The sequence below is a fragment of the Dialister succinatiphilus genome, from assembly GCF_928721695.1.
GTDB lineage: Bacteria > Bacillota > Negativicutes > Veillonellales > Dialisteraceae > Dialister > Dialister succinatiphilus.
In genome coordinates, this window is sequence record NZ_OV788641.1 from 599,949 (window position 1) to 715,291 (window position 115,343).

92 protein-coding genes, 1 tRNA gene, 1 pseudogene and 1 riboswitch (2 of these 95 cut by a window edge) are annotated in these 115,343 nt (G+C 52.7%); of the genes and pseudogenes, 23 read left to right on the forward strand and 71 right to left on the reverse strand.

Annotated elements, in window-relative coordinates; translation table 11 throughout:
* Nucleotides 1-695, forward strand: the end of a protein-coding gene (nrdD, locus tag NW747_RS02660) for an anaerobic ribonucleoside-triphosphate reductase (protein ID WP_273188271.1). 1,516 nt of this gene lie to the left of the window's left edge; the window shows 695 of its 2,211 coding nt (coding positions 1,517-2,211); its start codon lies beyond the left edge, outside the window; its stop codon occupies nucleotides 693-695.
* Nucleotides 696-1,329: 634 nt separating this feature from the next.
* Nucleotides 1,330-1,884: an anaerobic ribonucleoside-triphosphate reductase activating protein gene (nrdG, locus tag NW747_RS02665; protein WP_008859691.1), complete on the forward strand. Its 555-nt coding sequence runs from the start codon at nucleotides 1,330-1,332 to the stop codon at nucleotides 1,882-1,884.
* A gap of 610 nt (nucleotides 1,885-2,494) precedes the next feature.
* Here the strand turns inward: nrdG and NW747_RS02670 are convergent.
* The 19 genes from NW747_RS02670 to NW747_RS02760 form a co-directional block, all read right to left on the reverse strand.
* Nucleotides 2,495-2,797, reverse strand: a complete 303-nt coding sequence (locus NW747_RS02670) for a hypothetical protein (RefSeq protein WP_273187902.1) — start codon at nucleotides 2,795-2,797, stop codon at nucleotides 2,495-2,497.
* Between the two features lie 219 nt (nucleotides 2,798-3,016).
* Complete coding sequence (locus tag NW747_RS02675) at nucleotides 3,017-6,376, reverse strand: EAL domain-containing protein (RefSeq protein WP_273187903.1); 3,360 nt, start codon at nucleotides 6,374-6,376, stop codon at nucleotides 3,017-3,019.
* 1,712 nt (nucleotides 6,377-8,088) lie between these two features.
* Nucleotides 8,089-9,852, reverse strand: a complete 1,764-nt coding sequence (locus tag NW747_RS02680; RefSeq protein WP_273187904.1) for a carbon starvation CstA family protein — start codon at nucleotides 9,850-9,852, stop codon at nucleotides 8,089-8,091.
* Nucleotides 9,853-9,944: 92 nt separating this feature from the next.
* Nucleotides 9,945-10,532: a DUF8052 family protein gene (locus NW747_RS02685; protein WP_273187905.1), complete on the reverse strand. Its 588-nt coding sequence runs from the start codon at nucleotides 10,530-10,532 to the stop codon at nucleotides 9,945-9,947.
* A 668-nt stretch (nucleotides 10,533-11,200) separates the two neighbouring features.
* A complete protein-coding gene (trxA, locus tag NW747_RS02690; RefSeq protein WP_008859687.1) occupies nucleotides 11,201-11,524 on the reverse strand; it encodes a thioredoxin in 324 nt (107 codons plus the stop codon).
* 1,066 nt (nucleotides 11,525-12,590) lie between these two features.
* Nucleotides 12,591-13,127, reverse strand: a complete 537-nt coding sequence (locus NW747_RS02695) for a nitroreductase family protein (RefSeq protein WP_008859686.1) — start codon at nucleotides 13,125-13,127, stop codon at nucleotides 12,591-12,593.
* Nucleotides 13,128-13,898: 771 nt separating this feature from the next.
* Nucleotides 13,899-14,588 carry a hypothetical protein gene (locus NW747_RS02700; protein WP_273187906.1) on the reverse strand — a complete coding sequence of 230 codons (690 nt, stop codon included), beginning with the start codon at nucleotides 14,586-14,588 and terminating at the stop codon, nucleotides 13,899-13,901.
* A gap of 130 nt (nucleotides 14,589-14,718) precedes the next feature.
* On the reverse strand, nucleotides 14,719-15,138 hold the full coding sequence (locus NW747_RS02705) for a F0F1 ATP synthase subunit epsilon (RefSeq protein WP_273187907.1): 420 nt from the start codon (nucleotides 15,136-15,138) through the stop codon (nucleotides 14,719-14,721).
* A gap of 3 nt (nucleotides 15,139-15,141) precedes the next feature.
* Nucleotides 15,142-16,575: a F0F1 ATP synthase subunit beta gene (gene atpD / locus NW747_RS02710; protein WP_008859681.1), complete on the reverse strand. Its 1,434-nt coding sequence runs from the start codon at nucleotides 16,573-16,575 to the stop codon at nucleotides 15,142-15,144.
* Between the two features lie 30 nt (nucleotides 16,576-16,605).
* Nucleotides 16,606-17,484 (reverse strand): ATP synthase F1 subunit gamma, encoded by an 879-nt coding sequence (gene atpG / locus NW747_RS02715; RefSeq protein WP_273097048.1) that lies wholly within the window; start codon nucleotides 17,482-17,484, stop codon nucleotides 16,606-16,608.
* 5 nt (nucleotides 17,485-17,489) lie between these two features.
* Nucleotides 17,490-19,031 carry a F0F1 ATP synthase subunit alpha gene (atpA, locus tag NW747_RS02720; protein ID WP_273187908.1) on the reverse strand — a complete coding sequence of 514 codons (1,542 nt, stop codon included), beginning with the start codon at nucleotides 19,029-19,031 and terminating at the stop codon, nucleotides 17,490-17,492.
* A 19-nt stretch (nucleotides 19,032-19,050) separates the two neighbouring features.
* Nucleotides 19,051-19,590 (reverse strand): F0F1 ATP synthase subunit delta, encoded by a 540-nt coding sequence (locus tag NW747_RS02725; RefSeq protein WP_008859678.1) that lies wholly within the window; start codon nucleotides 19,588-19,590, stop codon nucleotides 19,051-19,053.
* A gap of 2 nt (nucleotides 19,591-19,592) precedes the next feature.
* Nucleotides 19,593-20,087 (reverse strand): F0F1 ATP synthase subunit B, encoded by a 495-nt coding sequence (gene atpF, locus NW747_RS02730; RefSeq protein WP_273187909.1) that lies wholly within the window; start codon nucleotides 20,085-20,087, stop codon nucleotides 19,593-19,595.
* Between the two features lie 33 nt (nucleotides 20,088-20,120).
* A complete protein-coding gene (atpE, locus tag NW747_RS02735; protein WP_008859676.1) occupies nucleotides 20,121-20,372 on the reverse strand; it encodes a F0F1 ATP synthase subunit C in 252 nt (83 codons plus the stop codon).
* A gap of 127 nt (nucleotides 20,373-20,499) precedes the next feature.
* A complete protein-coding gene (gene atpB, locus NW747_RS02740; protein ID WP_008859675.1) occupies nucleotides 20,500-21,162 on the reverse strand; it encodes a F0F1 ATP synthase subunit A in 663 nt (220 codons plus the stop codon).
* A 43-nt stretch (nucleotides 21,163-21,205) separates the two neighbouring features.
* A complete protein-coding gene (locus tag NW747_RS02745; RefSeq protein WP_273187910.1) occupies nucleotides 21,206-21,586 on the reverse strand; it encodes a hypothetical protein in 381 nt (126 codons plus the stop codon).
* 1 nt (nucleotide 21,587) lies between these two features.
* Nucleotides 21,588-21,818, reverse strand: a complete 231-nt coding sequence (locus NW747_RS02750; protein WP_273097055.1) for an AtpZ/AtpI family protein — start codon at nucleotides 21,816-21,818, stop codon at nucleotides 21,588-21,590.
* A 101-nt stretch (nucleotides 21,819-21,919) separates the two neighbouring features.
* The gene (wecB, locus tag NW747_RS02755) at nucleotides 21,920-23,062 is read right to left on the reverse strand and encodes a non-hydrolyzing UDP-N-acetylglucosamine 2-epimerase (RefSeq protein WP_273187911.1); all 1,143 of its coding nucleotides are present in this window, start codon (nucleotides 23,060-23,062) and stop codon (nucleotides 21,920-21,922) included.
* A gap of 66 nt (nucleotides 23,063-23,128) precedes the next feature.
* Entirely contained in the window at nucleotides 23,129-24,190 is a 1,062-nt protein-coding gene (locus NW747_RS02760) for a glycosyltransferase family 4 protein (RefSeq protein WP_273187912.1), read from the reverse strand.
* A 960-nt stretch (nucleotides 24,191-25,150) separates the two neighbouring features.
* On the opposite strand from NW747_RS02760, the gene NW747_RS02765 reads away from it, so the two are divergent.
* On the forward strand, nucleotides 25,151-25,876 hold the full coding sequence (locus NW747_RS02765) for a gamma-glutamyl-gamma-aminobutyrate hydrolase family protein (RefSeq protein ID WP_273187913.1): 726 nt from the start codon (nucleotides 25,151-25,153) through the stop codon (nucleotides 25,874-25,876).
* Nucleotides 25,877-26,007: 131 nt separating this feature from the next.
* Here NW747_RS02765 and NW747_RS02770 read toward each other — a convergent pair whose 3' ends face one another.
* From NW747_RS02770 to NW747_RS02815, 10 genes are all read right to left on the reverse strand, one after another.
* The gene (locus NW747_RS02770) at nucleotides 26,008-26,478 is read right to left on the reverse strand and encodes a MarR family winged helix-turn-helix transcriptional regulator (protein ID WP_273187914.1); all 471 of its coding nucleotides are present in this window, start codon (nucleotides 26,476-26,478) and stop codon (nucleotides 26,008-26,010) included.
* Between the two features lie 174 nt (nucleotides 26,479-26,652).
* Nucleotides 26,653-27,099 carry a hypothetical protein gene (locus tag NW747_RS02775; RefSeq protein WP_273187915.1) on the reverse strand — a complete coding sequence of 149 codons (447 nt, stop codon included), beginning with the start codon at nucleotides 27,097-27,099 and terminating at the stop codon, nucleotides 26,653-26,655.
* Between the two features lie 194 nt (nucleotides 27,100-27,293).
* Entirely contained in the window at nucleotides 27,294-27,785 is a 492-nt protein-coding gene (locus NW747_RS02780) for a GNAT family N-acetyltransferase (RefSeq protein ID WP_273187916.1), read from the reverse strand.
* Between the two features lie 68 nt (nucleotides 27,786-27,853).
* Nucleotides 27,854-29,302 (reverse strand): serine hydrolase, encoded by a 1,449-nt coding sequence (locus NW747_RS02785; protein WP_273187917.1) that lies wholly within the window; start codon nucleotides 29,300-29,302, stop codon nucleotides 27,854-27,856.
* Nucleotides 29,303-29,682: 380 nt separating this feature from the next.
* On the reverse strand, nucleotides 29,683-31,077 hold the full coding sequence (gene ltrA / locus NW747_RS02790) for a group II intron reverse transcriptase/maturase (protein ID WP_273187918.1): 1,395 nt from the start codon (nucleotides 31,075-31,077) through the stop codon (nucleotides 29,683-29,685).
* Nucleotides 31,078-31,678: 601 nt separating this feature from the next.
* Nucleotides 31,679-32,497 carry an ATP-binding cassette domain-containing protein gene (locus NW747_RS02795; RefSeq protein ID WP_273187919.1) on the reverse strand — a complete coding sequence of 273 codons (819 nt, stop codon included), beginning with the start codon at nucleotides 32,495-32,497 and terminating at the stop codon, nucleotides 31,679-31,681.
* 1 nt (nucleotide 32,498) lies between these two features.
* Nucleotides 32,499-33,476, reverse strand: coding sequence for an ABC transporter ATP-binding protein (locus NW747_RS02800; protein ID WP_273187920.1), 978 nt, complete (start codon nucleotides 33,474-33,476; stop codon nucleotides 32,499-32,501).
* Nucleotides 33,477-33,500: 24 nt separating this feature from the next.
* A complete protein-coding gene (locus NW747_RS02805; protein WP_273096919.1) occupies nucleotides 33,501-34,388 on the reverse strand; it encodes an ABC transporter permease in 888 nt (295 codons plus the stop codon).
* Nucleotides 34,381-35,406, reverse strand: coding sequence for an ABC transporter permease (locus NW747_RS02810; protein ID WP_273187921.1), 1,026 nt, complete (start codon nucleotides 35,404-35,406; stop codon nucleotides 34,381-34,383). The genes NW747_RS02805 and NW747_RS02810 overlap by 8 nt, the downstream gene beginning before the upstream one ends.
* A gap of 207 nt (nucleotides 35,407-35,613) precedes the next feature.
* On the reverse strand, nucleotides 35,614-37,200 hold the full coding sequence (locus NW747_RS02815; RefSeq protein WP_273187922.1) for an ABC transporter substrate-binding protein: 1,587 nt from the start codon (nucleotides 37,198-37,200) through the stop codon (nucleotides 35,614-35,616).
* Nucleotides 37,201-37,459: 259 nt separating this feature from the next.
* On the opposite strand from NW747_RS02815, the gene NW747_RS02820 reads away from it, so the two are divergent.
* Entirely contained in the window at nucleotides 37,460-38,092 is a 633-nt protein-coding gene (locus NW747_RS02820; RefSeq protein ID WP_273187923.1) for a flavodoxin family protein, read from the forward strand.
* 460 nt (nucleotides 38,093-38,552) lie between these two features.
* Here NW747_RS02820 and NW747_RS02825 read toward each other — a convergent pair whose 3' ends face one another.
* Complete coding sequence (locus tag NW747_RS02825; protein ID WP_273187924.1) at nucleotides 38,553-40,460, reverse strand: TonB-dependent receptor plug domain-containing protein; 1,908 nt, start codon at nucleotides 40,458-40,460, stop codon at nucleotides 38,553-38,555.
* A gap of 727 nt (nucleotides 40,461-41,187) precedes the next feature.
* Between NW747_RS02825 and NW747_RS02830 the strand changes: the two genes are divergently transcribed.
* Together NW747_RS02830 and NW747_RS02835 are read left to right on the forward strand one after the other, a co-directional pair.
* A complete protein-coding gene (locus tag NW747_RS02830; RefSeq protein WP_273187925.1) occupies nucleotides 41,188-42,174 on the forward strand; it encodes an ABC transporter substrate-binding protein in 987 nt (328 codons plus the stop codon).
* A 642-nt stretch (nucleotides 42,175-42,816) separates the two neighbouring features.
* Nucleotides 42,817-44,109, forward strand: a complete 1,293-nt coding sequence (locus NW747_RS02835; RefSeq protein WP_273186860.1) for an IS110 family RNA-guided transposase — start codon at nucleotides 42,817-42,819, stop codon at nucleotides 44,107-44,109.
* Between the two features lie 435 nt (nucleotides 44,110-44,544).
* On the opposite strand, the gene NW747_RS02840 is transcribed toward NW747_RS02835, so the two are convergent.
* The 3 genes from NW747_RS02840 to NW747_RS02850 form a co-directional block, all read right to left on the reverse strand.
* Nucleotides 44,545-44,925: a hypothetical protein gene (locus NW747_RS02840; RefSeq protein ID WP_273187926.1), complete on the reverse strand. Its 381-nt coding sequence runs from the start codon at nucleotides 44,923-44,925 to the stop codon at nucleotides 44,545-44,547.
* A 146-nt stretch (nucleotides 44,926-45,071) separates the two neighbouring features.
* The gene (locus NW747_RS02845; protein ID WP_273187927.1) at nucleotides 45,072-46,100 is read right to left on the reverse strand and encodes a YitT family protein; all 1,029 of its coding nucleotides are present in this window, start codon (nucleotides 46,098-46,100) and stop codon (nucleotides 45,072-45,074) included.
* Between the two features lie 357 nt (nucleotides 46,101-46,457).
* Entirely contained in the window at nucleotides 46,458-47,705 is a 1,248-nt protein-coding gene (locus NW747_RS02850) for an IS256 family transposase (protein WP_273186602.1), read from the reverse strand.
* Between the two features lie 755 nt (nucleotides 47,706-48,460).
* Between NW747_RS02850 and NW747_RS02855 the strand changes: the two genes are divergently transcribed.
* Nucleotides 48,461-49,789: an MATE family efflux transporter gene (locus NW747_RS02855; protein WP_273187928.1), complete on the forward strand. Its 1,329-nt coding sequence runs from the start codon at nucleotides 48,461-48,463 to the stop codon at nucleotides 49,787-49,789.
* 66 nt (nucleotides 49,790-49,855) lie between these two features.
* On the opposite strand, the gene NW747_RS02860 is transcribed toward NW747_RS02855, so the two are convergent.
* From NW747_RS02860 to NW747_RS02900, 9 genes are all read right to left on the reverse strand, one after another.
* Nucleotides 49,856-50,650 (reverse strand): substrate-binding periplasmic protein, encoded by a 795-nt coding sequence (locus tag NW747_RS02860; protein WP_273187929.1) that lies wholly within the window; start codon nucleotides 50,648-50,650, stop codon nucleotides 49,856-49,858.
* A 273-nt stretch (nucleotides 50,651-50,923) separates the two neighbouring features.
* Nucleotides 50,924-52,144, reverse strand: a complete 1,221-nt coding sequence (locus tag NW747_RS02865; protein WP_273187930.1) for an S-layer homology domain-containing protein — start codon at nucleotides 52,142-52,144, stop codon at nucleotides 50,924-50,926.
* A gap of 92 nt (nucleotides 52,145-52,236) precedes the next feature.
* Nucleotides 52,237-53,049 (reverse strand): ABC transporter ATP-binding protein, encoded by an 813-nt coding sequence (locus tag NW747_RS02870; RefSeq protein WP_273187931.1) that lies wholly within the window; start codon nucleotides 53,047-53,049, stop codon nucleotides 52,237-52,239.
* Entirely contained in the window at nucleotides 53,046-53,831 is a 786-nt protein-coding gene (locus NW747_RS02875) for an ABC transporter ATP-binding protein (RefSeq protein WP_273187932.1), read from the reverse strand. Before NW747_RS02875 ends, NW747_RS02870 begins: the two co-directional genes overlap by 4 nt.
* 249 nt (nucleotides 53,832-54,080) lie before the next feature.
* Nucleotides 54,081-55,658, reverse strand: coding sequence for an ABC transporter substrate-binding protein (locus tag NW747_RS02880; RefSeq protein WP_273097179.1), 1,578 nt, complete (start codon nucleotides 55,656-55,658; stop codon nucleotides 54,081-54,083).
* A 104-nt stretch (nucleotides 55,659-55,762) separates the two neighbouring features.
* On the reverse strand, nucleotides 55,763-56,590 hold the full coding sequence (gene nikC / locus NW747_RS02885) for a nickel transporter permease (RefSeq protein ID WP_273097178.1): 828 nt from the start codon (nucleotides 56,588-56,590) through the stop codon (nucleotides 55,763-55,765).
* Nucleotide 56,591: 1 nt separating this feature from the next.
* Nucleotides 56,592-57,500, reverse strand: a complete 909-nt coding sequence (nikB, locus tag NW747_RS02890) for a nickel ABC transporter permease (RefSeq protein ID WP_419095312.1) — start codon at nucleotides 57,498-57,500, stop codon at nucleotides 56,592-56,594.
* Between the two features lie 1,719 nt (nucleotides 57,501-59,219).
* Entirely contained in the window at nucleotides 59,220-60,932 is a 1,713-nt protein-coding gene (locus NW747_RS02895; RefSeq protein ID WP_273187933.1) for an ABC transporter ATP-binding protein/permease, read from the reverse strand.
* Nucleotides 60,933-61,390: 458 nt separating this feature from the next.
* On the reverse strand, nucleotides 61,391-61,816 hold the full coding sequence (locus NW747_RS02900) for an Hsp20/alpha crystallin family protein (protein ID WP_273187934.1): 426 nt from the start codon (nucleotides 61,814-61,816) through the stop codon (nucleotides 61,391-61,393).
* 380 nt (nucleotides 61,817-62,196) lie between these two features.
* On the opposite strand from NW747_RS02900, the gene NW747_RS02905 reads away from it, so the two are divergent.
* The 3 genes from NW747_RS02905 to NW747_RS02915 are packed head-to-tail and all read left to right on the forward strand — an operon-like array spanning nucleotide 62,197 to nucleotide 64,545.
* Nucleotides 62,197-62,865 carry a metal ABC transporter ATP-binding protein gene (locus NW747_RS02905; RefSeq protein ID WP_273187935.1) on the forward strand — a complete coding sequence of 223 codons (669 nt, stop codon included), beginning with the start codon at nucleotides 62,197-62,199 and terminating at the stop codon, nucleotides 62,863-62,865.
* Nucleotides 62,852-63,646, forward strand: a complete 795-nt coding sequence (locus NW747_RS02910) for a metal ABC transporter permease (protein WP_273187936.1) — start codon at nucleotides 62,852-62,854, stop codon at nucleotides 63,644-63,646. Before NW747_RS02905 ends, NW747_RS02910 begins: the two co-directional genes overlap by 14 nt.
* A complete protein-coding gene (locus tag NW747_RS02915) occupies nucleotides 63,643-64,545 on the forward strand; it encodes a metal ABC transporter solute-binding protein, Zn/Mn family (protein ID WP_273187937.1) in 903 nt (300 codons plus the stop codon). The genes NW747_RS02910 and NW747_RS02915 overlap by 4 nt, the downstream gene beginning before the upstream one ends.
* Nucleotides 64,546-65,498: 953 nt before the next feature.
* Here NW747_RS02915 and NW747_RS02920 read toward each other — a convergent pair.
* Together NW747_RS02920 and NW747_RS02925 are read right to left on the reverse strand one after the other, a co-directional pair.
* Nucleotides 65,499-66,857, reverse strand: coding sequence for a hypothetical protein (locus NW747_RS02920; protein WP_273187938.1), 1,359 nt, complete (start codon nucleotides 66,855-66,857; stop codon nucleotides 65,499-65,501).
* Between the two features lie 558 nt (nucleotides 66,858-67,415).
* Entirely contained in the window at nucleotides 67,416-67,835 is a 420-nt protein-coding gene (locus tag NW747_RS02925; protein WP_273187939.1) for a hypothetical protein, read from the reverse strand.
* Nucleotides 67,836-68,169: 334 nt separating this feature from the next.
* Here NW747_RS02925 and NW747_RS02930 point away from each other — a divergent pair, with 334 nt between their 5' ends.
* The 3 genes from NW747_RS02930 (at nucleotide 68,170) to NW747_RS02940 (ending at nucleotide 71,406) form a co-directional block, all read left to right on the forward strand.
* Nucleotides 68,170-69,174 carry an alpha/beta hydrolase gene (locus NW747_RS02930; RefSeq protein ID WP_273187940.1) on the forward strand — a complete coding sequence of 335 codons (1,005 nt, stop codon included), beginning with the start codon at nucleotides 68,170-68,172 and terminating at the stop codon, nucleotides 69,172-69,174.
* Between the two features lie 710 nt (nucleotides 69,175-69,884).
* Nucleotides 69,885-70,301, forward strand: a complete 417-nt coding sequence (locus NW747_RS02935) for a MarR family winged helix-turn-helix transcriptional regulator (protein WP_273187941.1) — start codon at nucleotides 69,885-69,887, stop codon at nucleotides 70,299-70,301.
* A 19-nt stretch (nucleotides 70,302-70,320) separates the two neighbouring features.
* Entirely contained in the window at nucleotides 70,321-71,406 is a 1,086-nt protein-coding gene (locus tag NW747_RS02940; protein ID WP_273187942.1) for a lactate oxidase, read from the forward strand.
* Between the two features lie 775 nt (nucleotides 71,407-72,181).
* On the opposite strand, the gene NW747_RS02945 is transcribed toward NW747_RS02940, so the two are convergent.
* The 4 genes from NW747_RS02945 to crcB all read right to left on the reverse strand — a co-directional run bounded on the left by NW747_RS02945 (nucleotide 72,182) and on the right by crcB (nucleotide 75,576).
* A complete protein-coding gene (locus tag NW747_RS02945) occupies nucleotides 72,182-73,369 on the reverse strand; it encodes an MFS transporter (RefSeq protein WP_419095311.1) in 1,188 nt (395 codons plus the stop codon).
* Nucleotides 73,370-73,629: 260 nt separating this feature from the next.
* Nucleotides 73,630-74,325, reverse strand: a complete 696-nt coding sequence (locus NW747_RS02950; protein WP_273187943.1) for an alpha/beta hydrolase — start codon at nucleotides 74,323-74,325, stop codon at nucleotides 73,630-73,632.
* A gap of 2 nt (nucleotides 74,326-74,327) precedes the next feature.
* Nucleotides 74,328-75,125: an enoyl-CoA hydratase/isomerase family protein gene (locus tag NW747_RS02955; protein ID WP_273187944.1), complete on the reverse strand. Its 798-nt coding sequence runs from the start codon at nucleotides 75,123-75,125 to the stop codon at nucleotides 74,328-74,330.
* 64 nt (nucleotides 75,126-75,189) lie between these two features.
* Entirely contained in the window at nucleotides 75,190-75,576 is a 387-nt protein-coding gene (gene crcB / locus NW747_RS02960; protein WP_273187945.1) for a fluoride efflux transporter CrcB, read from the reverse strand.
* Nucleotides 75,577-75,634: 58 nt separating this feature from the next.
* Nucleotides 75,635-75,704: riboswitch (Fluoride riboswitch) on the reverse strand.
* Between the two features lie 34 nt (nucleotides 75,705-75,738).
* Here crcB and NW747_RS02965 point away from each other — a divergent pair.
* Nucleotides 75,739-76,029: pseudogene (locus tag NW747_RS02965) on the forward strand (transposase); the annotation flags it as partial.
* Between the two features lie 170 nt (nucleotides 76,030-76,199).
* On the opposite strand, the gene NW747_RS02970 reads toward NW747_RS02965, so the two are convergent.
* From NW747_RS02970 to gltB, 5 genes are all read right to left on the reverse strand, one after another.
* Nucleotides 76,200-76,877 (reverse strand): DsbA family protein, encoded by a 678-nt coding sequence (locus tag NW747_RS02970; RefSeq protein WP_273187946.1) that lies wholly within the window; start codon nucleotides 76,875-76,877, stop codon nucleotides 76,200-76,202.
* A 32-nt stretch (nucleotides 76,878-76,909) separates the two neighbouring features.
* Nucleotides 76,910-77,788: a radical SAM protein gene (locus tag NW747_RS02975; protein WP_273187947.1), complete on the reverse strand. Its 879-nt coding sequence runs from the start codon at nucleotides 77,786-77,788 to the stop codon at nucleotides 76,910-76,912.
* Between the two features lie 101 nt (nucleotides 77,789-77,889).
* Complete coding sequence (locus NW747_RS02980) at nucleotides 77,890-78,204, reverse strand: ArsR/SmtB family transcription factor (RefSeq protein ID WP_273187948.1); 315 nt, start codon at nucleotides 78,202-78,204, stop codon at nucleotides 77,890-77,892.
* Between the two features lie 425 nt (nucleotides 78,205-78,629).
* Nucleotides 78,630-79,193 carry a helix-turn-helix domain-containing protein gene (locus tag NW747_RS02985; RefSeq protein WP_273187949.1) on the reverse strand — a complete coding sequence of 188 codons (564 nt, stop codon included), beginning with the start codon at nucleotides 79,191-79,193 and terminating at the stop codon, nucleotides 78,630-78,632.
* A 947-nt stretch (nucleotides 79,194-80,140) separates the two neighbouring features.
* Nucleotides 80,141-84,682, reverse strand: coding sequence for a glutamate synthase large subunit (gltB, locus tag NW747_RS02990; RefSeq protein ID WP_273187950.1), 4,542 nt, complete (start codon nucleotides 84,680-84,682; stop codon nucleotides 80,141-80,143).
* Between the two features lie 1,630 nt (nucleotides 84,683-86,312).
* Between gltB and ispE the strand changes: the two genes are divergently transcribed.
* Nucleotides 86,313-87,179: a 4-(cytidine 5'-diphospho)-2-C-methyl-D-erythritol kinase gene (gene ispE / locus NW747_RS02995; protein ID WP_273187951.1), complete on the forward strand. Its 867-nt coding sequence runs from the start codon at nucleotides 86,313-86,315 to the stop codon at nucleotides 87,177-87,179.
* Nucleotides 87,180-87,593: 414 nt separating this feature from the next.
* Here ispE and NW747_RS03000 read toward each other — a convergent pair whose 3' ends face one another.
* Together NW747_RS03000 and NW747_RS03005 are read right to left on the reverse strand one after the other, a co-directional pair.
* Nucleotides 87,594-87,818, reverse strand: a complete 225-nt coding sequence (locus tag NW747_RS03000; RefSeq protein ID WP_273187952.1) for a DUF1659 domain-containing protein — start codon at nucleotides 87,816-87,818, stop codon at nucleotides 87,594-87,596.
* Between the two features lie 31 nt (nucleotides 87,819-87,849).
* A complete protein-coding gene (locus tag NW747_RS03005; RefSeq protein ID WP_008859626.1) occupies nucleotides 87,850-88,056 on the reverse strand; it encodes a DUF2922 domain-containing protein in 207 nt (68 codons plus the stop codon).
* A 363-nt stretch (nucleotides 88,057-88,419) separates the two neighbouring features.
* Between NW747_RS03005 and NW747_RS03010 the strand changes: the two genes are divergently transcribed.
* The 3 genes from NW747_RS03010 to arsB all read left to right on the forward strand — a co-directional run bounded on the left by NW747_RS03010 (nucleotide 88,420) and on the right by arsB (nucleotide 90,910).
* Entirely contained in the window at nucleotides 88,420-89,301 is an 882-nt protein-coding gene (locus NW747_RS03010) for a DMT family transporter (RefSeq protein ID WP_273187953.1), read from the forward strand.
* Between the two features lie 264 nt (nucleotides 89,302-89,565).
* Entirely contained in the window at nucleotides 89,566-89,868 is a 303-nt protein-coding gene (locus tag NW747_RS03015; protein WP_273187954.1) for an ArsR/SmtB family transcription factor, read from the forward strand.
* A complete protein-coding gene (gene arsB, locus NW747_RS03020; protein WP_273187955.1) occupies nucleotides 89,855-90,910 on the forward strand; it encodes an ACR3 family arsenite efflux transporter in 1,056 nt (351 codons plus the stop codon). Before NW747_RS03015 ends, arsB begins: the two co-directional genes overlap by 14 nt.
* 245 nt (nucleotides 90,911-91,155) lie before the next feature.
* Here the strand turns inward: arsB and NW747_RS03025 are convergent.
* From NW747_RS03025 to NW747_RS03070, 10 genes are all read right to left on the reverse strand, one after another.
* Nucleotides 91,156-91,232, reverse strand: a tRNA-Arg gene (locus NW747_RS03025).
* Nucleotides 91,233-91,368: 136 nt separating this feature from the next.
* Nucleotides 91,369-92,529, reverse strand: coding sequence for a hypothetical protein (locus NW747_RS03030; protein ID WP_273187956.1), 1,161 nt, complete (start codon nucleotides 92,527-92,529; stop codon nucleotides 91,369-91,371).
* A gap of 619 nt (nucleotides 92,530-93,148) precedes the next feature.
* Nucleotides 93,149-93,637, reverse strand: a complete 489-nt coding sequence (locus NW747_RS03035) for a hypothetical protein (protein WP_273187957.1) — start codon at nucleotides 93,635-93,637, stop codon at nucleotides 93,149-93,151.
* A 327-nt stretch (nucleotides 93,638-93,964) separates the two neighbouring features.
* The gene (gene deoC, locus NW747_RS03040) at nucleotides 93,965-94,615 is read right to left on the reverse strand and encodes a deoxyribose-phosphate aldolase (protein ID WP_273187958.1); all 651 of its coding nucleotides are present in this window, start codon (nucleotides 94,613-94,615) and stop codon (nucleotides 93,965-93,967) included.
* A gap of 78 nt (nucleotides 94,616-94,693) precedes the next feature.
* Nucleotides 94,694-96,346, reverse strand: a complete 1,653-nt coding sequence (locus tag NW747_RS03045) for an ABC transporter permease (protein WP_273187959.1) — start codon at nucleotides 96,344-96,346, stop codon at nucleotides 94,694-94,696.
* Nucleotides 96,343-97,449: an ABC transporter ATP-binding protein gene (locus NW747_RS03050; RefSeq protein ID WP_273187960.1), complete on the reverse strand. Its 1,107-nt coding sequence runs from the start codon at nucleotides 97,447-97,449 to the stop codon at nucleotides 96,343-96,345. Before NW747_RS03050 ends, NW747_RS03045 begins: the two co-directional genes overlap by 4 nt.
* Before the next feature lie 70 nt (nucleotides 97,450-97,519).
* Nucleotides 97,520-98,575 carry an extracellular solute-binding protein gene (locus tag NW747_RS03055; RefSeq protein WP_273187961.1) on the reverse strand — a complete coding sequence of 352 codons (1,056 nt, stop codon included), beginning with the start codon at nucleotides 98,573-98,575 and terminating at the stop codon, nucleotides 97,520-97,522.
* Nucleotides 98,576-98,867: 292 nt separating this feature from the next.
* Nucleotides 98,868-99,662 (reverse strand): ABC transporter permease, encoded by a 795-nt coding sequence (locus NW747_RS03060; protein WP_273096678.1) that lies wholly within the window; start codon nucleotides 99,660-99,662, stop codon nucleotides 98,868-98,870.
* Nucleotides 99,655-100,443 (reverse strand): ABC transporter ATP-binding protein, encoded by a 789-nt coding sequence (locus tag NW747_RS03065; protein ID WP_008859614.1) that lies wholly within the window; start codon nucleotides 100,441-100,443, stop codon nucleotides 99,655-99,657. The genes NW747_RS03060 and NW747_RS03065 overlap by 8 nt, the downstream gene beginning before the upstream one ends.
* Nucleotides 100,444-101,075: 632 nt before the next feature.
* Nucleotides 101,076-102,119 (reverse strand): ABC transporter substrate-binding protein, encoded by a 1,044-nt coding sequence (locus NW747_RS03070; protein ID WP_008859613.1) that lies wholly within the window; start codon nucleotides 102,117-102,119, stop codon nucleotides 101,076-101,078.
* Between the two features lie 670 nt (nucleotides 102,120-102,789).
* Between NW747_RS03070 and NW747_RS03075 the strand changes: the two genes are divergently transcribed.
* Nucleotides 102,790-103,971 (forward strand): iron-containing alcohol dehydrogenase, encoded by a 1,182-nt coding sequence (locus NW747_RS03075; protein ID WP_273187962.1) that lies wholly within the window; start codon nucleotides 102,790-102,792, stop codon nucleotides 103,969-103,971.
* A gap of 656 nt (nucleotides 103,972-104,627) precedes the next feature.
* Here the strand turns inward: NW747_RS03075 and NW747_RS03080 are convergent.
* Both NW747_RS03080 and NW747_RS03085 read right to left on the reverse strand, forming a co-directional pair.
* Nucleotides 104,628-105,242, reverse strand: a complete 615-nt coding sequence (locus NW747_RS03080) for a Maf family protein (RefSeq protein ID WP_273187963.1) — start codon at nucleotides 105,240-105,242, stop codon at nucleotides 104,628-104,630.
* Nucleotides 105,243-105,300: 58 nt separating this feature from the next.
* Nucleotides 105,301-106,740: a class I adenylate-forming enzyme family protein gene (locus NW747_RS03085; protein ID WP_273187964.1), complete on the reverse strand. Its 1,440-nt coding sequence runs from the start codon at nucleotides 106,738-106,740 to the stop codon at nucleotides 105,301-105,303.
* A 722-nt stretch (nucleotides 106,741-107,462) separates the two neighbouring features.
* Here NW747_RS03085 and NW747_RS03090 point away from each other — a divergent pair.
* Together NW747_RS03090 and aroD are read left to right on the forward strand one after the other, a co-directional pair.
* Entirely contained in the window at nucleotides 107,463-108,575 is a 1,113-nt protein-coding gene (locus NW747_RS03090) for a M24 family metallopeptidase (RefSeq protein WP_273187965.1), read from the forward strand.
* A 12-nt stretch (nucleotides 108,576-108,587) separates the two neighbouring features.
* A complete protein-coding gene (aroD, locus tag NW747_RS03095; protein ID WP_273187966.1) occupies nucleotides 108,588-109,346 on the forward strand; it encodes a type I 3-dehydroquinate dehydratase in 759 nt (252 codons plus the stop codon).
* 739 nt (nucleotides 109,347-110,085) lie between these two features.
* Here the strand turns inward: aroD and NW747_RS03100 are convergent.
* Entirely contained in the window at nucleotides 110,086-110,730 is a 645-nt protein-coding gene (locus NW747_RS03100) for a DivIVA domain-containing protein (RefSeq protein WP_273187967.1), read from the reverse strand.
* Nucleotides 110,731-110,890: 160 nt separating this feature from the next.
* Nucleotides 110,891-111,787 carry an isocitrate lyase/PEP mutase family protein gene (locus NW747_RS03105; RefSeq protein WP_273187968.1) on the reverse strand — a complete coding sequence of 299 codons (897 nt, stop codon included), beginning with the start codon at nucleotides 111,785-111,787 and terminating at the stop codon, nucleotides 110,891-110,893.
* An 827-nt stretch (nucleotides 111,788-112,614) separates the two neighbouring features.
* On the opposite strand from NW747_RS03105, the gene NW747_RS03110 reads away from it, so the two are divergent.
* The gene (locus NW747_RS03110; protein WP_273187969.1) at nucleotides 112,615-113,133 is read left to right on the forward strand and encodes a hypothetical protein; all 519 of its coding nucleotides are present in this window, start codon (nucleotides 112,615-112,617) and stop codon (nucleotides 113,131-113,133) included.
* Nucleotides 113,134-113,139: 6 nt separating this feature from the next.
* The gene (locus tag NW747_RS03115) at nucleotides 113,140-113,631 is read left to right on the forward strand and encodes an RpnC/YadD family protein (protein WP_273187970.1); all 492 of its coding nucleotides are present in this window, start codon (nucleotides 113,140-113,142) and stop codon (nucleotides 113,629-113,631) included.
* Nucleotides 113,632-113,874: 243 nt separating this feature from the next.
* Here NW747_RS03115 and NW747_RS03120 read toward each other — a convergent pair whose 3' ends face one another.
* On the reverse strand, nucleotides 113,875-114,630 hold the full coding sequence (locus NW747_RS03120; protein ID WP_273185728.1) for an ATP-binding protein: 756 nt from the start codon (nucleotides 114,628-114,630) through the stop codon (nucleotides 113,875-113,877).
* A protein-coding gene (istA, locus tag NW747_RS03125; RefSeq protein ID WP_273185725.1) for an IS21 family transposase crosses the window boundary here: on the reverse strand, nucleotides 114,627-115,343 show its end. The gene runs 861 nt beyond the window's last position; the window shows 717 of its 1,578 coding nt (coding positions 862-1,578); the start codon falls outside the window, past its right edge; its stop codon occupies nucleotides 114,627-114,629. The genes NW747_RS03120 and istA overlap by 4 nt, the downstream gene beginning before the upstream one ends.

The following is a 115,343-nucleotide window of genomic DNA, read 5'->3' on the forward strand; positions in this document are numbered from 1 at the left end:
TCGACAAGCTCCTCTTCAACAACTACAGCACCATTTCCCTGGGCTATGCAGGCCTCTATGAAATGTGCGTCCGCATGCTGGGCGTTTCCCACACCACCGAAGAGGGCCGGAAATTTGCCATGGCTGTCATGCAGAAGCTGAATGATAAGTGTGCCGAATGGAGAAAAGCGGAAAATATTTCCTACTCCGTCTACGGCACCCCCATGGAATCCACGACCTACAAATTTGCTAAATGCCTGCAGAAACGGTTCGGCATTATCCCCGGCGTCACCGACAAGAACTACATTACCAACAGCTACCACGTCCATGTGGCAGAAAAGATTGACGCTTTCCACAAGCTGAAATTTGAATCGGACTTCCAGAAACTCTCCCCCGGCGGCGCCATTTCCTACATCGAAGTGCCGAACATGCAGACCAATATCCCCGCTGTCCTCACGGTGATGAAGTACATTTATGAAAACATCATGTACGCTGAACTGAACACCAAGAGCGACTACTGCATGGTCTGCGGCTACGACGGAGAAATCAAAATCGTGGAAGATGAAAACGGTAAGCTGGTATGGGAATGCCCCAACTGCGGCAACCGGGACCAGCACAAGATGAGCGTAGCCCGGAGAACCTGCGGCTACATCGGCACCCAGTTCTGGAACCAGGGCCGTACCCAGGAAATCAAGGATCGCGTGCTGCATCTCTGATAAGAGGGTCCGCTTTGCGGCCCCAAGGTTCAACCCTCACGCCTTCGGCGTGAGGGTTGACGGGGCTTTGGCCCCGAGGGTTCTTAAGGTTCTGAAGTTTGACACAGCCTGCGGCTGTGAGGGTTGTGGTATCGCTCCTTCGGAGCGATGAGTTTTGTAATTCTGCTTCGCAGAATGGAAAGCCTTCACAACCGGGCTCCGCCCGTTGGAAACACACCCCTTTGGGTACTAGGGAAGCACTGATTAATTCATAGAGTTTTCTTTTATAAGAATTTTTATGCACTGTTTCGTCATGGGCTTCCTTAAATAGCTCGCTATTCGCGTCAGCCCATTCCTCGCATTGCATAAAAATTCAAGAATAAAAGCAAACAATGATTTAATCAGCGCTTCCCTAACGCCCCCTTCTCCTAAAGGAGGAACTTTACCCGCCGATTAGCTGCGGTATATAAAAATAGCGGCAAAGCCGCCACCTTAACCCTCAGCGCCGCAGGCGCTGTCAAACCTGCGACCCCTCCGACCCTATGGGCCGGTCAATCTTAAGAACCTTCAGCCCCCCAAAGGGCACTGAACCCGGCGGCGCTCGGCGCCGCCTTTTTCACATGATATATTGATATATTATACAAGGAGTCCATCCATGAAATACGCCAATTTTAAAGAATACGATATTGCCAACGGTCCGGGCATCCGGTTTTCCCTCTTTGTGTCCGGCTGCACCCATCACTGCAAAGGCTGTTTCAACCCGGAAACCTGGGACTTCAACTATGGCAAGCCCTTCACGAAGGATGTGGAAGACTATATCCTGAAAGAATTGGGCCATGAATTCTATGAAGGCCTCACCCTCTTAGGCGGTGAGCCCATGGAACCGGTGAACCAGAAGGGCCTCCTCCCCCTGGTGAAACGGTTCAAGGAACTCTATCCCCACAAGACCATCTGGTGCTTCACCGGCTACCTCTTCGATAAAGACCTTCTGGGCCATTTCGCCAAAGTCATGCCGGAAACCATGGAACTGTTAAAGCGCATCGACGTCCTGGTGGACGGGGAATTCATGCTGGACAAAAAAGACGTGACCCTCCTCTTCAAAGGCTCCTCCAACCAGCGGACCATTGACGTACAGAAGAGCCTCACCACCGGCAAAATCGTCTCCTGGGATCCCGGAGACACCAGCATGTCCCCCAATTCCAAAATCTAAGGTCCCTTCGCGGCTCGGGCAGAATCTTCTGCCCGCCGGAAGCGAGCCGGTTCATAGGATAAAGAGGCTTTGAAGAAAGGTAAAGTATTTCTTCAAAGCCTCTTTTTTATGACTCTCATATAATGATATACTGCCGGTCCCCTCGAAATGACGGCAGGTGACCCGCCTCATTGGTGGAAGGAGATTTCTCCACTCTGTGGAGACTCTGCATAGAGTCTCCAAGTCAGCCGAAGTTGGCCTCTAGCCTGCACAATAAGAGGCTTTCCTATTGGCGGCTGACCGGCTACGGTCGAAATGACAAGAGGGGGGCAAGGCGGCGTTTCGGCCATTTGAAGCGTAGGATGTCTCCACTCCGCTCCCACCATCGAAATGACGATAGGGGCGTCCGCCGCCACCGTCATCTCGAGCGGAGGAACGTGCCGGTATGGGGGGTAGATGGAAACCACTTCGATGATGCTCTGAGCCGAGAGATCTCCCTCCTCATTGGTGGATGGAGATTTCCCCCCTTTCCTCGAGATGACGCAGGGGCTTGGCAGATGACCATCAGAAAAAAGTCATTGAAAAAAGGGTTGTGAAGAGAGGTAAATCATTTCTTCACAGCCCCTTTTTCTTATGCTTCATTGCCGGATAACCGGCGGAGCAGGAGTGTCTTCATTTCATCCACATCCTCCGTTTCCGTGCAGTCCACCTGGGCGGTGCGGAGGAAAAGGGTGCAGGGCCAGCCGTCCACACTGTGGATGGCCTGGAGTTTACCGGACAGGGCGCCCAGTTCTTTTTCTATCATTCCCTCTTCTTCCCTGTTTTGGAGGATAATGAAACGGTTGACTCCCATGCGGCCTATGACGGCCCTGGTGCCGAAGCAGTTCCGGATTTCTTCGGCAATCCGGCGGACCAGTTTCTTTCGGCCGTCCATGCCGTAGGATTTCCCGAAATCATGGGCGTCCTGCTGAGTTATCTGCCTGCATCGGCCGGGCAGACAAAAGGCAGGCTCCTCTTCATTTGACCTGCCTCTCCCTTCTGACAGCTGAGCGAGACGGAAGGGGGTCTCAGAAGAGCCCTGTTCAATGATCAATGGCGGTCGTTCCCTGCTCTGCGAATGCCACATAAAAAACGTCCCCGAAGGGACGCTTTTTTATTTTTTATAGTAGGCGGTTCTGCGGATAAGGAGGGAGCGGATATCGTCCAGGTTCTTGACTTCCCTTCCCCGGACCAGGGCCCAGCCCAGGAAGAGGGTGCAGGGGTAGCCGCCGGCGGAGTGGATATGGCCCAGGTCTTCCGCCAGTTTATCCAGTTTTTTCTTCAATGCCCTTTCTTCTTCTCCGTTCCGGAAGATGAGGAAGCTGTCTATCCCCTCTCTGCCGATGACGGAGGTGGAGGCGAAGGTATTCCTGATGGCATCTCCCACAGCCTGTATCAGCAGCCGCCTGCCGGTTTTCCCGTATTCTCTGCCAAAGGATTCGATGCCCGGGATTTTAAGGAGGATGGCTTCATAGTCAGCACCGCTGGTATGGAATGCATCGTCATAGTGCTGGGCGGAAATCATAATGCCCCGGTAGCTCAAAAAGCCCGATTCTTCATCCATATAGAAGCGGCGGACGTTCTGTCCTTTTTCCTGTTCTTCGTCCCCAAGGTCTATGAACCAGCCCAGAAGGCCGATGATTTCATTTCCCTGGTACACCGGTACTTTGGTGGCGGAAATGGCACGGACACGGCCGCGGGCAATGCACTGGCCTCTCACCTTTTCGGAAATCACGCCGCGATGAAGGACTTTTTCTTCTTCTTCCCTGTAGGAGCTGTCTCCCAGGTGCCATCCCATATCTTCATCCGTTTTTCCCAGAATGGCCGTTTCATCGGAAAAGCCGTAATACCGAAGGAAGGCGTCGCTGGCACCGAGGAATCTCCGATTCCGGTCCTTCCAGAAAAATTTGAATTCCGACTTTTTCTGAAGGGCATGGACGAAGTTCCACTCCTTTTCCTCCTTCGTTTCTTTATCCCGCACCCCCGGCAGGGTAGCTGCATAGAGGCGGAGGAACGCTGCTCTTTCCTTTGGCGCCAGCGGTGTAAGGGCCGTTTCTTTCGCCCCCAGGAGGATATGATTCTCTGCCGCCTGCCCCATGACCATGGCAATCACTTCTTTCCAGCGATACTGGCCACGGCTGTCTTTGATGCGGAAATGGGCAGACGACAGGCGATGGATGGAATCGGCCGCCACTTTCTGGATATTTTCCGGCTGGATAAACTGCATGAACTGCTTCCTGTCATCAGGATGCACATAGCTTTCCGACAACTGGATCCACTGGGCCCCGGGGAGGACAGAGCCCGGCTTCATGCCGGGGATGGTGGAAAGGATGACATCCACCGTATTCTTGTCGCCCTGGTAATAATAGAGGGCATCGAAAATGCGCATCATATTCCTGTACAGGGTATCCAAGGTCTTTATGGGACCGTTCTCATTCTTCACGGACATATTGATCACCGACACGGTACCTCCAGAGAGCGTATCGCTGCCTGCCAGTGTATGAATGGAATTCTTCAGCATGAAGCCGTTCCGCATGGCCACCACCGACTGTTCCTGGCCGCTCTCCCGGCTTCCATCAATGAGGGCCTGCATCCATGGATACACGGGATTGCTGTGGAGCACTTCGTTTCCTTCAAAGTAAATATTGCCGCCCCCATATACCGCATCACCCACCTGCTTCAGTGCATCATTTTTCAAAAGAAGCACGAACCGGTCCTTCCGATTGAGGAAGAGTCCCACCGGCTTGTCAGTGAGCACATTCACCAGACCAATGCGGTCCATGACCACCTTTTCCAGCGGTCCTTCTGCTGCATAGCTGCCTTCGCCCAGCTTCTCCTCAAACTCCTCAATGCTCATGGGTTTCCCGTAGAAATAGCCCTGAATGTCCTCGCAGCCCGACTCCCTCAGGAAATCTACCTGCTCCTTCGTTTCCGCCCCTTCTGCCAGGGTATGGATGGACAGATTCTTTGCCATAAGGATAATGGACCGAATGATTTTGCGGCTTTCTTCGTTGAAATTCCGAAGGAAAGCCATGTCGATTTTTAATAAGTCAAAAGGAAATTCCTTGAGCACATTGAGAGTAGAGTAGCCGCTGCCGAAGTCATCCAGCCAGAGCTGGTAGCCAGCCTTCTTAAAGCGGAAAAGTTCATTCTTCAAGACGCCGGTATCCCGGGTCAGCGCAGATTCCGTCACTTCAATATGGAAAAACTGGCGGGGCACCTGGTACCGGTATATGATTTCTTCCATGAAGTCAAAGGGCTTCATGGTATCAAAATCCACCCGGGACAGGTTCACCGATACAGGAATGATAGGATATCCCGCTTTCTTCAGACGATGGTAAATCCGGGCGGTGGATTCAATGACATAGCGATCCAGCAGGTGGATAAGCTTCATCTTCTCCAGCACCGGAATGAAGTTGCCGGGAAAAATCATGCCCTTTTCCGGATCCTCCCACCGGGCCAGGGCTTCCACACTGCAGACCTTTCCCGTCAGGGCTCTGGTAATGGGCTGGTAGTACACATGGATATGGCCCTTTTCCATGGCATTTTCAAAATTCCGAAGCACAAAGGCCGTATTCACCATATCCCGGCCCATAGATGAATTGTACACTGCCCAGCTCCGGTTCCCATCTTCCCGGATAGAGTCCGCCGCCATTTTGGCCATATCGAAAATATCCCGGCACTTCAGGGTTTTCAGAGACTCCGGCGGCTCATGGTCCTCATCAAAAAGGACAACCCCCGCCTTGCAGCGGATGACCCTGTCATGAATGAGGTCATTGATTTCTGCCACCACCCGGTCCATCCGCGCTGAAATGCCGCTGCGAGATGCCATCACCAGAAAATTATCAGCCCCCACATGGGTTGCCGGCGCATCGGGGAAACAGCTTCGAATCACCTGTCCCATCTGATAAAGGAGGGTATCCCCCGCTTCCAAACCATAGCTGCTGTTAAAAGAAGAAAAATGGACCAGGTTGATAAACACCGGTACCCGCTGTCCCAGAGTACCCTCCGCTTTCTCCTGTTCAAGAAAGGCCTTCACATTCCGGTAAAAAGCATGGGGTCCCAGAAGGCCGGTAGCTCCATCAGTCTCCAATGCGTCATGGCGCACGGTGCTCTTCACCAGGCCCACCACCCACAGAGGCCCCCGCTTCTCGTCCACAGAAGGGCCGAAAATGCCTTCAATCCGAATGAAATGACCGGTCCTGGTCCTGCTGGAAAATCCCCAGAAACTGTAATCTGCCTTTTGTTCACGGCTTTCATACAAATCGGCCACCGAACGGAATTCCTCTGCGGCCACGAGATTCCGGAAATATCCATGGGTAAAGTCCATGAACTGCTGCTCTGAGGTGCATTCAAAAATGCGAAGGACTTCTGGATTCACCGCCAGAATCCTTTCCTCCGAATCCCGGGAAACGAGACAGACCCCTCCCGGAAAATCATCCAGATATTTCAGTACACCCTCATTCCTGTCCATAAGCTCACTTTCCTGCCCTTCTACGGAAAAGACATAGAGACCTGATACTCCATGAAAGAGCCAGCGCTTCCCATTTGCTTCTCATTTTTTATGCAGGTCTTTTTAATAGTCTTTGCAACTTCTTTCCTCTATTGTACTCCATTTTTCACCTGAATTAAAGAATATATTCTATAGAAGCTGCTTTTGGACACACCTTCGGTGTGAGGGTTGACGGGGCTTCGCCCCGAGGGTTGTGGCCGCCTGTCGGCGGCGGGTTGTGGAAAAGGGTTGTGGAAAAAGGTTCTTAGGATTGACCGGCCCTATGGGCCGGAGGGTTCGTAAGTTTGACGGCCCTTCGGGCCGAGGGTTGTGGTATCGCCCGCAGGGCGATGAATATGAAGTCAGCGTTACGGGATTTACTTTCAGTGCCATATGGCATGATACGCATTCTGGTAATTAGCCGCTACGCGGCTCCCCCTTATCCGGCTGCGCCGGACTTTCCCCCATCCGGGGACAGAATAAATCGCTCTATGCTTTCTTGTAGAGACATGGCCCCATGGCTAAGCATCCATAGTCCCACCACGAAGTGGTGGCAAGGTGGTGGCGCGAGCCAACAAAGGGGGAAAACGCCGAAATGGTAACTGAAGTATATGACTCGCTGTTTTTCCTCTCCATACTTCTCGTTTCCCCTTGAGGGGAACGCCTCGAAGAGGCAAAGGGTGTAACAAGGCAGAGCACCGATAGGATACTCCCTCGCGGTCCTGACCGCCAATCGGCGGACCCCTGAGCGAAGCGATGCACAGCGAACACATTTTGTACTAGCGAACTGGATTTGTAAGGGAGCATCAGCGACCTGAAAATCCAGTGAGTCAGTGACAGCAGTGGTTGAAGGAGCAGAGCGACGCGCAAAATGTAGTGAGTCGTTTCCCCTTTAGGGGGATAAGACATAGAATAAGAATATCATAATCATTCTTACCACCGTCCACCCCTTCGCCACTTCGTGGCCCTCTTCCCCTAAAGGGGACGCAAGAGGCGTTACGGGATTGGCTGTCTGTGTCATATGTGACACAATATCCAGTGCCACCTATTTCTCGTTTCCCCTTGAGGGGAAGTCCCGCGAAGCGGGAAAGGGTGTACGGGGCAGAGCACCGTAGGATACTCCATCGCGGTCCTGACCGCCAATCGGCGGCCCCCTGAGCGAAGCGATGCAATCTTTCTACACAACCCCTGGCACCGAGGGCCAGAGGCCCGATGGATGCTATAGGCCCCTCTGCGCCGCAGGCGCAGGCCCCTACGGGAATACTGGAAAGCACCACCCTTTGAACCCTCAAGCCCCAAAGGGGCTTGTCCATAATAGCGGTTGTATGGTTTTCCTGCCGCCGCAGGCGGCATATATAATGGCGCCGAAGGCGTCGTACCTCGCCAGCGCAGCGATACTATATAACTCCCGAGGGCGAGAGCCCTCAACCCGTCTGTAAGGCGAAGCCGATCACAGGCAGAACCCTGGCAGCCCAGGGCCAAAAGGCCCGGCGGCTGGCTCAACCCTCACGCCCGTAAGGGCGTGTCAACCTTCGGGAATACTGGAAAGCACCGCCCAGGTCCCGAATCCCCATTCCCGAGTCCCCAGTCCCGAGTCCCCATTTTCCATACCGATCCATCAAAACGGTTATGCCCTTTCATCCTTCACGTAAAAAAGCAGCGGACTTCCAAGTCCGCTGCTTTGATTTCTACCATTAATCTTCCATTTCATCCAGTCCGGCAGACAGTTCTGCTGTTTTTTCCAGTTTCGCCTGTTTCCGCTGATGGATAATGGTGCGATAGCCTTCCACGGCCAGTTCCAGAGCCAGGCCGATGAGAAGGATGCCAATGCCGGCCTGGGCGTAGGGGCCCCAGTCGGTGGTGCCGTTCATAATCATGATAATCTGGTTTCTTACGATGATGACCAGGGAGCTTAAGGTGACGATCATCATGAAGGTCATGGGGATGAGGAACATTTTGTTATTCTTTCCTGCATTGCCAAGCCAGGTGGCTACCGCCAGAAGGCCGATGCCGGCCAGAAGCTGGTTGGCTGCCCCGAAGAGGCCCCAGATTTTCATGAAGCCGCCCATGCCCAGGAGCACGCCCAGGATGACGGTGAGGATGGTGGCAAAGTAAGGATTCACCATGAGTTTCTTGAAGCTGCCGTCAATGTCTTTCGGAGTCTGCCCCGGTTCCAGCCAGAATTCCTGGAACATGAAGCGGGCCAGACGGGTGGCGGTATCCAGGGAAGTGAGGCAGAAGGCTGAATAGGTGAGCACCAGCAGGGTGTACATGCTTCTTTCCATGGATTCCAGCCCCGGAATGGCGCCAATCATGGCTGCAATGCCGCCGGCAAAAATATCGGTAGCCCCTTTCACATGGCCTGTTTCTCTGGCGTAGGCAATGGCGCAGAGGGTGATAATGGCCAGTACGCATTCCAGCAGCATGCCGCCATAGGCAATGGGTTTGGCATCAGATTCTTTATCCAGCTGCTTGGAGGTGGTGCCGGAGGAAACGAGGGAATGGAAACCGGAAATAGCGCCGCAGGCTACGGTGGTGAAAAGGATGGGGAACAGGTACTGGGTACCGTTTCCATTGTCTACAGAAAATCCGGTGTAAGCCGGGAAGAGGTCCGGATTAATATCCGGGTGAGCTCCTACAATCCCTACAATGGCCACGATGAGCATGGCGTAGAGCAGGAAGGAGGAGAGGTAGTCCCGGGGCTGCAGGAGAATCCATACGGGAGTGACGGAAGCGATGGTAATATAAAGCCCAATGAGCCACATCCAGGTATGGGTGGAAAAATAGAAGGGATGGAAATTCATGCCGATGGCCATGCAGAGGACAATGGCACCTACGCCAAGGATGGTGGAAGCCACCATGCCGGTGTGGCGGCGGTACACGGCAAAGCCAAATACAATGGCTACAGCAATAAAGAGCAGGGATACCATGGCCACGGACGCCTGGGTGGCACTCTTTGCTTCATTCACCACGCCGTTTTCATAGACAGCGCCGAAGGTGGAAGCCACGATGGCTGCAAAGGCCGCCACCACCAGGATCAGAGTCAGATAAGAGAAAATAATGAAAAGCTGCTTGGCCCTTTTGGACATATTGGCGGAAATGATTTCGCCAATGGACTGGCCGTTGTGCCGGACCGAGGCAAAGAGGGCGCCGAAGTCATGGACGCCGCCGAAGAAAATGCCGCCCACCAGTACCCACAGGGTCACCGGCAGCCAGCCGAACATGGCTGCCCCAATGGGACCTGTAATAGGACCTGCGCCGGCAATGGAGGAGAAATGGTGCCCCATGAGCACCGGCGCCTTGGCAGGCACATAGTCCACACCATCTTCCATGGTATGAGCAGGGGTGGGAATATCGCCCTTCCCTACGCCCCACTGCTTCACCAGCCATCGGCCGTAGAAAATATAACCGCATAAAAGAATAACAAGACAAACTGCCAGTAATACAAGGGTATTCATAAAGGAGCCCCCTTTCCCTGGGGTTGACGAACCGGCGCTGGAAACCGCAGAATGTCACAGTTTCCCCATGTCATGGATACACCGGTAAATGATCAGGCATCTTTTCTCATAAACGGATAATCAGCAAATACTTTTCGAAGTCCTTTTTCCATGCACCTTCCAGCCCGGTTGAAATAGAACCGGCCTCTACCAAGCTCCAATGCGCCTGCATGGTATTCCATCCATCCATGGAAGGAGAATCGGAAGGATTTGTAATGATGGCACTTCATCAGCGCCTTCGCCGCCTCCTCATCCATGGAATCACAGATAAATACAGGGGAAATATAGGTATACATGTGGCCCGGCCCGATGTGAGCCATATCCATGCCCGCCTCATAGGCAAAATGGGCCAGCTCCCTGAACACCGTCAGGGTGAGACGGGGCACCTGGAAGAGGAACACAAACTCCTCCTGGGCCGTGGACCAGAGCTTCGCTGAATGGAAGAGGAAATATTTCTCCCCCGCTTCATAATACTCACATACCGCCGAAAGCTCCGCCTGTCCTGAGAAGAAAGGCTTTTGTATGTGGACTGCCTCCTGCAGTCCCCGGGCTTCTTCCTCCCGTCCTCCATCAAAGCGGGTAATGGTGTAATACCGCCGGTATCCGGCGAGCAGCCTTTCCACCGCTTCTTCTCTTCCCATGAGCCCCTCCTTTCATAACAAAATATCATCTGAGCTGAACATAATTAGATGGTGTTTGTTTAAATATACTATTCTTCATCCTTTTTGACCAATAAAAGAAACTTATAACTACTGCAAAGAAAAATGATGTGCATTTGTGGTGGTGCGGGAAAAATTTACGCTGAAAGAGAGATACTTTTGTGCTTCGACGAAGGTTTCCTATGGGAGTGATGCACACCGGCTTCCCTTACCGACAGGAAACTTTACTCCAGAACGTTTTGACTCTGGTTCATTATCATTTAGTACTTTGCGAAGGCAACAAAAAAAGCCTGTCGGCGGGGAAACCGACAGGTTTTTGGAGAGAGGGTAAATTATTATCAAGAAAATCCAAGGTAAAAATGATAAGAATCAACGCACCTCCTTTTCTTCGCTTGGCAGCTGTATTCCCTTTCATCATGGGGATTTGAATCGGGGAAATTTTCTGCTTCGCTTTCAGTTGACCATCGGTCAACTTATGTACATATAATATCACCTTTTCCCCAAGTTGCAAGCCCTCTTTTATAGATTTTTGAAATTTTTATGTAAACAGAAGCGCCATGGCTGTTGGACTATGACGTTTTTGATTATCTTCCATAATAAAAGAGAGGGCTGCTTAAAAAAGCAGTCCTCCCCTTCTGTTTTTGAGCGGCTCAGGCCATCATATTTTCCAGCTGGCTGATAAATTCTTCCTGGGGAACCGCACCGATCATGCGGTTCACTTCTTCTCCATCTTTGAAGAGGATAATGGTGGGAATGGACATAATGTCAAACTGACCGGCCAGGTCCTGCAGCTCATCTACATCCACCTTGCAGAAATGGATTTTGTCGCCCAGTACCTTTTCTGCGTTTTCCATAACCGGCGCCATCATGCGGCAGGGTCCGCACCAGGTAGCCCAGAAATCAATGAGGCTGTATCCCTTGTGGCTGGCAATTTCTGTATTAAACTCTTCCTGGCTGTGAATTTCGGTAATCATAGGTTTCTCTCCTTTTAAAATTATATATTTAACTTATTCGATGTATTTATTATAACACAGAAAGTCAAACAGTCAAGAGCAGAGAAAAGGCCCCGAGGGACACATCTTCGGTGTGAGGGTTGACGGGGCCCTTGGCCCCGAGGGTTGTGGCCGCCTGTCGGCGGCAGGTTGTGGAAAAGGGTTGTGGAAAAGGGTTGTGGAAAAAGGGTTCTTAAGATTGACCGGCCCTATGGGCCGGAAGGTTCTTAAGTTTGACGGCCCTTCGGGCCGAGGGTTGCGGATTGCCCTTCGGGCAATACTTATAAAGTCAGCGTTACGGGATTTACTTTTCTGTGTCATACGTTATGAAAAGCATTACTTCGATCAGCCACCTCCGGTGGCTTCCCCCCCTTTGGTGCCTTACGGCACCACCTTCCCCCCGCTGAGCGGTGGGACAATAAAGCTCTGAAAGGCAGTCTCCTCATATGCAACTCTACCGTAAGCACGGGTTGTTCGCCACTGTGCACATCCTGCATAGGATGTGCAAGTTGGTCAAATTAAGCCCTAAGCCTGCCCATAAAAGGGCCTTCCTTTTGATTGACCAATCGAACTGCGGGGGAAATCACGCGAAGCGGGCAAGGGGGGAATCTCCATCGCCCGCAGGGCGGTTGTGAAGTTTTCGCCGCCAAAGGCGGTATAAAAAATGGCGCCGAAGGCGCCGTACCTCCCCAGTGGAACGGTACTTCATACCTCCCGAGGGCGAGAGCCCTCAACCCGCCTGTAAGGCGAAGCCGATCACAGGCAGAACCCTGGCGGCCCAGGGCCAAAAGACCCGGCGGCTGGCTCAACCCTCACGCCCGTAAGGGCGTGTCAACCTTCGGGAATACTGGAAAGCACCGTCCAGTCCCCAATCCCCATTCCCCATTCCCACGGTCAGCAGACAGTCCCTCATGGACTCATGAGTCCACTGGCTTTCGTGTATGGAAGATTCATGCTTTTTCTTACGAACAAAACAAAAGACGGGCCCTATTGTTTCATGGCGAATACAATAGGGCCCGTCTTTTATCTGATGGATAAGACAGGAACCTTATTTTCCGGTGTACACGGTTTTCTTATGGCTTCCATAGAGGTCCAGGAATACGGCATCCGGATCGTAGCGGTTCATGCGCACCGGCGCTCTGTCCGCATAGCCTACGGCAATGATGCAGAAGGGATCCAGTTCGTCGGGAATATCCAGAATGTGGCAGAGGTGGATTTTTCTGTCCTGGTAAGGATAAACCTGCATCCACAGGGTGGACAGTCCCAGATGTTCTGCTTCCACCAGAATATTCTGGGCCGCCGCAGCGCAGTCAAAGGTCCATTCCTCGGGGAAGGAAATGCCATCCTTCTTTCCCACAATCACAATGGCGGCAGACGCTTTCCGGGCAGGACCGGCAATGATGCTGTTGTGGGAAATGGCCTTCACCAGATCCTCCCTGGTGACGATGATGAAATCCCGGGACTTCTGGTTCCCCACAGCCCGGGCCTGCATGCCCGCCTTCACCAGGGTAAGAAGCTCATCATCCGGTACCGGCATTTTCTCCTTGAAATACCGGCAGGTTCCTCTTCTGAAAATTTCGTCCATGATTCTTCCTCCTTTTATGATTGATTATGCTTTCACCTGATTCTTCCTTGCTTTTATTATACCATATGCGGCGCCGGAGGGCGCGCCCTTTGGGCGCAAAGGGGCGGGGCTGGCGCCGCGGGTTGTGGAAAAGGGTTCTTAGGATGGACCGGCCCTATGGGCCGGAGGGTTCTTAAGTTTGACGGGGCCTTCGGCCCCGAGGGTTGTGGTATCGCCCTCTCGGGCGATGAGTATGAAGTCAGCGTTACGGGATTTACTTTTCTGTGTCACACGTTATGAAAAGCATTACTTCGATCAGCCACCTCCGGTGGCTTTCCCCCCCTTTGGTGCCTTACGGCACCACCTTCCCCCCGCTGAGCGGTGGGACAATAAAGCTCTGAAAGGCAGTCTCCTCATATGCGACTCTACCGTAAGCACGGGTTATTCTGCCACCGCTTGCGGGGTGGCAAGCGAACGAAATTTGCAGGGGGCCGCAAGGCAGCCGAAAATTTCGTGAGACGCTTTCCCGTGGAGAAGTCCCGCGAAGCGGGCAAGGGGGAATCTCCATCGCCCGCAGGGCGGTTGGCCTGTTTACCCACGGGCGAAAGCCCGGTTGTAAAGGTTTTATCATAAGAAGGCGCCTTCTATAAATTTAGAGGCGCCACCACAACCCTCAGCGGCAAAGCCGCTGTCAAACTTAAGAACCCTCGGGGCGATAGCCCCGTCAAACTTTAGAACCCTCAAGAGAACCCTCAAGCCCAATGGGGCTTGTCCATAAGCCGACCGCCGTCCCTATCCCAGGGTTTTCTTCATATTCTTAATAAACCGGTCCACGATTCTTCCGTAGAGGTCTTCGGGATGGGTTTCCGAGCCTCTCAGTCTTTTGTCTTCGCTGGAGGCAATGAGGCTGCCTGTTTTGGTGTCGTACCATTCGAAGGTGACTGTTACTTCGGCGTAGGGGACCCAGTAGTCCGGCACGTATTCGGGGTAGGTGATGGTGCGGTAGTATTCGTGCCATCTTCCATCTTTATCGCGCCAGGCGTCGCGGATTTCCCGATTTCTCCATTCTGTATGGGCCGGCACCAGGTAGGAGTCTGTCTGCCAGGTGGTGATCCGGGGCAGGATGTAGATGTCTGCTCCTTTTTCTATGGCTTCTTGGGGAATGGCGGTGTCGCTGCCCCCTATGAGGGCGTCTTCTGTACCGGTGCCGGAGGCGAGATGTCCTTCCGGTTTTGGTTCTTTTATGAGGATGGTGATATCTTTGATTTTTGAAATTTTACGGTAGAAGGTGTCTTTCAGTTTCCATTCTTCCACAGGGGAGAGATTTTCCACCTGGGCGATGTCCACCTGGTCCAGGTAAATGGTTTTGGCTGCGGAAAAAGGATAGCTGCTGTCTTTCCATTCGGTGTAGTCTGCCCAGGCGGCGGCGCCGGAGAGGAGAAGGAAGAGGGCTGTGAGGAAGGCGGTGAGTCGTTTTCTCATGGTCATGCTCCTTTCTTTTTCTTTATCTTACCATATGAAAAAGGGGCTGTGAAAAAACGATTTCCATTTTTTCACAGCCTTTTTTCCCAACGCAAAAGAGCTGCAGGAATCTGCAGCTCCTTTGTAGGAATTAGAGACTTTTCGTTGCGGAAAGACGGATGAGGGCACGCATGAGGGCCAGTCTGGCGCGGTCCACGTCGATGTCTTCGGCGCGGCTGGCCAGCCGATCTTCGGCGCGCTTCTTAGCCGCCTGGGCACGGGCTACGTCAATGTTTTCCGCCAGTTCAGCCAGCGGGGCAATGACATTGACTTTGCTGTTCTTGGTTTCAAGGAATCCGCCAAATACAGCAATTCTTTCCTCCTGGTCCGCTTTTTTAATGCGCACGACGCACATGGAAAGAGCGGCAGCAAGGGGAAGATGGCGTTTCATGACAGCGAATTCGCCATCTTCTGCACGGGCTACCACCATGTCTACGCCGTCATCCTGGTAGATGGCGCCGTCGGGACTGATGACTTCCACGTGCATAGGATTAGTAAGGGTATCAGCCATGGCTTATTCCCCTTTCTTCATCTTTTCAGCCTTTTCGATTGCTTCATCAATGGTGCCCACCATGTAGAATGCACCTTCCGGCATATCATCATGCTGACCTGCAAGGATTTCCTTGAAGCCTCTGATGGTTTCTTTCAGCGGTACATATCTTCCTGGGGAACCGGTGAACTGTTCAGCTACGAAGAATGGCTGAGACAGGAATCTCTGAATCTTTCTGGCGCGGGCAACGATGACTTTGTCGTCGTCGGAAAGTTCTTCCATACCGAGGATGGCGATGATATCCTGCAGTTCTTTGTAGCGCTGCAGAATAGCCTGTACGCCGCGGGCTACTTCGTAGTGTTCCTTGCCGAGTACGTTCGGATCAAGGATACGGGAAGTGGAGTCCAGGGGGTCAACGGCTGGATAGATACCCAGTTCTGCAATGGAACGGTTCAGTACGGTGGTAGCATCCAGATGGGTGAATACGCCAGCTGGAGCCGGGTCGGTGAGGTCATCGGCCGGTACATAGACTGCCTGTACGGATGTAATGGAGCCTTCCTTGGTGGAGGTGATTCGTTCCTGCAGTTCGCCGATATCGGTGGCCAGGGTTGGCTGGTAACCTACGGCAGATGGCATACGGCCGAGCAGTGCGGATACTTCGGAGCCTGCCTGTACGAAACGGAAAATGTTATCTACGAAGAGAAGTACGTCCTGGTGTTCTTTATCACGGAAGTATTCTGCCATGGTAAGGCCGGTGAGGGCTACTCTCATACGAGCTCCCGGCGGTTCGTTCATCTGGCCGTATACAAGGGCTACCTTGTTCAATACGCCGGAGTCTTTCATTTCGCCCCAGAGGTCGTTGCCTTCACGGGTACGTTCGCCTACGCCGCAGAATACGGAGCAGCCGTTATGTTCGGATGCTACGTTGTGAATCAGTTCCTGAATCAGGACTGTTTTGCCTACGCCTGCACCGCCGAACAGACCTACCTTACCGCCTTTTGCGTATGGGCAGATGAGGTCAACGACTTTGATGCCGGTTTCGAAAATTTCAGCTGCCGGGGACTGGTCTTTGAAGGCCGGTGCCTGACGGTGAATGGGCCAGTAGTCTTTTGCTTTGACCGGTGTGGGGTCTTTATCTACGGTCTGGCCTAATACGTTGAAAATACGTCCAAGGACGCCGTCGCCTACCGGGGTAGCGATTGCACGGCCGGTGTCGACAGCTTTCATTCCACGTACCATGCCATCTGTGGAGCTCATGGCTACGGTGCGGACGACGCCGTCGCCGAGGTGCTGCATGGTTTCACAGATAACATCTACAGGAACGCTGCCTTTGTCGTCTTTTACATGGATTGCATTATAGATGGCAGGAAGTTCTTTGTCATCGTCGAAGGCGATATCGACAACGGCGCCGATAATCTGGACGACTTTACCTACCTGCATCTCCTGTTCATTTGCCATGAAGAAGCATTCCTCCTTAATCGATATAGGTTATTCCAGCGCAGCTGCGCCGCCGACAATTTCGGAAATTTCGTTGGTGACCTGGGCCTGACGTGCTTTGTTGTAGGTAAGGTTGAGGTCGGCGATTCTTTCAGTTGCGTTGTCGGTTGCAGCGGACATGGCAGCCATACGGCTTCCCAGTTCGGAAGCGGCAGACTGGAGCATGGCGTTGTAAACCTGGACCTGTACATATTCAGGAAGCAGTTTGGAAAGAACGGTGGCTGCGTCGGGGAGGAACATATAGGGTTCTTCCGATGCAAGCTGTCCGTTTTCCGCTTCCTTGTCCGCATCTGCCGGGTTCTGGACAGGGAGAAGTTTTTCTACCTGCACCTGCTGACGGAGAGCGGTGATAAATCTGGTGTAAATAATATAAACTTCATCCACTTCTTCCTTGACGAAGTAGTCCACCATTTCTTTGGCTACGTCGATGGAATCCTGGGCCTGAGGTTTATCTGAAAATCCGAAGTGGTAGGAGTCAAGATCATACCCGCGGAATTTGAGGTAGTTTCTACCCTGTTTGCCGCACACATAAAGTGCATAGGTTGAACGATCCTTACCGGAGATTTCGTGCATGGTCTGCTTCATAACGTTGGAGTTATAAGCACCGGCAAGGCCTTTATCGGCGCTGATGACCAGATATCCGACCTTCTTTACTTTGCCTTCTCTAAGGAGGGGGCTGGTAAAACCGGGTGTTACCGAAGAAGCACGGCGCAGGAGCTCTCCGATTTTTTCAGCATAGGGACGGGAGCCGTTTGCCTTTTCTTCTGCTTTGCGCAGGCGGGCAGCGGCAACCATCTTCATTGCTTTTGTGATCTGCTGGATGTTGGTGACAGATTTAATGCGCCCTTTTATATCACGCGTACTTTCCAATCAGATCACCCCTCTACCTTGTCAGACTTTTCAGCTTTTGTAGCGTTGTAACGTTCTTTGAATTCTGCAATAGCGGCCTTCAGTTTTTCTTCGTTGGCATCGGTCAGTTTCTTGGACTTCACAATGTCTTCGCCGATTTCCGGATGGCTGCTGTGGAGGAATGCGAGAATCTGGTGTTCGAAGTCAACGACTTCGTCCACGGGAATATCATCAAGGTATCCTTTAACGGCTACATAGATGGCCTGTACCTGGTCTTCGACGGGGTACGGGGAGTACTGCGGCTGTTTCAGGATTTCGGTAGTTCTCTGGCCGCGGTCGATCTGGGCTTTGGTGGCCGGATCAAGGTCAGAGCCGAACTGTGCGAAGGCTGCCAGTTCTCTGTACTGGGCAAGGTCCAGACGGAGGGTGCCGGCTACCTGTTTCATGGCTTTAATCTGGGCAGCGCCACCTACACGGGATACGGAGAGGCCTACGTTGATTGCCGGACGGACACCGGAGTAGAAGAGGCCGGTTTCCAGGTAAATCTGGCCATCGGTAATGGAAATAACGTTGGTCGGAATGTATGCGCCTACGTCGCCTGCCAGGGTTTCAATGATAGGAAGTGCTGTAATGGAGCCGCCGCCCAGTGCATCGGAGAGGCGGGCTGCACGTTCCAGCAGTCTGGAATGCAGATAGAATACATCGCCCGGATATGCTTCACGTCCCGGTGGACGACGGAGCAGCAGGGACATGGCACGGTATGCTACAGCGTGTTTGGAGAGGTCATCATAAATGATGAGCACATCTTTGCCCTGGTGCATGAAGTGTTCTGCAATGGAGACACCGGAGTATGGTGCCAGGTACTGCATCGGGGAACCTTCGGATGCGCCTGCATGGACGATGATGGAGTAATCCATGGCGCCAGCTGCCTTCAGTTTTTCGTATACACGAACAACGTTGGAGTTCTTCTGGCCGATGGATACATAAATACAAATGACGTTCTGACCCTTCTGGTTCAGAATGGTATCAATGCCGATGGCTGTTTTACCGGTGCCGCGGTCGCCGATGATAAGTTCACGCTGGCCTCTTCCGATAGGAACCATGGAGTCGATAGCTTTAAGACCTGTCTGCAGGGGGACATTAACCGGCTGTCTGTCGGCGATGCCCGGTGCTTTGATTTCAATGTCGCGATATTCGTCGGTTTTGATTTCACCTTTGCCATCAATCGGCTGGCCCAGTGCGTTAACAACGCGGCCGATAACTGCGTTGCCTACCGGTACCTGCATGAGGTGGCCTGTTCTTTTAACAGTGTCGCCTTCCTTAATGGTTTCAGAGTGACCCAGAAGTACGGCACCTACGTTACTTTCTTCCAGGTTCAGTGCCATTCCGTAAACGCCGTTCGGCAGTTCAAGGAGTTCGCCGGCCATGCAGTTCTGCAGGCCATATACATGGGCAATGCCGTCGCCGACTTCAAGGACTGTACCAACTTCATCGACATTGAGGTCTACTTTGTAGTTTTCAATCTGTTTTTTAATGACAGATGTGATTTCATCTGAACTGATTTTCATTTCCTATAAGTCACCTCAATTATTGCATCATTTTCGCTTTCAGTGTCTGCAGGGACCTTGCTACGGAGCCATCGATGAGGCGGTCGCCCACCTGGACGGTGAATCCGCCGATTAAGGCTGCATCCACTTTCTGCTTCAGGAGAATCTTCTTGCCGGTAATGGCAGAGAGTTTTTCCTTCAGCGTTTCAGCCTGAGACTTGCTGAGCGGGAGGGCGGATGTTACCACCGCTTCTTCCACGCCCATGCCCTGGTGGGCCATGGTCACGTAGTAGTCAACCATCATGGGGAATACCTCAAAACGGTCTCTGTCCATAACCACGTAGCAGAATTGCATGACAACCGGCTGTACCTTGTCTGCAAAGAGTTTTGTTAACGTATCTTTCTTGACATCCCTGGCAAGCAGAGGATGATTCAGAAAATCCTTGAGGTTCTGATTTTTGCGGATAGCATCTGCAATCAGTACCAGATCTTCTTCTGTTTTTTTCAGGCTGTTCTGCTGAGCAGCGATCTCATAGATAGCACGTCCGTACTTTTTTGCAAGGATTACGTTCTTATCCATAATTACTTACCTGCTTTGCGGGCATCCAGCTTGGCGATGCTTTCCGCAATCAGCCGGTCATTTGTTTCCGGCGTCATATTTTTGCTGATGATCTTAGCTGCGATTTCGCAGGAGAGTCCGGCAACCTGGGATTTCAATTCTTCAAGAGCATCCTTGCGTTCTCTCTCAATCTGTTTGGTTGCGTTTTCCTTTTCCTTCTCAATAGCGGCATGAGCTTCCTTAATCTGGGCATCTGCCTGGACTTTGGCTTCTTTTACAGCCTTGTCCACAATTTCCTGGGCTTTAGCCTGTGCATCGCGGAGCTGTTCTTCATAGGATTCCTTCAGCTTTTCAGCATCTGCCTTGGAAGCGGCAGCGGAGTCCAGGTCATTCTTAATGCGGCTCTTACGTTCATCAAGAACTTTCAGTACCGGCTTGTAGCAGAAATGACCGAGAATTGCACACAGAATAACGAAGTTGATGATCTGAATCAGCAGTGTACCATTCAGTTCTACCAATTCGATCCCTCCTTAAGGTAATATTGAGTAATATTATTTAAGGAATGGGTTAGCGAATACGAGAACCAGAGCGATAACGATAGCAATAATCGGAATAGATTCGATAAGGCCGATAGCAACCAGCATGTTGGTGAAGAGCTTGCCTGCCATTTCAGGCTGACGGGTCATGCCTTCGAGAGCATGGGAAGCTGCCTTGGAGTCGGAGAAGGCAGCTGCGATAGATGCCAGGCCAGCAATGAAAGCGGCTGCGATAAGAGAATACTGTGCGACGATTGTCTGATCCATAATAATAATTCCTCCTGAGAATCACTTAAATATTTCCGGAGACGGCCGGTACCGATAGATTGACAAGCCGTTTGGACGGACGGTGCCGTGCCGTTTGATAAAGAGCGGCGCTCTGCTCCACCGAAGATTAGAGGCTTTCCTTCATGTACACGGAAGCCAGGGTGGTGAAAATGTATGCCTGAACTGCTCCGACAAACAAGCTGAAAGCAATCCAGATCATAGGTACGAACCACGGGCAGAGGAAATACAGAATTTCCAGCAGGATTTCGCCGGCCAGGATGTTGCCGAATAGACGCATAGCCAGCGTAACCGGCCTTGCAATCTCTTCAATCAGGTTCATCAGAACGAAAACCGGGAACGGTTCAAAAAAGTGCTTCAGCCAGTGTCCAACACCTTTATTCTTAATGAAGTAGAAGTGAAGGAGCAGAGAACTGGCAATAGCCAGACCCAGTGTGGTGTTCACGTCATTGGTTGGTGAAGCAGTCAGATGCTCCGTAGGCAGAAGACCGATCTGGTTGGCTGTAAAGATAAACAGGAAAAAGGTCAGAAGAATGTTGACTACCTGACGGTATTTATGCCCCAGATTGCTGTCAAACTGATTGCACAAACCTTCAATAAGCCATTCCACCATATTCTGCCAGCCGCCGGGAATCAGTGATTTGCCCCGGGTAGCGGCAAAGACAAGGATGAAAACGATAAGGGCTGTAAGCCACGTGGTAAAAATCGTGTCCATGTTCACAGACATGCCGAAAAGCTGCTCTACAACGTGTGTACCTGTGTGCAGATGCATAATCTCACCCCCTCTCTCTTACAAGGATGTCAAGAAAAAGTCCCTATTCCTTAATTAAACCGACCACGCGCTCTGCCAGAGTCGCGACGGGCAGTGTAAGTAAGCCACCTAAAAAGGCCAGTATATCCAGCGGGCTGAAAATCACCGCCAGGGCGCAAAGTATTTCCAGAATGAACCGCATTGTAGTGAATATGAATAGATGCTGTCCAATAAACTCCGGCTCCCTTTCAGCTTTAACCCACTGGTTAAACTTGACCACCATTAATTTATAGAAAAGTATATGGAAAAGAGTCCCCAGGGCCCAGGCAGCGCCGTAGGTCCAGCCCTTCCACGCAAAGAGGATTCCTGTGCCGACGATGAGAAATACAAGGAGAAACCTGGTCATGCGAGCTGCATAGGTTGGAAATGTAAGATCAAATTTCATGCTATTTCTTTCCCAAAATCTGTTTAATCACCGAATACATGCCGGATATGGCTCCCAGAATGGAGAGAATGATGATGCCAAAGGGTGTGGTCCCCAGATATTCATCACACTTCATGCCAAGCCAGAGGCCTATGCCGATGGAACAGAGAATGGTGAGGCCGGCCCCCGACGCTACCGCAATGCTGTGCAGCGGGTCAAAATCATCGGCCTTCCTGTCCTTCCTCTTATCCATGTCCTCTCCACTGTCTCCGGCCGGGCCGGATTTGCATTTTCAAAAATGGGCACGTTAAACACAAATTGCATTTATACTGCTACAGTATACCATAACCATTGTCACTTGGCTATAAATTTAGCAGGTTTTTTGTCACTAATTCCTTCAATCCACAAAAGAGCATCTACGATACGACCGGCCGCATGTCCGTCGCCATAGGGATTGACTGCTTCCGCCATGGAGCGGTACTCCTTATCATCGGTAAGAAGTTTGTAGGCTGTTTCAAATACTTTGTCCTCATCGGTTCCTACCAGGCGGACAGTGCCTGCTTCTACCGCTTCCGGACGTTCCGTGGTATCCCGGAGTACCAGTACCGGCTTGCCAAGGCTTGGCGCTTCTTCCTGGATTCCGCCGGAATCGGTGAGTACGATGGCGCTTCTGGCCATCAGGTTGGTGAAGGGTTCGTACTCCATGGGTTCCACCAGATGAATGCCCGGCACCCCTTCCAGCTCTTCCGATACAGCCTCCCGCACCAGCGGATTCCGGTGAACCGGGAAAACCACTTCCGTATCAGGGACTGCTTCCACCAGACGGCGCAGAGCCCGGTATACCTGGTGCATGGGATCTCCCAGGTTTTCACGGCGGTGGGTGGTGACGAGGATGACCCTTTTATGTTCTTCAATGGCTTCGATTTCCGGGTCTTCGAAATGGTAATCCTTTTTCACCGTATGCAGCAGCGCATCAATCACCGTATTTCCCACCACAAAAATAGAGCTGTCTTTCTTGTTTTCACGAAGCAGGTTCTGTCTGGCCGTTTCGGTGGGCGCAAAGTTCACATTGGCCAGTACGCCGGTGAGCTGGCGGTTTGCTTCTTCCGGATAGGGAGAAAGAAGATTGCCCGTACGAAGGCCTGCTTCCACGTGGCCCACTTTGATCTGCTGGTAAAAAGCAGCCAGGGCAGCGGTAAAAGTGGTGGTGGTATCGCCATGCACCAGTACGTAGTCCGGTTTTTCCCGTTTCAATACTTCCTCCAGCCCTCGAAGAACCCGGGCTGTAATATCATAGAGAGTCTGTCCGCTCTTCATGATGTCCAGGTCATAATCTACAGGAAGACGGAAGAGGTCCACCACCTGGTCCAGCATTTCCCGATGCTGGGCCGTGAGGCACACCTTTGTCTCGATTTCCTTGTGTTTCAAAAGCTCCTTCACAACAGGGGCCATTTTAATGGCTTCCGGCCTTGTGCCGAAAATGGTCATGACTTTCATACTATACCTCTTTATAAATAACAGCCTTCCCTGTCCTGAAGAAAGAGAAAGGCGGCAAATGAAATCTTATTTCTTCTTGTCTTTCTGATGCTCCATCTGGTAGGGAGACGGAACGATTTCCTTCATCACTCCCAGCTTTCTCGCCCACAGGATGAAAAGGATGAGGGCAATGACCACGATGGCTATCCCCACCAGCGTGCGGAGATGGATAACCAGAAGGGCCACGCAGGAGAAAAAGGCGGTGAGGGCATACATGATGAGCACCACCTGCTTCTGATTGAGCCCCTTGGCCAGAAGGCGGTGATGGAGATGGTTCTTATCCGGTGAGAAAATGGGCACACCGCTGCTCTTCCGCCGGATAATGGCCAGGAAGGTATCGGTAATAGGCACAGCCAGTGCCACCAGTGGAACCACCAGTACCGCTGCGGCAGCGGTCTTCATGGAACCCATCACAGAAACGGCGGCAATGATGTATCCCAGGAACATGGAGCCCGTATCACCCATAAAAATCTTGGCAGGGTTGAAATTATACTGCAGGAAAGCCAGGCAGGCGCCGGTCATGGCCACCATGGCGGCAGCCGCCGTCCACTGGCCCATCTGGAATGCCAGAAGGGCAATGGCAATGGAGGCAATGGTGGCAATGCCGGCAGCCAGCCCATCCAGGCCGTCGATAAGGTTCACCGTATTAACAAACCCGATAATCCAGAAAATGGTCAGCGGCAGGGAAATGATTTCCGGCAGGTAAATAATGCCCAGCCGGGGAATGTGAATCCAATCGATGTTGATGTTGAAAATCACCACCGGAATGGCAGCGGCAATAATCTGTCCCAAAAGCTTTACCTTCGGCGGCAGGGATACCACATCATCTGCAATGCCCACAATGATAAGGAATGTGGCCCCCAGCATAATGCCCACCATTTCATAGGTAAACCCGATGGTAGCCACGGCGGATACCATAAAGCCCGCATAAATGGCAAGGCCTCCCAGCCGCGGAATCAGTCCATGATGCACCTTGCGGGCATCGGGCTTGTCCACGGCGCCGATACGGATAGCCAGGTTCTTCACCACCGGCGTCAGTACAAAGGTGACTACCAGGGCCGTCAGGAACGTGAACGCATAGGCGAACAACGTAACACCTCCTAAAAAAGACAATACTTCTACGTTATTTTATCACATAGGCCCCTGTTTGTGAAAGAAGAGAGGAAAGAGGGGCGGTGGTGGCATTGGACACACCTTCGGTGTGAGGGTTCAAAGGGTTTTGGAAAAGGGTTCTTAAGTTTGACCGGCCTGAAGGCCGGAGGGTTCTTAAGTTTGACGGCCTTTCAGGCCGAAGGTTGTGGTGGCGGCTTCGCCGCAGATTTTATAAAAAAGGGGCGCGGCTGGCGCCGCAGGTTGTGCAGAAGAGTTGTGTTCGCTTCGCTCAGGGGGCGACAGCGGCTCTGCCGCTGAAGGTGGTGGATTGCCCTGAGGGCAATGCTTATAAAGTCAGCGTTACGGGATTGGCTTTCTATGTCATATGGTATGATAAGCATTCTGCGGATTGGCTCGCTGCGCTCGCCTCCCCCTATCCGGCTGCGCCGGACTTTCCCCCATCCGGGGGACAGAATAAATCGCTCTATGCTTTCCTGTAGAGACATGGCCCCACGGCTAAGCATCCATAGTCCCACCACGAAGTGGTGGCAAGGGAACTTGATTCGCAAGGAGCCGTAGGCGACTGAGAATCAAGTGACACGCTTCCCAACGGGGCGGGAAGGTGGTGGCACCAGCCACCAAAGGGGGAATGCATTTCCTCGAGCGGAGCGAGGTCGGTCTGTTTTCCCTCGGGCGAAAGCCCGGTTGTAAAGGTTTTATTATAAGAGGGCGCCTTCTATAAATTTAGAGGCGCCACCACAACCCTCGCGCCGGAGGCGCGTCAAACCTAAGAATCCTCGGGGCGATAGCCCCGTCAAACTTTAGAACCCTCAATCTCCATAGGGCACCAGGGCGGTTGTATGCTTTTCGCTGCCTCAGGCAACGACATCCCCCTCACCCTGTGTCCCCATTCATGGTATGATGTAGGAAACAGATTTCCAAAAGGAGGAATTCATCTTGAAAAAACCAATCGCTGCGGTCACCGCCGACACCCTTCTGGCAGACATGAAGCCCATAAACCAGAAAATGGCGGACTATGCGCCCCGGCCTCTTTTAAATGCCCTGGGAAAAGCAGGCATTCTGCCTGTGATTCTGGCTTATGACGACTATGCGGATCCCGAAGAGTTTGTGGTAACCTTTGACGCCCTGGTGATTCCCGGCGGCCCCAATCCGTCGCCTCGCTTCTACGGAGAAGAACCGCTGTGGTGCATCGGACCCACCTATGAAAAAAGGGATATCTTTGAGATCAGGCTCATCAAGGCCTGTCTGAAAATGGGAAAGCCCATCCTTGGCATCTGCCGGGGCATGCAGATTCTGAACGTGGCCCTGGGCGGCACGCTCTGGCAGGACATGCCCTCCCAGAACCCCAAGGCTTTCATCCAGCACATGCAGAAGGCACCGGGAAACATAGCCACTCATTATGTGGAAATCAATAAGGAAAGCCGTCTCCATGATATTCTGGGCGACGGCCTCTATGTGAACTCCCGTCACAGAGAGGGCATCAAGAAACTGGCGCCTTCCCTGAGGGAAGCCGCCCGCGCCAGAGACGGCATCATCGAAGCGGTGGAGAGCCGGGATAATGAACTGGTTGCTGCGGTGCAGTGGCATCCGGAAAATATGGAGGATGGTGTCATGGATCCCCTCTTCCGTGCCTTTGCAGATAGAATCATACGGCTGAAATAGGCGCAGCCGGGACGGCATAGAGCATCATTTCCCCTGCCGCCTCAGGGGCAGGCGGAGCTTTTCGCCCGGCCCATGCCATAAAAAAAGAACTGTGAGCCCCTTCTCTCACAGTTCTTTTTATTTCTTATGAATCAGCCCATATCCAGGTTTTTCATAATACGGCTGAGCACGCCCTTGAACACCTGCATATCGCTTTCCGGAATACCTTCATAGAAAGATTCGTCCAGATCCTTGGACGCCTTCTGGCTGGCCTGTTCCACCTGTTTTGCCTTGTCTGTCATGAAAAGGCGGTACTTTCTGGCATCATCGGGCATTCTTTCCTTGCGGATCAGTCCTTTTTCAATCATGGATTTCACCATGACCGTAATGGTGGGATTCGTCAGGTGAAGGTGGTCTTCCAGTGTTTTCTGGGTAACCACTTCCTTTTTATGGGTAGACAAATAGGCGATAATCAGAGACTGGCGGGCTGTCAGTCCAAACTTCTTCATAATGCCCGACTGGCGGAGAAGCATCATTTTATGGGCCTGCCCCAAGTTGTAGGTCAGTCCCAGTTTATCGCTTCCTTTTAAATCTTCCGGTTTTAAGTGTATTTGTCTTTTCATAACTCTCACCTTACTCTAAGACGCTAATGAAATTCTTTTCCAGTTCCCCTGAAACAATTCTTTTATAATAGCATACGATAGGATGTTTAACTCAGATTGTGTTTTTATTATACTACAGATTTCTACTGCCAGTCAAAAAATTGGGGAAATATTCAATTCTACAGCAGAAATCATTTATTCTGATGCAGAAACACGAACAGGCAGGCTCGTCCTGACTTCCTGCACATCCCAGCTGTCGTCTCTGGTAATTTCGCCGCGATAGGTATGTTCTCCCATGGTGATGAGAAAATAAATATGTCCTTCCCCTTCTCTGCGGACCACGGAGAAATCATCATTTTTCACGTGGCAGCTGCCTTTCCACACGATTCTCATATTCTGCCGTATGGTCACAGTCATCACATGATTGTCAGATACCATATGAAACTCAGTCATCCGGCCAAAGCCGTCATTGAAATACAGGGTCGATTCCGATTCTCCGCCCTTTTCTACGGAAGAAAAGGCCGAGGAAAACTGTATGCCCCTGTCCTCATTTCTATCGGGGACTCCTCCCTCCGTGGCGCCAGCCGCAGCAGGAAGAAGGCAGAGCGCTAGGAGCAGCCCTTTCACGATAGAGCGTTTCATAAAAACAACCCCCCAAATAAGCCATGGAATTCATAGTAAAATCTATATGCATTTATTATAATGCATGGACTTATGGAAGAAAAGAATCACCCCATTTCCCCGGGAGACCGAAAATTTTCCAATGATATCTATGCATATCCGTTTTTCTTTTCAGTACTTATAAATAGATTCTATAGCAAATCAGCGCTTTTGATTCAGAAAGTTAGCCGCATCTGGTACCACACCACATGGCCGTGGGTGGAGGTGGAAACCCCTTCATTTTCAAAGCCGAATCGGGCATAGTAATGAACCAGCCTGTCCTTGCAGGTGAGGACCATGCCCTTCCGGCCTTCCTCCTTTGCCTGTTTCTTAAAGGCTTCTATGAGCCGTCCGGCGCAGCCTTCCCTTCGGAAAGGAGGAATGGTATTCAGGCCGAAAATCATCTGCCAGGCTCCTTTCTCGTTGTGGAGGGATGCCTTTTCATACATTTCATCCCGAAGATCCTTTTCATCAGTGACCATACCGTCAATAAATCCTGCCAGCTTCCCGTCCCGGTAAAGGAGAAGGAAGTGGGTGGGATACACGGAGAGTCTTTCTCCGATTTCCTCTGCCGTAGCCGCTTCTGCCGCCGGAAAGCATTCCGCCTCCACTGACGCCAGCGCCGCTGCGTCCTCTGCCCTGCCCTGTCTGATGGTATAGGTTATCATATATATTCCCCTTATCTGTCATTAAAATACCGCAGGTCATACCTGCGGTATCATCCTGTGCTGTTTTATTATACCATCTCCACCTTTTTAAAACAGAGGGGATGAACCTTCGGTTCCATGAGAAGATGAAATCCCGCAATGTCTCCGGCGTCATCGGCGTAAAACGTAAGGGGCAGGCGGTACAGGTCCGTATCCTCCTTCACATTGTCCACGCTGAAGGTGTCGTAATAGAGATGGGTCATGGGCCGGTCCTTCACCTCCCGCTCCTGGAGATAGAAGCGCCCTTCCCGTTCCGTCACCCGGAAGGTGCCGTAGCCGGGATGGAAATAGGTTCCCCTGTAGTCCTTCGCCTCATGGGACAGGGGCCCCCGGGCGCTGCTCTTCGGCAGCCAGTCAAACTCCAGATGATGGTACATATCCTCGGGGGCATGGGATTTTCCTTTTTCCGTGTACATGCCATACCAGTCCTCCTCTTCCCGCCCAAGGAAGGCATCCAGCAGGAATCCCTGCAGGGCAAAAATCAAAGGATTGTCCGGTGCATGAAGATTCTGGAGGTACACGGCGCCGGAAGATAAAGAGGGAATGTAGAACTGGAAGGCGCTGTATCCTTCAATCTTTCCGGTATGCTGCTGCACCAGGGCGCCATGATATTCCATCACCCGCCAGCCGAAGCCATAACCCAGGCTCCTTCCGCCCCGCACATGAGGATAATCCATGAGAATCTGGGGCCTGTGCATTTCCATGAAATCAGAGGGAGAAAGAAGATAGGCTCCCTCTTTCTTTCCCCCTTCCATATGAAGGGAAATCCATTTCACCATATCTTCAGCGCTGCTCATCACAGAACCGCAGGGGCCTGCCTGGTCGATGTTCCAGCGGGGAATCTCATGAAGGCCCTGATTCCAGCGGAAGGGCATGGCGCAGTTTTCATCAGACGCGGCCTCATCCATAAGGCAGAAAGTGCGGTCCATCCCCAGAGGCCCGAAAATTTCCTCCCGAAGAATAGTTTCCCATTTCTTTCCCGAAACCGCTTCCATAATGCCGCCGATAGCCGCATACATGACATTGCTGTACTGGGCCAGGCTGCGGAAAGGGGCATTGGGCTCCAGGTACTTCAGCCGCTTCAGGTAGGCCACGCGGGAAATGGAATTATCCGGCCAGGCTCCGTCGTGACCGCCCACCCCCGTCCGGTGGCAGAGCATATCCCGAATCGTCACCTGCCGGGAAGCCGCCTCATCCCAGAGGGCAAAACCGGGGATATAGGAAGCCACCGGTTCATCGATATCCAGCAGTCCCTTCTCTGCCAGTCTCATCACGGCGAAGGCCGTCATGGATTTGCTGCAGGAGCCAATGCCGCTGATGGTATCCGGCAGAAAAGGATGGCCCGCTCCGTCCCGGATGCCAAAGCCTTCCGTATGCACCTTGCCCGGCGTAATAATCCCCAGCGCCATGCCGGGGATGGAGTAATAATCCATCATCTGGCGGATGAGAGAAAACAGTTTTTCATAATCAATGGTCATGGATGGCATCTCCTTATATATAAAGGTTCTGCGCCCCTGTGACACGCCCTTTCGGGCGTGAGGGTTCAGAGGGTTCAAAGGGAAAGGTTCTTAAGATGGATGGGCCTTCGGCCCAAGGGTTCTTAAGTTTGACGGCCTTTCAGGCCGAGGGTTGCGGTATCGCCCGCAGGGCGATGAGTATTATAATGCCGCCTTTCGGCGGTCACGTCCACATCGAGTATCATAATCATTCTTACCCTCGTACATACCGACTTCGCTGGATGGCGTCTCACTGGATTCGCGGGTCGCGGGGCTCCCCTATGAATCCAGTTCGCTTGCAATCGAGTAGAGATTATTCATCCCTCTCACACCACCGTACATACCGTTCGGTATACGGCGGTTCAATTCCTTGGGCAGATTATATTCTCATAGCATTGTTTTAGACCGATGAATCCAGCTTTCTCCAGTATCCTGTTTGTCACTGAAGTCATCATTATCTGGCTATGAGCTATGCGCCAGTATCCTTTCTGACTCTTTCCCCACTTGAATGCAAGTTTTCCTGGGACATGCAGTCGGAGCAGTGCATCTATCCGTGTGGATATGTTCTTCCACTGCTTCCATATGCACATTCGTATACGAGACCTTACCCATCCATCAAGACCTACTATCCGTGTCAGGTCTGCTATTCCATAATAACCAACCCATCCACGATTATATTCAGTCGTTTTGCGGATAATCTCTCTTGCGCCCCTGCCTTTGCTACGGCCTGTCAGACTTTTCAATTTCCTCTTCAATTTGGCTACCGAGTTCGCATGAGGCATTAGTTTAACCTCTTTCCCTCTTTTGGTCACCGAGAATCCAAGAAATTTAAAGTCCGGCGTTTTATAGACGCTGATTGCTTTGCTCTTTTCTCTGTTTACCTTAAGCTTCCGCCGGGTTTCCAGATACTTAGTACTGCTTTTCAGCAGTCTTTCTGCCGCTCTTTGGCTTTTGGCCAGTATGAGGATGTCGTCGGCGTATCTGACGATACACACGCCTCTCCCCTCAAACTCTTTGTCGAATGGAGTCAGATAGATATTTGCCAGCAGTGGGGACAGGTTCCCACCTTGCGGTGAGCCTTCTTCTGTGCGTTGTTTCAATCCCTTGACCATGACTCCGCTTTTCAGAAATTTCTTGATGAGTTCGATGACTCTTTTATCCGAAATGTCCTGTCTCAGCATATTCATCAGCAGTTCATGGTTGATGGTGTCGAAGTATTTAGAAAGGTCGAGTACGCATGCGTATTCATATCCTTCCTCTACACTCCGCTTTACCACTTCCATTGCCTGCCGGGCTCCTCTGTGGGGCCGGTATGCAAAACTGCACTCCGCAAATTTGCACTCATAAAAGGGCATGAGGATTTGTGCGGTCGCCTGTTGTAATACTCTGTCTTTGACAACGGGTATTCCAAGCTTCCGCTTTCCTCCTTTGTTGTCCTTCGGGATTTCTACTCGCCGCACAGGGAGTGGCTTGTAGGTTCCGTTCAGGATACTTGCAATCCACTCCTCTCCATGCTCTGCGTACCATTCGGGGTATTCCTTCACAGTCATATTGTCTATGCCGGGTGCCCCGTTATTGGCTTTTACTCGCTGGTAGGCATCGTAGAGATTACCTCTGTTCACAATGCGCTCCAGTGTGATTCTGCTTGCCATTTCTTTCATTTCCCGAGGACCGTGCTCAACGCTCCTTGTTGTATCTCCGTCAGTTCCACTATTTTCCAACCGGTAGCCATTTTGTAAACTGTATTCTGTTTTCACCGCGCGTTCCTCCTTTCATGATTTACTTTGGCCGAAATTGTTCGGCCCTTCCCGCTTTTGCGGTACTATGACCTCTGCTGACTTCTCATGACAAATCTTTTCCAACCGTCTCCGCCCGGTCCATATATACGACCTATCACTGCTTTGACGTCCATGAGACCTCCCCGGGTAAGAGTGTAATCTTTCACCTCATCTATCCGCTTTATTTACAAAGCCTGGCCAAGACCATCGTTGGACTTCAGCATAGGTGGCTGCCTCATCCTGCCAGACTCTGCCTTCGTATAAAGTTTCTATTCGTCGGACCAAGGTTTTGCCTCCGGCTTCCTTCAGACCCCACCTCACGATGGACCCCTTGCCATTGGCTGTGTGCTTGTTATGGTCATGCCGCACTAGGGACTTTCACCCATTAGATTACACCCATGCCGGGCGCACCACCCTTCGCCACTTCGTGGCCCTCTTCCCCTAAAGGGGACGCAAGAACGTTACGGGATTTACCTTTCTGTGTCATAGGGCTTGATTGGCATTCTCAGGATGATGGATGACCGGTGGGAAATCTCCGCGCGGTAAGCCGACAGCCGATAGCGGACAGCGTCCGCCAGCCTCACCCCAATTCCATGATCCTGTCCGGCGGTACGAAGGGTTTCCCTATCATAGGCACAGCCGCTATGAGTTCCCGGGTATAGGGGTCCCCGGGATGGCTCAGAATGTCATCGGAAGCACCAATTTCCACGATTTTTCCCTTCTGCATGACGGCGGTGCGGTCGGAAATATAGCGCACCACTGCCAGGTTGTGGGAAATGAAGAGGTAGGTGAGGTGTAGTTTTTCCCGAAGGTCCATGAGGATGTTCAGCACCTGGGCCTGCACTGACACGTCCAGGGCGCTGGTGAGCTCGTCAAGAATCAGGATTGCCGGGCTGGTCATGAGGGAGCGGGCAATGGAGATGCGCTGGCGCTGGCCGCCGGAAAATTCGTGGGGATAGCGGTCCATCACGTTTTTCCGAAGACCCACCATTTCCAGCAGCATTTCTGCCCGCTCTTTCCGATGGGCTTCGGAAAATTCGCCCATCACCCTGGCGGGCTCCATGAGGATGTCCCCTATTTTCATGCGGGGCGACAGGGAGGAATAGGGGTCCTGGAAGACGATCTGTATTTTCTTCCTGATGTCTTTCAGTTCTTTTTCCTTTACATGGGAAATATCTCGTCCGTAGAGCAGAATTTCTCCGGAGGTAGGCTCTGCCAGACGGATGATAAGGCTGGCCAGGGTGGATTTGCCGCAGCCCGACTCCCCTACGATGCCTAAAGACTCCCCTTTGGCCAGGGAAAGGCTGATGCCGTTTAAGGCATGCACGGTCTTTGATTTTCCCCAGAAGCTCCGGGTATGAAAGGTTTTCGTTACGTTCCTGATTTCCAGTATATCCATGTCACACCTCCTCGAGATGACAGCAGTACACCCTGTGGCCCGGTCGGATTTCCAGAGGCGGCGGCAGGCCTTCCCGGCAGGCGGCGCTGGCCTTCGGGCAGCGGGGTGCGAAGCGGCAGCCAGCTATTTTTTCCGACGGATCCGGCACCATGCCGGGAATGGCGGTGAGCCGGTCATGGGTATGGCTGCCGGTGAATCTAGGCAGGGCGCCGATGAGAGCCCGGGTATAGGGATGGGAAGGGGCTGTCAGTACCGACGCCGTGTCGCCGGACTCTACAATGTGTCCGGCGTACATGACGGCAATGGAATCGCAGATTTCCGAAATCACTCCCAGGTCGTGGGAAATGAAGAGCACTGCCGTTTTCAGTTTCCGACAGGCCTCTTTAATAAGGTAGAGAATCTGGGCCTGCACCGTCACGTCCAGGGCAGTGGTGGGCTCATCGGCAATGAGGAGCTTGGGATGACAGGACAGGGCAATGGCTATCATCACCCGCTGCCGCATGCCCCCGGAAAGCTGGTAGGGATAGCAGGAAATCACGTCGTCCCCGTTCCGTATATGCACCGCTTCCAGCATGGCCAGGGCTTTCTTCCGGGCATCGCCGCTGGACATTTTTTCATGGGTCCTGATGACGTCCATCATCTGGGTGCCTATGGTAAAGACGGGATTCAAGCAGGTCATGGGTTCCTGAAATATCATGGACACGTCCCGCCCCCGCACTTCTTCCATGCTTTTCCTGCTGATACCCAGAAGCTGCCGGCCGCAGAGGCGGATGGAACCGTCCAGCTCCGCCTTTTCTCCACCGGGAAGGAGGCGGGTCACCGCAAAGGCGGTCATGGATTTGCCGCTGCCCGACTCTCCCACCAGTCCCAGGATTTTTCCCTCTCCCACATGGAGGTTCACATCGTGAAGGATAGGCACCATGCCCTTCCTGGAAGGAAGGGACAGGGATAGATGTTCGATTTCAAGTATATTTTTCATATCATCACTCTCCACTTCCAGGACCTATGAATGATTAGACCCTTCCCGGGGATCCAGAATGTCCCTGAGGCCATCGCCCAGCAGGTTGAATCCCATCACTGTGACCAGGATGAACAGCCCCGGGAAAGCGGCGTACCACCACTGGTCAATGGCATAGACCCGGGCGGTGGAAATCATGGCGCCCCACTCCGGCATGGGCGGCTGGGCACCAAGGCCGATGAAGCTCATGGAGGAGGCAATGAGGATGGCATCCCCGATGCCCAGAGTCATCTGCACCATGAGGGGCGACAGGCAGCTGGGCAGGATATGGTGCACCACCATCCAGGCGGGCGAAGCGCCGAAGGTTCTGGAGGCCTTCACATAGGGCTCCTCTTTCAGGGACAGCACCTGCCCCCGCACGAGGCGCACATAGAGGGGAATCCTGACGATGCACACCGCCAGCATGGTATTGAAAAGACCTACCCCCAGGGCGGCGGTCAAAGCCAGAGCCAGCACCATGGAGGGGAAGGACAAAATCATATCGGTCAGTGCCATGATGATGCGGTCCACCCGGCCGCCGCAGAAGCCGGAAACACTGCCGATGGCCACGCCAAGAGCGGCAGCAATGATGACGATGGACAGGCCTACGGTAATGGAAATCCGGGCGCCGTAAAGGATACGGGAGAAAATGTCCCGTCCCATTTCATCGGTACCGAAAAAATGATGAAGGGAAGGTGCCTGGAGCCTGCCTGCCACGTTCATGAGATTGGGGTCCCAGGGACTGACAAGGGGCGCCAGAAGTCCCAGCAGGATAATGAGGGCCACAATGACCATGCCTGCCAGGGTGAGCTTGTTCTTCAGAAGGATATCCAGGGATTTATGGAAAAAGCCTTCCCCCTCTTCCCGGATTTCCTCTGCCTTCACGTCAGTCATGGCCATCACCTCCGCTGATCTGTGGATTCAGGATATTGTAAATCATATCCACCACCATATTAATCACCACATAGCCCACGGACACCACCAGGGTAAAGCCCATAATGGCCGGAAAATCCAGATAGGCAATGGAGTCCATCACATACTTTCCCATGCCCGGCCAGCCGAAAATGGTTTCCGTAATGACAGCGCCGCCCAGAAGCTCTCCCATGGTAAGGCCTGTAATGGTAACTGTGGGAATCAGTGCATTTTTCAAAGCGTAGCGGTAAATCACACGGCGCCTTGGAATGCCGCAGGCCCGGGCAGTGCGGATATAGTCCTGCTCCAGCACGTCCACCATGCCGCTCCTGACCTGCCGGGCAATGATGGCCAGCTGGGCATAGGCCAGACAGAGGGCGGGGAGAAGGAGATGATGGATGGCAGAAATCACTACGTCCATATTTCCAGAGAGAATCCCGTCAATCACATAAAGTCCCGTCACCGCAGGCGGCGGCGTCAGGAAGGTGTCCAGCCTGCCGGAAGCGGGGAAAAGGGGAAATACTTTGTAAAAAAGAATGAGGCACACCACGCCGGACCAGAAGAGGGGAATGGATACACCCACCATGGAAATCACCCGGCAGATATGGTCGATCCAGCAGTTCCGATGCACCGCCGACAGCACTCCCAGGAAAATGCCAAAAAACACGGCAATCACCATGGCCGCCAACGTGAGCTCCAGGGTGACGGGGAAATAGCGGGCCAGTTCGCCGGCCACAGGCATCTGGGTGCGGATGGACACACCCATGTCTCCGTGGAAAAGGCCTTCCATGTAGAGAACGTACTGGGTAAGCACCGGCTTATCCAGTCCCAGAGACTGCCGCGCCGCCTCCAGCGTTTCCGGTGACGCATGAGGTCCCACCAGCATGCGGGCCGGGTCACCGGGAATGACGTGGGAAATGCAGAAGGTAACGATGGAAACGCCGACAAAGACAAGGATGAGATGAATCAGTTTTTGAAATATAAATCGCCATGAAATCATAAGCCCTCCTTGTATGACAAATGGACATGAGTAACACTTGCGGGAAATGACTGTATTCCCAAAGGCTGCCACGGCTTCGCCGCCAGGGGGAGTCCGCCTTACCACGGTGACTGCAGGGAGTCACACAGCGGATAGCGGATAGCAGCTCCTTTTCTTCGGGTCTCCAGGCATCCTTAGCCCCCGCAGCCCCAGTCCGGAAGGGGCCGTTTATTCCTTGGAAAGGTGTTCGAAATCAAACATGCTGTCCAGCATGGGATTGTAGGCAAATCCCTTGATATTGGCTCTCATGGGGGTGAGTACCTTGGTCTGGAAGAGGAAGAGATAGGGGGCATCGTCAAAGGCGATATGCTGTACCTTCTTGTAAATTTCCATCCTCCCCTCCTTGTCGGTCATGACCTCAGCCTCACGGAGGAGCTTGTCCACTTCGTCATTCTTATAGAAGGAACGGTTCCCCGGAAGGCCCCAGTAGGAGGAATCAAGCCAGTAGGAAAGGAAGAACTGGGGATCACTGTAGTCCGGGCTCCAGGTGCCCAGGGCCATCTGGAAATCGCCTTTGTCCGCTCTCTGCCGGAACGTAGCCCAGGCCACCTTTTCCAGGTTCACCTTGATGCCCAGCTGCTGGAGATTATTCTGGATAATGAGGGCTTCCGCCTCGTCGAAGGCTGCGTGGCCGGAGTAGAGAAGATTGATTTCCGTCACATTCTCGCCGGATTTGGCCAGAAGTTCCTTTGCTTTGTCCAGGTTGTAGGAATAGCCCTTGATGGATTCATCTTTGCCCCACATGCCTTCCGGCACAGCACTGGTCAGCTGCTGGCCCCGGCCTTTCACAGCGCCATCGATGATGGCATTGTAGTCAATGGCGTAGGAAAGGGCCTGGCGGAATACTTTATTGCTGGTAGGCAGTTTCTGATTGTTCAGGTATACGATGGAGCAGAGGAGGGAAGGATCTTCATAAATATGGATGGCTTTGTTATCCTTCAGCTGGTCGATCTGGTCCATGGGAATGCCTTCGGCAATGTCAATATCCCCCTTTTCCAGCTGCAGCCGCTGAGCCGAGGGATCTTTGATGCTGTTGAAGAGGATATGCTTGATGGAAGGTGCCTTGCCGGCATAATTTTTCTGTACATCCAGCTTGATGGACTGGCTGGGGGTGTAGGACGTGATTTCATAGGCACCGGAACCCATGGTGTGGGTGGCCAGGTAGGAGGAGCCCATATCGTTATCCTTTGCCTGGTCCATGACCTTCGGATTCACGATGGAAGAGCCATTCACCGCCAGGGTGTAGAGGAAGGGCGCAAAGGGCTTGTCCAGCTGGAAAATGACCGTTTTATCATCAGGCGTTTCGATGGATTTCACCACTTTGAAATAATCGGAAGGTCCTTTCTTCATTTTCTGTACCCTTTCGATGGAGAACTTCACCGCTTTGGCGTCCACCGGAGAACCGTCGGCAAATTTATGTCCCTCATTCAAAGTAAAGGTCCAGGTGAGTCCGTCATCGCTGACGGTCCAGGACTTGGCCAGAGACGGTTCCACCTCCGTGGTGGCCTTGCCGTCTGCCACCTTGTATTTCACCAGCCGTTCATAGGCGGGATAGGTAATCTGCCAGCCCTTATTGTCCATGGTCACCGCCGGATCCAGAGTCTCCGGATCCACTGCCATGCCCACCACAATGGTGTCCTTAGGCACGGAGCCGCCGGAAGAAGAACTTCCCGACTGCCCGCCGCAGCCTGCCAAACCAAGGACCGTCAGGCCCAGAAGGGAACCGGTCAGTACAGCTTTCAGAAGTTTTTTCATAGTCTCTCCCCCTTACGAAAAAAGGCCGCAGTCATCAAAGATGAGTGCGGCCTCTTTGCCATGAAAGACCGAAAAGCCCTTCCTGCCTTGCGGCAAAAAGGGCACCTTCGTCTTTCTATCAATATGTATACAGTATAGTTGATAAGTATGCGCTTGTAAATAGGGAAATGGCAGAAAGAAAACAGAGAGCCCTCTATTCCTGCCTGCTATAATAAAGACAGGAACAGTATAGCCGCGTAAAAGCAGAAGGAGGCATCTCATGAAAATTTTACTGATCAATGGCAGTCCCCACAGAAGAGGCTGCGTGTACACTGCTTTGGAAGAAATCGCCAAAACGCTGGAAGAAGAGAACATAGACACGGAAATTCTTCAAATCGGCCGGGAACCGGTAACCGGATGTATCGCCTGCAATTACTGCCAGTCCCATGGACGGTGCGTGCAGGATAAGGACTCGGTGAATAAGGTCATTGAAAAGCTGGACACCTGGGACGGGCTGATTTTTGGTTCTCCCGTATATTACGGCGGTCCCAACGGCCAGATTACCTCTTTCATGGATCGTCTTTTCTATGCAGCCGGAAACCGCATGGCAGGAAAAATCGGTGCTGCCGTGGTCAGCTGCCGCCGCGGCGGCGCTACGGCCGCTTTTGACAGGATGAATAAATATTTCCTCATGAACCGCATGATTGTGCCCGGTTCCCAGTACTGGAACCAGATTCACGGCCTCACCAGGGAAGACGCCCTGAAGGACAAGGAAGGCCTGCAGACCATGCGCACCCTGGCCCGCAACATGGCCTGGGTGCTGAAATGCATGAAGGCCGGTGAAAAAGAGGGCATCAAGAAGCCGGTGCAGGAAAAATGGATTCCTACCCATTTCATTCAAGACAAATATTGAAATAAAAATGGGGCTGTGAAAAAATGATTGAGTCTCTATCAGATAGTTAGATAATCTGGCGGCAGACGCCTTATCGTTATTTTGCAAGGAATAAATTGACTCAAACACTCACCCCGCTTCATTGTCATTTCGACCGAAGCCGGTCAGCCGCCAATAGGAAAGCCTCTTATTGGGCAGGCTAGAGGCCAACTTCGGCTGACTTGGAGACTCCATGCAGAGTCTCCACAGAGTGGAGAAATCTCACTCCAAAATGAGACAAGCCACACTATGACGGGAGATCTCTCGACTCCGAGTCTCAATAGAGCCTAGTACCTTTGCCCTCATATCGACATGCAGCTCCGCTCGAGATGACGATTCGGAGAACAGCTTACTGTCATTTTGATAATAAAGGAAGCGGAAAAGGGGCTGTGAAAAAATGATGTCATTTTTTCGCAGCCCCTTTTTTGGTGCTTGAAAATGGTTAGAAAGTAAACTGCATGCCGATTTCAAAATTGCGGCCGGGCGCGGAGTACCAGTACATTTTATCAGGGCCAGAGGAACTGCCTACATCCGTGTAAAACTGGTCGAAGATATTATTGACTCTGGCAAAAAGGGTGGCTCCTTTGGCAAACTGATAATTGGCCGCCACGTCCCATACCCAGTAGTTGGCATAGTTTCTCATTTCAGGGCAGGCTTTATTCCCATAACGATTCATGACACCTCTGCCGTCCAGGGAAGCATTGAATTTATCTGCCTTATAGTTTATGCCTACATTCAGTGTACTTTCGGGAATGAATCCATCATTATTGATGTTTTTCCCTTTCTGTGCATTGATATGCATATAGGTGTATCCCACATAGGTGCTCCAATGCCGGCTGAATTCTTTATTCAGATTGAGATTGAATCCATTGATATTGGCGCGATCCATATTTTCATAAGTATAATTATATGTATTTCCGATTCGTTCAGGTTGAATTATATTGTGTGCATAGGTATGGAATATATTCAATGTTCCACTTAAGGTATCATCAAATTGATGGTTGACGCCGAATTCCAAGGTATACCCAGTTTCCGGCTTCAGATTTTTATTACCGTATGTCCCCCAAATAGGATTAGGATTCCATACATACATCTGGTACAGGTTCGGTGCCACAAAGAATGTTTTGTAATTGAAATAATAGTTCGTTTTATCATTGGGCATATAGCCAATGGACAAGCTGGGAGAAGTCCGGTTTCCAAACTGGGAATGATGATCTACACGGATGCCCGGGGTCACATTCCACTGCTTGGTGATATTGATTTTATCCTGCAGATAAAAAGCAGCGGTATGCACCTTCTTCCCGGCCAGTTCCTGTTCCTGGGGATATTTCCGGATTTCATCCTCATACCAGTCAAATCCGCCGGTAATGGTCTGGTTATCCAGATCATAAATTAACTGGTCTGAAATACCGCTGGTACGCATATCCATTTTCCAAGACTGCATGGGTACATTGAAGGAAGTGTTATTGCGATAGATAGAGAATAAATTGGTTAAGCGGTCATTGATTTTAGCCTTATATTGAAGACTTGTGGAATCATTATCCTTTGTTCCGGCAGAAGGAATCCTGTCCTTGGTTCCACTCTTTGGCATGGTATAGTCAGATGAATATTTTTCATAATGGAAAACCAGGTCAGAGTCATTTCCCAAGTCATATCCCATCTTCACATTATAGTGGTCGGCATTCAGGTGATTGACGACTCTTCGTCCCCAGCCGTCCTTATACTGATGGAGCAATTCCTTTCCGGCTTCCACCGTCCAGAAAAGATTACCTTCCCGACCTTCATTGTAAAAGTTGTAATTTTCTCTTCCGAAATTGCCCACCGAAGCACGGAGTGTGGTATGAACACCATTCTCTTTTGGCGCCTTAGTAATAATATTGATAACCCCGCCCTGCGCATCGGAGCCATACAGAGTGGATGCTGCTCCCTTCAGTACTTCGATATGGTCAACGGAAGCCATATTGGTGAGCTCTCCTATGCTGGCATTCATGAGGCTGTTCCCGTTGGTATTTCTTCTCATCCCATCCACCAGCACCACCACATTGGGAGAGCCATTGATATAGACCTGGTCACTGTTTGTTGTCTGGCTGCTTATACCATGACTGGCAATCATCACTCCCGGCACATGGCGGATGGCCTCACTCACATCGTCATAGTGCTTTTCTTCGATTTCCTTCGCTGTCACCACGGACACGTCGGCGTTGGAATCGATTTTCTTTTCCGGCACGCGGCTGGCGGTGACTACGATGCCATCTAAGGTGTACACCGGCATGTCGGCCGCCTCAACGCAAAAAGCGCCGCCGGAAAGTGATAAAACCGCCAGTGACGCTGCTAAAATTTTCCTGTTCATAGAAATACCTCCCTCATTTCCCTGATTCGGGCGTATGAAACCAAGCCGCATCCCGGAAAAGCAGTATACATCGTACCCTTTTCCCACGAAACGGTGGATTTGATTCATAAGGCAGTTCTTCTGACTCAGCTTCCACAGGGATTTCGTCTTCCCGGTTTCCCAGTGACATTTTGAAATTCCCCTAGGGAAGCACCGATGAAGTCATTGTCTGCTTTCATTCTAGGGAAGCGCTGATTAAATCAGTGTTTGCTTTCATTCTTGAAATTTTATGCAATGCAAGGAATGGGATGACGCAAATAGCGAGCTATTTAAGGAATCCCATGACGCAGCAGTGCATAAAATTTCTTATGAAAGTAAACTCTATGAATTAATCAGTGCTTCCCTAGAATTTTCATGCAATGCAAGGAATGGGGTGACGCGAATAGCGAGCGATTTAACGCAGCAGTGCATGAAAATTCTTATGAAAGCAGACTCTATGAATGAATCAGTGCTTCCCGAAGCCTTACAGCGGCGGGACCGTGGCGGAATCGGGTTTCCCCTCACCGCGCTTCTCTTTTCATCTCCTCCGGCCGGTCTCTCCGGTCGGATTCAAACCATTATGAATTTCTTAATAAACTTACTCCTTTATTATACATGAATCTCAGATTATGTAAACTATTTTTTAATGTTTAAAATGAGTATTTTTTTATATGCTATAATGAAGCTGATATTTTCGTACAGGGAGGTTATGATGAAATACGCAAAGGCCGGCGCTTTATGCGCCAGTTTCCTCATTTTTCTATCCCTTTCCGGCTGCGGCATGAAGCCCATGGCCCCTTCCGGAGAAGGAAAAAGCTATACCGTCACCGATGCCACAGGGAAAGAAGTGGTAATTCCTGCCAAGCCGAAGAGGATTCTGGGAAATTCCGCTTCCATCGACACCATGCTCCTTTCCGTGGTGACGCCGGACAAGCTGATGGCCGCCACCGAAGCAGACCGGGACCCCAATATTTCCTATATTGCCAATGAAACAAAAGACATTCCCCTCACCGTCCCCCTCACCGGTCTTTCCATGGAAGTGGTGACGGAAGCAAAGCCGGACCTCATCGTGGCCTCCACCTATACCGACGGCAAAGAACTGGATCTCTACCGGAACCTGGGCATTCCGGTGGTGGTCATCGACGGCCCCCGCTCCATTGACCAGGTGAAGGAGGATGTGCGTATCATTGCGGCGGCGGCAGGAGAAAAGGAACGGGGCGAAAATGTGATTTCCCAGATGGACAGCGCCCTTTCTGAAATTGACAGACGCCTTTCAGAGGAAAGGGGAAAGAAACCGGTGGTGTACCTGGTGTCCCAGATGACCCGCTACGGCGGCCCCGGCTCCATGTTCAACGAACTCCTCACGGCAGCCCGCATTGACAACGCCATCACCCTGGCCGGCGGCGTCAACGGCCAGGCCACATCGCCGGAGCTTATTATCAAGACAGACCCGGACATGCTCTTCGTATCCACCGACCGCTCCTCCGATACCACCGGCGCCGCCAAATACAGGGATGACTTCCTCTCCAATCCCGCCATCGCTTCCATGCGGGCCGCCAAACACATTGTACCGGTGGAAGACCGCTACATTTACTCCGCCTCCCAGAACTGCGTATGGGCCATCAAGGGCCTGGCCAACGCCGCCTACGGCCCCATTTTCGACATGAGCGGCGAAGGGCAGATAAAAGGATATTAAAGGGCCGCTTCGCGACCCGGGTTCAAAGGGTTCAAGGGGGCGCGGCTTCGCCGCAGGTTGTGGCCTGCTGACGCAGTCAGGTTGTGTAGAAAGGTTGTGAACGAAAGGGTTCTTACATTTAATGCGCCTAACGGCGCAAAGGTTCTCAGGTTTGACGGCCCTATCGGGCCGAGGATTGTGGTATCGCCCCTTTGGGCCATGAGTTTTAATGCCGCCTGTCGGCGCCTTTGCGCAGCAAAGGTCTATCCTCACCGCTATCGCGGAGCTCCTTCCAGAGGAAGGAGCCAGCGTTACGTTCTTGCCTCCCCCTGCAGTCATTCTCGTATAGTATGTGTAGGGCATGAAGTCAAATACTTCCATTGCCCATCTTGATGGGTAGGGAATCCTGGTGCTACGATGAAAGTAACATGGAATAGCTCAGAAGACGACCAAGTCATCCTGCGGTTCTACCGCCAGCTCAGTATTCTCGCCTGGCTCTTTCTCCCATTCTGCCTACTTCAGAATTTGCGGCCCCGGGCGGAGCTTCTTCCAGTAAACGATTTACCTCCACGGGTGATTGCCTATTAACGAGATTTTAGAGGGAGTTTGAGATCAGGATTCCTTCTCCTATTTCATGAATGTTGCCAGGAAGGAGGTGCGATTATGAAACAATATGAATTACTCCATTCTTTGTTTGTTGGTATAGACGTTTCGATGAAAGAGAACGTTGTGCATGCGATGCCTTTTTCCCCTGAGGACCATCCTGGGCACGCGCATCTGCGTTTTTCCGCTCCTAACACTCCTGCTGGATCTGTAGGAATTGTCGAAAAAGTCAGTGACTTCTTGAAATTCTATCCTGATGTCATACAGGTTGTCATTGCGTTAGAGGCTACTTCGGTTTATTCTTTTCACCTGGCAACATTTCTGTCCGTTGCACATTTTAACGGACACATCCCAGCCATCGTCTATTCCGTTAATCCCAAAGAGATTCATGCTTACAAGAAAACTTTTACGGATGTAGGGAAAGACGACTATGTCGATGCCATGGTTATTGCCGATTATGCGCGTTCCAACAAAATCCGGTCACGCCCTTGGAAAGGGCCAGAACTGCTTGGCTTGCGGGTACTTACACGTTTGAGATTCCGCATCGCCAAACTCATGGGAATAGTGAAGAACTCGACCGGAAACAGCATCTACCTTGAATGCAGCGGACTTATGACAGGAGAGAATCCCTTTTGTAATGTATGGACCACCACCTGCCAGGAGCTGCTGACAACCTTTCAGGGCCCTGATGAAATCCTCAGTCTGTCCGATGAGGAACTGCTCAATTTCATCACAGAAAAAGGACACGGAAGATTTTCCCATCCTTTAGATGTCGTCGAAAAAGTGAAGAAGGCAGCCCGCAATTCCTATCGGTTGGACAAAAGGGTTTATGAGCCACTGACTTCGGGATTATCCGTGTCCTTTTTCATTATACACTCTCTTGAGGCTGCAATAAAGAAATTGGACAAGTCCATTGAGACAATGGCCAAAAGTTTTTCAAGCGACTCATATCAGATCCTGCTGTCAATCGACGGCGTCGGACCAGTCATAGCCGGAGGGCTCCTAGCGGAAATTGGCGATATCAAGCGGTTCAAAACCGATGATGCCCTAGCTAAATACATAGGATTAACCTGGAGAGGAAAGCAATCCGGTCAATCAGAAAGCCCGGTTAAGCATCTGTCAAAAGCCGGTGATGTGTATCTCCGCTATTATGTGCTCTTAGCTACAGGACAGATCATAAACTACAGCGCTAAATATCGCGAGGCATATGAACGTATTCGCAGTCGTAAGACCCTATTTCCATACAGGGCCGCACTCAATCTCGTTGCTCGAAAGATCGTCCGGCTGATCTTTACATTACTGGATAAACATCAGCTGTATTCCGATAACAAAGTAATGGTAACGTTGGAATAGAAAGATCGAACGCCGGAATATATTCGAAAAAATCAATTTACCCGGTGGTGTGTTAAGGTTACACTTTTTTAAGAAAAAATAATAAATTTCTTCAAAAAAAAGACTTGACCTATGACCAGAATACTGAGCGCCAGCGAAGAATCTCGGTACATGCCGTATATGAATCATTTGTCATTAAATACCAATCGGCTGGAAAGAGCCGCTGCATGCAGATCCGAAAGCAGTCAGCTTCCGGCTGCGGGCTGAGTCCGACTTGTACTTTTAGAACCATCAACAAGAACAATATTCCGATAATTGGTACACCGGAGAGGTGGGATGAAGGAAGCGCCCTTTTCCTTCCCCTTTTCCATGGATCAAGGGCTTCTGGAAATGGATGGAATAAAGCCCGGACCTTTCGGTCTCTCTATTCTTATAGTATCTCCATGGGACAAAATCTTATCGTCTTTCTCCGTACCAGTCGATGTCGTGCCTGAGCTTATGCACCTTGTCCTTTGCTTCCTCGGCATCTCTTCTCAAGTCTTCTACCATGCTTGTCACCGTTGCCAAATTCTGCCGAAGCATTTCCTTTTCCATCTGGAGCAGCCGGATCTGGCCCTTCAGTTTGATGATCTCCAGGCTGGCACGGCCTTCATGATCCTCGTCTTCATCATCATAGTCATCATCATAGACATCATCATAATCATCGTTATCGTCCAGGCGTTCTGCCCGATTTTCCATATACTGGGCATCCAGCAGGATCTTTTCCATCAGGTATTCCACGTTTCCAAGGGTACTGTCCAGGGGTACATAGTTGTCGTCAATGAGGTATTCCATCATAATCTCCTTGCTGATAAAAAGGCACCTACCGGTGCGAATGGTTCAGACCCTCCGGTCCCATGGGCCGGAGGGTTCTCAGATTTAACAGGCCCTGCAGACAATGAGCGGAAAGTCTGTTACATACCTTCCCAGCGGTCAGCGGCCCTTTACTTCCCGTCTTCCCGGGGCGGTTCCTGCTTGTCTGCTTCCGGATGGGCTTCTGCTTCCATTTCATAGGACCACATGTGGGTGGGAATCATATTTCCATCCTTATCGCAGGTATAGCGCACGGACTTGGGCATGGTTCTGGCAGTGGAAAGGGGGCTGGTAAAGCCGCGGCCTATGACGTCGGTGGTATTCATAATGAAAAGGAAGGCCGAAGGGTCTATGTCTTCGATAAGATGGCGCACCCTGGTAATCTGGGTAAGGTCCACAATGGCGAAGACGATCTTCTTTTCTACGCCGGAGAAAGCGCCCTGGCCATAGAGAAGGGTGGCGCCGTGATGGATATTCCGAAGGATGGCATCGGAAATTTCCAGAGGCTTGTCGGACACGATGAAGGCAGCCTTGCGCTGGGCAAAGCCAATGACAATGCGGCTGGAGAGATTGGCATTAATATACATGGAAATCAGGGTGCAGATGGCCGGTTCCAGGGTAAAGATGAAGGCGCCGGCAGTGACGATGACAAAGTTCAGGGCGAAAACCACGTAGCCGATTTCCAGATTGTAATATTTCTTCAAAATGGCTCCCACCACATCCAGTCCACCGGTATTGCTGTTGTAGCGGTAGAGGAGGCCCATGGAAAGGCCCAGCACCACGCCGCCGGAAATAGCAGCCACCAGCGGCTCTTTCACCACATTGTAGTCTGCCAGGAAGGATGTCAGGTCAATGAAAACAGAGCAGCACACGGTGCCTAGAATGGTAATGAGGGTGTAGAATTTCCCCATGAATTTCAGGGAAAGAAGAAGGATAGGAATATTTAAGAGCAGGTTCGCCATGCCGATGGGGAAGCCGGTGAGGTAGTAAAGCACCATGGCCATACCGGTGAGCCCGCCGGAAAGGAACTGATGAGGCACCAGGAAGGCATTGACGCCTACGGAGTATAAAAAGGTACCCACCAGGGTAATCCCGATAATAAAAGCAAGCCGCTGCCAGAACGTGGGGCTGCGGAAATCCGCTCCTAATGTGGTTGACATAGTATTGTCCTTTCTCCTTTGCCTTTGAAAGCTTTGAATTATTTATTATTATATCATTCTTCAGGAAGATAAGCAGAGGATAAACGGGGTACGGGACACGCCTGCGGCGTGAGGGTTCAAGGACGCGCCTTTGGCGCGAAGGTTCAGAAGGTTCAGAAGGTTCAGAGGGTGGTGGTGGCGGCTTCGCCGCAGATTATAAAAAAAGGGGCGCGGCTGGCGCCGCGGGTTGTGTAGAAGGGTTGTGTTCGCTTCCGCTCAGGGGGCGACAGCGCCTGCGGCGCTGAGGGTGGCGGTATCGCCCTCTCGGGCGATGAGTATGAAGTCAGCGTTACGGGGGATGTCAAGAATTTTGTGTTTTTAGATTAACCAATCGTATTTAGCGATTAGTTTGCTCATACGTTCGTCAATCAATAATTGGTTCATAACAGCCTGCCAGTTAAAGACCTTTCCTTTGCCCTTCCATTTGGTGTTCTTGAGCTCAAGGACACGGAGGTAGAGAAGCTTCAGGATGGCCTCGTCATTGGCAAAAGAGCCCTTACGGGTTACCTTTCTGAAACTGGAATTGATGCTTTCTATGGCATTGGTAGTGTACATGACTCTCCGTACATTAGAGCCGTAGTTAAACAGCTGTTCCACGTGCTGGAAGTTGTTTTCCCAGACCGCTATAGCCCCAGGATAGGCTGCCCATTTTCCCTTGAACTTTTCAAACAATCTGCGAGCTTCTGCTACATTGGTAGCCTTGTAGATTTCTTTCAGTTCTTTCAAGAACTCTCTGGATTTGTTCCAGGGAATATACCGCATGGAATTACGGATCAGATGGACAATGCAGCGTTGCACCACTGTGCCAGGGAAGATGGCAGCAGCGCCTTCTTCAAGGCCGCTGACACCATCCATGGAGATGAAACCAATGTCCTGTACTCCCCGGTTCTTGATTTCATCGAAAATCTGCATCCAGGTATGCTTACCTTCCGTTTCGTTGATCCAGATACCAAGGATATCCTTCTCACCATTGATGTCATACCCAAGGATGACGTAGACAGCCTTTTGTTTCAGGGCTCTGTCAGTCTTCATGGGAACATACAGACAGTCGATGAAGAGAAAGGTATAAAAAGGAAACAGTGGGCGATTCTGCCACGCATATACTTCGTCCAGGATCCGGTCCGTAATATGGGCAATCTGTTCATGGGAGATGGAGAAACCGTAGATTTCTTCAATGGTCGAAGAGATGTCTCTCTGGCTCATTCCACGGCCATACATGGCAAGAACTTTCCCTTCGATAGAGGAAACATCACGCTGGTATTTTTGGATTAACTGGGGTTCAAAAGTACCTTCCCGATCACGAGGGACTTGGATGGGTACCGTTCCCATGGAGGTCTTCAGGTTCTTCCTGGAATACCCATTTCTCGTATTCTTGGAATCCTCAGGGGTGCTGCCGTTCTTGGGATAGCCTAAGTGGTTATCCAATTCACCCTTAAGAGCTGCTTCAAACAATGGTCCAAAGACACTCTTTAAGGCGGACTGCATCTCTTCGACAGTGGTCGGTTTGTAGGTTTCGTAGATTTCCTGCGCAATTTTTTCGCCAGGGGTAGGGGTACGCTTTGCCATGGTAGTAACTCCTTTTCCTCTTTCTCCCCTTAAGTATGAGGTATGAAAATATTTTGAGCAAGATTCATTTACACAAAATATTTTACACTACCGCGTTACGGGATTGGCTTTCTATGTCATATGGCATGAAAAGCATTACGTCGATCAGCCACCTCCGGTGGCTTTTCCCCCTCCCCCTTTGGTGGCTGGCGCCACCACCTTTCCCCCGCAAGCGGGGGCACTATAAAGCTCCGTTATGCTGTGAGCTGCTTATGAAAGGACTGCTTTGCGGATCTTTATTGTCCCACCGCTCCGCGGGGGGAAGGTGGTACCGTAAGGCACCAAAGGGGGAATGCATTTCCTCGAGCGGAGCGAGGTTGGCCTGTTTTCCGACGCCCGCAGGGCGGTTGTAAAGGTTTTATCATAAGAGGGCGCCTTCTATAAATGTAAGGCGCCCACCACAACCCTCAGCGGCAGAGCCGCTGTCAAACTTAAGAACCCTTGGGGCGATAGCCCCGTCAAACTTTAGAACCTTCAAGCCCCAAAGGGGCTTGTCCATAGGGCGTGTCAATCTTCGGGAATACTGGAAAGCACCGCCCAGGTCCCGACCCCGACCGCGCCAAAGGCGCCTGAACCCTCAAGCCCCAAAGGGGCTTGTCCATAAGCCGACAGCGGACAGGGAGACTTGAAATAATCAAGTTGCCTGTTTTCTCATTTTCCTGTACAATATCATTATATTAATTTAATGTTTTAATATTGTATTTTAAGGATTTCCTATGAACTGTTACGACAGACATTACCTGAAAATCGCACTGCCTGCCGCACTGGAGGGGCTTTTTATGATTCTCCTTGCTTCCACGGACCTCATACTGGTGGGAGCTCTGGGGAGCCTTTCGGTGGCTGCCGTGAGTATCTTTCTCCAGCCCCGTCTCATCCTTCTCTGCTTTTCCCGTTCCCTGGCTTCGGCGGTGACCCTGGTGTCCTGTAACTATGCAGGCCGGGGAGAGAAGGAGCCGTCGGCGGATCTTCTGAAGAAGTCTCTTTTCCTGGGTGCTCTGGCCCTGGGACTGCTGCACGGGATTTTTTTCATTTTTCTGGAAGATATATTAATCCTCATGGGCGCCTCTTCCGACTACCTGCCCCTGGCCATGGAGTACAGCCCCCTGGCCCTTCTGGCGGTGTATTTCACTTCCCTTACCCTCATTCTGCAGGCGGTGCAGCTGGGGTATGGAAATACGGCTTCCATCATGAAAACCAATATCTGCGGAAATCTGCTGAACGCAGCGCTGAGTTTCCTCCTCATCCGGGGGCTGGGGCCTGTACCTGCCTATGGCGTTTTTGGTGCTGCCATAGGCACCGCTGCCGGCACTCTTTTCTCTCTTCTCTATGCCTGGTTCCTTCTTAAACGGGAAGGCTTCTTCCATGGGGGCCGCTGGATTCCCGATGCCGCCTATTTCAAAAAGGTGGGTCCCCTTTTCAGCAGTGTATTAAGCGAGCAGGGCAGCGAGCGCATGGGCATGGTGCTCTTTTCACGTATGGCCGCCGGCCTAGGTACGGTGCCCTTCGCGGTGCACAGCATCTGCATGAATATCTGCGATATTTACTATGATTTCATTATGGGCTTCGGCAAAGCAGGCATGGTGAGCGCCGGGCAGGCTGTAGGACGGGGCAGAATGGCCGACTGGCAGCAGTACCGGAAAAGAGGGCTCCGCTGGTGCCTGCTCCTTTCCACCGCAGCCTGCGTCAGCATTCTTTTCTTTGAGGACTCCCTCTTTTCTATCTATTCTTCCGATCCTGCTCTTCACGTGCTGGCGGGCCCCATCATGGTTTTCATTGCCCTGGTGAGCTACCCCGAGGCGCTGGCCCTCTGGGGCGCCGGCATCCTTCGGGGCAGCGGACAGACGGCCCAGGTGGCGGCCTATTCTTTCCTGTCCATCACCTTCCTCAGGCCTCTCATGACAGCCTTCTTCATTTATGTGCTGGACATGGGCCTCATCGGCACCTGGTGCGCCCTTTTCATTGACCAGGTCATCCGCGCCTCCTGCGCCGCCTTTCTGGTGAACCGCCTTTCCGCAAAGAGGGGCTTCCTTCCCGATGCGGGATAAAAGAAATCAAAAAACTGTGCAGAAATTTCTCATTTCCGCACAGTTTTTGATTGGCCTGTGATGGGTTCATTCTTTGTCAGCCGCTTTGACAAAGAACCATTTATGGGCCAGGCTGTCATAGGTGCCGTCATCCATCATGCTTTTCAGGGCCTCATTGATTTCCTTCTTCAGCTGAGGATTATCTTTGGAAAGGGCAATCGCAAAATTGTCTTCCGTAGGAATGGTGCCGGACAGGGACAGCCGGCTGCTGCCGCCATGCTCCAGTTCGTAAAGGGCCGCCTGGTCTCCTGTAATGCCCACGTCCGCTTTTCCTGCTTCCAGGGCTTTGAAAATGTCCTCATAATGGTCCATGGATATGATTTCTTTGGGATTTTGGGCTTTTGCCCTGGCTTCACTGGTAGATCCCCTTTTGGCCGCCACCACTTTGCCAGCCAGTTCTTCTTCATTCCGCACCGGTGGATTTCCTTTTTTTACAAGGAGAGAGTATCCGCTCAGCCGGTAGTAGGAGTCTGAAAAGGCCACCAGTTTCTCTCTTTCTTTCGTCACTGTGACAGCCCCTATGGCCATGTCCACCTGTTTTCCGGCCACCGCGTCCAGCAGTCTGTCAAAGGGCATATCCCTGAACTCGATGGTCGCTCCGGTTCTGCGGCCGATTTCCTTGAGCAGGTCGACCTCAAAGCCCACCAGGTTACTGTTCTCATCCACATAGCGGAAGGGCGGATAGGCCGCTTCCGTGGCTACCTTCCATACCCTGCCTTTTTCCATGCTTTTTGCTTCTTCCCCGTTTCCGCCGCACCCCTGAATCATGACGACGGCCCCTGCCAGCATGACGGCAGCTGCCAGTTTCTTCCAGTTATTCATAGAAGCCTCCCTCTAATTTTTATATTATAACGATTTATAAATTATTTATATTAAATATATATTATATTCTCTAATTTTTCAACTTTAATTGTTCAATTCTTTTTAATCGTGTGCGTATAAAAAACTTATAAAGCAGATTGCGGCCCGATGCCCCGGAGGAGGAAGGAAATCCCATGAATCCCCTCCCGGGTATGAAAAAAGGCTCTGCCCTGGAAGGCAGAGTCTTTTTCATTGGTACCGGCATCCCGCAGATGAAACCGCAGGAAATCCCCATCAATATTTATAGTTCAGTGCCAGGGTCCAGGCTTTATCATCAAATCCATCCTTCTGATTGTCCAGGTCAAAGGCATATTCACCATGGAGGGACACATTCTTCATGAGAGCCACATCGCCGAAGATGCTCCAGTAGGTAAGGGTCTTGTCTTTGGCTATGCCGTTCCAGATTTCCCCTGTATCATAGGTGGTACCATCGAGGTTGGCATTATAGCCCACCTTGTTGTAGGCCAGATTAAGGTCGAAGGAGCCCGGTTTCTTCATGGAGAAATTGTTGTATCCCAGGCCTGCCTGCCAGGACTTGTCTGCCTTTTTGGCATTGGAATCCCAATATTCCCCGAAAATCTGGAAGTCCTTCACCGGAATGGAGAGGTGGGTGCTCCACATATTGTCGAAGTGGGCTGTTTCCTTTCCCTTATCTCCCGGCAGTTTCACATAGGCTGCCCGAAGTTTGGCTGCGCCAAAGTCATAACCTGCTTCTGCCAGGACGGCATCGAAGGTGGAGGAGTCATAAAGCCATTCATTATCTACCAGGCGGCCAAAGGAAAGGGAGACGTCGAAGGCATCCTTTCCATAGGCCAGTTTTGCCCCTTTCAGGGTGGAGTCGAACATGAAGCCGTCATAAATGGTGACCGGCATACGTCCCAAGGTTACATTGGCATCGCCAAAGGTATGGTTTACATAGAGCCAGTCCATGATGGTATCCGACGAATTGTCTCCCTTGAAATCCATCTGGTTCTTGAAACGGCCCTGGACATAGGTGGAATCATTGACCTGGCCTCTGACCTTGATACGCATACGGCCTTTCCAGGAATCTCCTCTGGTTTTCTTGGAGTTATTGACATACCACATTTTGGCATCGCCGGACCAGGAAATATTTCCTACCTTCTTTTCCAAGTTGGAAACCCTAACGCCCAGATTTGCCAGTTCATCGGCATATTCGCCGGCCAGCTTATCCAGGGTGGCCCGCTGCTCCGCATTCAGCTGGTCTTCCTTTGCCATAAGGCGGGCAATGATCTGGGCCAGTTCATAGCGGGTGATATTTCTTTCCCCTTTGAAGGTACCGTCAGGGTATCCTTCCACCACTCCCTGGTCAGACAGGTCGGATACCGCCTGGTAAGCCCAGTCATCGGTGCTTACATCGGAAAAGGGATTGGCTGCCAGGGCGGAAACGCCGGCAGTCAGGGCTGCCGCTGCAGCCAGGACCATGATTTTCTTCATAATGTATTCTCCTTTGATATAATAGGTTTCCTGTCCGGCTTGGGGACAGTGTATTTCTTGCCGGCAGGAAACGAGCCAGCCCCTGCTGCCTTTCAGCCGAACAGTTCATCCGGCAGGACTTTGTTTTTGCCTTCTTCAATGGTAAAGACGGAGGCCAGCAGCTTTCTGGAATAGGGATCTTTCGCTTCGGACAGGTCTTTGATTTTTTCTACTACCCTGCCATGCTGCATGACTACGATGTTGTCGCAGAACATGTTGGCCAGGGCCAGGTCGTGGCAGATGAAGAAGTAGGCCACCCCTGTTTCCAGCTGCAGACGATGAAGGAGTTCGATCACCGTCTTCTGTACCGACATGTCCAGGGCACTGGTGGCTTCGTCACAGATAATGATTTCCGGCTTCAGCACCAGGGCCCGGGCAACGGCAATACGCTGCCGCTGTCCGCCGGACATGCTGTTGGGATAGCGGTCTGCGAAGTCCCCGGGCAGATCCACGAGGCGGAGCATTTCCCGCGCTTTTTCATCCACCTTTTCTTTTCCGATGAGGCCGTAGTTCATCAGGGGCTCGCAGATAATATCCCGGACCCGCTGTTTGGGGTCGAAGGCGGTAGAGGGATCCTGGAAAACCATTTGGATATTCTTTCTAGCCTGCCGGAATTCCTCGCCCTTCAGGGCAGTCATGTCTTTCCCGTGAAGGAGGATGCGCCCGCTGTCCATGGTGTAGAGCCGGGTCAGAATTTTGGCCAGGGTGGATTTCCCGGAGCCTGACTCGCCTACGATTCCCAGGGTTTCTCCTTTGTGGAGGCTGATGGTCACATGATCGGAAGCTGTCAGCTTTTTCCCGCCGCCCAGGTCAAAGGTTTTGACAATATCTTCCATGCGGAGGATTTCTTCTCCATATCCCTTCATGCCGTTTCACCTCCCAGCACCGGTACAGCAGCCAGAAGCATTTTCGTATAGTCTTCTCTGGGATGGTAAATGACTTCTTCCGCTTTCCCGTATTCCACCACCCGGCCCTGTCTCATCACCATAATGCGGTCTGCCATATAGGCTGCCACCCCCATGTTATGGGTGACGATGATAATGGCGGTGTTCATCTTTTTCCTTACTTCCATCATTTCCTTCACAATGGCTGCCTGGGTGGTTACATCCAGGGCGCTGGTGGGTTCGTCGGCCAGGAGAAGTTTCGGATGGAAGGCCATGGCCATGGCAATGCCTACGCGCTGGCGCATGCCGCCGGAAAGTTCGAAGGTGTAGCTTTTCAGAATCTGCTCCGGATCCGGCAGCCGCACCATGGAGAGCATGTCCACCATGCGCTGGTGGGCTTCTTTTTCATCGGTCATGCCGTGAAGGGCCAGATACTCCCGGAACTGGACGCCAATGGGCCGGATGGGATTCATCATGGCCCCGCTGTCCTGGAATATCATGGAAACGTCCTTCCCGTCCAGACTGCAGTGCTTTTCGGCAGACTGCTTCCGGGTGTCTTCTCCTTCAAAAATCATGGTGCCCTCCGCTATGTGCCCGCCTCCAGGCAGCACATGCTGGATGGCACGGATGACCGTGGTCTTTCCTGACCCCGATTCCCCTACAATGGCAAGGATTTCTCCCTGGTCTAACGTAAAGGAAACGTGTCGTACTACAGGCTCTGCCTTACCATAGGCAATGCCCAGATCATTGATTTCTAACAGCATATTGGCTCCTGTGAATGATGAATACTATGGATGCGCCTGTGGGCGCGAGGGTTCAGAAGGTTCAGAGAGTTCATAGGGAAAGGTTCTTAGGATTGACCGGCCCTATGGGCCGGAGGGTTCTTACGTTTGACGGGCCCTGCAGGCCCGAGGGTTGAGGTGGCGGCTTTGCCGCAAGTTTTATAGTACCGGCTTCTACCGCTTCGCGGCCCCTTCCCGCACAGGCGGTAAGCGGACAGCGGACAGCAGCCCTTATTCTGCCGGAACGATGCTCTTTGTTACCCAGTAATAGTCGCAGGGCTTAATATCCGCATTCTTTACTTTCTTACTGGAAATCATATTGGTCTGGGGATAGCCGAAGACCAGGGTAGCCGCATCGTCCTGAATGATTTTTTCCATCTGTTCGATGATTTCTTTTCTCTTCGCCGGGTCGAATTCCTGGCTCAGCTGGTCAGAGAGAGCATCATAGGCAGGATTGCTGTAGCCCGAGCCGTTCTGTGGGTTGCTGCCGTTTACATTGGTCTTCCAGTACATGTTGATGAAGACTTCCGGATCCCCTGCCTGCTCAGCCAGTACGTTGGAAATGAGCAGGTCGTATTCGCCGCGGGTGCCAATGCCGTCAAGGACGTTGTAGTCCACGTTCTTCAGGTTCACCTTGATGCCTACTTTCTTGGCATCCGACTGGGTGGCTTCTGCAAAGAGAGGCAGTTCTGCGCGGCCGCTGTAGTAAATGAAATCCAGTTCCAGGTTCTTGCCGTCTTTATCCACATAGCCGTCGCCGTCGGTATCCTTCCATCCAGCGTCTGCCAGCAGTTTCTTCGCATTTTCCACATTGTAGTTATCCGGATATTCCGCCTTCAGTTTGTCAAAGCCGTAGTCCACAGACGGCGGAAGCAGGGGACCGCCGGGAGTGAAGGTGTCTTTCAGGAGCACCTTGCAGTAGGTATCCCGGTCCAGGGACTGGAGGAGTGCCTTTCTTACATTCTTGTCAGCCAGGGGCTTGCCATTGGAAACGTTCAGGCGGGCCAGCACGTCGCGGATGGAGGAAATGGTGCTCACGGTGAATTTATTCTTATCCTGGAAAAGCTGCATATCGCCGGGGGCAATGTTGACAGCCACATCGATTTCTCCCTTCTGGAGAGCCATGGCCCGGGTATTGGGATCGTCAATGGTATTGATCTGGGCGTGAGCGAAGGGCACCTTGTCATAGTAATGGGGGTTGGCATCCAGTTCTGTCTTGGCCTTGGAGAAGGATTTCACCATGTAGGGGCCTGTGGAAACAGGGCCCTGCTTTGCAAAGTCCACTTTGCCGTCAGAATCGGTGTCTACAATAATGAAGAGCGGATCCCCCAGCATACCTGGCAGAGTAGCCACCGGTTTTTTCGTATAAATGGTCACGTTCTGGCCGTCAGCGGTGATGTGGTCCAGTTCAAACATGGCTTTCGCCCGGGGCGCCTTGGCAAAGGTACGTTCAATGGATTTCTTCACTGCTTCGCCGGTGACCGGTGTGCCGTTGGAGAACTTGATGTCCTTGATTTTGAAGGTCCAGGACATTTTATCATCAGCCACTTTCCAGCTTTCTGCAATCCAGGGCTCTGCATTCATTTTGTCATCAAAATGGACAAGGCATTCGCCGATGCCGTAGCGCATGACCTGCCAGCCGAAGTAGTTGTCTGTCGGTTCCAGGCTGTCTGCAAAGTTCGTTACCCCCACGGTGAGGGTGTCTTTGGCTGTTTTGGAATTGGATCCTGATCCGCCGCACCCCGTAATGGCAAAGGCCATCAAAGCAGCTGCAGCCAAAAGAGCACCTTTCTTGTAAATTGATTTCATCTGTTGAACGCTTCCTTTCTATATGGAAATAAACGCCATAGGCGTGAAAAAAACGATGGGTAGAGCCGTTTCGCGGCCTGCCGGCTCACCATACCGCCGGCCCGCTATTGATCTCTTGGATCCAGTACATCCCGGAGCGCATCGCCCCAGAGGTTGAAGATGACCACGGAAATGAAGATGGCAAGCCCCGGGAAAACCATGAGCCAGGGGGCTGTCTGCAGCTGCTGACGGCCCTCGTTAAGCATGAGGCCCCATTCCGGTGCCGGCGGCTGGCTGCCGAAGCCCAGAAAGGACAGGCCTGCCAGTTCCATCATCATGGCACCGATGTCGGATACCGCTGTAATCACCAGGATAGGCACTACGTTGGGCATGATATGGGTCCAGAGGATATGGGAACTGGTACCGCCGCTGACAATGGCAGCATCCACGAAATCCCGTTTCCTGATTTTCAAAACCATGGACCGGGACAGGCGGGCGTACTTGGTCCAGGTCACGGCTGTCAGGGCAATCATGGCATTCACCAGACTGCCGCCCATGATACCGGCAATGGCAATGGCCAGGATAACGCCGGGGAAAGAAATCATCATATCTGCTATACGCATGATGACGGTATCAATGAGGCCGCCAAAGTAGCCGGCCACAAGGCCCAGAAAGGTGCCTACGCAGAAAATGATGGCCACCAGGGCCAGCACGCTGGACAGGGAGTAGGCTCCGCCGTAGAGAATGCGGGACAGCACATCTCTTCCCAGCTTGTCCGTGCCGAAAAGATGGGCCATGGAAGGCGCCTGGTTGGCGTCCTTCATCACCGCTTCCAGGGGGTTATAGGGAGCAATCACCGGCGCCAGCACCACCAGGGCGATAAGCAGGATAACCAGCAGGCTGGTGAACCGGAAGGTTCGATGTTCTTTGAATCCTTTCCAAAGATTCCCCATATTACCGGCCTCCTTTCCGAAGTCTCGGATCCAGATGGCGATAGGACAGATCCACCACCAGATTAATCACCATGTACATGAAGGCAATCCAGAGCACAATGGCCTGCACCGTTTGGAAATCGCGGTAGGTAATGGCTTCTACCACCATATATCCCAGGCCGGGCCAGGAAAATACGATTTCCACCACCGCTGCGCCGCCCAGAAGGGAGCCGAAAGCCAGCCCCAGCAGGGTCACCAGAGGAAGCAGGGCATTGGGAAGCACTTCCTTCCAGAGGATATGGGATTCCGAAAATCCCCGGGCCCTGGCGCCCATGACGTAGTCCTGGTTCAGCTCCTCCAGCACCGCCGCCCGTACCTGCCGGGTGTACTTGGATGTCATCACCACGCCCAGCGTCACCATGGGGAGGATCAGGTTTTCTAAAGAAATGCTGCCGCCCACGATGGGAAGCATTCCCAGCTTCAGGGCAAAAATCCAGAGAAGCATCAGGCCCATCCAGAAATTGGGCACCGAAACGCCCAGGAAGGAAAAGCCCCGGACCAGGTAATCAAACCAGCTGTTTTTCTTTACCGCCGTATAAATCCCCAGAGGAATGGAAAAAACAAGCATAAACGCAGTAGATGCCAGCGCCAGGATCAGGGTAGCCGGCAGGCCTCCCATGAGAGCCTCCAGTACCGGCTTCTTCATCATGAAGGAATAGCCGAAATTACCATGAAGCACCCTTCCCAGCCAGTCCAGGTACTGGAAAAGGAAAGGCTTATCCAATCCCAGCTCATGACGAAGAGCATCGATTTCTATCTGGCTCACCACAATATCTTCATTGCCTGCAATCATCTGACGCACCGGATCCCCCGGCGCCAGCATGACCAGACAGAACGTGATAAAGCTGATGCCCAGAAGAACCAGCACCATTTCTCCCAGCCTCAGGGCCAACTGTTTCTTTCCCAAATCCAACCATCTCCTGTTTTAGTCAACTCACATTTTAAAAAAAGCACGAAAAAAGCAAGGCCGGAAACAGGGACCTTGTAGAAACATAAACAATAAACAAATGCTAGCTTTACCCCATAGCAGATAAAGAGCTGTTTCCTCATCACTCTTTAAATTTCCCAACGATACCGGCTGCGTCCTTCTTGGCGTGACGTCTCGCCCTCGCTATCATTGGTTTTTCATGAAAACAGTATATCATTATATTTTGAGATTCGCAACCATTTATTTAACAATTATTTATGAAATGCTAATATTCAATCATGGTATGATTTTATTTCATGGTTTAGATTCCCTGCTTTTTTCATAAAAAAAGCCCCCTGAAGGACGCGCCTGCGGTGTGAGGGTTCAGGGGACACGCCTGCGAACGGTCAGCCGACAATAGGAAGGCCCTTTTATGGGCAGGCTAAGGGCCAACTTCGGCTGACTTGCGCATTCTATGCAGAATGCGCACATGAGGGTTGACGGGGCTTCGCCCCGAGGGTTCTAAAGGTTCAAAGGGGAAAGGTTCTTAGGATTGACCGGCCTGACGGCCGGAAGGTTCTAAAGTTTGACGGGGCCCTTGGCCCCGAGGGTTGCGGATTGCCCTGCGGTGCACAGCGAACACATTTTGCACTATGCGAACTGGATTTGTAAGGGAGCATCAGCGACCTGAAAATCCAGTGAGTCAGTGACAGCAGTGGGTGAAGGAGCGCTAGCGACGCGCAAAATGTAGTGAGTCGTTTCCCCTTTAGGGGGCAATGCTTATAAAGTCAGCGTTACGGGATTGGTTCTCTGTGTCATATGGCATGATAAACATTCTGCGGATTGGCTCGCTGCGCTCGCCTCCCCCTATCCGGCTGCGCCGGACTGCCCCCTGTTCAGGGGGCAGAATAAAGCTCTAAAAAGCAGTCCTTTTCATAAGCAGCTCACAGCATAGCGGAGCTTTATAGTCCCCTGTGGAGGTCCTGCATAGGACCTCCAAGTGGGGCGAAGTAAGGCGCCTAGCCTGCCCATTAAGGCGCTTTCCTTTTGCCGCCCCACCGAACTGCGGGGGTGGCGAAGGAACTGGATTCATAGGGGGAGCCCCGCGCCCCGCGAATCCAGTGACATGCTTCCCATCGGGGGCGAATTCCCGCGAAGCGGGAAAGGGGGTACGGGGCATAGCACCGATATGATGCTCCATCATTATCCTGACCGCCAATCGGCGGTCCCCTGAGCGAAGCGATGCAACCTTTCTACACAACCCTTGGCACCAAGGGCCGGAGGGCCACCTTCGGCAGTCACGTCCACATCGAGTATCATAATCAGGATTACCACCGTCCACCCCTTCGCCACTTTGTGGCCCTCTTCCCCTAAAGGGGACGCAAGAAGCGTTACGGGATTGGCTGTCTGTGTCATATGTGACACAATATCCAGTGCCACCTATTTTTCTCGTTTCCCCTTGAGGGGAATTCCCGCACAGCGGGAAAGGGTGTACGAGGTAAAGCACCGATTTGATACTCTATCGTTTCCCTGACCGCCAATCGGCGGCCTCCTGAGCGAAGCGATGCAACCTTTCTACACAACCCTTGGCACCGAGGGCCAGAGGCCCGATGGATGCTATATGCCCCTCTGCGCCGCAGGCGCAGGTCCCTTCGGGAATACTGGTAAGCACCGTCCCGATCCCTACCCTTCCAGTCTTCCTTCCCGGATTTTCAGTATCCGGGTATGGTATTTATCCAGTGTAGACCGGTGGCCTACGCTGATGACGGTGATATTGGGAATGGAGGTGAGGAGGCTGTAGAGGTGATTTTCCGTTTCTTCATCCATGGCGGAGGTGGCTTCATCCAGGAATACCCAGCGGGGGCGGGTGAGGAAAATGCGGACGAAGGCCAGTTTCTGCTGCTCTCCCAGAGAAAGGATATGGCTCCAGTCTCCTTCTTCTTCCAGATGGTCCTTCCAGCGGGTAAGGCCGCATGTTTCCATGAGCTTCACCAGTTCTTCCCTGTTTCCTTTTCCTTTGGGATAGAAGGCAGCTTCCTCCAGAGTGCCCATGGGCATGTAGGGTTTCTGGGGAATGAAGAGGACTTCAGCAGTCAAAGGCAGCTGGATGACCCCTTCGCCGTAGGGCCAGAGGCCGGCCAGCAGGCGAAGGAGGGTGGATTTTCCGGAGCCCGAGGGGCCTTTCAGAATCACCTTTTCTCCTTCCTGAATGGTGCAGGACAGGGAGGAGAGCAGCGTTTTTCCCTGGGGCAGGCGGACGGTGACGTCGGAGAGGATGAGGGATGAACCTCCTTCTTTCCGCGCCAGATGGCCCTGTTCTTTTTCTGTTTCCTGGAGCATATGGTCCATATGGGCATCAAAGGTAAGGAGTCGTTCCACGCAGGACATCCATTCCGCCAGGGAGGAGTAGACGTCCACGAAGTAGGACATGGATTCCTGTACTTTGCCAAAGCAGTTGGCCACCTGCATCAGGCCGCCCAGGGAAATATTTTTCGACAGGTACCGGGGCGCCGCCACCACGAAGGGGAAGATAATAGCAATCTGGCCATAGGAATTGGTAAGCCAGGACAGCTGTTTCTGTTTTCTGATAATGTACACCGTATTCACCAGAAGCTTATGGAAACGGCCAGAGAGAATTTTCTTTTCTTCTTTCCCGCCGTGGTAGAAGGCCACGCTTTCCGAAGTTTCACGGAGCCGCACCATGGCATAGCGGAAGTCGGCCTCCAGTTTCTGCTGCACAAAATTCAGCCCCACCAGCTTATGGCCTACCTTGTGGGTAATCCAGGTGCCGATGACGGAATAGGCCAGGGCGGTCCATACCAGATATCCGTATATATGGATGGTGAGGCCCGGCAGAGGAAGGATGAGCGGTTCCGACAGGGACCAGAGGACGAAGATGAAGCAGAATATGGTGGTGATGGCTTTGAGCAGACCGGCCATGAAGGACAGGGTGCGGGTGGTGAAAAGATTGATGTCTTCGGAAATACGCTGGTCCGGATTGTCCGAACGGCCGCCGGAAAACATTTCCAGCCGGTAAAACATGTGGCGGGACGTCCAGCGGGACAGGTATTTCTCCGTCATCCACCGGCGCCAGCGGAGGGCCAGGGTCTGCTGCAGGTAGTAGGCATAGACGGAAAAGGCAATGTGCCCGAAGGCAATGGCGGTGAACCGGATGAGTCCATGGTACACGGCGGTGCTGTCGTAATTCTGCAGGGCGCTGTAAAATTCATTAAACCAGTCATTCAAAAGGAGCGTCATGTACACCGCTGCCATGGTAAGGATAATAATGCCCACAAGGTACATCCAGGCGCTTTTCTTTTCTTCACTTCTCCAATACCGGCTGGTGAGCTGCCATAAAGCCTTCACCGTCTCCCGGTTCCACTGTCCTGAAACCATAGGTCCTCCTTCACAGTTATGATGAAAATATTTTTTATTATACTACAGGCAGAAAGGCGGCGCGAAAATCCAGCGGTTTAAGCCCCATGTCCCTTGCCCGGCATGTGATGATCAGACTTGATAAAGGAATCCGGCCAACGCAAAAGGCCCGGAAAAGAGGAGCGCTCTTTTCCGGGCCTTTCAGGGGTGGTTAGTATGAACAAATATTTTGGGATTTGGGAGGGAGATAATTTGTAAGAAAAGCAATCGTTTCTTTGCAGGAGAGAAATCATAGCCACAGCCGGCGGCAGCGGCATCTGCCTTTCTCTCCCGCGAAAGGGGCTCTGCCCTTCCAAGGACAGGTCCCTATAGAGGATATTCCTGCCGCCTGACCGTGCTTCAGCCGGCAGGAATCATACCTCTGGAGTTACCATTTTCATTGGCATCACCAGGAATCTTCGTTTCACAAATAAAATCCATTATTCAATGGTAATCCGATGGGATTCTTCCACTTTCTTCTGATCTTCTTTCGGAAGGGCAATCTTCAGCACGCCGTCTTTCAGGCTGGCTTTGATGCCGTCTTCTTTAATGCCTTTCACAGTGAACTGACGCTGGAATCCAACGGCACCTCTTTCATGACGAATGTAATGTTTCTCTTCGTCTTTCGTTTCTGTCTTGTTCTCTTTCTTAGCGGCAATGGAGAGGATGCCGTTTTCATAACTGATATGAACTTCATCTTTGGTGAATCCCGGCATATCGCAGGTAATTTCATAACGGTCTTTCAGATCCTCGATATCTACTTTCGGTACTGCTACATAATCTTTATAAATGGTGGGAACATCATCAAAGAAATGATCCAGAACGCTGTCACCAAACAAACCATCAAACGGAATCATGCTACCCATAATCAAAGACCTCTTTCCTTTATTTTTCATGTAATGTTCAGGTGTCCGGGAACCTTTCCGGTTTCCCTGTCCGGTTCCCTTCCCTCCTGACAACTATAGTATAGCACTTTTAGCACTCCTGTCAAGTGAGTGCTAAAATATTTTTGACTTTTCTTTTTCATATATTGACTATTCCGATAATATCTAATGTTCTTGACTATTTAAAATCGTTTATTTGACTATTTTGTACTCAGATTTCCAGAAATTTTTCACAATTTTTTTGACGGGGCCCCATGGATGGGCCATGGGAAATTTGATTCTTCAGATTTTCTCCCCCGCTATGATATGATGAGAGAAGATATTTGTATTCCGGAAGCCTGCGCTTCCTTAAAGGAGTCATTATGCTGGACATAGAAAACCTGTATTTTTCCTACACCGGCAGGGAGCCCTGGCTGTTGGAGGACATTTCCCTCCATGTGCCGAAGGGATCCTATATTTCCATTGTAGGAAACAACGGCAGCGGCAAGAGCACCCTGCTGAAACTGATTCTTCATTTTTTAGCCCCCGTGAAGGGCACCATCCGCTGTGAGGCCAGGCAGATCGGCTATGTGCCCCAGATGCCTTCCCGGGACCATGCCTTCCCCATTACGGTGGCCGAGGTCATTCATTCCTATGGAAAGCTGCTCCATTTGAAATCCATTTCCGTAAAGGATGTCCTTTCCGTCACCGGTATGGAGGATTATAGAGGGGAACTGATGGGAAATCTGTCTGGCGGACAGCACCAGAAGGTACTCATTGCCCGGGCCCTCATGGGCAGCCCGGACCTTCTCATTCTGGATGAACCTTCCACAGGCGTGGACCTTGCAAGCCAGCGGGAGATTTACGGAGAGCTTTCCCGGCTGAACCGGGAGAAAGGGCTCACCGTGCTGGCGGTGGAGCACAATATGGAGGAAGCCGGCCAGGTGTCTTCCGGCCTCTACCATGTGGATAGCGGAAAGGGCCACCTCTGCAGCGTATCCCATTATATAGAAGAGTATATCAAAAAGGAGGGCGGCCATGTTCAGTTATGATTTCATGCAAAATGCCCTTTTCATTTCCATCTGCATCGCCATCCTCTGCCCCTGCATCGGTATTTTCATCGTACTGAAGCGCTACTCCATGATTGGCGACACCCTGGCCCACTCGTCCCTGGCCGGCGTCACCCTGGGCCTTCTCTTCCGGGAAAGTCCGGTGCTGGCTTCCTTTGCCTTCACCGCCCTCTCAGGGCTTTTCATCGAATTCCTGCGCCAGTATTTCAAAAAATATACGGATCTCATTCTATCCATTGTGCTGTCCGTATCCGTAGGCATTGCCATCACCCTCATCAGCTCCGGCCATCTTCATGCCAACGCCGACGCCTATCTTTTCGGCTCCATGCTTACCGTATCCCCCATAGACATGGCAGTCACCGCCGTGCTGAGCCTCTCTGCCGTGGTGACGGTCATCCTGAACTACCACCAGCTTCTCTACATCACCTATGACGAAGAGGCCTCCCGCATTGCCGGCGTTCACGTGAAGCGGCTGAACTACCTCTTCGCCTTTCTGGTGGCCGCCGCTATTTCCGTATCCATCCGCTCCGTAGGCATTCTGGTCATTACGTCCATGATTACCCTGCCTGTAGCCAGCGCCCTGCAGCTGCAGAAGGGATTCAAAACCACCTTCCTGGCTTCCCTTGCATACAGCTTCCTTTCCATTCTGTCCGGTTTCTTCCTGTCCTACTTCATCGGTGCCGCTCCCGGCGGCGTGACGGCCCTCACCGCCGCCTTCCTGCTCCTTGTGACCATCCTTGTAAAGCAGGTGCTCCGCCCATGAAATTCGATTGGAAAAAAGAAATGGCCCTTCTCCTCACCCTGCTGGCCCTCACGGCCGGCTGCGGCAGAGAAGCGCCGCCGGCGGAAGAAGGAAAAATCCCTGTGGCCGTCTCCTTCGGCGCCATGGAAAAACTGACAGAAGCCATCGGAGGAGACGCCGTCTCCATTTCCGTCATGGTACCCGAGGGCATCGAGCCCCATGACTTCGAGCCCCGGGCCGGAGACCTGATCAGGCTGAAACAGGCCAGGGTCTTCGTCTACAACGGCATGGGCATGGAACACTGGGCAGACAAGGCCCTGCAGAGTGCAGGCGCTGAAAACCAGGTGGTGGTCAGAGCTTCCGAAAACGTGGTCCCCATCCCCCTGGAAGATGAAGAAGAACGGGAAGAACATGGCGACTACGATCCCCATACCTGGCTGGGCCTGTCTGAAGCGAAAGAAGAGGCCCGTGCCATCCGGGACGGCCTCATCGCCGCCTCCCCGGAAAACAGAGACCTCTTCATGAAAAACTACGACACCTTCGCCAAAAGCATCGACAGCCTGCAGCAGGAATACAGGGAAAAACTGGCCAAGGCCCCCCGGAAAGAACTGGTCACTGGCCACGCCGCCTTCGGCTACCTGGCCCGGGACTTCTCCCTCACCCAGGAAAGCGTGGAAGACGCCTTCGCCACCGGAGAGCCGCCGGCCAGAAAACTAGTGGAACTCATCCGCTTCTGCCGCGCTCATCATGTGAAAACCATATTCACTGAAGAAATGATGGACCCCGCCCTGGCCCGCACCCTGGCCAGCGAAGCCGGCGCCAGCGCCGAAACCCTGTCCACCCTGGAAGAGCCAGGCAGTGAAAGCTACCTGGATACCATGAGGGACAATCTGGAAAAAATAGATAAAGCCTTGAACTAGAGGCTTTGGGGTGTGAGGGTTGACGGGCCTTTGGCCCGAGGGTTCATAGGGGAAGGTTCTCAGGATTGACCGGCCCTATGGGCCGGAGGGTTCTTAAGTTTAACGGGGCCTTCGGCCCCGAGGGTTGTGGATTGCCCTTCGGGCAATACTTATAAAGTCAGCGTTATGAGGGAGGGTTCTTAAGATGGACCGGCCCTTTGGGCCGGAGGGTTCTTAAGTTTGACGGCCCTTCGGGCCGAGGGTTGTGGTATCGCCCTTACGGGCGATGAACATAAAGTCAGCGTTACGAGCTTGCCTTACTGTATCATATGGCGTAATAAGCATTCTGCTGATTGGCTCGCTTCGCTCGCCTCCCCCTATCCGGCTGCGCCGGACTTCCCTCTATGCAGGGGCAGAATAAAACACCGCGAAACACTCTCTTCATAAATGGCTCTACCGTAAGCACGGGTTATTGTCCCCTGTGGAGGTCCTGCATAGGACCTCCAAGTGGGGCGAGGTAAGGCGCCTGGCCTGCCCATTAAGGCGCTTTCCTTTTGCCGCCCCACCGAACTGCGGGGGTGGCAAAAAAACTGGATTCATAGGGGAGCTGTAGGCGACCCGCGAATCCAGTGACATGCTTCCCACCGGGCAAGGTGGTGGCGCCAGCCACCAAAGGGGGATTGCATTTCCTCGCCCGCAGGGCGGTTATATGGTTTTATACAAACTGGCGCCTTCTATAATTTAGAGGCGCCCTACAACAACCCTCGCGCCAAAGGCGCGTCAAACTTAAGCCCCTTAAGAACCTTCGGCCCGAAGGGCCGTCAACCCTCAAGCCCCATAGGGGCTTGTCCATAAGGCGTATCAACCTTCGGGAATACTGGAAAGCACCGCCCAGGTCCCGATCCTGACCGCGCCGCAGCCCGGGTTCAGAGGGTTCAGAGGAATGACTTTTACTAGATCACTATCCCACTAGTCTACCATCTCACCAGGTTTCGGAAGGCCGGTGCCATGATATGGCCTTCCCCGTCCCAAGGGGCGAAGACTTCGTGACGGGGCACCCAGGGCGCCAGCTGGGCTGGATTTCCTTCCTTCATCAGTCCGTCCTTTGCCAGCTGCGGTTCATACGAAAAGTCCGGGGTCTTCCTTCTTTCTTTCATGACTGCTTTGGCGTCGACCGTGTATTCACCGGTTTTATCATTTTTCAGGGTAATATGGAGAATGTCATCGGGGCCGGCGTAGTCCAGGGCGTACCGGGCCAAGTAGTTCACCGCCGTCACATCCACGCCGTCTATGGACAGAATCCAGTCTCCCTTCTGCACAGCGGAAAGCTCGGGATGATGGTCTCGGTCCACCGATTTCACCTTGGGATGGGACTTGTTGAATCCTCCTTCCAGTTCTATGCCGTAGTCCGGGTGATTTTCCAGGTCATAGTAAGCCTCTTCCACCGCTTGAAATCCCTGGTTCACAAATTCATCCTTCACATCGGTTTGGATGGTGCTGCTGGAATAGTAGCCGCCAAAGCCCGTTTTGCTCCGATAGGTATGGTAATTCCAGAAATCCATGTCCACCCAGGTGCCGCCGTTTTCCGGATGGAAAGCCACATAGCCGTTGTACTGGCTGCCATAGTACTCGTAAATGAATTCCGCTGCATAGGGATTTTCTTCCTCATAGTAGCGGTAGTATCCGTCGTAGGAAATGGGATTTCCCTTTTCATCCCTGTCGTTCAGATGGTAGAGAAAAGCCTGCTGCACTGACCGGGGCGTTTCTCCGGAGAAATAAACGCTGCAGGCAGGACCGTAGTTGGGCACGGTACCGGGCTCTTTGCCCATAAGGCTCACCTTGCCTGCCAGATTTTTGAAATCGTGGCCGAAGTTTTTTCCGTTTTCCTTACGGGCCGTGAGCTTCCAGTTCCTGGGAGAAGCCATCATGGTGTCCACCAGATCCTTTGGCATCACATACCAGAGGTCCAGGCCTGCATATTTGGAAGGAAAAGTGCTGTCCGGATTTTCCGGAAGGGGCGAAAGGTTCCATTTTCGCTCCTTCTGGGCCAGGGTAATATCACTGAAGAAATTCTTTCCCCTCTCCCGGGACAGATCCTGGATATGAAGGTACCAGGCCTCTTCCCCCTGTACATGCTGCACCTCCACCGTCATGCCACGGCCCCAGACTTCCCGGCCAAAGTCCACCAGCTTTCCGTCCTTTAATGCCGTGCCCCGCAGGGATACTTCGGAATTGGACGTGCCCAGCCGGTTTCCGAAATAGGCAGCTCCCGCCGTAAATGGCGCTGTCAAAACTGCCGCCAGCACCAGGCCGGCCATCACTCTTTTCTTCATAGGATTCCCTCCCTTATCATTCTACCGTCAGTATACCATAACCCCCAGCCCCTGCGGGGCTGGAGGTTATGGCCGCCTACGGCGGCGGGTTGTGGAAAAGGGTTGAGGAAAAGGGTGCTTAAGATGGACCGGCCCTATGGGCCGGAGGGTTCGTAAGTTTGACGGGGCCTTCGGCCCCGAGGGTTGTGGATTGCCCTTCGGGCAATACTTATAAAGTCAGCGTTATGGATTCACCTTTCTGTGTCATACGTCATGAAAAGCATTACGTCGATCAGCCACCTCCGGTGGCTTTCCCCCCTTTGGTGCCTTACGGCACCAAAGGGGGAATGCATTTCCTCGCCCGCAGGGCGGTTGTACGGTTTTCGCTGCCCCAGGCAGCGGCATATAAAACTCCCCTCTGAACCAGCCCGCTCTGTGGGCTGAACCCATCGTTCGGTGCGCAGCACACGAACGATAGAACCAGGGCGCCGAGAGGCGCCTGAACCCTCAAGCCCCATAGGGGCTTGTCCATAAGGCGTGTCAACCTTCGGGAATGCAGCTTCCCGCGTCAATCCCCCTTCATTCTATCAATCTCAGCATCCTGTCCCGCTCTGCGGAAAGGATGCCTTTTTCTTTTTCCAGCGCTGCCGTGAGCTCATTCATTTCCCGGTCCCTTCGATCTCCATTCGTCTGCAGGGCATACATGGAGAAATTTTTATATTCATAGAGAATGGACAGGTCATATTTTCTGCATATTTTCTCCATGTCCTTCCGCTTCATATCTCCGTCCACCGACACCAGCACCACAGAGCGGGAGTACCTGTCCATCCCCGGCCTTTCTCCGTGGGGACCGGGAATGACGCAGTAAAGTCCCGGCTTCTTTTCCGAATAGCCCCAGCAGTCATAGGGCCCGTGGGCCGGAGCCGAAAATCCAGCCGCCAGCAGAAGAGCAGTGCACAGGATGATTTTGTATTTTATGGTTCCTCCTTGTGCGCCCAAAGGGCGCGAAAAGTTCTTCATCTTACGTTCGGTGTCAGAAGGTTTAAAGGGTTCAGAGGGTAATAGCGGCGGCTTCGCCACAAGTTTATTATACCGCCTGGCCCAATCATTCTAAGCAAAAATGACCTGCGGGAGGAAAACAGTCTGACATGTACCGTCGCTTCTTTGGGTCCGGAAAATACAGCCTGTCTGATGTCTGCCCTCTGACCATCTGATTTCCAGCGGTAAGCGGACAGCCGGCCCATTCCCCATCCCCCATTTGACATTCCTACGACATCATAGTAATATAGGGTCAATTACTTCTATATCGTATGATTTGACAAGGAGACACTCTATGAAGAAGAAAATGATAATGGCCCTTGCTCTGGCAGGGAGCCTCTGGCTGGGAGGGACCGCCATGGCTATGGATGTGAATGTGGATTCTGCTACAAAAGGTATGCCGGGAAAAGTGGAAAGCACCCTTCTTTCCGTGCCTGTCAAGACACCGCTTATTAACCAGATTTCCGATGTGGTCTATGAACAGGTTCCTATGCGGGGCTATCCCAATGTGGCCATGAAAATGGACATCCTGCAGCCCAAATCGAAGGAAAAGCTGCCGGCCATTGTTTACGTAACCGGCGGCGGTTTCATCAATGCCAACAAGGACAATGGCATCCAGCTCCGCATGCACCTGGCAGAAGCAGGCTATGTGGTGGCTTCCATTCAGTACCGGGTGGCACCGACTGCCAAATTCCCCCAGCCCCTGGAGGATGTGAAATCTTCCATCCGCTATCTCAAGGCCCATGCGGACCAGTTCAACATCGACCCTGACCGGGTAGGTATCGTCGGCGGCAGCGCCGGCGGCTACCTCACTGCCATGGCGGGAACCACCAGCGGCACCACCACTTTCGATAAAGGGGATAATCTGAATGTAAACAGTAATGTGAAGGCAGCCGTAGACCTCTACGGTCTCTCAGACTTAACCCGCATTGGCGATGATTACAGCGACGCTGTCAAAGAAGCCCACAAATCCGCCGGCGCCACAGAAGCGCTCTGGGTAAACGGCTCTCCCGTCTTCGGTGGGAAAGACGGCGGCATCCTGGCCAATCCGGACGGCGCCTCCAAGGCCAATCCCATAACCTATATTTCCAAAACCAGCGCCCCCATGCTCCTCATGCATGGCACGGCGGATACCGTGGTTTCTCCCAGCCAGACTGACCTCCTTTTCCAGGCCCTCCAGAAAAACCATATTCCTTCCAAACGGTACCTGGTAGAAGGCGCTGCCCATGGCGGCATTTACTGGAACCAGGAGGAAGTGATGGATATCATTACGAAATTTTTTGATTCCTATTTGAAATAAAGGCAATGGGGCCGCTCCGCGGCCCGGGTTCAGAGGGTTCAGCGCCCTTTGGGCGCAAAGGGGCACCGCCTTGCGGCGGCGGGTTGTGTAGAAGGGTTGTGGAAAAAGGTGCTTAAGATGGATGGGCCTTCGGCCCAAGGGTTCTTAAGTTTGACGGCCTTTCAGGCCGAGGGTTGTGGTGGCGGCTTCGCCGCAGATTATTAAAGTCAGCGTTACGGGATTGGCTTTCTATGTCATATGGCATGATAGGCATTCTGCTGATTGGCTCGCTGCGCTCGCCTCCCCCTATCCGGTTGCGCCGGACTTCCCCCGCAAGCGGGGGCAGAATAAAACACCGCGAAACACTCTCTTCATAAATGGCTCTACAGTAAGCACGGGTTATAGTGCCACCAAAAGGGGGAATGCATTTCCGACGCCCGCAGGGCGGTTGTAAAGGTTTTATCATAAGAGGGCGCCTTCTATAAATGTAAGGCGCCCACCACAACCCTCAGCGGCAAAGCCGCTGTCAAACTTTAGAACCCTCGGGGCGATAGCCCCGTCAAACTTTAGAACCTTCAAGCCCCATAGGGGCTTGTCCGTAAAGGCTCCTGAACCCTTACCCCCATAGGGGCGCAGTCCTCCTGCCCAAGCGGTGAGCCCGCAGCGGGCAGCCTTTCTTCCCCTGCCTTCATAAATACAGTGAGCCCATTGAATCATACAAAGGAGGAAATATGGATCTGGACAATACCCTGGGTTTCATTCTGGGCCGGGTTTCCCGGAAAGTGCACTACCGGTTGGATGAAATATTCAAAGCCAACGACATAACCATTGAACAGTGGGTGGGTCTTCGCATGATTGATGAGGAAGGCCCCCTCTGCCAGAAAGAGCTGGCCGACCGGATGGAGAAGAACCAGAATACCATCAAAGCTCTGATCGACCGCCTGGAAGCGAAGGGACTGGTGGAAAGGACGGTAAACCTTCAGGACAAGCGGAACCTGATCCTCACCGTCACCACCGGGGGAAAAGACCTGATACGCACCCTGTCTCCCCTGGAAGAAAAGATCAATGAAACCATAGAAGGGGCCCTGACGCCGAGGCAGGTGGAAACCTGCAAGGCACTTCTTCTGAAACTGGAGAAAAAATTATAATCAGGAAAGGAAAATAACTATGTCATATTACACAAGCAATGAAGAACATCCCATTGATATTTTGAATATCAAAGGACTGGAAGCCAAAGTGAAGGCCCGCATGGACGAAGGCGCCTTCGGTTATATCCGGGAAGGCGCAGAAGACGAATGGACCATGAGGGAAAACACCCGCTCCTTTGAAGACAAGCACATCGTTCCCCGGGTACTCCGCGGCATTTCCCACGCAGACCTGTCCACCTCTATTTTCGGCATTCCCTTGAAAACGCCGGTCATTGAAGCTCCATCAGCTGCCCATGGCCTGGCCCACATGAAGGGCGAAGTGGACACTGCCATCGGTGCTGCCAAAGCAGGCACCCTCTTTGCCATGAGCACCTATGGCAGCACAAAGCTGGAAGATGCGGCTGCCGCCTGCCCTGGTGCGCCCCAGTTTTTCCAGATTTACATGAGCAAAGACGACGGCTTCAATGAATTCCTCATCCGCAAAGCCGTCAAAGCCGGCGTGAAAGCCATCATCATGACCGTGGACTCCACCCTGGGCGGCTACCGGGAAGAAGATATTGCCACGAAATTCCAGTTTCCCCTGCCCATGCCGAACCTGGCCGCCTACGGCGCCGCCGACGGCAAGGGAAAGAATATTTCTGAAATCTATGCCGCTGCCAAGCAGGATTTCGTTCCCTCCGACGTGAAGAAACTGAAAGATATGTCCGGCCTTCCTGTCATCGTCAAAGGCATCCAGTCCCCGGAAGATGCGGACATTGCCATCAACGCCGGCGCTGACGGCGTATGGGTTTCCAACCATGGCGGCCGCCAGCTGGACGGCGGCCCTGCTTCCTTTGCCGTGCTCCCTTCCATTGCTGCTGTCGTCAACCACCGGGTACCCGTTATCTTTGACAGCGGCGTCAGAAGAGGAAATCACGTATTCAAAGCCCTGGCCAGCGGCGCCGACCTGGTAGCCATCGGCCGCCCCGTCATCTACGGCCTCAACCTGGGCGGAGCTGAAGGGGTGAAATCAGTATTCGACCACTTCAACAAGGAACTGTCCATCACCATGCAGCTGGCAGGCACAAAGACCATTGAAGAAGTAAAACAGACAAAATTGATTTGAGCATAGTAAAACCGGGCAGCACTGGAAAAAGTGCTGCCCGGTTTTTTTGTGGAACAAAGGCGCGGCTGGCGCCTTTGGACACACCTTCGGTGTGAGGGTTGACGGGGCTGCGCCCCGAGGGTTCTTAAGGTTCTTAAGTTTGACGGCCTTTCAGGCCGAGGGTTGTGGTGGCGGCTTCGCCGCAGATTTAAAAAAAGGGGCGCGGCTGGCGCCGCGGGTTGTGTAGAAGGGTTGTATTCGCTATCGCTCAAGGGGCTGGGAAAAAGGTTCTTAAGATGAATGGGCCTGCGGCCCAAGGGTTCTTAAGTTTGACGGCCCTTCGGGTCGAGGGTTGTGGTGGCGGCTTCGCCGCAGATTTTATAAAAAAAGGGGCGCGGCTAGCGCCGCAGGTTGTGCAGAAGGGTTGTGTTCGCTTCGCTCAGGGGGCAACGGCCCTTCGGGCCGAGGGTGGAGGATTGCCATAGGCAATGCTTATAAAGTCAGCGTTACGGGATTTACTTTCAGTCTCTCTTACGATGGACTGGCCCGCCGGGCGGTCGGGTTCTTACGTTTGACAGCCGCCTTTGGCGGCTGAGAGTTGTGGCCCCCTCGGCAATGGAATCGATCATGCCGCCTTGCGGTATACAATACGCCCTCTTCACCAGCCCGCTCTGCAGGCGGAGCCTGAGACGTCCGGGGAATTCCGCCCGTCTGATGTCTGCCATCTGACCATCTGATATCTCCGGCGGTCAGCGGACAGCTCATAGCGAGAGCCGCCTCATTGCCACCCGCTATGTCACCATTCCTTCCTGAAATTCCAGGCAATCAGGGCACCGGCCAGAAGGAAAGCCAGGGCGGTGGACCAGAAAACAGAAGAATAGCCCAGAAAGCGGGCCAGGGCGCCGGAGCACACAGGACCGGCCACGTTGCCCATGAGGAACACGCTGGATACCACACCGAATACAATGGCCCGCTTTTCCGGAGGAACAGACCGGGCGATGATGGTATTCGTGCAGGGCGCAATGAGCCCCATGCCCAGACCGGTAATGCCCCGCCAGGCCCCCAGACCGGTGACGGAGCTCATCATGTACTGCATGATGAAAGTAAATCCCACGAAGAAGGTAGCCCCCACCAGAATCCGGTGAGGCCGGATGGCTTCGGTCAGCCGCCCCACATTGAGGGACATGACGGCACTGCAGCCGCCGGAAATGAAAATGATGAATCCCACCATGGTGGCCACCAGCTCACTGTCCGTTCCCACCATCTGTTTAATATACAGGGGAAGGATGGGCCCGATGCCGGTAATACCGAAGTTGCAGAGGAACTGCATGAAGGTCATAAGCCGCACCCGGGGGATTTTCATGAAATATAAAATCTGGCTCATGGTAGAAGCTCTTTCCTTATCCGCCCCCTTCCGATGGATGGCGGGAAGGAAAATGCGCACTGCCAGGAAGCAGCAGAATGCCAGGAAAGCAAAGAAGAAGAAGGGCATACGGTAGCCGAAGGTATCCGCAATGGTGCCGCCCAGAAGAGGGCCGAACATGATGCCCATCACCATGGCCGCCTGAAAATAGCCCATGGACCAGGACGTCTTATTCTCCGGCGTTACGGAAACCACGATGGAAAGGCCGATGGGCACAAAACCGCCCACCAGCCCCTGGGCCATGCGGAGAAAGAGAAGGTGCCAGGGAGACGTGGCAAAGCCCTGAAGCAGGGACGAGGCAGTCACCGTCAAAAGCACCACCGACATCACCGTCTTCGGACCCCGCCGGTCTGCCTGAATGGACCAGAAAGGAGCAGAAAAGGCAATCATGAAAGGCGTGATTCCCACAATCAGCCCTGCCCAGAAAGCCGCCTCTCCGGGATCTGTGATTCCGATTTCCGATAGAAAAAGAGGAAGGAAGGACATGACGCCTACCATGGAAATACCGGCCCCCACCTGGATCAGGCAGGCCAGATAAACAATGGATTTCCAGTTCTTCATGATTTCCTCCTTTCTATCAATGAAATGGGCCGCTCTGGGGCCCCGGGTTCAGAGGGTTCAGAGGGTGGCGGATTGCCTTTCAGGCGTGAAGGTTCTTAAGTTTGACGGGGCCTTTGGCCCCGAGGGTTGCGGATTGCCCTGCGGTGCACAGCGGACAACCGTCTGAAGTCTGGCCGCCTGGCCGTCTGACTGTCTGATGTCTGACCATCTGCTATCTTCCGGCGGTCAGCGGACAGCCGTCTCCACCAGCTCATTATTCCTCACAAACTATGGGGTCCTTTCCACACTCTGCCGGTCACCAGATAGCGGAGAGCTTCTTCCAGTCTTTCGGCGCCGTAGACGAAGTGATTGCCCCGGTTCATCTGGAAAACCGTTTCCACGCCCTTTTCTTTCAGAATGCCCTCCATTTCCAGAGTGGCCGATTCGACCCTGGCCATGCGGGGATTTCCTGTTTTCTTTTCCTTGTCTCCCAGGGAGAGGTACACCCGCTTTACCGCCGGATGCAGCCCATTTTCTTTCACAAAGTCTGTGAACCCATCAAACCAGAGAGAGCCGGAAATAGAAGCGATGGCTGAGAACGCAGAGGACCGGGTCCCCATGTAAAGGGCGAAGAGGCCGGAAAGAGAAATGCCTGCCATCATGCGATGGTCCGGCAGGGGGCCCGCCATTTCTTCGATGGCCGGGAAAACCTTATTTTCCAGTTTTTCCATAAAGTCATCAGCGCCGCCGGAAAAGTCTTCTTCTCCTTTGAATACCTTCTCCGCCTTCCAGGGAGAAAGATCCCGGTTCCAGTCCATGCCGGAGATGGACACCAGAGTGAGGGACAGTTCTTCCGCCACCGAAGCCACTTTATCTGTCACCGGCTCCGGCTCCAGAATGTACGCCAGGGCTTTGGCCCCTTGTGTTCTGTAAATGGTGCCGCCCAGGCCGCCTTCCTTCCAGTGAATGGTATCCATGGTCATTTCCCCTTGAATACCGGTTTTCTCTTTTCCAGAAAAGCGGTGATGCCTTCCTTGAAATCTTCACTGCCGGAGCACTGAGCCAGGTACACCGCTTCCGCCTTCATATAGTCCTCAAAGCCCTTGTACATGCTTTCAAACATAAGCCGTTTCATATTTCCATAGGCCAGAAGAGGACCCTCTGTCAGTTTTTCTGCGAAACCCATCACCTGGGGCATCAGTTCTTCCCGGGATGTGACCTGCTTCACCAGCCCCATTTTCTGCGCTTCTTCCGCCTTCACCGGGCGGCCGGTGACGAACATATCGAAGGCCCTGTGGCTTCCCACCATACGGGGCAGGAAATAAACGCCGCCGGTATCGGGACAGAGGCCGATGCCTACGAAGGCCTGCAGAAATTTCGCATCGTCGGCAGCGAAAATGAAATCACAGGCAAAGGCCAGGTTGGCAGCCCCGCCGGCTGCGGCACCTGCCACAGCGCAGATAATGATTTTCCTCATTTTCTTCATGTACAGCACGATTTCCGACAGCTTCCCTGCCAGAGGCGCCATGGACTTCTTCGAAAAATCCGGTTCCTCGCAGTGGGCCTTCATATACCGGATATCGCCGCCGGCGGAAAAGGCCCGGCCGGCACCGGCAAGCACCAGTACCTTCACCTCCGGATTTCCTTCCGCTTCCTCCAGAGCCTCTGCCAGCTCTCCTGCCATCACCATGTCCAGCGCATTCAGAGTAGGCCCGTAATCCAATGTAATAGTTTCGATGCCTTTTGAAAGGGATGTATGAATTCTTTCGTAAGCCATGACTGCCTCCTTCGGGAAACAACGGGAACATCTTTATATATTATATCATTCATATAAGGACCTTTTACAGAAATATCTTTTCCGCCAGAAAGGCCCCCAGGGCCACCAGCAGCAGGCCGCAGGCCAGCTGGGCGATCAGGTACCCCAGCCCCTCCAGCCATCGCCCGGAAGCCCAAAGCTGCAGAGTTTCATTCATAAAGGAGGAAAAGGTGGTGAGGCCTCCCAGAAATCCGGTGATAAGAAAAGCCGCCGCCCCCGGCAGAGGATACACCCGGGAAAAAAGGACCCCCAGTATGCCTATCAGGAAGGACCCGGCACCGTTCACTGCCAGGGTGCCGTAAGGGAAAGACGTCCCCATCCAGCCTGCCATAACAAGGGTAGTCATATACCGGCACAGGGCGCCCAGAGCCCCGCCGGCAGCCACCAGCAAAGGATATACATAGTTCATCATCATGCCTCCATAAAAAAATCTCCTGCCCCCTTGGGAGATTCTCAAAAGAATCCGATTCCAGGGGACAGGAGTCATCAGCTCAAAGAGCATTCGGCCTACGCCCGGCGAACTCCATCGCCGTTTGCGGGTTTTATTGTATCACAGGGAAAGGGGATTTGAAAAGGATGCTATAAAGATGGTGCGAAAAGCAAGACGTACAACGTCACGATCAAGAGCGGGCTTCACAAAAAACAGGCAGAGTTCCAAGAAACAGAATCCTTCAAAGAACTTGCGCGGACACGATACAAGATCGAAGCGAAAAACAGCGAGCTCAAGCACAGGCACGGGTACGACGTCGCGTCGTCCTCGGGCCTCGTTGGCATGCAGTTGCAAGGCGCGACGACGATATTCGTTACAAATCTGAAAGAATCATCGCACTGGGGGCTGAAAGGCCTCCTATTTCGCCCCTTTTAGAACATCAAAAACAAAAAGCGCATCAGAAGATGAGAATATTCATCAACTGATGCGCTTTTTTCTGCCTGTGGATAACTCCTCCTCAGAGAATCACAGCTTTTTCAGCGGCCTCGGTCGAATTCGAGCATTTCTGCGAGGCGTGGAGCAAATACCCTGGTGCCGTGCGCTTATTAACAACCTGTACCGTCGATATTACAGGCAACGGGCGTATTGTATCCATCATTGAGGATCCCGCCCTTTTCCTTAATGATATTCATATTTTCCTCTAAATCATTGAGGGTAATTGCACTTCCTTTTAAGTCATAATGCTTCCCGTTTATTTCAAGAAACAACGTCGGGAAGGATGTGACTCCTATTTTTCTTGCCTCATAAAAGTCCGGATGGTACTTGACCTCTTTAGAAATACGGATGAACTCCTCTGCAATCTTATCTGCAGGAAGGTCATAGGATTTGGCGATTGATTCAATCGTCTCCACGTCAGAAAGTGATTTGCCATCCAAATAGAATGCTTCATGCATCTTTGACGCAAGATTAACATGTTCTCCTTTGGGTAAGAAGCTCCTGAGAACTCCAAATCCTATGGCGGCATCATTCGAGTCAGGAACCATACTTCCCGTCTCTAACAGGTTCAGATATGGCTTGCCGAATTCCACTCCAAACATATCCGCAATTCTTTTATTCGTATCACTCATATACGGAAATGCCGAAAGCGAATATCCGTCCATAAATAATCCACCTGATAGCACCGTTACTTCCAATTCCGGATGTGCTTCAATAAACGGTTTAAGAATTGTCTCAAACCCATAGCACCATCCACAATAGCTGTCAAAAATATAATACGCCTTCATCTAAATACCGCTTTTCTGATTTTTTGTCCTGGTCACAGGCTTCTCATGCTGTCTCTTCGCATCCGCAATCGCTCTTCTCCCTGTTCGTCTGCACCCTGTTTGAGCATCGCCAGTATCTTCTCTTTGTCATCCGGAAGATGTCCATATACCGGCATCATATTGGAGACATTCGTTGCATCCAGCAGCGTGTGGATTTCAAGCGTCTTCACAAAGGTATATAGTTCCTGTATCTTTTCTGTCTCTGTAGCTTCTACAAACTCACCCCTCCTCACTTCTTCCATAAGCGGAGTATCAGGGAAGATCGAGAGCCCGGAAGCCAGTACCCTGACAGGCGACAGATGATTTAACACTTCTGCTGTTTTGATGGCATGCCCCATACCATAATCATGGCCTCCCAGTCCGTATAAGAAGATGACGGAATAACGCATTCCTGCTTCATCCAGCTTGGAGAGCTGCTCTACGATATCACTTCCATGATAACCCTTATTCATCTTAGCGAGAACAGCATCATCACCCGACTCGATTCCGAATACGATCATGTCATATCCCATTTCTTTCAGTGACTTAAGCTGCTCCACAGACTTGTTCTTTACGCTGTCAACCCGGCCATATCCACCAACGGAAACGCCCCAGGGCAGGTATTCTTTGATCAAGTCCATGATTCTTTTAAGTCTGCTGTAGCTCAGCAGGAACGGGTCCGCTCCCTGCAGAAAAATCCGCTTTACCTTCCATCCGGAATCTCTTATTTCCTGAAGATCCTCCCGTATCTCCCTCTCAGGAGATACAGAAAACGGTGCTTCCTTGTAAAAAGTACAGAAGCGGCACTTGTTATGTGAGCAACCTGACGTTACTTGTAAAAAACAGGAACCTGCCTCATAGGGCGGTCTGACAATTCCACTTGAAAAATGCATAGAAATTCCTCCTTGTTTCTATATATCTTTATATCTCGTTTTGTCGATATATAAGGCCCTAAATTAAACGGGATTCTCATCCCGCCTAATTTATGCACAACTTAAATTTCGTGTCCGAAGTAGTCTGACAGTGCAGCCAACATCTCTTCATTCCGTCTGTAATATGTCCACTTCCCATGCCTTTCGGAAAGAAGCAGACCCGCCTTTTGCAGCATATCAAGATAATGAGATACGGTCGACTGTGATATACCGGCCTTGTCGCGGATGCTTCCAACACACACTCCGCCCTTCAGATCCACCGCATCGTCAATATGTCCTCCCTGCGGTGGAAAGTTTTTCTCCGGTTCCTTCAACCACTCAATAATGCTGAGCCGTGTTTCATTTGACAGCGCTTTAAAAATTTCAATCTTATCCATGCATCTATTATATTCATTATTCGCGATATGTCAATAGTTTTGAGAAAACTAGTAAGCCCCCAGGACCACCAGCAGCAGGCCGCAGGCCCGCTGGACAAACAGGTACCCCAGTTGAAGGAGCGCCAGCGACGCGCAAAATGTAGTGAGTCGTTTCCCCTTTAGGGGGCAATACTTATAAAGTCAGCGTTATGAGGGAGGGTTCTTAAGTTTGACGGCCTTTCAGGCCGAGGGTTGTGGTGGCGGCTTCGCCGCAGATTTTAAAAAAAGGGGCGCGGCTCCGCCGCAGGTTGTGTGGAAAACCTTTACACCCGCGCCCGCGGCGGCCCCTTCCCTTTCGGGAATATCACCGGTCTCATGTCTGCCGTCTGACTATCTGATATTTTCCGGCAGTTAGCATAACACTAGTACATTAGCCCACCAGCCCACTATTTCACCATGTCCCAGAACCGATCCTTTTCTTTCCGAAGGGCGGAAAAGAGGCGGGCCCGGAGGCGATAGTAGGAAGCGCGGCTTATGTTCATTGTCTTTCTCACATCTGCCGCCTTCTCTCCCCGAAGAAGGGCCGAAAGAAGGTCTCTTTCCTTCTTTGAAAGGGGAAGGTCTGCTGCGATTTCCTTCAGCACTTCCAGGTGATCCCTGCCGCCTTCAGATTCGTCGGCTATGTTCTCTATGCCCGCCAGAGACTGGAGCTCCACCGACCGCCGGCGCATCATTCTTTCCACCAGATGCACTTTTTCCCAATAGAGCCGCTGCCGGATGTAGTAGGGAAAATAGGTGCCCCTTTCCGGCGTAAAGGCCCTGACGCCTTCCAGGAAAGACACCGCCAGATCCTGCCGGATATCCTCCCAGTCCATCCGGGTCTCTCCGGCGCACAATTTTCTAAAAAGAGGCTCGTAGCGGTCCATGAGATCCTCCATGGCCTTCCGGTCTCCGCCTTTGGCTTTCTCAATCAGTTTTCTTTCTTCTTCATAGAACTTTTCCTTTGTCATATGCTGTCCGTTTCCGGCATGCCTTTTTGTATTCCGCGGTTGTACTCAGCATATTCGGAAACGTCACAGAACGCAAGTTCTATGAAACATCATGAAAAGGGGCATTTCCCTGTTCCATCTTCCATAAGGAAAAGAAAGGCCCCTGCGTTTCATGGCAGGGGCCTTTAGGCTCTTGGGTAAAAAGAGGAAACTGATTTTGATGGGACACGCCCTTTCGGGCGTGAGGGTTGACGGGGCTTCGCCCCGAAGGTTCTTAAGGTTCGTAAGTTTGACGGCCCTTTGGGCCGAGGGTTGTGGTATCGCCCTTTGGGCGATGAGTATGAAGTCAGCGTTATGAGGGAGGGTTCTTAAGATGGACCGGCCCTATGGGCCGGAGGGTTCGTAAGTTTGACGGCCCTTCGGGCCGAGGGTTGTGGTATCGCCCTTTGGGCGATGAGTATAAAGTCAGCGTTACGGGATTGGCTTTTTGTATCATATGGTATGATAAGCATTCTGGTAATTGGCTCGCTGCGCTCGCCTCCCCCTATCCGGCTTCGCCGGACTTCTCCACGGGAAAGCGTGTCACACGATTCTCAGGTCGCTTTGCTCACTTACGAATCGTGTTCCCTTGCCACCCCTGTTCAGGGGGCAGAATAGGTTTCTATGCTTTCCTGTAGAGACATGGCCCCTTGGCTAAACATCCATAGTGCCCCCGCTTGCGGGGGAAAGGTGGTGGCGCCAGCCACCAAAGGGGGATTGCATTTCCGACGCCCGCAGGGCGGTTGTTAAGGTTTTATACAAACTGGCGCCTTCTATAATTTAGAGGCGCCCTACAACAACCCTCGCGCCAAAGGCGCGTCAAACTTAAGCCCCTTAAGAACCTTCGGCCCAGCGGGCCGTCAACCCTCAAACCCCATAGGGCGCCAGGGCGGTTGTACGGTTTTCGCTGCCGCGTCAGCGCCTTTGTATCACTTCCCGAATTTCTCTTCGAAGGCTTCTTTTTCCGCTTCTTCTCTGGTTTTTCCTTCTTTCATAAAGCGGCGGATTTCCTTTTCCATGGCTTCATAGTCTCTGGGGATGATGCGGCTGATTCTGGGGAGGAAGCGGTTCCACTGGGCCAGAATTTCCTCTGCCCTTTCGCTTCTGGTGGAAATGTAATGCTCTTCGATGAGTTTCCTCACTTCTTCCGCTTCTTCTTCATGATCCAGGGGGCCGGCGTGTACCATTTCGCGGTTCAGTTTCCTTTCGTCCAGGTCCACCACGTAGGCCACACCGCCGGACATGCCGGCTGCCAGGTTGAGGCCTGTGCTTCCCAGAATGACCACCCGGCCGCCGGTCATGTATTCCAGGCCGTGGTTGCCCACGCCTTCCACCACCACCGTGGCGCCGCTGTTTCTCACGCAGAACCGTTCGCCGGCCCGGCCGGAGACGAAGGCTTTGCCGCCGGTGGCGCCGAAGAAGGCTACGTTTCCGATGATCACATTGTCCTCTGCTTTGAAGGCGGCTTCCCGGGGCGGATAGATGATGATTTTGCCGCCGGAAAGGCCTTTCCCTGCGTAGTCGTTGGCATCCCCTTCCAGGGTAAGGGTGAGGCCCCGGGGGATGAAGGCGCCGAAGCTCTGTCCGGCAGAGCCGACGAAGGAGAGATGGATGGTGTCTTCCGGCAGTCCTTCTTCGCCATACAGTCTTGAAATTTCACTGCCCACCAGGGTGCCGGTGACGCGGTTGGTATTTTTGATGAAGAGTTTGGCCCGTACCGGCTTGCCTTCTTCCAGGGCCGGCCGGCACATGCGTACCAGTTTGGCCATGTCCAGGGTCTTTTCCATCTGGTGGTCCTGGGGGTTTGTGAAATGGTGGCCCACGGAAATATCGGTATAGGGCCTGAAGAGGAGGGCGTCCAGGTGGAGGGTGTCAGCCTTGGCATTGCCGGTGAGGCCTTTCTGCTTCAGCCGGTCGTTTCTTCCCACCATGTCTTCCAGGGTATGGAAGCCCAGGCGGGCCATGATTTCCCGCAGGTCTTCGGCCACGAAGCGCATGAAGTTTTCCACATATTCCGGTTTTCCAGCAAACCGTTTCCGCAGTTTTTCATTCTGGGTGCAGATGCCTACGGGGCAGGTATTCCTGTTGCAGACCCGGTACATCTGGCAGCCCAGGGCGATGAGGGGGCCGGTGCAGAAGCTGAAGCGCTCTGCCCCCAGAAGGGCCGCCATGGCCACGTCCCGGCCGGTGAGAAGCTTGCCGTCCGTTTCCAGCTTTACCCGGTCCCGGAGCTGGTTCAGCAGAAGCACCTGCTGCACTTCGGCCAGTCCGATTTCCCAGGGAAGGCCGGCATGGCGCATGCTGGTTCTGGGGGAGGCGCCGGTGCCGCCGTCATAGCCGCTGATGGTGATGCCGTCGGCCTTGGCCTTCACCACGCCGGCAGCAATGGTGCCTACGCCGCTGCCGGCAGTGAGTTTCACATTGATTTCCGCCTTCGGATTGGCATTTTTCAAATCGAAGATGAGTTCGGCCAGATCTTCGATGGAGTACACATCATGATGGGGCGGCGGGGAAATCAGGGATACGCCGGGGGTGGAGCGGCGGGTGCGGGCAATGGAAGGGTCCACTTTGCTGCCGGGAAGGTGGCCCCCTTCGCCGGGCTTGGCCCCCTGGGCGCACTTGATCTGGATTTCCGAGCCATGCACCAGGTAATTGCCGGTGACGCCGAAGCGGGCGGTGGAGACCTGCTTGATTTCATCATTCAGGCTGCTGCCGTCGGGCAGGGGCGCAAAGCGTTCGGGGTCCTCGCCGCCTTCGCCGGTGTTGCTGCGGCTGTGAAGATGGTTCATGGCTTTGGCAATGCATTCATGGGCTTCTTTGCTGAGAGCGCCGTAGCTCATGGCGCCGGTGCGGAAGTGGGAAATCAGGGAGTCCGCGCTTTCCACTTCTTCGATGGGAATGCTGCAGCCGGCAGGATAGGTGAAACCCAGGAGGTCTCTGAGCCGGATCAGGGGCTCGTTCACCTTTTTGGCATAGAGTTTGTAGATTTCATAGCTTCCGGTGCGGCAGGCCTGCTGCAGGAGGCGGATGGTTTCGGCCGAGAGGATATGGGGTTCGTCGCCGTTTCTGCGGTATTTGAACACATCGCCGGCCGGAAGGCCTCTCTTCCTTTCATAGGCCTCTTCATGGCGTTTCCTGTTTTCTTCTTCTATGTCCATAAAGCCCAGGCCGCCTACGGGGGAGGTGGTTTCTCCAAAGCAGGTGTCTGCCACTTCCTTCCCAATGCCCAGGGCTTCAAAAATCTGGGCGCCATGGTAGCTCTTCACTGTGGAAATCCCCATTTTCGACATGACTGCCAGGATGCCTTTCACCGAAGCGTCCATGTAGTTCCTGAGGGCTTCCTCCACCGTCACCGGTCCCAGTTTTCCTTTTTCCGCCAGGTCCGCTGCCGTGTCCAGAGCCAGGTAGGGATTGATGGCTGTGGCGCCATAGCCGATGAGGGTGCAGAAATGGTGCACTTCCCTGGGTTCTCCGGACTCCAGGATAATGCCCACATCGGGCCGCACTTTTTCACGGATCAGGAAATTGTGGAGTCCCGCCGATGCCAGAAGGGCAGGGAGGGCCAGATGGTCTTTGTCCACGCCCCGGTCCGACAGGATAAGGATATTGTGGCCCGACTTCACCGCTTCCAGGGCTTTATCAAAGAGAGCATGCAGGGCTTTCTCCATTTCCCCTTTCCCGTCGGTGTAGAGAAGGGACAGCACCACCGGACGAAGACGGTCGTCCTGCAGCTCTTTCACCGCTTCCATTTCCTCGTTGGTCAGAAGGGGCCGGTCCATGGCCAGGGCGGCGGTACCCTTTTCGTCGGGGTCCATAATGTTGGCCATATTGCCCACATAAACGGTGGAAGAAGTGACGATGGATTCCCGGATGGCGTCGATGGGCGGATTGGTGACCTGGGCGAAATTCTGCCGGAAATAATCGTAGAGAATCCGGGGCTTTTCCGACAGCACCGTCAGCGGCGAATCCATGCCCATGGCTCCCACCGGGTCCTTGCCGGTCTGGGCCATGGGGATAATCATATCCCGCATGTCTTCCTGGGTATAGCCGAAGGCCCGCTGCTCTTCCTCCAGATGCGCCGGCGCTTTCCTTTCTTTTTTCGGCAGGTCTTTCAGGTCCAGGATATGCTCCCTGCACCAGGTGCCGTAAGGATGGGCCCTGGCCATGGTATGCTTGATTTCCTCATCACTTACAATGCGCTGCTGAGAGGTGTCGATGAGGAAAATTTTCCCCGGCTCCAGACGGCCCTTGTAGAGCACCTCTTTCTGGTCCACCGGTACGGCGCCTACTTCGGAGGACAGAATGACCCGGTCATCTTTCATCACATAGTACCGGGCCGGGCGCAGGCCGTTCCGGTCCAGCATGCCGCCGATGGACACGCCGTCACAGAAGCAGATGGCCGCCGGTCCGTCCCAGGGTTCCATCATGAAATTGTGGTACCGGTAGAAATCCTTCTTCTCCCGGCTCATGGAGGAATCCTTCTCCCAGGGCTCTGGAATCATGACCATCATGGCATGGGCCAGGGAATGGCCTGCCATATGGAGATACTCCAGGCAGTTATCAAACATGGCGGAATCACTGCCTGTATCGTCCACCACCGGGAAGGCCCTGGTGAGCTCCGGATAATCCGAGGGCCGAGACTTGCTCTCCCGGGCATTGAGCCAGTTGATATTGCCGCGGATGGTATTGATTTCCCCGTTATGCACAATGTAGCGGTTCGGATGGGCCCTGGCCCAGCTGGGGAAGGTATTGGTGCTGAAGCGGGAATGAACCATGGCCATGGCGGTCTTGAAATCCAGATCCGACAGGTCCAGATAGAAATGGCGCATCTGGTCGCTGGTAAGCATGCCTTTGTACACAATGGTTTTGGAAGACAGGCTGGCAATATAGAAATCCGTACCCATGCCCTCGGAGAGGGGAATGATTTTCTTCTCCGCCCGCCGCCGGATAATGTACAGCTTCCGCTCGAAATCCATGGACTCTGCCAAGTCTGGATTTCTTCCGATAAACACCTGCAGGAAATGGGGCCGTATGCGCTTGGCCTCCTCGCCGATGAGACTTTCATCGATGGGCACCTCCCGCCAGCCCAGCACCGTCTGTCCCTCGTCCTTCACGATATCCTCAAAAATCCGCTTCTGCTCCTCCCGGAAATCATGATAGCGGTGAGCAAAAATCATGCCCACCCCGTACTGTCCCTCCGGAGGCAGGCGGAATCCCAGCACCTCGCACTCCCGCTGGAAAAACTCATGGGGAATCTGGGTCAGTATCCCGGCGCCGTCACCGCTCTTCTGGTCCGCTCCTTCACCGCCCCGATGCTTCAGGTTCTCCAGAATCTTCAAGGCATCATCCACAATGCCATAGGAACGCTTTCCCTTGATATTCGCCACAAAACCGATACCGCAGGCATCATGCTCATTCCTCGGATCATACAGCCCCTGGGGCTTTGGTAAATCTCTCCATACATCTCCCATACTCCGCGCCTCCCGTAGAAACAAAAAACCGGACAGGCAGCTGAAAAGCTGCTTCGTCCGGCATCGGAAAACTTAAGTTGTATTTTGTATTATAGCACTATGATAAAGTGAGGTAAATAGGAATTTTGTGCGGCTTCGCCGCAGGTTTTAAAAAAGGGGCGCGGCTTTCGCCGCGGGTTGTGTAGTAGGGTTGTGAAGGAAAGGGTTCTTAGGATTGACCGGCCCTTGGCCGGAGGGTTCGTAAGTTTGACGGGGCCTTCGGCCCCGAGGGTTGTGGATTGCCCTTCGGTGCACAGCGAACACATTTTGCACTATGCGAACTGGATTTGTAAGGGAGCATCAGCGACCTGAAAATCCAGTGAGTCAGTGACAGCAGTGGATGAAGGAGCGCCAGCGACGCGCAAAATGTAGTGAGTCGTTTCCCCTTTAGGGGGTAATGAGTATGAAGTCAGCGTTATGAGGGAGGGTTCTTAAGATGGATGGGCCCTATGGGCCGGAGGGTTCTTAGGTTTGACGAGGCCTTCGGCCCCGAGGGTTGTGGATTGCCCTTCGGTGCACAGCGAACACATTTTGAAGGAGCGCTAGCGACGCGCAAAATGTAGTGAGTCGTTTCCCCTTTAGGGGGCAATGCTTATAAAGTCAGCGTTACGGGATTGGCTTTCTGTGTCATATGGCATAGTAAGCATTCTGCTGATTGGCTCGCTGCGCTCGCCTCCCCCTATCCGGCTTCGCCGGACTTCCCCCTATGCAGGGGGCAGAATAAAACACCGCGAAACACTCTCTTCATAAGCAGCTCACAGCATAACGGAGCTTTATAGTCCCCTGTGGAGGTCCTGCATAGGACCTCCAAGTGGGGCGAAGTAAGGCGCCTAGCCTGCCCATTAAGGCGCTTTCCTTTTGCCGCCCCACCGAACTGCGGGGGGTGGCAAAGGAACTGGATTCATAGGGGAGCTGTAGGCGACCCGCGAATCAAGTGACACGCTTCCCACCGGGCAAGGTGGTGGCGCCAGCCACCAAAGGGGGAATGCATTTCCTCGAGCGAAGCGAGGCTGGCCTGTTTTCCCACGGGCGAAAGCCCGGTTGTGAAGGTTTTTTATAAAAGGGCGCCTTCTATCAATTAAAAGGCGCCCACCTCCACCCTTTGAACCCTCTGAACCTTTTGAACCCAAGCGCCGAAGGCGCTTGAACCCTCAAGCCCCATAGGGGCTTGTCCATAAAGGGCGCCATACCTTCCCAGCGGGCACGGTCAGCCAACCAATAGGTAAGCCCTTTAATGGGCAGGCTAAGGGCCTACTTTGGCTGACTTGGAGGTCCTATGCAGGACCTCCACAATACTATATAACTCCCGAGGGCGAGAGCCCTCAACCTGCCTGTAAGGCGAAGCCGATCACAGGCAGAACCCTGGCAGCCCAGGGCCGAAAGGCCCGGCGGCTGGCTCAACCCTCACGCCCGTAAGGGCGTGTCAACCTTCGGGAATACTGGAAAGCACCGCCCCGGTCCCGATCTCGACCGCGCCGAAAGGCGCCTGAACCCTCACCCCCAAAGGGCGTGTCCCCATCCCTATCTTCCACTCCCCCTATTCCCATCCATAGGATATAATAAAGGAAATCTATTCCCTAAGGAGCACGAAATGATACAGGAAACAGCCTATGCCAAAATCAACCTCACTCTGTCTATAGGTCAAAAAAGGACGGACGGATACCATGACATTGATTCCGTCATGCACTCTATCTCCCTCTCCGACACCATTACCCTGGAAAAGGCAGACACCACCACCTTGACCGTCGTCAAAGGCAGCGCCCCGGAGGGCAGGGATAATCTCATGGTGAAGGCAGCGGAGCTTTTTCTCCAAAAAAAGCAGCTGCCCGGCGTTTCCATGACTCTTGCCAAGGAAATCCCCTCCCAGGCTGGCATGGGCGGCGGCTCCTCCGATGCGGCTGCCGTGCTCCGCGGCCTCGCCGCCCTGTATGAAACCGGCGACTCCCCTTCCGACCTGGCCGCCATGGGGGCTTCCCTGGGCGCCGACATCCCCTTCTGCGTGGCCGGCGGCGCCGCCCGCTGCGAAGGCATCGGCGATAAGCTCACCGCCCTGCCCCCCTGGGAAGGGCTTCCCCTCCTCATCATCCGCCCCCAGACCTCTGAATCCACCGCCAGAGCCTACGCCGCCATCGACGCCCTCCCCGGACGCCTGAAAGACAATACGGGCAGCTGCGTCAAAGCCCTTCAAACCAGAAACCTTCCCCTTCTCCTTTCCTCCCTGGCCAATGACTTTGAACCGGCCCTTTTCCCGCTGGACCCCATCCTCCAGGAAACCGCCCGCGCCCTGCACGCCCTTTCCCGCCCCGTCCTGATGACAGGCTCCGGCTCCGCCTTTTTCATGATATTGGAAAATAAAGGCGAAGGAGCGCCCCTCCGCCGGGAGCTCCAAAAGGCCCATCCCCTCTGGTTTGTAGAAGAAGCAGAAACTACGGGCCCCGCCCTTCCTGAAAAGAGCTGAAATCCTGTCTCCCCTGAGAGCGCAGCAGACAGCCGAAGGCCTCCCCTGCCTTCAGGACACTTGCGAGAAGCAGCGCCACCCTTGGTTTCATTTTCAAATGTCAAAGGCCCTGGCACAGAAAAAAGGGGCTGTGAAAAAATGTAAGTCATTTCTTCACAGCCCCTTTTTCTATGACTTTTTGATGACAGCTTTACAGACCATGCGTCATCTCGAGGGGGGGACATGCCGGTATGGGTGATAAAGGTTTTGGGCCCTGTGGAAACTCTGAACCGAGAGATTTCCTGCCTCCCCTCTGTACCATGGAGGTGTGAGATGTCTCCGCTCCGCTGCAGTCGAAATGACAGCGGGGCAGGCAGTATCTGTGTCATTCACGCAAAAGGCCGCGGATTTCTCCGCGGCCTTTGTCCTTATACCTCAGCCTTCCACGAGGTCACCGGTATCGATTCTCCGAATCCCTGCCAGAGGCATGGAGGAGAGACCTGCCAGGGCGGTCCCTGCATCCAGGAGCTCCTGGTCCGTAGCGCCCAGTTTGATCTGTCCCAGAGACATGGTCTTCACGGCGGTTTTGCCGTAGCTGTCAGTGCCATTCTCGAAACGAATCTGAACCTTTACGTCGTATGCTTCCTTTTTCACTGCCATAGTATGACTTCCTTTCTATCTTTACAACAACTTACGCCAGCTCTTCTTCGGAGGTGGTAATCACAGTGGCTTTTTCCAGGCCCGTCACATCTGCTCCTGCGCTGGTGACGAGGACTGGAATCATTTTCGCTGCTGCCGCTTTGACTTCGTCCAGAGTCACATTATCCCTGGGATTGGCCAGGGTAATGGTCATGGTGGATTTACTGTTGGTTTTGAATACGAGTGCCAGATTTTTCATGAGTATCCTTCCTTTCTAAATGAAATCTCCAGGAGAACCGCAGAAAGCCTGCCGCCCGGGCCGGCTCCGCTCTCTCCGTTTCTCTGTGTACATAGTCCGGTGAAGGAATGCCCAGTCTCAAGGAGGGGAAATAAAAATTTCCTCTTTCCGACGCTTTTCCATCCCCCTGATGGAGGGCCCTGTGCAGACCTCCTGTTTTCTTCGGCCCCCGGAGCGCTTTCCCGGCTGCCCTGAAGGGGTTTCTGCCATGTCCCCTCGCGCTCACTGCAGGGCCCGTCAGGAATCTGCCGGCGGCCCCTTTCTTGCAGCCCCTATCTCCATTTGTTATGATATGCTCGTAAAACAGGCTGAAAGGATGATTTGATGACTGCTGATAGGAAAAAAGGGCTCCTCTCTGCCTCTGCCGGCTCCGTCTTCTGGGGCAGCAGCGGCATTGCAGGCCAGTTTCTTCTAATTAATGAACATATAGCCCCTGCATGGCTTACCTTTTTCCGGCTCCTGACCGCCGGATTTCTTTTACTTCTTCTGACCCATTTCTTCAAAGGAAATATATCCGCCCTGTGGAAAGACCGGAAGGATCGCCGGGACCTCCTCATTTTCAGTGCCTTCGGCATGCTGGGCACCCAGTACGGCTACTTTGCCTCCATCCAATACAGCAATGCTCCTACTGCCACCATTCTGGAATACCTCATGCCTATCCTCATCATTTTCTGGTACTGCCTGTCAGAAAAGAGGCAGCCCCGGATGAGGGAGCTCTTCTGCGCCTTCTTCGCTATAGCCGGCACGGCCCTCATTGCCACGGGCGGTGACTTCAGAAGTCTCTCCATTTCCGAAAAAGCCCTCTTCTGGGGCCTTCTCTCGGCCCTGGCCTGTGCCATCTATACAGTGGAACCGGTGCGCATCATTAAGAAATACGGAGCGCCCCTGGTGGTAGGCTGGGGCATGTTCACCGCCGCCTTCTTCCTCCTGCCGGTGACAGCCCTCACGCCTTTCACCGGCACCGTGGATACATCCGTGCTCCTTGCCTTCGCTTATGTGGTCATTTTCGGCACGGTCTGCTCCTTTGTTCTCTACCTCAGCAGCGTTGCCTATATCCTTCCCACGGAAGCCAGCATTATTTCTGCCATCGAGCCGCTGTCCTCCATTCTTTTCTCCTTCCTCATCTTCCGCCTCGCCTTCGGCTTCTGGGAGCTCCTCGGCATGGCCCTCATCATCCTGGCCGTGGCAGCGGTGGCAAGGAAATAAGGGACCCATTCGCTGGAAAACCCCTGCCTGCCGTCATACATGCGCTTTGCAGATTTGCGGGGAAACCGTATTTCCACAGACAGTAAGGCTCAGACGCCTTTGGCGCCCGGATGCAAGCCGCCATGGGGCTCCGCCCCTGGATGGCCCCATAGTTCCAACCCTCCCTCTCTACCCCTTTCTGTTTCACATATTGACGCAGGTCAATCTATGTGCTATGCTCTTCAATATATTGATGTCGGTAAATACGAGGAGGTCCCTAAACCTATGCCAAAAGAACAAATCATCATGCTGAAGGCCATCACCGATGAAAGCCGCCTTCGCATTATCAAACTGCTTGAGCAGGGCGAACAATGCGCCTGCGTGCTTCTGGAAAATCTCCATTTCTCCCAGCCCACCCTGTCCCACCACATGAAGGTACTCTGTGAGGCCGGTCTGGTTAACAACCGAAAAGAAGGCAGATGGGTGTATTACTCCCTGAACCAGGCCAATGGCCGGGAGCTCGCCCGGTTCATTCAGGATCTGTTTCAGGTAACAAACACAGGAGATGACCATCATGCCTGCTGCTGATACAGAAAGAAATATGAGTTTCTTCCAGCGCTATCTCACCCTGTGGGTGCTGCTGTGCATGGTGCTGGGCGTGGCCCTGGGCCATTTCCTTCCCGCCCTGCCCCGCTTTCTGGGGCGCCTGCAGATAGATGGCATTTCTCTTCCCATGGCAGTGCTCATCTGGGTCATGATTTACCCCATGATGATTAAAGTCGATTTCCAGAGTATCAAACAGGCCGGAAGAAATGGAAAGGGCCTTCTGGTGACCTGGGTGACGAACTGGCTCGTCAAGCCCTTCACCATGTACGGCATTGCCGCCTTTTTCTTCTTCCACCTGTTTGGCGCCTTCATGGATCCGGAGCTGGCCAGACAGTACCTGGCCGGCGCCGTCCTTCTGGGCGCCGCCCCCTGCACGGCCATGGTCTTTGTGTGGAGCACTCTCACCCATGGAAATCCGGCGTACACAGTGGTACAGGTGGCCACCAACGACCTGATCATCCTCGTGGCCTTCGTACCGATTGTGAAATTCCTTCTGGGCGTTTCCCAGGTATCCGTTCCCTACGACATTCTCTTTGTCAGTGTCTTCCTTTTCGTAGTCATTCCTCTGTCCGGCGGCGTGCTGACCCGCCGCCTGGTGGTGAAGAACCGCGGCGAAGCCTATCTGGATAAGGTTTTCGTCCACAAATTCGACCATGTAACCACGGCAGGCCTTCTTCTTACCCTGGTCATCATCTTCAGCTCCCAGGCGGACATGATCCTTTCCAATCCCCTGCACATCCTTCTCATCGCAGTGCCCTTAACTATTCAGACCTTCCTTATCTTCTTCCTGGCCTATGGAGCTGCCCATATGCTGAAGCTCCCCTTCTCCATCGCTGCCCCTGCCGGCATGATCGGCGCCTCCAATTTCTTTGAACTTTCCGTAGCGGTGGCTGTAGCCCTCTTCGGTGCCTCCAGCCCCGCCGCCCTGGCCACCACCGTAGGCGTCCTCACGGAAGTCCCGGTCATGCTCGCCCTGGTCAGAATCGCCAACCATACGAAAGGATGGTTTTCCCATGAATCATAAACCGGTCATTGCCTTCCTCTGCACCCACAACGCCTGCCGCAAGGGGGCCTCCTCCCTTTGAAGTGAGATTTCTCCGCGCCCCAGCACTTTCGTCTATATGACAGGGAAACGGAGAGAATACCTGCGTCAATTCGTTTCTTGTAATAAGTATAGAAAACAGCTGATAAAAACAATAAAATGTATTTCATAGTGACAGCTGCAGCAAAAAAGCACCTTTGAGATTTCTCAAAGGTGCTGATTTTTCATGGTGCGCTTGGGGAGATTCGAACTCCCGACACACGGTTTAGGAAACCGCTGCTCTATCCAGCTGAGCTACAAACGCATTAGTTTTATTTTACAAAAAGAATGGGATTTTGTAAAGGGTGACATATGGCCTGCTGTCCGCTTACCGCCGGATAATGAGCCCTTTTCCTGAAAGCAGGGACGTCCTCGAAAGAGGGGCAGGGAGCCTATAATCGTCAAAACAGGTCCTTAATCCTGTCCAGCAGTCCCTTCTTCTCTTTTCTCGAAGGCTTGGGCATCACCGGTTTTTCCGGTCCCGGCCGGGGCACCTTGGGCAGAGGAGGCGTGTTTTCGCTGGGGCGAAAAGGCGGCGGCGCTGTGAAGGTGGGCATACGGAGCACCGGGGGCGCCATGATTTTCGGCTTCACTGCCGGCGTCCGCCGCAAAGGGGTCCTGGCCTCGCTCCTGCCGTAGGGCACATAGTGGTAAGACTTAGAAGCCGGGTCCGGCACATTGCGGTCCGCAATGTAGCGGGTGCCGTTAAAATCCCGCCCCCGGAGCCGTTCCAGCAGCATGGATGCCATCATTTGGGGTGAAAAATAGGAAAAAGGCAGCCTTGGCGCCATGCGGGCAATGGAGGACAGGAAGGAGGTCTTCACATCTTCCAGTGTCAGATGCAGTTCTTTCCGTATTTCATCCATGAGAAGGATCATGCCCTTCTGGGTGGGGAACAGGTTCTCATAGGGCACCAGGTTATTCTTATTTCCCATGCCCGACATATCCATGAAAAAGACAAGGTACAGGTATGGCAGGGCATGGGCCTTGTCCTTGATGCGCAGGTAGAAATTGGCCACCGTGTAGTACATATTCCGAAGCTTGGACCATTCCCCCGCCATGGTATACAGAGCGATTTTCTGCTGGAAAGCGCGGTACAGAATATCCCGGGCCGTAAAAGGTCCCCCCCGCTGGGTCAGGGCATTCTGGGACTCCCCGATTTCCCCTTCCGTTAATCCGTAATTTTCCCGCACATTCAGCACATAGGCCATGTGATGGCCAATTTCCGCCTTTCCTTCTCTGGTGAGTACGTAAATCCGGGGCACTCCATGGGCATAGTCCTTCTCCGGGATTTTGGAAATCACCCGACCCGTCAGCTCCGCATGGGTTCCTTCGCCGGACAGGTCATAGCGCTTCAGGAAATCAGAAAGCACCTTGTCCGGAAGCATGTTCACCGTCTCCTGAGGCCGGCTGGACCGTATCCATCCATCTTCCATGAGGGCATCAATCCGGGTATTGGCATCGGGGCCGTAGATATGCAGTTTATAAGGCGGTATCCGATGATGCAGCGGCTTTCCGTCAAAATAATCCAGTATCAGTATGTCCCTGATGGATAAACCCATGATGTCCCTCCTTTCCGGACCGGCGCGGGAAAATGGTCATTTCCTGCGTAAGCGTACCCTAATTTTCCATTCTTAATTATAATCCAGATACCGCTCTTTTGAAAAGGGGAATTATGAGGGGGCGCGGCTTCGCCGCAGGTTGTGTAAAAAGGTTGTGTAAAAAGGTTCTTAAGATTGATGCGCCCTATGGGCGCAAGGGTTCTGAAGTTTGACAGCGCCGTTGGCGTGCACAGCGAACATGATTTGAAGGAGCAAAGCGACGCACAAATCATAGTGAGTCGTTTCCCCTTTAGGGGCGAGGGTTGTGGTAGCGACGCCTTTGGCGTCGATGAGTATAGCCGCCTCTCGGCAGCAGCGCTACGGGATTGCCTTCCCGCCCTCACAGTCATTCTGAGCGCCAGCGAAGAATCTCGGTGCATGACAGGCATGAGACAAACGGTAGTAAATACCAGTCGACGGGAAGATTCGGGAAAAGGTTCTTAGGTTTGACGGTCCTTTGGGCCAAGAGTGGTGGTGGCGGCTTCGCCGCAATTTATAGTCCCTTATCGGCCTTTGGGGACCGGGCCGCAAAAATCCCGCAGCTGCCGCAAGGCAGTCTGCCGGATTTTTAATCCAATATTTAAAAGTCTTTTTCTACCACTTCTACCACATCCAGATTTTTCTTTCTGACATCCGGATTCGCTTTCATGGCTGCCATGGTCATCCAGCGGTAGGATACGCCATCTATGTCGAAGCTGTCCGACTTCATCAATTCCGGAAAAACGGTAATTGTTCCTTTATAAAAAACATGGTCATAGTACCGTTCCTCCTTGTGAGATTCTGAGTATTTCTGCTGCAGCTTCTGGCACTTTCTTTCAAGCCGAATGCAGGAAGAATCAATCTTCAAGGCACGGGAAATCTTATCGCCTATGATTTCTACATTCTTCCTTTCATCCTGCTGGGTAGGATAATTCAGAAAAAACCAGCACTGCCAGCGCTTATCCCAATATACAAGATATCTATTGGCAAAAGGGAGAAATGTATCCTGGAATACGACGATGGAATGATGATAGGCTGTCTGATCCAGATTGATAATATCTTTCATCATTTTCTCATGATTGTACTTCATATTCTTCCAACCCTCCCTTACGCCTAAAACAAGCATACATATGCCCAGCAGTATCATCCCATAATGAAGAGCAGTCCCTTCATATCCATTATGAACTGCATTGACTCCACCGGCAATCAGGCCTAAAGCGCCAGTCAGAGAGCCTCCAATAAAAAGTTTTTTTCGATTCAAGAAGCAAATGAAGTTTCCCTTCATCAATGATTAAATTTCTCATGGCAATCCCTCCAAATGCAGACTAAGGAAGCACTGTCTGTTCAATTATAAAAGGATAAAACCCAGCCTGTCAATAAAGCAAAAGTACATCTGCATTCTGAAATCCCCATGGAATCATTCCTTCCCCAAAAGAGCCGGAATAGCTCCACTGGCGCCGATGCGGGAGGCGCCGGCGTTAAGGAAATCTTCCATTTCTTGTTTGCTGTGGATGCCGCCGGCGGCTTTGATTTTCACCTTTTCTCCCACGTATTTTTTAAAGAGTTTCACATCGGACAACACAGCGCCGGCGCTGCCAAAGCCGGTGGATGTTTTGATATAGTCTGCTCCCCCTTCAGTGACGCAGCGGCAGGCGGCGATTTTTTCTTCTTCCGTAAGATAGCAGGTCTCCACGATGACCTTCAGGATATGGTCCCCTATGGTCTCCTTCACAGCTTTGATTTCACCGGTCACATAGGAAAGATTCCCCTCCTTCAGGGCACCGATGTGGATGACCATGTCGATTTCATCGGCGCCATCCCTGATGGCCTCTGCCGCCTCAAAGGTCTTGGCCGCCGTGCTGCAGTTCCCCAGCGGAAAGCCCACCACTGTGCAGATGGTGAGGGATGGGAAGTGCTCACGGATTTTCTTCACAAAAGAGGAGGGGACGCACACCGAAGCCATGTGATACCTTTCCGCCTCTTCGCATAAGGCACGGATGTCTCGCCAGGCAGCGGTGGCTTTCAAAAGGGTGTGGTCCACATGGGAAAAGATGAAGTCGTTAGTCATGGAAATGCTCCTTTCTGAGTGATCTGTTTCTTCCTGCATTATAGCAGAAAAAGGCAGGGGCTTCCTGCCTTTCCACTTTCAAAGAGACACGTCCCGCTTCCCTGTGAGCTTATAGAAAAGAAGCAGGGAAATGATGGAGGTCACCGTGAGTATGGTGGCATAAGCAGAAGCATTGCCGTAATTGCCCCGGATGACTTCCGTATAAATAGATACGGTCAGTGTCTGTGTGGAATTCGTATAAAGGATAATGGACGATGACAATTCACTGATAATGGTGACCCAGCTCATAATGGCGCCGGACAGGACGCCGGGAGCCATCATGGGGATAGTGATTTTCCGAAATGTGGTCATTTCCGAAGCTCCCAGAGACACAGCCGCCTCTTCAATGGAGGGGCTGATATTACCCAGTGCCGCCGTGGAGGAGCGTACCGTATAGGGCATGCGCCGGATAGCAAAGGAAATAATCATGATGATGGCCGTACCGGTCAGAATCAGCGGCGATTTGTTAAAAGCGAATACGAAGGAAATACCAAGCACAGAACCGGGGATGATAAAAGGGAACATGGTAATCACGTCCAAAGCGCTGTTCAGCGGATTCTTCTTCCGTACCGACAGATAGGCGATGAGAACGCCCAGCACAAGAACGATGCAGATGGCACAGAGACCCAGGAAATAAGTGTGCCAGATAACATCATTGTCTTTGGCAAAGAGGGTAGCTTCATAGCTTTGAAGGGCAAAGCCGCCAGTAAATACCTGTCCGCCGTTGGATGCCAGGAAGGAGGTATAGATAACCACTGCCTGAGGAAGTACTGCCAGCCCCACCACAAGGTAAATCACTGCATGAGCCAGCAGATTCTTCACTCCCTTCGCCTTTTCTGCCACCATGGGCTTCAGCGCATTCATAGCATAGGTATTCCGGTTGGCCAGGAAACGCTGTACAAAGAACATGACGATGGTCAGTCCGATAACGATGCAGCAGACAGCTGCCGCAAAGCCGTCATCCCCTCCGACTTCTCCCATGAACTGGTTGTAAATGAGCACAGGTAGTGTTTTATAGCCTTCACCGATAAGCATGGGCGTACCGAAATCAGCAAATACCCGCATAAAGACCAGCATGGAGCTGGCAAGGAGGGTAGGCATAACCAGGGGAATGATAATCCGGCGAATCCGGCCAGCCTTTCCACAGCCAAGACTTTCCGCCGCTTCATTCAGTGAATTATCCAGACTTTTCAATGCCCCCGACACATAAATGTAAACGAGGGGAAAAGACTGGAGCGTGAAAACAAGGACAATGCCGGCGAAGCCATACACCCCGCCGAAATGGGTACCCAGCATATGGTTCAGAAACTGGGTAATGACGCCATTTCTTCCCAGAAGCTGTATCCAGGCATAGGCTCCGATAAATGGCGGCGACAAGTAGGCGATGACAATAAGTATATTAAGGAAACTGCTTCCCCTGATTTTCAGCCGACCCATGAGGTATGCCAGCGGAAGTCCCAGCGCCGCCGCCAGAGCCGTAGAAACCACCGTTACCTTCAGGGAATTAATCATGGTGCCCCAGTAAAATTTCTTTGCAAAGAAATGGGCAAAGTACTGCAGCGAAAAGGCACCGGTATCCCCGGAAATGACACTCTTGTACAGGATGAGGAAGAGCGGATAGAGGATGAAGAGAGCAAAGAATGCAAAAATCATGACACTGAACAGGTCCCACAGGGTCAGTTTTTTCTTCATGATGGTTCACCTTCAATCAAGGATGTGCCGGATGCCTTATGAAAAACGTTGATGAACCGGGGTTTTACTGTCAGTGTCACGGCACTGCCATCTGGAATGATATCATGGTCCTCCCTGGTTTCCAGCACCTCAATATCCTTTCCGTTTTCCAGATGGATGAAATAATGGGTGGTGAGTCCCAGAAAAATGGAAGAAACGATTTCCCCGCGAATACCTGCTGTACCACCATCTGTATGGATATCAAATTCCTCCGGGCGCACAGACAGAATCACCGGTTCCTTATCCTTCGCTTCCGCCGACAGATTGTCCATCACCGTTTCATAGGATGTTCCATCAAAGGACACTCTTCGGGAGCTGCCGCTGCCATGAATCCTGCCATCAAGCAGATTGGAAAGGCCGATAAATGTGGACACGAACACATTAGCCGGCCGCTTGTAAATATCAGCAGGTTTTCCAATCTGCTGGATAATGCCACCGTTCATGACCGCAATGCGGTCTGACACTGCCAGTGCCTCTTCCTGGTCATGAGTTACATACACTGTGGTAATATCCACCTTCTTCTGTATCTGCTTGATGGCGCTTCTCATTTCGATACGGAGCTTTGCATCCAGATTGGACAGAGGCTCGTCCATGAGCAGCACCTCCGGCCTGATGACAATAGCGCGGGCCAGTGCCACCCGCTGCTGCTGTCCGCCGGAAAGGGCCACCGGCATGCGGTCCTTCAAATGGTCAATCTTCACCACCTTCAGCATATGATCCACTCGTTCTTCGATGTCCTTTTCCGGGATATTCCGCATACGAAGGCCAAAGGCCACATTGTCTCTGACAGACATATGGGGAAATATGGCATAGTTCTGGAAAACCATGCCCATATTTCTCTTATCCGGAGACACGTCATTCATCACCCGTCCTCCCACAGAGATGGTTCCTCCTTCAATGGAATTAAACCCGATAATCATGCGGAGCAGGGTGGTTTTACCACAACCCGACGGTCCCAGAAGAGTAAAAAATTCTCCCGGCTTCACCGACAAAGACAGCCCGTTAATCACTGTATTGCTGCCATATTTCTTGACCACATGGTCAATATCAATGGATACGCTCATAGATAACTCCTTTATGAAAGAAAACAGGGCGCAGAATTTTTCTGCGTCCCTTTTTCAGTCTGCTTTATCATTACTGCCGTGAATTTTCCAAGTGCTGGTTCCAGAGGGCCACGATTTCCTTCTTGTGCTGTGCTACCCATCCTTCATCATAATTCTTGAACAGATGAATCTGATCCTGGGGCGTCATATAATCAGCCAGCTTCACGCCCTTTCTGAGTGGGCGGACCGTCAACGTCTTCCCTGCTTCCTCCTGGATTTTCTGAGAAAGCATGAAATCTACAAACTTTTTAGCATTTTCCATGTGCTTGGCACCTTTGATAATTTCCACTGATTCCCCCGGGAAAATAGCCCCTTCCTTCGGGAATACCACCTTCACCGGCGCCCCGTTCTTCACATAGGTAGCTGCCGGGTCCTCCCAGGTAAGACCCACGGTATATTCTCCATCAGCGGCTCCTTTATGGACGGCGCCGGAACTGTTCAGGAACTTACCATCCACGTTTTTGATGAAATTATCCACATAGGCCCAGGCCTCCGGGGACAACGGATCCCCGTCCTTTCCCTTGGCATAGAGCATGGCCATAAGGCTCTGGAAGGCCGAAGAGGAATTGGCCGGATCCCCAAAGGCAATCTTTCCCTTCAGCGCGGGATTCAGAAGATCGTCAAATCCTTCAATCTTCATGTCCCCTGCCAGGTTCGTATTTACGATAAATACGGTAGGATCTGCAAAGGCAGGAGTGAAATAGCCGGTCTTATTCTTTGCATTATCCAGCATATTGGCATCTTCCGGCGATACATATTTTTCAAAAAGGTCCTTTTGCGATTCCAGCATGGTCTGATCCGCAGCCCAAAGCACATCGCCCTGGGGGTTATCCTTTTCCGAAGACACCCGTTTCACCAGAGGACCTGTGCCTGCTACAATCATATTCACTTTAATGCCCGTTTCCTTTTCAAAAGCAGGAATGACCAGATTATTCAGGCTTTCGCTGCGGGCCGTATAAACGGTGAGCACCTTATCCCCTGCTGCCGCCTTGTCATCCTTCTTGTTATCCCCGCCGCAGCCTGCAAAAATACCTGCCGCAATAGCCGCACATGCCAGTACGGCCGCCATCTTTTTCAAACCTTTCATTCTATGTGCCTCCTTATGTCCCGGAAACTGCCAGATTCTCCATTTTTCACGTCAAAAAAGTGCACCCCAATCAGTACACCCTGCGTCCGGCCTTTAATCTTATTGTATCATAGTATAATCAGATATCTAGATATCATAAGTATTCTGTATAGATTTTGTAAAATAATATGCTCTTTTGTAATGTTTATGTAAATTCCATGGGCTTATAAAATTCTCCCCTGTTTTCCATGCCAAAACGGCATTTCCCTTGTCAGAGAAATGCCGTTTCAAAGATAAAAAGAAATTCCTTCTCCTATTCCTTACGGTTCCAGGGCACCAGTTTCCTTTCCAGGAACTGGAGGAACAGGTTAAAGATGAGACCCAGCACGGAGAGGACGATGACTCCTGCCATGAGGCGTTCGGTAATCATGAGGTCGCCGTAGTGGAGGATCAGGGCGCCGATGCCCTGTTCGGCGGCAATCATTTCCGCCGCCACCAGAAGGAGGAGGGCGGTGCCGGCGGCTATGCGGAGGCCGGCGAAGATCATGGGGAGGGCGTAGGGAAGCACCACGTTTCTCATGGTGTAGCCCCAGCCGGCATGGAAGCTCACGGCCACTTTGATGAGCAGGGTGTCCACGTTTTTCACGCCGGAGTAGGTGTTCATGGCCACAGGGAAGAAGACGCCCAGGGCGATGATGGTGACTTTGGATACTTCACCGATGCCCAGCCAGAGGATGAAAAGGGGGAGCAGGGCGATTTTTGGAATGGGGTAGAGGGCATTGACGATGGGGTTGGCCATGCGGTCCGCCAGGGCGGAGGTGCCGGTGACCAGGCCCACCAGAAGGCCGAAGGCGCTGCCCAGGAAGAAGCCCAGCAGAATGCGGTACAGGGAGGCCGCCAGGGAGACGCCGATTTCTCCATCCTGAATCATATCGATCAGAGCGGAAATGATGAGGGTCGGCGGCGGCAGGAAGAGGGATGACACCACCCCTGCCCGGCAGATGCCTTCCCAGATGAGAAGCAGCACCGCCACGGAAATCAGGGAAACGGCGGGACTGTAGCTTTTCTGCCACCGTTTCATTTTATTTTCAACCATGTACTTATTCATCGCCATTCACCTCCGTCATCGCCTCCAGGGCGTCTTTGCTGATATGTTCCCAGATGGTACGGGTGAGGCGGTCGATTTCTTCCGCATGTTCCGGTTTCTCCCGGTCGCCCCGGGGGATGGTAATGGAAAGGATATTCCGCACCTTTCCCGGACGGCGGGAAAGAAGTACCACCCGGTCCGCCAGCATGACCGCTTCCTGGATATTGTGGGTCACGTAAAGGGTGGTGAGCCGCGTCTTTTCCCACAGGTCCACCAGTTCCTGCTGCATGATGATGCGGGTCTGGGCGTCCAGGGCGGAGAAAGGTTCGTCCATGAGGAGCAGATCCGGATTGATGGCCAGGGCCCGGGCAATGCCTACCCGCTGCCTCATGCCGCCGGACAGCTGATGGGGATAAGATTTCTCAAAACCCGAAAGACCTACCAGGGAAATATAGTGGTCGATTCTCTCTTTCCACTCTTTCTTCGGCAGCACATGGCCGGCGTCCAGTCCAAAGGCGATGTTATCATATACGTTACGCCAGGGCATGAGGCCTGTCTCCTGAAATACGATGGATACCCGGGGCTCGCTTTTCAGATCTTCCCCTGTGAAATAGACGGATCCTGCGTCCGGCGACAGAAGGCCGGCGCAGATATTAAGCAGCGTCGATTTTCCGCAGCCCGAGGGTCCTACGAGGGCCACGAATTCTTCCTTGTGCAGGGTAATATTGATATCCTCCAATACCGGCAGGACCTTTTTGCCGTTCCGGAAGGATTTGCTGACTTGATCGATAATAACTTCCATAGATGACTCCGTTTTTTATATTTTTATATAACACGCCTTCGAACGGTCAGCCGACAATAGGAAGGCCCTTTTATGGGCAGGCTAAGGGCCAACTTCGGCTGACTTGCGCATTCTATGCAGAATGCGCACATGAGGGTTGACGGGGCTTTGCCCCGAGGGTTCTCAGGGTTCGTAAGTTTGACGGGCCGTTGGCCCGAGGGTTGTGGATTGCCCTACGGGCAATGCTTATAAAGTCAACGTTACGGATCTGACTTTTTGTATCATATGGCATGATAGGCATTCTGGTGATTGGCTCTCTGCGTTCACCACCAAAGGGGAAATTGCGGAATGGTACATGAAATATATGACTCCCTGTTTTTCCTCTCCATACTTCTCGTTTCCCCTTGAGGGGAACGCCTCGAAGAGGCAAAGGGTGTACAAGGCAGAGCGCCGATTTGACACCCCATCGCTATCCTGACCGCCAATCGGCAGCCTGTGTCATTTTTGTTTCTTACCCTTGGACACACCTGCGGTGTGAGGGTTCAAAGGGTGGTGGCGGTTGACGCCGCAGATTTTAAAAAAGGGCGCGGCTTCGCCTGTGGGAAGGGCGCCCCATAACGAAGGAAGCGCCGCTGGTTTCGCGGCGCTTTTCCTTATTTCTTCATGGCCTCTTCCAGGAAGGATGTATTCACCACATCTTTGGCATCCAGTTTCCCGTCGATCATGCCATGGGAGGAATACCAGTCGATCTGGGTCTTGATATCATCAGCCATAAGCACGCCGTTCTTGTCTACATAGGGCAGGCCCAGACGGATGTCCGCTTCCGGCGTCTTCACGTACTTGGCAATGATTTTTACCACTTCGTCCAGTTTGGCCGGGTCCTTCTTATCCACCACGGCATTGTAGTATTCATTGCAGGCTTTGTTGTAGGCCTTCATGAAACGGACCGCAGCGTCCTTATTCTTAGCAAATTCCGGGGAATAGAAAATACCGCTGGTCTGGTAAGGCATCACGGCGCTTACCTGAGTGATTTCCTTTCCGTAGCCTTCATTCTTGACCTTGGTAATGTTCGGTTCATTCAGGATGCAGGCATCGATCTGACCGCTCTGGAGCGCTGCCATGACAGCGGACAGCTTGCCCAGAGGCACAATGGTCACATCGTCCAGGGTCAGGCCTTTGGATTCCAGCATCCGTCCCAGCATGTAGTGGAAGGTGGATCCTTTCTGGGTAATGCCCACCCGTTTTCCTTTCAGCGCTTCAATGGAAGTAAGGCCATTGTCATATTCTGCAGAAGAAGCCAGAAGCGCAGAGGAGGAATATCCCTTTTCTTCCCGGCCTTTATCAGCCACAATGTAAAGTTTCTGTCCCTTGGCGGCCATATTGTACAGGCCTGCCGTAATACCGGTGGCGCCTACATCTACCTTGGAAGAAGCGGTGGCCACCGCAATGGGCTGGGCTGCATCGAACCACTGGGGATCGATTTCAATGCCCTCTTCCTTGAAATAGCCCTTATCCATGGCAATAAAAAGCGGTGCGCTGCTGGTGAGTCTGAGCATGGCCAGGGACACCTTCACCGGCTTCTTCTCCCCGCCGGACGATGACCCGCCAGAGCTGCTTCCGCAGCCTGCAAAAGACAGGGAAACGGTCAAAGCCATCAGCCCTGCCAGAATCATGGCAAATACTTTTTTGAAATTCATTCTTCTATTCTCCTCTCCTACCGCCGGGCAGCCCCGGTGAATAAACGATTGCCTGTATTTTACTCCATTTTCAGGAAGAAGAAAAGGGGCCAGGGGGGCCACTGGCATGGGACACACCTTCGGTGTGAGGGTTGACGGGGCTTCGCCCCGAGGGTTGTGGCCGCCTGCCGGCGGCGGGTTGTGTAAAAGGGTTGTGGAAAAAGGGTTCTTAAGATGGACCGGCCCTATGGGCCGGAGGGTTCGTAAGTTTGACGGGGCCTTTGGCCCCGAGGGTTGCGGATTGCCCTACGGGCAATGCTTATAAAGTCAGCGTTACGGAACTAGTTTTCTATATCATATGACATGCTTCCCACCGGGCAAGGTGGTGGCGCCAGCCACCAAAGGGGAAATGCATTTCCTCGAGCGGAGCGAGGCTGGCCTGTTTTCCCACGGGCGAAAGCCCGGTTGTTAAGTTTTATCATAAGAGGGCGTCTTCTATCAATTCATAGGCGCCCACCACAACCCTCAGCGGCAAAGCCGCTGTCAAACTTTAGAACCCTCGGGGCGATAGCCCCGTCAAACTTTAGAACCCTCAAGCCCCATAGAGCGCCAGGGAAGCCGACAGCGGACAGCCATCCCTCCCATGGGGTATAATAGAACTATCTATTCCAGTCATTACAAGGAGGTTCCCATGGTTGATCCATTTATCTATCACAATCCCACCAAAGTGTACTTTGGGAATGACGCCCTCTCCCATCTCCACGAAGAGCTGCCCCACTGGGGGAAGAACGCCCTTCTGATTTACGGCGGCGGTTCCATCCGGGAAAACGGCATTTACGATACTATCGTAGAGGAAATCCGGAAAGCCGGTATTTCGGCCTATGAAATTTCCGGTGTGAAGCCGAACCCCGAGATGCCGCTGGCCCGGCAGGGCGCCCGGTTCTGCCGGGAAAGGGGCATAGACCTGGTGATTGCGGCAGGTGGCGGCAGCGTCATTGACACTGCCAAGGTCATTGCCGGAAGCGCCCTCTACGATGGAGATCCCTGGGATTTAGTGAAATCCAGAGCGCAGATTTCCCATGCCCTGCCTATCATGGCCATTCCCACCATGGCTGCCACAGGCTCCGAAATGAACAGCTGCGCCGTCATTACCAATCCTGACACCCATGAAAAACTGGGCTGGACCACGGAAGCCCTCCGTCCCCGGGTTTCCTTCCTTTCCCCGAAGAATACCTTCACCGTTCCCCCCGCCCAGACGGCCTACGGCAGCGCAGACATTCTCTCCCACATTCTGGAAGTCTACCTGAACCGGGCCGAAGGCTTCGACGCAGTGGACGGATTCATGGAAAGCATGATGCGCTCCGTCATCCACTGGGCGCCGCTGGCCATGGAAGACGGCTTCCATGAAGAAGCCCGGGCCAATCTGCTCTGGGACTCCGAATGGGCCATCAACGACCTCATCGACCGGGGTCACTCCGTGTCCTGGACCTGCCACGCCCTGGAGCACGAGCTCTCTGCCTTCTTCCCCATTCCCCACGGCCTGGGCCTGGCTATCCTCACCCCCGCCTTCATGGAGTATGTGCTGAACGAAGAAACGGCGCCGCGCCTTGCCCGCTTCGCCGTCCGCGTCATGGGCGTAAAGGAAGGAAAGAATGAAATCAAAACCGCCCGGAAAGGCATCAAAAAACTTCGGAAATTCTTCACTAAATCCCTCTACCTCCCAGGCCGCCTTTCTGAAATCGGCCTGGACGACGCCCTTTTTGAAGACATGGCGGCTCACGCCATGGCCTGGAAAAGCACAGACGGCATCCTCCACGGCTTCTACCCCCTCACAGAAGAAGACTTCGTGGCTATTTATAAAAAGGCATTATAAAACCCTTTGACACGCCCTGCCGGGCGTGTCAAAGGGCAGGGTGAACGGGGCTTCGCCCCGAGGGTTCTTAAGGTTCTTAAGTTTGACGGCCCTTCAGGCCGAGGGTTGTGGTATCGCCCTGCGGTGCACAGCGAACACATTTTGCACTATGCGAACTGGATTTGTAAGGGAGCATCAGTGACCTGAAAATCCAGTGAGTCAGTGACAGCAGTGGATGAAGGAGCGTTAGCGACGCGCAAAATGTAGTGAGTCGTTTCCCCTTTAGGGGGCGATGAGTTTTATAATGCCGCCTTTCGGCGGTCACGTCTACATAGAGTATCATAATCAGGATTACCACCGTCCACACCGACTTCGCTGGATGGCGTCTCACTGGATTCGCGGGGCGCGGGGCTCCCCTATGAATCCAGTTCGCTTGCACACCCTTCGCCACTTTGTGGCCCTCTTCCCCTAAAGGGGACGCAAGAAGCGTTACGGGATTGGCTGTCTGTGTCATATGTGACACAATATCCAGTGCCACCTATTTTCTCGTTTCCCCTTGAGGGGAAGTCCCGCGAAGCGGGAAAGGGTGTACAAGGCAGAGCACCGATGTGACACTCTATCGTTATTCTGCCCGCCAATCGGCGGTAAGCGGATAGCGGTAAGCAGACAGCCATTCCCTAACCAACGATTTCACCCATTTTCTCATAGAGCACTGTCAGAGGCAGGCCTACTACGTTGTCGTAGGAGCCGGAGATGGAGTCCACCAGAAGGGTGCCCAGGCCCTGGATGCCGTAGGCGCCGGCTTTGTCCATGGGTTCTCCTGTTTCTATGTACTTCCTGATTTCCTCTTCTTTAAGGTGTCGGAATCTGACTTTGGTGGCGGTGACGGAGAGATTGATTTTCCCTCTGTACAAAATGGCCATACCTGTTTTGACCACGTGGTTTTTTCCGGAGAGGCTGCGGAGCATGGAGAAGGCTTCTTCCCGGTTTCCGGGTTTTCCCAGTACCCGGTCCTCCAGCACCACAATGGTGTCGGCGCCTACCACGGGGATCGTATCGCCCCGTCGGGAAGCGGCATCTTCGGCCTTGCCGAAGGCGTTGACGACGCACACCAGACCGGCCCGGGAGAAAGGGGCGAATTCCGTTTCCAGCCCCCTCTTTTGAATGAAAGCCAGGGCTTCTTTTTCATCGGTCACTTCCGGGAAATGACCCGGTTCTATGTCCCCTTCCCAGCGGATCTGATGAATCAGTTCCCGGCGGCGGGGCGAGGCGGATGCCAGTATGATATGCATGATTTGGATTTCCTTTCTTGTGAAATACGAAAAACGGCGCAGCGAAGCGCCGTTTCTTTTATTTGTTGCGAAGTGCCCGTTTCAGGATTTTCCCTGACGCATTTTTCGGAAGGGCGTCCATGGGAATGAAGCGGCGGGGGATTTTGTAGCTGGCCAGGTTTCTGGACAGGTATTTCCGGATCCGGTTTTCGTCAAAATCGTATCCTTCCTTCATCACCACATAGGCCCATACCACCTGTCCCCGGAGAGGGTCGGGATGGCCGATGACGGCGCATTCGGAAACCCCTTCCACTTCATAAATGCAGTCTTCCACTTCACCGGGATAGATATTTTCCCCATTCACGATAATCAGGTCCTTCAGCCGGTCCACGATATAAATGAACCGGTCTTCGTCCATGTAGGCCAGATCACCCGTATGGAGCCAGCCATCCGGCTCCAGCACCTTCTTCGTTTCCTCTTCCCGATGCCAGTAGCCCTTCATCACATTGTCACCCCGTACCAGGAGTTCGCCTACGGTGCCCGGCTGATAAGGGTCTTCCCTGTCTGTCATGATTTTCACTTCCACGCCGGGAATGGCAGGCCCTACAGTCAGGTATTTCAGCCGATCCGACGGCAGGACGCTCACCACCGGCGACGCCTCTGTGAGGCCGTAGCCTTCCCGCACGGGATGGTGGAAACGGTCGTAAAAGGCCTGGGCCACAGGCTGGGGAATGGGGGCGCCGCCGGAAATGAAATCATGCACCGTCTGCATCACCGACGGTTCGCCCCGGCGGGCCAGCAGGTTGTACATGGGCGGCACCATGATAGCCATGGTGACACTGTGCTCCACAATGGCATTGATGATTTCCGAGGGATTCTTGGAGCGAAGGATAACGATGGTGCTTCCATGCATGAGGCCTGCGTGAATGACTGTGGTCAGACCGTAGCAGTGGAACATGGGCAGCACACAGAGGATTTTATCCTCCGGCTTGAAAATCACCATCTGGGTGAACTGCTCCACATTGCGCACCAGATTCCGATGGGTCAGCATGGCGCCCTTGGGACTGCCGGTGGTGCCGGAGGTATACACAAAGGCGCACACCTCATCCTCCGTCAGGTCCGAGGGAAACGCCGGCACCTCCGATGCCTTCCGCTGCCGGGCCTGGAAATCCAGGTCATGGATATCCACGGAGGGGATGGAAACGGAAAGTTTCGTATCCGTCACCAGAAGCGACGCCTCCCCGTCCTTCAGAATGTAGTCCACCTCCCGGTCTACCAGGGAGTTGTTAATGGGGATAATCACAGCCCCCAGGCTGATTACCGCCAGATGCACATAAATAAACTCCGCCCGGTTGGCAGAGTACAGTCCCACTTTCATGCCCCGTCGGATGCCCATCTCATACAGCTGATTCCGATACAGGGAAACCAGATTCCTCAGTTCCCCGTAGGTTACCCTTTCATCGCCCTCAATGGCCACATGGTCTGAAGGCGCCTGGTTGATGATTTCATGAATAAACATAGCGCACCTCACTTTGGTTCTATTGTAGCAGATTACAAATGGCATCTCAAATTATGGACACTATGGACACGCCTGCGGTGTGAGGGTTCAGAGGGTTCAAAAGGTTCAGAGGGTTCAGAGGGGTAGGTTGACGGGGCTTCGCCCCGAGGGTTGTGGCCGCCTGTCGGCGGCGGGTTATGTTCGCTTCGCTCAAGGGGCAACGGCCCTTCGGGCCGAGGGTTGTGGTATCGCCCCTTGGGCGATGAGTATAAAGTCAGCGTTACGGGATTGGCTTTCTATGTCATATAGCATGAAAAGCATTCTGCTGATTGGCTCGCTGCGCTCGCCCCCCTATCCGGCTTCGCCGGACTTCCCCCTGTTCAGGGGGCAGAATAAAACGCCTCGAAGCCTCGCTTCGTAAGCGGCTCTACAGTAAGCACGGGTTATTGTGCCACCTCGAAGAGGGGGAAAGATGGTGGCGCCAGCCACCAAAGGGGGATTGCATTTCCTCGCCCGCATGGCGGTTGTATGGTTTTCCCACGGGCGATAGCCCCGTCAAACTTTAGAACCCTCACGCCCATAAGGGCGTGTCCATAGGGTGGTGGCGGCTGGCGCCGCGGGTTGTGTATCGCTTTCGCTCAGGGGCAGATAGCGGACAGCCATCCCACGGTCCCCAAAACTTTCTCAGCAAAAATTTTCATTTCTTATATAATAGAGTTAAGAAAGCATTAAGGAGTGATACTATGAAAGACATATACAAAAGGCGTATCGCCGCCGTCCGTGAAGGACTGGCGGAGATGGGCCTTTCCTCCCTTATCGTTTCAGAGACGGCCGCCCTCTTTTATCTCACCGGGGAAATCATCCACCCCGGCGAACGGCTCACAGTGCTGGTGATTTGCCGGGAAGGACCTTTCTTCTGGATCCGGAATCGCCTGTTTCCGCTGAAAGAAGGCATGGGGCTTTCCATGGAAGACGCCGAAGCCTCGCTGGAGGCGGCGGATATTTCCTTTGAAGACGGAGAAGACGGCCCTGCCCTTCTTTCCTCCCGCCTGCCCAAAGGCACGGTGGGCATCGACAAGACCTGGCCGTCCCATTTCCTTCTCACCCTTATGGCCCTCCGCCGGGACCTTTCTTTTGTAAACGGCTCACCTCTGGTGGACCGCCTGCGGGCCGTGAAGGACGAAGAGGAAATCAACGCCATGCGTCTGGCCTCAGCCATCAATGACCGGGCCATGGAACGGATTTCCCGCTGGATCCGCCCGGGCGTGACAGAAAAGGAATGTGCCGAGAGGCTCCTTGCCATATATAAGGAAGAAGGGGCCGAAGGCTTTTCCTTCCCGCCCATCGTTTCCTTCGGTGCCCACGGCGCCGATCCCCACCATATGCCCGATGACACGAAACTTACCGAAAACGAAGTGGTGCTCTTTGACATAGGCTGCCGGAAGGACCATTACTGCTCCGACATGACTCGCACCTTCTTCACCGGCCTTCCCACGGAAGAGGAGGAAAAGGTGCACCGTCTGGTACGAGAAGCCGGCGAACTGGCGGAATCCCTGGTACGCCCCGGCATTCCCCTGGCGGAGCTGGACCGGGCCGCCAGAAAGCACATAGAAGACGGCGGCTATGGTCCCTTCTTCACCCACCGTCTGGGCCATTTCATCGGCCTGAAAGAACACGAAGAAGGAGAAGTCAGCGCCGCCTCCTCCCTCATCGCCCAAAAGGGCATGATCTTTTCCATTGAACCGGGCATTTATCTGGAAGGCCGCTTCGGCGTCCGCGTGGAAGACCTGGTACTGGTCACCGACACAGGCTGCGAAGTACTGAACCATGCGCCCCGGGGCTGGCAGATTTCCTGAAAGGAGAAAATTATGATTCAAATCAGACATATGGTACTCGGCGAAGGCAGGCCCAAAATCTGTGTCCCCCTGGTTTCCTCTTCCTTCGAAGAACTGGACCGGGAATGCGCCGCTTTGGAAAGCCAGCGCCCCGACATGCTGGAATGGCGGGTGGACTACCTCCTGAATAAGGAAGACTTCAACGCCACAGAGGACCTGGACAAAGCCTTCCGCATCATCCGCTCCCATTTCCAGGACACCCCGCTCCTCACCACCCTCCGCACCAAAAGCCAGGGCGGTGTCCATAAAACCCCCGGCGGCGACTATATAAGACTCATCTCCCTCATCCTCGCCTCCCGGTGGGCCGACATCATCGACATTGAATACGGCCACGAAATGCTGGACACCAAAATCCTCATGGCCCGGGCCAGAGCCCAGAAGATTCCCACGCTCATGAGCTACCACAAATTCAAACGGGCTCTTTCGGAAATGGAAATCGTGGACACCCTGGAAAATATGCGCTCCTTCCATCCGGACATCCTGAAAATCGCCGTCATGCCAAAGACGCCCCTGGACACCGCCGCCCTCATAAACGCCGCTGCCCGGGTAGGCCAGCGCTTCTCCGACACCCCCATCATCACCATAGGCATGGGCCCCACAGGCGTCCTCACCAGAGTCGCCGGGAACCATCTGGGCGCCCCCCTCACCTTCGCCGCCGGAAAAGAAGCCAGCGCTCCCGGCCAGCTCACCGTAGAAGAAGCACGAACCCTGCTGGAAATATTGTATAAATAAAGGACACGCCTGCGGCTTGAGGGTTCATAGGGTTCAAAAGGAAAGGTTCTTAGGATTGACCGGCCCTATGGGCCGGAGGGTTCGTAAGTTTGACGGGCCGTTGGCCCGAGGGTTATGGATTGCCCTATGGGCAATGCTTATAAAGTCAGCGTTACGGGATTTACTTTCACTGTCATATGACATGATAAGCATTCTGCTGATTGGCTCGCTGCGCTCGCCTCCCCCTATCCGGCTTCGCCGGACTGCCCCCGCAAGCGGGGGCAGAATAAAACACCGCGAAACACTCTCTTCATAAATGGCTCTACAGTAAGCACGGGTTATAGTGCCCCCGCTTGCGAGGGTGGCAAAGGAACTGGATTCATAGGAGAGCCCCGCGACCCGCGAATCCAGTGACATGCTTCCCACCGGGCAAGGTGGTGGCGCCAGCGCCACCAAAGGGGGGAATCTCCATCGCCCGCTAGGGCGGTTGTCAAGGTTTTATCATAAGAGGACGCCTTCTATAATTTAGAGGCGCCCACTTTCACCCTTTGAACCCTCTGAACCTTTTGAACCCGAGCGCCAAAGGCGCTTGAACCCTCAAGCCCGTCAGGGCTTGTCCATAAGGCGTGTCAACCTTCGGGAATACCGGAAAGCGCCGCCCAGGTCCCGATCCCGATCCCAACCGCGCCGAAAGGCGCCTGAACCCACGAAAAAAGCTGTGAGAAATGTGCTTCATTTCTTCACAGCCTTTTTTATTTCCTTATTCTTTCTGTTCTTCTGCTTCTTCCGGAGCCGGTGCTTCTTCGGCCGGCGCCGCTTCTTCTTCCGGGGCTTCCGCAGTTTCCGCAGTTTCTGCAGTTTCTGCAGTTTCAGCGGTTTCGGCAGTCTCTTCTGTTTCCACAGCCGGTGTTTCTTCCTTCTTTTCTTCTACCGGCGGATAGCCTGCTACCTTGGGCGCCTCGATTCGGTCAAGGGCATCAATGGCTGCCAGCGCCAGCTGCAGTTCCTTGCGGATCTTCCCTACATAGTTCTTCATATTTCCTTCCGTGCGGATCATGTTTTCCACCAGACGGCGGCGGGATTCTTCCGCTTCCCGGATCTGACGGTCTCCTTCGGCGTGGGCATTGGCAATGAGGATTTCCGCATTCCGTTTCGCGTTCTTCTTCACATTTTCTGCGGTGTCCTTCGCCAGCTGCAGGGTATTGGTCATGGTTTCGGAAATCTTCTCGTAGTTGGCCAGCTTCGTCTTCATCTGGTCCATCTGCTCTTCCATTTCCCGATGTTCCCGGTAAATCTGTTCATAATCCGCTACGATCTGCCGGAGAAAGTCATTAACCTCTTCTTCGCTGTAGCCCCGAAGGCCTTTAGAAAAGGTCTTGTTATGAATATCCATTGGTGTAATCATGGGTGCGCCTCCTTGAAGTGATGTGAGTCTCTTTTCCTATTGTACTTGTTTTCATAGATTTCGGCAAATTTCCAATCAAAAAGGCCGACTATGCGGCCCTTTTGACGAAACAGCCCCGAAAGACGGGAACCCAGCTGCTCCTTAAACGATTTCCTTTTTCTTAGTCGTCCCGGTCTACCTTATACTTTCTTTCCAGCTGCTTATACGTATCCAATCCGATAATATGGTTGAAACGACCAAATTCGATCATGTCCTTGGCGCTGGCTTCGGTGGTGCCGTTCTTTTCCAGTCCGGAGAAGAGGTCATAGAGGGCTTTGGAAATGGTGTATACAGCGCTGCATGCCCAGAATACCACAGAGTATCCCATTTCTTCCAGTTCCTTGGCAGGGATGAGCGGTGTCTTGCCGCCTTCAATCATATTGGCTACCAGGTACGCACCGGTACCTTCCATGCCCCGGGCAAATTTTTCCAGTTCTTCCCGGCTTCCGATGCCGTCGGCAAAGCAGATCTCTGCGCCGGCATCAGCATAGCGCTTGCTTCTTTCGATGGCGTCATCAATGCCATAAACAGCGCGGCTGTCGGTGCGGGACATAATCATGGTTTCCTTATCGATCCGGGCATCCACAGCAGCCCGGATCTTCTGGGCATGTTCTTCAGCAGAAATGACCTGCTTGCCATCCATGTGGCCGCAGCGTTTCGGCCATACCTGATCTTCGAAGAAAATGCAGGCAGCGCCGGCCTGTTCAAACATTCTTTCCGTACGGATGATATTCAGCGCATTGCCATAGCCTGTATCGCCATCAGCCACCACAGGAATATCCACGGCATTGCAGATACCCGTCAGCTGCTCCGCCATTTCCGTGCAGGAAAGAAAACCTACATCCGGCTGTCCCAGACGGGATGCGGATACAGAGTAGCCGCCCATGGCCAGGCAGGGAATGCCTGCCATTTCTGCGATTTTAGCCCCCAGGGCATCGCCTACGCCTGGAGCAATCATAATTTTTCCGGATTTCAGATTGTTACGGAATGCGATACGTTTTTCTGTTGCTGTTTTCATAATGACAACCTCCTGGTACATATACAGATCAAATAAAAATAGCCATAGTGATGAGACAGGAAAAGAGAATCCCTCGCCATCCACAGAAAAGAAAAAGCCCCTTTCCTGCAGAAACGGCAGAAAAGAGGCGCTTTGGCGCGGTACCACTCTTACTTATATCTCAAGGAGCATACACAAAGATGGAAATAAAAAAAGCCTTGTCCTACGGACAAGGGCGCAATCGCGCGGTACCACCCTGCATTATACTCCATATCCCTAACGCGGACCTACGTCGGACTTACTGCACTTCAGTTCGAAGCTCCCAGGGGACACGCTTTCCTTCCATACCGGTTTCCATCCTCCCGGCTCTCTGTCATTTCCGGTCAAGCTCAATCCTGTTCATCGCCTTTAATATTTACCAAACATTATAATAGCCCCCGTCACTCCTGTCAAGAAGGGGCAGGAAAAGAAAAATGAAAGCCTCCCCGCCGGTCATCTATTCTCTGCCCCCATGGCATGCGTCACCCGCAGCCATAGCAGCCTCATAAAAAAATCCATTTTACAAAAGTGCGGCATGCCGCAAAATAATAAAATGACATCTGTCCCTATTGTATACGACTTTGACTGCGATAGCAATCTCATGAAAAATCTCATTTTATAAAAGTGCGGCATGCCGCACTTTCTTAAAATGGATTTCCTCCTTCCTATGGAAAGGGGGAAAATCGATGAAAAAGTCCAGTCCGCCGCCAGCCTGACGTCCGACCGCCCCACTCAAATCCCAAGCCACTCCTTTCTTGCAGCAGCCTCCCTATTCCTTTGCAATAAGGGCAGAGAAAGGAGGCGAATCCATGACAGAGCAAAGATTTATCATCACGGAAAATATGATGGATTCCCTGTACGGTTCAGATAATGCCAAGTATGACCAGCACGCCAAGCACCTTTTGGCCAGCAGGAAACTGCTCGCTGAAATCGTCAAAAAGGTGGTCCCTGAATTCCAGGATGCCAGCATCGATGACATTGCGGAAAAATATATTGAAGGAACGCCGCTTGTGGGAAGCATCCCTGTAGCCCCGGGCCTTACGAATGCAGTGCCTTCCAAAATCTCAGGCGGCCGCAATGAAGACGGGGTGCCGAAGGAAGGATACATCACCTACGACATCCTCTTCCACGCCCGCGCACCGGGAACAGGAGAACCCATGACCCTCATTATCAACGTGGAAGCCCAGCGCAGCCAGAAAGAATTGACCCTGGGGTACCATCTGATGAAAAGGGCCGTCTTCTATGCCTGCCGCCTGATTTCTTCACAGAAAGAGCGGGAATTTGAAGGCAAGGATTATAATAGTATCAAGAAAATCTATTCCATTTAGATCTGCATGGATTCGCCCAACAGAGACAGCTATATCAATCGCTACCGCCTGGAGGAAAAACACCTGCTCCACCGCTACGAGGAACCACCGGAAAACTATGACCTGGTCAACATCGTTCTTATCAGCCTGGGGGAAAAGGCAGACAAAGACAGACTGATTCACCTGCTGCAGGTCCTTTTCACAGAAAGCCAGCAGACCTTTGACTCGAAAAGAAACATTTTGAAGAAAGAATATCACATTGAAATGACACCGGAAATGGAACAGGAGATGAGTACCATATGCAATTTGAGCTTAAACATTTCAGAAGAAGCCCTGAACAGAGGCCTGGTCCAGGGCCGCAAGGAAGGACGTGCAGAAGGTCGACTGGCGGGTCTGAATGAGACCGCCCTCCGCCTGCTTTCCATGGGCCTTTCTGTAGAAGACGTATCAAAGGGTACCAGTCTTCCTCTGGAAACCGTAGAAGAGATCAAAAAACAGATGATAGGGAAAAATAAATAAAAAGAAAAAGAGGCATCCTGAAAAACAGGATGCCTCTTTGGTTAAATATCCATTTCTGCCCCCTCATTTCGAGCAAGGCGAAACCGAGAAATCTCCCCGCGCCTCGTCATTTCGAGTGCAGCTGAATATTCCGCAACAGGTGTACCGCCTATCCGAAAAAGCGGTACCGCCTTTCCGCGGAAAGTGTACCGCTTATCCGCCAAGGTGTACCGCTTATTCTTTAGGTTATGATGTTAAAATAATTTAGTCATTTTTCGCATCGGTGCTATTCAAATATTCTCTCATATTCATTGATCCGCAATTGATGTGGTAGGCATTGTGAATGATTCTGTCCATAATCGCATCGGCCAGAACCCCATCACCGAGGCGCGGATACCATTCTGAGCTTTTGTACTGGGAACAGAAAATAGTAGAATGGGCATCGTACCTGTTTTCCAAGATTTCAAGAAGATACTGCTGCTCCACTTCCGTCGGCATCTCGAGAAGCCATTCGTCGATGATGAGGAGATCGTAGCCGGAGAACTTCTTTACAATGCTGGCCACGCTCCGTCCGACTTCGGTTCCATAATTGAACTGTTCCATAAGCTCCGGCATGCGGAAATACTTGACCCTGTACAGATGGCGGCAGGCCTCTTTCCCTAAAGCACAGGCGAGGTGGGTCTTTCCTACTCCGGTAAATCCGTTGATGATCAGATTCTTATGGCGTTCAATGTAACCGCAGCTGGCATAGCCCAGGATTTCTTCGCGGCTGAAACCTCTTCCCTGCAGGATAAGGGTGTGAACATCGGCATCAGGATAGCGAAACTTAGCAATATGCGTCAGCCTCCGGATGCGATCATCCAATTTTACTGAATAGCATTCATCGATGGCCAGTGTCAGCCTCGAATCGAAGTCCAAAGGGGCATAAGATTCCAGATCACTCTGCTGGTTCTGCAGGGCTTCTACCAGAGGTTCCATTTTCATGTTGCGGAGTTTCCGCTGTGTTTCTTCATTGATCATTTTGTCTTTCCTCCATAATAGTCTGCGCCGCGGATGTAAGCGCCTTTTTCGGAAATACTGTGTTTTCCGGTATTTTCATAACGGGCGGAATGTACGCCGTCCAGGATTTTGTCTTGATTGTTCCCCAATACAGCTTTAAGATAGTTGTAGCGGGGCGATGTTGTGTGGGCTAAAGCATACTGGCAGGCATTCTCGAAGCGGTCCTTCGGATATTTCTGACTGAGATGCAGAACGGCCAATGAAGCATTATAGCCCTGCTCTTTTATGGTTACACTGTCAAAGATCCTCCTGATGACTTCCGACGTACACGGTCCGATTTTCCCGGCCCAGGCACAGATGCGATCTTTGTCCATTTCCGGCTGGTTGAATTCATCCGGCATATCTCCCGGGCGTGTGGAATAGTGGTTGGTCATGTAGTCAGGAAATCTGATGTGGGAGGCAATACGCCGGTTTCCGCAGTAGATTTCCACAAGTTTGTCGGTGTAACGGATGTCCACGGACTGCCCGCGGTATACGTAGGGAACGGAGTACCAGTTTTTCTTAAAGGAAACGTGGAAATTGGGATATACTTTCCTTCCCAGAATAACCGCGGCGATTTCATAAGGAGCTCGTGGAAGAGCCCGGAGATATTTCTTCTCGTCCAGCCATACTTCATAGCGGCTTCCCTGCCTTTTCTGGAAGGGCTGCCGGTTGTACTTATCTGTAGCAGTTAC

Excerpts from the sequence above, each read along its gene's own strand:
- nrdG (WP_008859691.1), top strand. The coding sequence starts at position 1,330 with ATGAAATACGCCAATTTTAAAGAATACGATATTGCCAACGGTCCGGGC.
- NW747_RS02670 (WP_273187902.1), bottom strand. The coding sequence starts at position 2,797 with ATGGACGGCCGAAAGAAACTGGTCCGCCGGATTGCCGAAGAAATCCGG.
- NW747_RS02675 (WP_273187903.1), bottom strand. The coding sequence starts at position 6,376 with ATGGACAGGAATGAGGGTGTACTGAAATATCTGGATGATTTTCCGGGA.
- NW747_RS02680 (WP_273187904.1), bottom strand. The coding sequence starts at position 9,852 with ATGAATACCCTTGTATTACTGGCAGTTTGTCTTGTTATTCTTTTATGC.
- NW747_RS02685 (WP_273187905.1), bottom strand. The coding sequence starts at position 10,532 with ATGGGAAGAGAAGAAGCGGTGGAAAGGCTGCTCGCCGGATACCGGCGG.
- trxA (WP_008859687.1), bottom strand. The coding sequence starts at position 11,524 with ATGATTACCGAAATTCACAGCCAGGAAGAGTTTAATACAGAAATTGCC.
- NW747_RS02695 (WP_008859686.1), bottom strand. The coding sequence starts at position 13,127 with ATGGACGAAATTTTCAGAAGAGGAACCTGCCGGTATTTCAAGGAGAAA.
- NW747_RS02700 (WP_273187906.1), bottom strand. The coding sequence starts at position 14,588 with ATGAGAAAACGACTCACCGCCTTCCTCACAGCCCTCTTCCTTCTCCTC.
- NW747_RS02705 (WP_273187907.1), bottom strand. The coding sequence starts at position 15,138 with ATGGCTGATACCCTTACTAATCCTATGCACGTGGAAGTCATCAGTCCC.
- atpD (WP_008859681.1), bottom strand. The coding sequence starts at position 16,575 with ATGGCAAATGAACAGGAGATGCAGGTAGGTAAAGTCGTCCAGATTATC.
- atpA (WP_273187908.1), bottom strand. The coding sequence starts at position 19,031 with ATGAAAATCAGTTCAGATGAAATCACATCTGTCATTAAAAAACAGATT.
- NW747_RS02725 (WP_008859678.1), bottom strand. The coding sequence starts at position 19,590 with ATGGATAAGAACGTAATCCTTGCAAAAAAGTACGGACGTGCTATCTAT.
- atpE (WP_008859676.1), bottom strand. The coding sequence starts at position 20,372 with ATGGATCAGACAATCGTCGCACAGTATTCTCTTATCGCAGCCGCTTTC.
- atpB (WP_008859675.1), bottom strand. The coding sequence starts at position 21,162 with ATGCATCTGCACACAGGTACACACGTTGTAGAGCAGCTTTTCGGCATG.
- NW747_RS02745 (WP_273187910.1), bottom strand. The coding sequence starts at position 21,586 with ATGAAATTTGATCTTACATTTCCAACCTATGCAGCTCGCATGACCAGG.
- NW747_RS02750 (WP_273097055.1), bottom strand. The coding sequence starts at position 21,818 with ATGGATAAGAGGAAGGACAGGAAGGCCGATGATTTTGACCCGCTGCAC.
- wecB (WP_273187911.1), bottom strand. The coding sequence starts at position 23,062 with ATGAAAGTCATGACCATTTTCGGCACAAGGCCGGAAGCCATTAAAATG.
- NW747_RS02770 (WP_273187914.1), bottom strand. The coding sequence starts at position 26,478 with ATGAAAAGACAAATACACTTAAAACCGGAAGATTTAAAAGGAAGCGAT.
- NW747_RS02775 (WP_273187915.1), bottom strand. The coding sequence starts at position 27,099 with ATGAAACGCTCTATCGTGAAAGGGCTGCTCCTAGCGCTCTGCCTTCTT.
- NW747_RS02780 (WP_273187916.1), bottom strand. The coding sequence starts at position 27,785 with ATGATAACCTATACCATCAGACAGGGCAGGGCAGAGGACGCAGCGGCG.
- NW747_RS02785 (WP_273187917.1), bottom strand. The coding sequence starts at position 29,302 with ATGACCATTGATTATGAAAAACTGTTTTCTCTCATCCGCCAGATGATG.
- NW747_RS02795 (WP_273187919.1), bottom strand. The coding sequence starts at position 32,497 with ATGGATATACTGGAAATCAGGAACGTAACGAAAACCTTTCATACCCGG.
- NW747_RS02800 (WP_273187920.1), bottom strand. The coding sequence starts at position 33,476 with ATGAAAAATATACTTGAAATCGAACATCTATCCCTGTCCCTTCCTTCC.
- NW747_RS02805 (WP_273096919.1), bottom strand. The coding sequence starts at position 34,388 with ATGACTGACGTGAAGGCAGAGGAAATCCGGGAAGAGGGGGAAGGCTTT.
- NW747_RS02810 (WP_273187921.1), bottom strand. The coding sequence starts at position 35,406 with ATGATTTCATGGCGATTTATATTTCAAAAACTGATTCATCTCATCCTT.
- NW747_RS02815 (WP_273187922.1), bottom strand. The coding sequence starts at position 37,200 with ATGAAAAAACTTCTGAAAGCTGTACTGACCGGTTCCCTTCTGGGCCTG.
- NW747_RS02820 (WP_273187923.1), top strand. The coding sequence starts at position 37,460 with ATGAAAATTTTACTGATCAATGGCAGTCCCCACAGAAGAGGCTGCGTG.
- NW747_RS02825 (WP_273187924.1), bottom strand. The coding sequence starts at position 40,460 with ATGAACAGGAAAATTTTAGCAGCGTCACTGGCGGTTTTATCACTTTCC.
- NW747_RS02830 (WP_273187925.1), top strand. The coding sequence starts at position 41,188 with ATGATGAAATACGCAAAGGCCGGCGCTTTATGCGCCAGTTTCCTCATT.
- NW747_RS02835 (WP_273186860.1), top strand. The coding sequence starts at position 42,817 with ATGAAACAATATGAATTACTCCATTCTTTGTTTGTTGGTATAGACGTT.
- NW747_RS02840 (WP_273187926.1), bottom strand. The coding sequence starts at position 44,925 with ATGATGGAATACCTCATTGACGACAACTATGTACCCCTGGACAGTACC.
- NW747_RS02845 (WP_273187927.1), bottom strand. The coding sequence starts at position 46,100 with ATGTCAACCACATTAGGAGCGGATTTCCGCAGCCCCACGTTCTGGCAG.
- NW747_RS02850 (WP_273186602.1), bottom strand. The coding sequence starts at position 47,705 with ATGGCAAAGCGTACCCCTACCCCTGGCGAAAAAATTGCGCAGGAAATC.
- NW747_RS02855 (WP_273187928.1), top strand. The coding sequence starts at position 48,461 with ATGAACTGTTACGACAGACATTACCTGAAAATCGCACTGCCTGCCGCA.
- NW747_RS02860 (WP_273187929.1), bottom strand. The coding sequence starts at position 50,650 with ATGAATAACTGGAAGAAACTGGCAGCTGCCGTCATGCTGGCAGGGGCC.
- NW747_RS02865 (WP_273187930.1), bottom strand. The coding sequence starts at position 52,144 with ATGAAGAAAATCATGGTCCTGGCTGCAGCGGCAGCCCTGACTGCCGGC.
- NW747_RS02870 (WP_273187931.1), bottom strand. The coding sequence starts at position 53,049 with ATGAAGGGATATGGAGAAGAAATCCTCCGCATGGAAGATATTGTCAAA.
- NW747_RS02875 (WP_273187932.1), bottom strand. The coding sequence starts at position 53,831 with ATGCTGTTAGAAATCAATGATCTGGGCATTGCCTATGGTAAGGCAGAG.
- NW747_RS02880 (WP_273097179.1), bottom strand. The coding sequence starts at position 55,658 with ATGAAATCAATTTACAAGAAAGGTGCTCTTTTGGCTGCAGCTGCTTTG.
- nikC (WP_273097178.1), bottom strand. The coding sequence starts at position 56,590 with ATGGGGAATCTTTGGAAAGGATTCAAAGAACATCGAACCTTCCGGTTC.
- nikB (WP_419095312.1), bottom strand. The coding sequence starts at position 57,500 with ATGGTGCTGGTTCTTCTGGGCATCAGCTTTATCACGTTCTGTCTGGTC.
- NW747_RS02895 (WP_273187933.1), bottom strand. The coding sequence starts at position 60,932 with ATGGTTTCAGGACAGTGGAACCGGGAGACGGTGAAGGCTTTATGGCAG.
- NW747_RS02900 (WP_273187934.1), bottom strand. The coding sequence starts at position 61,816 with ATGGGTAGCATGATTCCGTTTGATGGTTTGTTTGGTGACAGCGTTCTG.
- NW747_RS02905 (WP_273187935.1), top strand. The coding sequence starts at position 62,197 with ATGCTGGACATAGAAAACCTGTATTTTTCCTACACCGGCAGGGAGCCC.
- NW747_RS02910 (WP_273187936.1), top strand. The coding sequence starts at position 62,852 with ATGTTCAGTTATGATTTCATGCAAAATGCCCTTTTCATTTCCATCTGC.
- NW747_RS02915 (WP_273187937.1), top strand. The coding sequence starts at position 63,643 with ATGAAATTCGATTGGAAAAAAGAAATGGCCCTTCTCCTCACCCTGCTG.
- NW747_RS02920 (WP_273187938.1), bottom strand. The coding sequence starts at position 66,857 with ATGAAGAAAAGAGTGATGGCCGGCCTGGTGCTGGCGGCAGTTTTGACA.
- NW747_RS02930 (WP_273187940.1), top strand. The coding sequence starts at position 68,170 with ATGAAGAAGAAAATGATAATGGCCCTTGCTCTGGCAGGGAGCCTCTGG.
- NW747_RS02935 (WP_273187941.1), top strand. The coding sequence starts at position 69,885 with ATGGATCTGGACAATACCCTGGGTTTCATTCTGGGCCGGGTTTCCCGG.
- NW747_RS02940 (WP_273187942.1), top strand. The coding sequence starts at position 70,321 with ATGTCATATTACACAAGCAATGAAGAACATCCCATTGATATTTTGAAT.
- NW747_RS02945 (WP_419095311.1), bottom strand. The coding sequence starts at position 73,369 with ATGAAGAACTGGAAATCCATTGTTTATCTGGCCTGCCTGATCCAGGTG.
- NW747_RS02950 (WP_273187943.1), bottom strand. The coding sequence starts at position 74,325 with ATGGATACCATTCACTGGAAGGAAGGCGGCCTGGGCGGCACCATTTAC.
- NW747_RS02955 (WP_273187944.1), bottom strand. The coding sequence starts at position 75,125 with ATGGCTTACGAAAGAATTCATACATCCCTTTCAAAAGGCATCGAAACT.
- crcB (WP_273187945.1), bottom strand. The coding sequence starts at position 75,576 with ATGATGAACTATGTATATCCTTTGCTGGTGGCTGCCGGCGGGGCTCTG.
- NW747_RS02970 (WP_273187946.1), bottom strand. The coding sequence starts at position 76,877 with ATGAAGGCGTATTATATTTTTGACAGCTATTGTGGATGGTGCTATGGG.
- NW747_RS02975 (WP_273187947.1), bottom strand. The coding sequence starts at position 77,788 with ATGCATTTTTCAAGTGGAATTGTCAGACCGCCCTATGAGGCAGGTTCC.
- NW747_RS02980 (WP_273187948.1), bottom strand. The coding sequence starts at position 78,204 with ATGGATAAGATTGAAATTTTTAAAGCGCTGTCAAATGAAACACGGCTC.
- NW747_RS02985 (WP_273187949.1), bottom strand. The coding sequence starts at position 79,193 with ATGACAAAGGAAAAGTTCTATGAAGAAGAAAGAAAACTGATTGAGAAA.
- gltB (WP_273187950.1), bottom strand. The coding sequence starts at position 84,682 with ATGGGAGATGTATGGAGAGATTTACCAAAGCCCCAGGGGCTGTATGAT.
- ispE (WP_273187951.1), top strand. The coding sequence starts at position 86,313 with ATGATACAGGAAACAGCCTATGCCAAAATCAACCTCACTCTGTCTATA.
- NW747_RS03000 (WP_273187952.1), bottom strand. The coding sequence starts at position 87,818 with ATGGCAGTGAAAAAGGAAGCATACGACGTAAAGGTTCAGATTCGTTTC.
- NW747_RS03005 (WP_008859626.1), bottom strand. The coding sequence starts at position 88,056 with ATGAAAAATCTGGCACTCGTATTCAAAACCAACAGTAAATCCACCATG.
- NW747_RS03010 (WP_273187953.1), top strand. The coding sequence starts at position 88,420 with ATGACTGCTGATAGGAAAAAAGGGCTCCTCTCTGCCTCTGCCGGCTCC.
- NW747_RS03015 (WP_273187954.1), top strand. The coding sequence starts at position 89,566 with ATGCCAAAAGAACAAATCATCATGCTGAAGGCCATCACCGATGAAAGC.
- arsB (WP_273187955.1), top strand. The coding sequence starts at position 89,855 with ATGCCTGCTGCTGATACAGAAAGAAATATGAGTTTCTTCCAGCGCTAT.
- NW747_RS03030 (WP_273187956.1), bottom strand. The coding sequence starts at position 92,529 with ATGGGTTTATCCATCAGGGACATACTGATACTGGATTATTTTGACGGA.
- NW747_RS03035 (WP_273187957.1), bottom strand. The coding sequence starts at position 93,637 with ATGAAGTACAATCATGAGAAAATGATGAAAGATATTATCAATCTGGAT.
- deoC (WP_273187958.1), bottom strand. The coding sequence starts at position 94,615 with ATGACTAACGACTTCATCTTTTCCCATGTGGACCACACCCTTTTGAAA.
- NW747_RS03045 (WP_273187959.1), bottom strand. The coding sequence starts at position 96,346 with ATGAAGAAAAAACTGACCCTGTGGGACCTGTTCAGTGTCATGATTTTT.
- NW747_RS03050 (WP_273187960.1), bottom strand. The coding sequence starts at position 97,449 with ATGAGCGTATCCATTGATATTGACCATGTGGTCAAGAAATATGGCAGC.
- NW747_RS03055 (WP_273187961.1), bottom strand. The coding sequence starts at position 98,575 with ATGAAAGGTTTGAAAAAGATGGCGGCCGTACTGGCATGTGCGGCTATT.
- NW747_RS03060 (WP_273096678.1), bottom strand. The coding sequence starts at position 99,662 with ATGAATAAGTACATGGTTGAAAATAAAATGAAACGGTGGCAGAAAAGC.
- NW747_RS03065 (WP_008859614.1), bottom strand. The coding sequence starts at position 100,443 with ATGGAAGTTATTATCGATCAAGTCAGCAAATCCTTCCGGAACGGCAAA.
- NW747_RS03070 (WP_008859613.1), bottom strand. The coding sequence starts at position 102,119 with ATGAATTTCAAAAAAGTATTTGCCATGATTCTGGCAGGGCTGATGGCT.
- NW747_RS03075 (WP_273187962.1), top strand. The coding sequence starts at position 102,790 with ATGGTTGATCCATTTATCTATCACAATCCCACCAAAGTGTACTTTGGG.
- NW747_RS03080 (WP_273187963.1), bottom strand. The coding sequence starts at position 105,242 with ATGCATATCATACTGGCATCCGCCTCGCCCCGCCGCCGGGAACTGATT.
- NW747_RS03085 (WP_273187964.1), bottom strand. The coding sequence starts at position 106,740 with ATGTTTATTCATGAAATCATCAACCAGGCGCCTTCAGACCATGTGGCC.
- NW747_RS03090 (WP_273187965.1), top strand. The coding sequence starts at position 107,463 with ATGAAAGACATATACAAAAGGCGTATCGCCGCCGTCCGTGAAGGACTG.
- aroD (WP_273187966.1), top strand. The coding sequence starts at position 108,588 with ATGATTCAAATCAGACATATGGTACTCGGCGAAGGCAGGCCCAAAATC.
- NW747_RS03100 (WP_273187967.1), bottom strand. The coding sequence starts at position 110,730 with ATGATTACACCAATGGATATTCATAACAAGACCTTTTCTAAAGGCCTT.
- NW747_RS03105 (WP_273187968.1), bottom strand. The coding sequence starts at position 111,787 with ATGAAAACAGCAACAGAAAAACGTATCGCATTCCGTAACAATCTGAAA.
- NW747_RS03110 (WP_273187969.1), top strand. The coding sequence starts at position 112,615 with ATGACAGAGCAAAGATTTATCATCACGGAAAATATGATGGATTCCCTG.
- NW747_RS03115 (WP_273187970.1), top strand. The coding sequence starts at position 113,140 with ATGGATTCGCCCAACAGAGACAGCTATATCAATCGCTACCGCCTGGAG.
- NW747_RS03120 (WP_273185728.1), bottom strand. The coding sequence starts at position 114,630 with ATGATCAATGAAGAAACACAGCGGAAACTCCGCAACATGAAAATGGAA.